This is a genomic window from Ensifer sp. BR816 (assembly GCF_000378985.1).
Taxonomy (GTDB): domain Bacteria; phylum Pseudomonadota; class Alphaproteobacteria; order Rhizobiales; family Rhizobiaceae; genus Sinorhizobium.
Genome location: NZ_KB905370.1, coordinates 5,285,092 through 5,395,679, shown reverse-complemented (window position 1 = coordinate 5,395,679; position 110,588 = coordinate 5,285,092). Strand labels below are relative to the sequence as shown.

Here is a 110,588-nt window from a genome sequence, read left to right as displayed (position 1 = left end):
ACCGGGTCACATATAAGACATCGCTACGACAGTAGCGGTGGGCGCTTAACGAATGGTGTTGCAGACCATGCGGGGGCGGCACCACGCCTTTTCCCTCCCCCGCCGTTCTTTTGCGGCCTACGGTCCTCGCCGGACTGGCCCTGATGGCCGCAATGGTCTAAAGCCACGCCTTGAAGAACTGGAAGCGGACCGCGGCAATGGCAGGCATAGAACACAGGCAAGTGGACGGCGACGAGGCGGGCATGCGCCTCGACCGCTGGTTCAAGGTGCATTTTCCCGGACTGGGTTTCGGGCCGCTGCAAAAATTGCTGCGCTCCGGCCAGATCCGCGTCGACGGCGCGCGGGCGAAATCCGATACGCGCGTGCAGCCCGGCCAGACGATCCGCGTTCCGCCGCTTGGCGTCGACGCCAAGGATGTGAAGTCGGGGCCGATCGCCGGGCGGGACCTGCGCCACTCCTCCGATGGAGAACTGCTGTCGCGCATGGTGCTGCACGAGGATGCCAAGGTCATCGTGCTCAACAAGCCGGCGGGCCTGGCCGTCCAGGGCGGCTCGGGCGTCAACCGGCATGTCGACAAGATGCTCGAGGCCTGGACGAGCCAGAAGGGCGAGAAGCCGCGTCTGGTCCATCGGCTGGACCGGGACACGTCCGGCGTGCTCGTCATTGCCAGGACGCGCGGCGCCGCACAGCACTTGACCGCCGCCTTTCGAGAGCGCGACACAAGGAAGATCTACTGGTCGCTGGTCAAGGGCGTTCCGCGCAAGCGCGAGGACCGTATCTCCACTTGGCTCGTCAAGGAGCAGACCCCGGACGGCGACCGGATGCGGATCGCCAAGCACGGCGACGACGGCGCCGACCACGCCATTTCCTACTATCGGATCATCGAGCAGGCCGGCCAGAACCTCGCCTGGCTGGAAATGGAACCCTATACCGGCCGCACGCATCAGCTCCGCGTCCACGCCGCCCATATCGGCCACCCGATCATCGGCGACCCGAAATATTTCGAAGCGGACATCAACTGGACCTTCCCCGGCGGCATCCAGAACCGCCTGCATCTGCATGCCCGCTTTATCGACATCCCCCATCCGAACGGCGGCCGGCTGAAGGTTACCGCCCCCTTGCCGCCGCATATGGTGCAGAGCTGGAACCTGCTCGGCCTCGACGAGAACGCCGCCGGCGAGGACGAGTGATGAAGCTGGTGCTCTTCGATTGCGACGGAACGCTGGTCGACAGCGCCGGCCTTATCCATGAGGTGATGAGCCGTACCTTCGAGGCTTTCGATCTCCCCCGGCCGGAGGCGTTGGCGACGAGGGCGATCATCGGGTTGACGCTCGACATCGCGATCGCGCGCCTGTTGGGCCAGGACCACATCGACCCGCGCGCCACCGCGATGACGACACATTACAAGGGCATTTTCAGTTCGGTGCGCAGTGAACAGGTCTATCAGGAAGCACTGTTTCCCGGCATTGCAGAGATGGTGCAGACCCTGGCCGCCAGGGAAGAACTGTTGATCGGAGCCGTGACCGGAAAGTCGAGGCAGGGTCTCCGGCACATCGCCGCGACCCACGGCTTCGACAAGCTCTTCTTCGTCTCGCGGACGGCGGACGACTGCCCGTCGAAGCCGCATCCGGCGATGGTGATGGAGTGTTGCGCCGAGGCCGGTGTCGACCCGAAAGACACGATTGTCATCGGCGACGCGATCTACGATATGCAGATGGCAAAGGCGGCCGGGGCCGGCGCCCTCGGGGTTTCCTGGGGCTATGCCAGCGTTCCGGCGCTGGTCGAGGCCGGCGCCGACCACATCGCCCATGTACCGGCAGATATCATCGAATGGATGGGATTGAACCATGCCTGATATTCGCGACGAATTGAGCGGAGCACTCAGCCACGAAGATCCGGTGCGCCGCGCTCAGATCCAGATGCAAAAGCCGGTGGCAAAGCGTTTCTACAAAACCGTCGGCGTCGCCGATGCCGAGGGTGGCGGGCACGCGGTGCTTCTCGACGGGCGGCCCCTTCGCACGCCCGCGAAGCGGCCCCTTGCCGTCCCGACGCTGAAGCTCGCCGAACTCCTGGCGGCAGAGTGGGACGCGCAAACCGATATCATCGACCCCTCGGCCATGCCGCTGACCCGGATCGTCAACACGGCCATCGACGGCGTGGCGCTCGACCAGCGCGCTGTCTTCGACGACATCCTCCGGTTCGCCGGCACTGACCTTCTCTGCTATCGCGCCGACAGCCCCGCCGGACTTGTGGAACGGCAGAACGCGATCTGGAACCCCATTCTTGATTGGGCCGCCCAATCGCTCGGCGCCCGCTTCATCCTTGCCGAGGGCGTCATCCACCAGGAACAGCCGCGCGAGGCGATTTCCGCCTATGCGGAAGGCTTGCGCGCCTTTGCGACGCCGCTCGGCCTCGCCTGCCTGCACATGGTGACCGCATTGACCGGCTCGGCTTTGCTGGCGCTCGCCATCGGCCTGGGCCGGCTCTCGGCCGAAGAGGCCTGGTCGGCCGCCCATGTCGACGAGGACTGGCAGATCGAGCATTGGGGCACCGACGAGGAGGCCTTCCAACGGCGCGAGAATCGCTGGCAGGAAATGCAGGCGGCCACCGCTGTCCTCGACGCGTTGAGGTAACGCGATAGAGCCGCCTGCCGTAACGGTAGACGCCTCATCTAAAGTTATGCGGCAAGCTTCAGGCCGGCAATGCCGGCGACGATCAGGCCGATGCAGCCAAGGCGCGCGACGGTCATCGGCTCGGCGAAGAGGATGATGCCGAGCACGACGGTGCCGATCGTGCCGATTCCGGTCCAGACCGCATAAGCCGTGCCGAGAGGCAGCGTGCGAACAGCAAGTCCAAGCAGGGCGATGCTCAGAATCATCGAGCCGACCGTGAGCACGGTCGGCGTCAGCCGCGTAAACCCGTCGGTGTATTTGAGGCCGATTGCCCAGCCGATTTCGAGAAGTCCGGCGAGAAGCAGAGTGAACCAGGCCATGTCAGGCTCCTTCATCTGGAGCGAGGCCGTCCCCGCGGATGTTCGGGCCGATCAGGATCGCGCCCGTGCAGCCGTCTGCAACATGGTCTCTGTGCCACAGGGCGGCCCGCGCAGCAAGAGCCCGGAGGGCAGACCTGCCCTGCACAGGCGGCACGGCTCGTCATGAATTTCGCTCGCGGCGAAGTTTCGCCCACCATTCGAGCCGCTTGCGGATATCCCGTTCGAAGCCGCGCTCCGGCGGGTCGTAGAAAGTCTTCCTGCCCATCTTCTCGGGAAAATAATCCTGTCCGGAAAAAGCATCCGGCTCGTCGTGGTCGTAGCGATAGCCCTCGCTGTAGCCCTCGCCCTTCATGAGCTTGGTCGGGGCATTGAGAATATGCTTCGGCGGTAGCAGCGAGCCGTTTTCCTTGGCCGCACGCATTGCGCCCTTGTAGGCCGTATAGAGCGCGTTCGACTTGGGCGCCGTGGCGACATAGACGCAGGCTTGCGCCAGCGCCAGCTCTCCCTCCGGCGAACCGAGATAGTCATAGGCATCCTTGGCGGCGTTGCAGATCACGAGGGCCTGCGGATCGGCAAGACCGATATCCTCTATCGCCATGCGCACCAGTCGCCTGCCGATATACAAAGGATCCTCGCCGGCATCGAGCATACGGCAGAGATAATAGAGCGCCGCATCCGGGTCGGAGCCGCGAACCGACTTGTGCAGCGCCGAAATCAGATTGTAGTGGCCGTCCTGGCTCTTGTCATAGACCGGCGCGCGGCGCTGGACGATATCGCGCAGCGCTTCGGCGTCGAATATCTCGTCCTTGCGTGCCGCCCGCCAGACCTCTTCGGCAAGCGTCAGCACGGCCCGGCCGTCGCCATCCGCCATCCGGATCAGGCTCGCCCGGGCGTCCTCGTCGAGCGGCAACGGCTTGCCCTCGGTCTGCTCCGCCCGCTTCAGAAGTTCCTCGAGGCTCGCCTCGTCATGCGGCTTGAACGTCAGCACGCGCGCTCGCGACAGGAGTGCGGCATTGAGCTCGAAGGACGGATTCTCGGTGGTTGCGCCGACCAGGATGACCGTGCCGTCTTCCATGACCGGCAGAAAACTGTCCTGCTGAGCGCGGTTGAAGCGATGAATCTCATCGACGAAGAGCAATGTCTGCCGGCCCGACATGCGCCGCGCACGGGCGGACTCGAACACCTTCTTCAAGTCGGCGACGCCCGAAAAGATCGCCGAGATCTGCTCGAAGGCGAGACCCGCCTCCCCGGAAAGCAGCCGGGCGACGGTGGTCTTGCCGGTGCCCGGCGGTCCCCAGAAGATCATCGAGCCGAGCGACCCCGCAGCGATCATCCGCGTCAGCGCGCCGTCCGCGCCAGTCAGGTGTTCCTGGCCGGTCACTTCGGCGAGCGTGCGTGGCCGCAGCCGATCGGCCAGCGGTCTGGCGGAGGCCATCTCAGGCGGCTCAGTGGGGGAAAAGAGATCACTCATCGGAAGAATTGCCGGATGACCTGGCCGTCGCGCTCGATCTCGACGCGCCAGAACGATGCGTCTTCGGCCACGACGCTTTCCAATGCCTTCGAGTTGTCGATGGCCGTTCCATTGACGGAGCGTACGATATCTTTCGGTTCGAGGCCAATGCGCGCCGCCGGCGAGCCGCGGTTGACCTCGGTGACGACGACGCCCTTGAGCGACGTCGGCATGCGCAGTTCATCGGCGAGACGCGGCGAAAGATTGGCGACGACGGCGCCGGCAAAGGGGTTCCTCCCCTCGATCAGACGTTCGTCGCGCGGCGCGGTTTCCGGCGCCTGGTCCAGCTTCAGGGTGATTTCGTGCGTTTCACCGTGTTCGCTCACCGTCACGCGCGCCTCATGGCCGATGCCGACTGTCGTCAATCGGTAGCCGAGGGCATCCGGATGCTCTACCGAAATACCGTTGACAGCTGTCACCACCTGTCCCGGTTTCATGCCGGCATTTGCCGCCGGTCCGTCCGACTGGACGGCCGTCACCAGCGCGCCACGCGCGCGATCAAGGCCGAGGGCCTCGGCGACATCGGAGGTGACCGGCTCGAAGGTCGCGCCGACGAAGGGACGGACGAAGGAGCCGCCACCGCCTTCCGCGGATGCCACGAAGACCTTCACCAGATTTGCCGGTATCGCGAAGCCCACGCCGTTCGAGCCGCCACCCCGCGAGAAGATCGCGGTGTTGATGCCGATCAGTTCGCCCTTCATATTGATAAGGCCGCCGCCGGAATTGCCCGGATTGATCGCCGCGTCGGTCTGGATGAAGAAACCGAAATCACCATTGGAGATCTGGTTGCGGGCAAGCGCCGAGACGATGCCGCTGGTCACCGTCTGCCCGACCCCGAACGGGTTGCCCATCGCCAGCACCAGGTCGCCGACTTCGACCGCGTCCGAATCGCCGATCGGTATGATGTCAAAGGGACCATCCGATTCGATTTTCATCACCGCCAGGTCGAGGCGATCGTCTTTTAGCACGATTTTACACGGGTACTCACGCCCGTCGGCGAGTGCCACCTTGATGTCGTCGGCCCCCTCGATGACGTGATTGTTGGTGACGACGATGCCGTCGCGGCGGACGATCACGCCCGAGCCGAGCGACGACTGCTTTTCCGTGCGGTTCGGCATGCGCTGGCCAAAGAATTCCTCGAAGAAGGGATCGACCGATCGCCGCTCGACGACCCGCTCGGCATAGACATTCACCACCGCATTGGCGGTCTGCTTGACCAGCGGCGCGAAGGAGAGCTGCATTTCCGTGTGGGATTGCGGAATGGTCTTGGCGTCCTGCGCTGCGGCCGGTGCCGACATGGCTATTGCAATAACAAGAGCCGACAGGGCTCGACGGCCAAAAATCATGAAGCATTCTCCCTTTCATTGCCGCTAGTTCAGATAGGATTTCGCAACAAAAAAGGCAAACGCGAGGCTGCCGCCCGGTGATCAAGCACGCTCACGATTTCGGACGGTTTTTCAGGCTTTTGCCGCGCTCCTTCCACGAAATCGTCGCAACGCTTTTCCTCCTCACGCACCGTGCACGAAAACGTGGTCTCCTCCATCTTTTCCAGTGATCGAATCTCTGGTCATCTTGGCGGAAATCAGCTTTCAACCCTTGTCGAGGAAGCATCATGCCCGCTTACCGCCCGCCGCGGATCGCCGCATCCGAAATTACCCCGGAGCCATTCTTCCTCGATCGCCGCCGCTTTCTCGCCGCCGCAGGCGGCCTTGTTCTCGGTGGGGCCGGCCTGGCCGATGCGGCTGAGCTCAAGGCTTCGGGCAGTCGTTACAAGGTCGAGGAGACCCTGACACCCGAAAAGGACGTGACCACCTACAATAATTTCTACGAGTTCGGCACCGGAAAGGGCGATCCCGCCGCCAATTCGGGCGGCTTCAAGCCAGCGCCCTGGCGGGTCAAAGTCGACGGCCTCGTCGGCAAGCCGAAGGAGTTTGGCCTCGAGGAACTGCTGGCCTTTCCGCTCGAAGAGCGAACCTACCGAATGCGCTGCGTCGAAGCCTGGTCGATGGTGATCCCCTGGGTCGGCTTCCCGCTAGCCGGCCTTCTCGACATGGTCGAGCCGCTCGGCAGCGCCAAATATGTCGCGTTCGAAACCGTGGTGCGGCCCGAAGAGATGCCCGGCCAATCCGGTTACTTCCAGCCGCTGCCCTGGCCCTATCGCGAGGGCTTGCGGCTCGACGAAGCACGCCATCCCCTGACGATTCTCTCCGTCGGCCTTTATGGCAAGACGTTGCCGAACCAGAACGGTGCGCCGATAAGGCTGGTGGTCCCGTGGAAATACGGTTTCAAAGGAATCAAGTCGATCGTGCGAATCTCGCTCACCGAAACCGCGCCGCCCTGCACCTGGAACCTCGCCGCGCCGGACGAATACGGATTCTATGCCAATGTGAATCCGGCGGTCGATCACCCGCGCTGGAGCCAGGCAACGGAAAACCGGATCGGCGAAGGCGGCTTCTTCGGCTCCAATCGCCGCGATACGCTCCGCTTCAACGGTTATGCCGATGAGGTCGCGGGGTTGTATTCCGGCATGGACCTCAGGGTAAACTTCTGATGATGGCCCTCGTACCCGCCTTGCCCAAACGCTTCCACGGCCCCTCCGTCTGGGCGCTCTACGCGCTCGGTTTCATTCCCGCGGCATGGGCGTTCTATCTCGGTGCGACCGGCCGGTTACCCGGCAATGCGGTCAAGGAGTTCGAACATCTGCTTGGCCTGTGGGCGTTGCGCTTCCTCGTGGCGACGCTGACGATCACACCGCTTCGCGATCTCTTCGGCCTGAATTGGCTCCGATACCGCCGCGCCCTCGGTCTGCTCGCCTTCTATTACGTTCTGATGCACTTTACCGCCTATATGCTGCTCGACCAGATGCTGCGCATCCCGGCGATCCTCGCCGACATCGCCCGCCGCCCCTTCATAACCATCGGCATGGCGGCCCTCGTCATGCTGATCCCCCTGGCGCTCACCTCCAACAATTGGTCGATCCGCAAGCTTGGTCAGCGATGGAACAAGCTGCACCGGCTCGCCTATGTGATCGCCGCCGCCGGAGCGCTGCATTTCGCGATGGCCGTCAAAGTCGTCGGGCTCGAGCAGATGCTCTACATTTTTCTCGTCGCGCTGCTGCTTGCCTGGCGCGCGGTGCGGACGCCCTTCCTGCGCTGGAGGCGGCAACGAGCCACCGTGGCGCGACCCCAACCGGCCACGCAAAAAGCGGCCGGGTGAAACTCACCCGGCCGCCTCGAACTGATTGGGCAGTTGCCCTGATCAGGCTGCTTCAACGGCTTCCGCTTCAGCGGCGACGCGAGCGCGATCCTTTGCGCCCTTGGCATCGACGTCGCGGTCAACGAACTCGATGACGGCGAGCGGGGCATTGTCGCCCTGGCGGAAGCCCGCCTTCATGATGCGCAGGTAGCCGCCGTTGCGGGTGGCGTAGCGCGATGCGATCGCGTCGAACAGCTTCGAGACAACCGCAACGTCGCGGATCTGCGAGATCGCCTGGCGGCGGGCATGCAGGTCGCCGCGCTTGCCGAGCGTGACGAGCTTCTCGACGATCGGACGGATTTCCTTGGCCTTCGGCAGCGTCGTTACGATCTGCTCGTGCTCGATCAGCGAAGCTGCCATGTTGGCAAACATCGCCTTGCGGTGGCTGGCGGTTCTATTCAGCTTGCGGCCGGCTTTACCGTGGCGCATGGCTATTCTCCTTTACTTGCAGGCATCCGCCCGCAGTCTAATGGTTAGTATTGGTCTTCGTAACGCTTGGCGAGATCTTCGATGTTCTCAGGCGGCCAGGACGGCACTTCCATGCCGAGGTGCAGGCCCATGGAAGCGAGAACTTCCTTGATCTCGTTGAGCGACTTGCGACCAAAGTTCGGCGTCCGGAGCATTTCTGCTTCGGTCTTCTGAATGAGGTCGCCGATATAGACGATGTTGTCGTTCTTCAGGCAGTTGGCCGAACGGACGGAGAGTTCCAGTTCGTCGACCTTCTTGAGAAGCGCCGGGTTGAAGGCGAGCTCGGTGACTGCCTCTTCCTCGGTTTCCTTCTGCGGCTCGTCGAAGTTGACGAAGACCGACAGCTGGTCCTGAAGAATGCGGGCGGCAAACGCAATCGCGTCCTCGCCCGTGACGGAGCCATCGGTCTCGATGGACATCGTCAGCTTGTCATAGTCGAGAACCTGACCTTCGCGGGTGTTCTCAACCTTGTAGGACACCTTCTTGACCGGCGAGTAGAGGCTGTCGACCGGGATGAGGCCGATCGGAGCATCTTCCGAACGGTTGCGCTCAGCCGGAACGTAGCCCTTGCCGTTGTTGACAGTAAATTCCATGCGGATTTCCGCGCCCTCGTCGAGGGTGCAGATCACGTGGTTCGGGTTGAGGATCTCGATATCGCCAACCGTCTGGATATCGCCGGCGGTCACGACGCCCGGGCCCTGCTTGCGCACGACCATGCGCTTGGAATCGTCGCCATCCATCTTGATGGCGATTTCCTTGATGTTGAGCACGATGTCAGTCACATCTTCCCGGACGCCCGGGATAGAGGAGAACTCGTGCAGGACGCCGTCGATCTGCACCGCGGTGACCGCAGCACCGCGCAGCGACGACAGAAGCACGCGACGAAGCGCGTTGCCGAGGGTCAGACCGAAACCGCGCTCAAGCGGTTCCGCGACCAGCGTTGCCTTGGTGCGGCCGGAGGAGGTGAAATCCACCTTGTTCGGCTTGATCAGTTCCTGCCAATTTTTCTGGATCATGTTTTCTGCCTTCCGTTCGTTGCCACCATCCAATCGTGGCAACCGAGCCCCGAAGTCCGGGAGAGCGCGTCCGCGCCCTCACCGGAATCCTGAATACAAATGATCAGACGCGGCGCTTCTTGCGCGGACGGCAGCCGTTGTGCGGGATCGGCGTCACGTCGCGGATCGACGTGATCATGAAGCCCGCGGCCTGCAGCGCGCGAAGGGCGGATTCACGGCCGGAACCCGGTCCGCAAACTTCCACTTCCAGCGACTTCATGCCGTGTTCCTGAGCCTTCTTGGCGCAATCTTCGGCGGCGATCTGAGCGGCGAACGGGGTCGACTTGCGCGAACCCTTGAAGCCCTTTGCACCGGCGGACGACCAAGCAATTGCATTGCCCTGTGCGTCGGTGATGGTGATCATCGTGTTGTTGAACGACGAATTGACGTGCGCGACGCCAGACGTGATGTTCTTGCGCTCGCGGCGGCGAACGCGGGTGGCTTCCTTGGCCATAGGATCCCTTTCTTAGATCTCTGCACCGCCGTAATTCCAGCGGCTCCACCGGGAAAAGGATTGGTCGTCCCCTGCCCTGCATCTTCAAATTTCACGAGACCGGCCTGCCGGTGCCGCGATACTTTCGCTGAACCGCGAACGGCTCCGCATAGGTCCGGCATACGCCTTTCCCAAACTGCAAAAGGAGGCCGGCGCGGACGCCAGCCTCCCGCTTTCCCTTTTCGGGAAATTACTTCTTCTTGCCGGCGATCGCCTTTGCCGGACCCTTGCGGGTGCGGGCATTGGTGTGCGTACGCTGACCGCGCACCGGCAGGCCGCGACGATGGCGCAGGCCGCGGTAGCAGCCGAGATCCATCAGACGCTTGATGTTCATCGAGGTTTCGCGACGCAGGTCACCCTCGACCTGATAGTCACGGTCGATCGTTTCACGGATCTGAAGAACCTCAGCATCCGTCAACTGATGCACGCGGCGATCAGCCGGAATACCGACCTTCTCGATGATTTCCTGTGCGAATTTCGTGCCGATCCCGTGAATATACGTCAGCGCGATGACGACGCGCTTTGCCGTCGGGATGTTGACGCCAGCGATACGTGCCACGTCTATTCTCCTTGCGTTCCAGTTGCCATCCGGCAATAGGTGCTTCGTTACGCGACCTCGAAGAGCCGCACGTTGATTGAGGTTCGAGACACGTCAAAAACGACCGTACCCGGACTTCGTTCTTTTGAAGACCGCGCCGATCGCTTCTCATGTCGCGAGTTGACGCTGTCTTTGGAGGAATCACCCGGAAAAGTCAACTCCCCGGCGCTTCCATTTTGGCAAGGACGACAGTCTATGCCAGAATCTTCTCTATCTCGGCAGTGACCGCTTCCACGCCCGCCATCCCGTCCACGGTCTTCAGTTGACCGATGCGGGCATAGTGGTCCGAAAGCGGAGCCGTCTTTTCCCGGTACTCCGTCAAGCGGCGCCTGAAGGCCTCGGGATTGTCGTCGGAGCGCACCGTACCGCCGGCGGCGACGGTTTCCGCTACGCGATTCTCCATGCGCCGCACAAGGGCGGCCTCGTCGACTTTCAGTTCGATGACCGCGTCGAGCTTCAGGCCCTTGGTCTCGAGCATCCGGTCAAGAGCAATCGCCTGGGGAACGGTGCGCGGATAGCCGTCGAGAATGAAGCCCTTGGCGCAGTCCGGTGCGTCGACGCGGTCCGAGACGATTTCATTGACGATTTCATCGGAGACCAGCTGGCCGGCATCCATCACCGCTTTCGCGCGCTTGCCGACCTCGGTCGCCTGGGCAACGGCGGCCCGGAGCATGTCCCCTGTGGAGAGCTGCGGGATGCCGTATCTCTCCGTCAGAAGCTTGGCCTGCGTACCCTTGCCAGCGCCCGGCGGTCCCAAAAAAATAAGTCTCATCGTCCCCTCTTTCCTCCGCGCAGCTTCGACTTCTTGATCAGCCCCTCATACTGCTGGGCAATGAGGTGACCCTGGATCTGTGCTACCGTATCAAGGGTCACGCTGACAACAATCAAAAGCGACGTACCACCAAGGTAGAACGGCACGCCTGTCTGAGAGATGAGAATTTCGGGCAGGATGCAGACGAAAATCAGATAGATCGCGCCGATGACGGTGATGCGCGTCAGCACGTAGTCGATGTACTCGGCCGTGCGCTCGCCCGGGCGAATGCCCGGAATGAATCCGCCATGCTTCTTCAGATTGTCGGCTGTGTCCTTCGGATTGAAGACGATCGCCGTATAGAAGAAGGCGAAGAAGGCGATCATCGCACCGTAGAGAACCATGTAGAGCGGCTGGCCATGGGCAAGCGCGCTGACGATTGCCGTCGCCCAGCCCGGCATGGTCGCCGTATTGGCGAAGCCGGCAAGTGTGGCGGGCAGCAAGAGCAGCGACGAGGCAAAGATCGCCGGGATCACACCGGAGGTGTTGAGCTTCAGCGGCAGGTGCGAGGTGTCGCCCTGGAACATGCGGTTACCGACCTGGCGCTTCGGATATTGAATGAGCAGGCGGCGCTGCGCACGCTCGACGAAGACGATCAGCGCGATGACCGCGACCACCATGACGATGATCGCCAGGATAAGCGGCGTCGAAAGGGCACCGGTGCGGCCGAGTTCCAGCGTTCCGGCCAGGGCCGTGGGCAGATGCGCGACGATGCCGGCGAAGATGATCAGCGAAATGCCGTTGCCGATGCCGCGCGAGGTGATCTGCTCGCCGAGCCACATCAGGAACATCGTGCCGCCGAGCAGCGAAATGACGGTCGAGATCCGGAAGAACCAGCCCGGATCGTTGACGAGGCCGCTACCGCTCTCGAGGCCGACCGCAATGCCGTAGGCCTGCATCGCGCCGAGCAGCACCGTGCCGTAGCGGGTATACTGGTTGATGACCTTGCGGCCTTGCTCGCCTTCTTTTTTCAGCTGCTCGAGCGCCGGAACGACCGACGTCATCAGCTGCACGATGATCGAGGCGGAGATATAGGGCATGATGCCGAGCGCGAAGATCGCCATGCGCTCCACCGCTCCGCCCGAAAACATGTTGAAGAGGCCGAGGATACCGCCGGACTGGCCCTGGAAGGCCTGGGCGAACGCACTCGGATCGAGACCTGGCAGCGGGATATAGGTGCCAAGACGGTAAACCAGAAGCGCACCGAGGGTGAACCACAGCCTTTTCTTCAGATCTTCCGCTTTGGCGAAAGTCGAGAAATTCAGGTTCGAGGCGAGCTGTTCCGCTGCAGAAGCCATGCAATTCTCCGCGTGCCAAGTCTCGGAAACAGCGGGAGAAACCCGGTCCGTTCCGGCAAGAGTAAGTCTTCATCGTTGAAAACCGGGCGCGAGGCGATTGTCGCTGCAATCGGATGCCTCACCGTGGTTTCCGTTGTGTCCCGTCGCGGCAAGTGATTCGCCGTCCCTGGACGTGAGGCTCACATATGGGAGCAAAACCGCCCGGCGTGAAGCACCCCGGGCGGTTGATCAGTCATATTATTCCGCAGCCGCGGCTGCGAGCAGCTTGATGGAGCCGCCGGCCTTTTCGATCTTCTCGACGGCCGACTTGGAGGCGCCGGCGACTTCGAGCGAAACCTTCGCCTTCAACTCGCCGCCTGCGAGAACGCGAACGCCGTCCTTGGCACGGCGGATAACACCGGCAGCCTTCAGAGCGGCAGCGTCAACGGTCTTCGAAGCATCGAGCTTCTTGGCGTCGACGGCAGCCTGGATGCGGCCGACGGAGACGACAACGAACTCCGAAGCGAAGATGTTGTTGAAGCCGCGCTTCGGGAGACGGCGGTAGATGGGCATCTGGCCGCCTTCGAAGCCGTTGATGGCAACGCCCGAACGCGCCTTCTGACCCTTCACGCCGCGGCCGGCGGTCTTGCCGGAACCGGAGCCGATACCACGGCCAAGACGCTTGCGGTTCTTGGTCGCGCCTTCGTTGTCCTTGATTTCATTTAGTTTCATTTCTGGAATCCCCCTCACTTCTCGTCGACGACGCGAACGAGGTGCTGGACGGCCCGGATCATGCCGCGAACGGCCGGAGTGTCCTCCAGCGTGCGAACCCGGTGCATCTTGTTGAGGCCCAGGCCGACAAGCGTCTGACGCTGTACGGCCGGACGGCGAATGGGGCTACCAATCTGCTCGACGGTAACCGTCTTCTTGGCAACTTCTTTCTTAGCCATCTGTCAGCTCCCTTATTCTTCGGAAGCAGCGCCGGCGGCAACGCGACGGGCCTGGAGCGTGGCGTATTTCATGCCGCGCTGTGCCGCGATGTCCTTCGGGTGCATCTGGTTCTTGAGCGCGTCGAAGGTTGCCCGAACCATGTTGTAGGGGTTCGACGAACCGGTCGACTTGGCGACGACGTCGTGAACGCCGAGCGTTTCAAAGACGGCGCGCATCGGACCGCCGGCGATGATACCGGTACCGGCCTTGGCCGAGCGCAGCAGCACCTTACCGGCGCCGTGACGGCCGTTGACGTCGTGATGCAGCGTGCGACCGCCGCGCAGCGGCACGAAGATCAGGTCGCGCTTGGCGGCTTCGGTTGCCTTGCGGATGGCTTCCGGCACTTCGCGTGCCTTGCCATGGCCGAAGCCGACGCGGCCCTTCTGGTCGCCTACGACGACGAGAGCGGCGAAACCGAAACGACGACCGCCCTTCACCACCTTGGCGACGCGGTTGATTGCGACGAGCTTGTCGACAAATTCGCTGTCGCGCTCTTCGCGGCTCTGGCGATCTTCGCGAGAACCTCTTTTTTCTTGTGCCATTGTCCTCTTCCTTTTTCTTTTCCGGGTGCAATCGGCAGATTGACGAAAGTCGCCTCGTACGAGCCGAAGCGACCGGGGGTAATGCGAGGCGATATCCGCCCGGACATCTCTGCCCGGGCGGTGAACATCAGAAGTTCAGGCCGCCTTCGCGAGCTGCCTCGGCCAGCGCCTTGACGCGGCCGTGGTAGATGAAGGCGCCGCGGTCAAAGACGACGTCCTTGACGCCTGCCTTGGAAGCCCGCTCGGCAAGGAGCTTGCCGACGGCAGCGGCTGCTGCCGTGTCGGCGCCGGTCTTCAGCGACGACTTGAGGTCTGCCTCGAGGGTCGAGGCAGCGGCAAGCGTCTTGCCGGCAACGTCATCGATGATCTGCGCATAGATGTTCTTCGACGAGCGATGAACCGACAGGCGCGGGCGGCCATTGGCGACCGCCTTGATTTGACGGCGCACGCGGCTGGCGCGACGCACAAGAGTATCTTTCCTGCTAGCCATTTCGCGTGATCCTTACTTCTTCTTGCCTTCTTTGCGGACGATCCGCTCTTCGGCATACTTGACGCCCTTGCCCTTGTAGGGCTCGGGGCCGCGGTATTCGCGGATTTCCGCGGCTACCTGGCCGACCTGCTGCTTGTTGATGCCGGAAACGATGATTTCCGTCGGCTTCGGCACAGCGATCGTGATGCCTTCCGGCGTCTGGTAGACGACGTCGTGGCTGAAGCCGAGCGCCAGCTGCAGGTTCTTGCCCTGCATCGAAGCACGGTAGCCGACGCCGTTGATTTCGAGCTTGCGCTCGTAACCGTCCTTGACGCCCTTGAAGATGTTCTCGATCATGGTGCGGGACATGCCCCACTTTGCACGAGCATCCTTGGTTTCACTGAGCGGCTGAACGACAACCGCATTGTTTTCGAGCTTCACCGAAACTTCGTCGTTTGCGACGAAGAACAGTTCGCCCTTCGGGCCCTTTGCCGTTACCTTCTGGCCATCAACGTTTGCCGTGACGCCTGCCGGAACCTGAACGGGCTTCTTACCGATACGAGACATTTTTATACCTGTCTGTTCGCTATGGAGATCTGCCCGGTCTTAGAAGACCGAGCAAAGAATCTCGCCACCAACATTCTGTTCGCGTGCCTGGTGATCGGCCATCACGCCTTTCGGGGTCGAAAGGATGGTGATGCCGAGGCCGTTCGCGACCTGCGGAATAGACTTGACCGAGACATAGACCCGGCGGCCCGGCTTGGAGACGCGCGAGATCTCACGGATCACGGAAGCGCCTTCGTAGTATTTCAGTTCGATGTTCAGCTCGGCCTTGCCGTTGCCAAACTCGACTTCAGAGTATCCGCGGATGTAACCTTCGGACTGAAGGACATCCAGAACGCGCGCGCGGAGCTTGGAAGCCGGCGTGGACACGCTCGACTTGCGGCGAGCAGCGCCGTTGCGGATACGGGTGAGCATATCGCCCAAAGGATCAGTCATTGCCATGTACCCGTCTCCTTACCAGCTCGACTTGACGATGCCCGGCACCTTGCCGAGATTGCCCAGTTCACGAAGCGCGATACGCGACATGCGCAGCTTGCGATAGTAGGCGCGCGGGCGGCCGGTCACTTCACAACGGTTGCGGATGCGGGTCTTCGAGCCATCGCGGGGCAGTTCTGCCAGCTTCAGGGTGGCCTTGAACCGCTCTTCGATCGACAAAGACTGGTTCATGATGATTGCCTTGAGGGCCGCGCGCTTAGCGGCTTGTCCGGCAACCAGTTTGCGGCGGCGCTTGTTCTTTTCAACTGCGCTCGTTTTCGCCATAACAGTTATCCTTCTTTACGCTTGTCGTTACGGATTACTGACGGAACGGGAAGTTGAACTCTGCAAGCAGAGCGCGCGCTTCGTCGTCGTTAGTTGCCGTCGTGCAAACGATGATGTCCATGCCCCACATCTGATCAACCTTGTCGTAGTTGATCTCAGGGAACACAATGTGCTCCTTGACGCCCATGGCAAAGTTGCCACGACCATCGAAGGACTTCGGATTGAGGCCGCGGAAGTCGCGAACCCGCGGAAGAGCGATGTTCACGAGACGATCGAGGAACTCATACATCCGAACGCCGCGCAGGGTAACCTTGGCACCAATCGGCATGCCTTCGCGCAGCTTGAAGCCGGCGATAGAGTTGCGGGCGCGGGTGATCACCGGCTTCTGGCCGGCAATCGCGGCGAGGTCGGCCGCTGCTACGGACGGCTTCTTCGAGTCGCCCGTGGCTTCGCCAACACCCATGTTGATGACGATCTTGTCGAGACGCGGGATCTGCATTTCGTTGGCGTAGGAGAACTTCTCCTGCATCGCCTTGCGGATGCGCTCTACGTATTCCTTCTTGAGCCGCGGCTCATAAGCGGTCTTAGCCATCGATCACTTCTCCCGAACGCTTGGCCACGCGGACCTTCTTGTCACCATCGATCTTGAAACCGACGCGGGTCGGCTTGCCGTCCTTCGGATCGGCCACCGCGATGTTCGAAAGGTGGATCGGGGCTTCCTTGTTGATGATGCCGGCTTCCTGGCTCTGGGTCTGGCGCTGGTGACGCTTCACCATATTGACGCCACGCACGACAGCCTTGTCTTCCTTCGGCATGACCTGGATGACTTCGCCGGAACGGCCCTTGTCCTTACCGGTGAGTACGACGACCTTGTCGCCCTTGCGAATCTTTTGCATCTCTCAACGCTCCCTTAGAGTACTTCCGGAGCCAGCGAGATGATCTTCATGTGGTTCTTGGCGCGAAGTTCGCGCGGAACCGGTCCGAAGATACGGGTGCCGATCGGCTCTTTCTTGTTATCGATAAGAACGGCTGCATTGGTGTCGAAGCGGATGACGCTGCCATCTGCCCGGCGGATGTCCTTCGCGGTGCGAACGACAACTGCCTTCATGACATCACCCTTCTTCACGCGGCCGCGCGGAATGGCTTCCTTGATCGAAACGACGATGATGTCGCCGATCGACGCGTACTTGCGCTTGGAGCCGCCCAGCACCTTGATGCACATGACACGACGTGCGCCGGAATTATCCGCCACATCGAGGTTTGTTTGCATCTGAATCATGTCAGGTCGCCTTCTTGTTGTTACCAGGCCGGTTGGGTCGAAACCCCCTCGCCCGGCTTATTGTGCTCATCTCAAAGCAAAAGAACGCCCGGACTCGAGCGTTCCTCTGCTTTAATTGCGTGCTTCATACAGATATTTGCCTGAGACGCAAGGGTCTCACGGACAAAAGCTGCAGAAATCAAGCCTGGGCGGAGACGACCGTCCAGCGCTTATCCTTCGAAATCGGCGCGCATTCCTCGATGGAAACAACGTCACCAACCTTGTACTGGTTGTTCTCGTCGTGAGCCTTGTACTTCTTCGAACGACGAACGGTCTTCTGGAGGATCGGGTGCGCAAAGCGGCGCTCGACCCTGACGACGACGGTCTTGTCGTTCTTGTCGCTGACGACGGTGCCCTGCAGAATGCGTTTCGGCATTTTTTGTGGTCCTTAGGCCTTGGCTTCTGCCGCCTTCTGGCGGGCAATGGTTTTGATGCGTGCGATGTCCTTGCGGACTTCGTCGATACGCGAAGACTTCTCGAGCTGGCCGGTAGCCTTCTGGAAGCGCAGGTTGAACTGCTCCTTCTTCAGCTTGGCGAGCTCTTCCTTGAGTTGATCGGCGCTCAGAGCGCGAACATCTGCGGCTTTCATGAGCTTCACTCCTTACTCTGCGATACGCTGCACGAAGCGCGTCTTGACAGAGAGCTTGGCAGCGCCAAGACGAAGTGCCTCACGGGCGAGTTCTTCGCTGACACCATCGATCTCGAACATCATACGGCCGGGCTTGACCTTGCATGCCCAGTATTCAACCGAGCCCTTACCCTTACCCATGCGGACTTCGGTCGGCTTGGCGGTGACCGGGACGTCCGGGAACACGCGGATCCAGACGCGGCCGGCGCGCTTCATGTGGCGGGTGATCGCGCGGCGGGCCGCTTCGATCTCGCGCGCATTGACGCGGTTCGGTTCCTGAGACTTCAGGCCGAATTCACCGAAGGCAAGATCAGAACCGCCCTTGGCTACGCCCTTGATGCGGCCCTTGAATTGCTTGCGATACTTCGTACGCTTTGGCTGCAACATTTTTTTACTTCTCCGATATTGGCTGCCACGCGCGAATGTTACGCGTTTTCACGACGACGGTCGCGACCGCCACCGCCCTGGTTGTCACTCTCGGTCGCGCGGCGCTCGGAAGCCATCGGATCGTGCTCAAGGATTTCGCCCTTGAAGATCCAGACCTTGACGCCGCAGATACCGAAAGCGGTTTCGGCTTCGGCCGTGCCGTAGTCGATGTCCGCACGCAGCGTGTGCAGCGGCACGCGGCCTTCACGATACCATTCGGTCCGGGCAATTTCCGCGCCACCGAGGCGGCCGGCGCAGGTGATCTTGATGCCTTCGGCGCCGAGACGCATGGCCGACTGAACGGCGCGCTTCATCGCGCGGCGAAAAGCCACGCGGCGCTCGAGCTGCTGGGCGATCGACTGGGCGACGAGCGTTGCGTCGACTTCCGGCTTGCGCACTTCAACGATGTTGAGGTGCGTCTCCGAATTGGTCATTTCGGAAAGCTTCTTGCGCAGCTTCTCGATGTCGGCGCCCTTCTTGCCGATGATCAGGCCCGGACGTGCCGAGTGGATCGTCACGCGGCACTTCTTGTGCGGACGCTCGATCACCACCTTGGCAATACCGGCGGCCTTCAGCTCTTCCATCAGATACGCGCGGATCTTCAGGTCTTCGTGCAGCAGCTGGCCGTATTCGGCGTTGTCCGCGAACCAACGGCTGTCCCAGGTCCGGTTGATGCCGAGACGGAAACCGATCGGATTAATCTTCTGGCCCATTATGCGGCCTCCCCTTTGGCTTCCACTTCACGAACAACGATCGTCAAGTGCGAGAACGGCTTTTCGACGCGCGATGCACGGCCGCGACCACGGGCGTGGAAGCGCTTCATCACGATCGACTTGCCAACATAAGCTTCCGCGACGATGAGCGAATCAACGTCGAGATCGTGGTTGTTCTCGGCATTTGCGATTGCAGATTCAAGCGTCTTCTTGACGGTGCCTGCAATGCGCTTGCGGGAGAACTCGAGTTCGGCCAGAGCGCGGTCAACCTTCTTGCCGCGGATCAGCGCGGCAACGAGGTTGAGCTTCTGGGGGCTGACGCGGATCGTGCGCGCAATGGCCTGCGCCTCATTATCCTTCAGCCGGCGTTCGGCTTTTGCCTTGCCCATTGTTACTTCCTCTTTGCCTTCTTGTCCGCGCCATGACCGTAATAGGTCCGGGTCGGAGAGAATTCACCAAACTTGTGGCCGACCATGTCTTCGTTGACGCTGACCGGAACGTGCTTGCTGCCGTTGTAGACACCGAAGGTAAGGCCGACAAACTGCGGAAGGATCGTGGAGCGGCGGCTCCAAATCTTGATCACTTCGTTACGACCGCCTTCGCGGACCTTCTCAGCCTTCTTGAGAAGATAACCGTCAACGAACGGACCTTTCCATACTGAACGAGTCATTCGAGACTTCCTCTCTTACTTCTTCTTCTGGTGCCGCGAGCGCATGATGAACTTGTCGGTCGACTTGTTGGAGCGCGTACGCTTGCCCTTCGTGGGCTTGCCCCACGGGGTAACCGGGTGACGACCACCCGAGGTACGGCCTTCACCACCGCCGTGCGGATGGTCAACCGGGTTCATGACGACGCCACGTACGTGCGGACGCTTGCCGCGCCAACGCGAACGGCCAGCCTTACCGTCATTGATGTTGCCGTGATCGGGGTTCGATACAGCACCGATCGATGCAAGGCAAGAGCCGTGCACCAGGCGCTGTTCACCCGAGTTCAGGCGAAGGATCGCCATGCCCTGGTCGCGGCCGACGAGCTGCGCGTAGGTTCCGGCGGAGCGGGCGATCTGGCCGCCCTTGCCCGGCTTCATTTCCACGTTGTGGATGATGGAGCCGACCGGAATGAACTGCAGCGGCATCGTGTTGCCGGGCTTGACGTCGACAGCCTTGTCCGAAGCGATGACCTTGTCGCCGGCGGCAAGACGCTGCGGCGCCAGGATATAGGCCTGTTCGCCGTCGGCGTAGTTGACGAGCGCGATGAAGGCGGTGCGGTTCGGGTCGTATTCCAGACGCTCGACCGTGCCCTCAACATCGAACTTGCGACGCTTGAAGTCGACCAGACGGTAGGACCGCTTGTGACCACCGCCCTGGAAGCGGACGGTGATGCGGCCCAGGTTGTTGCGGCCGCCCTTGGAGGACAGGCCCTCGGTCAGCGCCTTGACAGGCTTGCCCTTGTAGAGGCCGGCCCGGTCCACGATGACCAGCTGACGCTGGCTCGGCGTCGTCGGATTGAAACTTTTCAATGCCATTTTCTTGTTCCCTTTTGGGTTTTTACCCTAATGGGCCTATCCGTTAGAGACCGGTCGAGACGTCGATGGACTGACCTTCAGCGAGCGTGATGATCGCCTTCTTGACGTCCTTCTGCTTTCCGGCAAAACCGCGGAAACGCTTCAGCTTGCCCTTGCGGACGAGCGTGTTCACGGCCGTGACCTTGACGCCGAACAGGGCTTCGACTGCAGCCTTGATCTCAGGCTTCGAAGCGCCCTTGGCGACGTTGAAGACGACCTGGTTCTGTTCGGAAACCAGCGTCGACTTTTCAGTGATCGAGGGAGACACGATCACGTCGTAGTGGCGAAGATCCGTCATTTGAACCGCTCCTCCAGAGCTTCCACGGCAGCCTTGGAAAGCACGAGCTTGCCACGGCGCAGAATGTCGTAAACGTTGATGCCCTGGACCGGCAGAACGTCCACGTTCGGGATGTTCTGGGCTGCGAGCTTGAAGTTGTTCTCGATCTCGGCGCCGCCGATGATCAGAGCATTGGTGAGGCCGAGCGAAGCGAATGCGCCTGCAAGTGCCTTCGTCTTTGCTTCATTGGCGACGAGATCGTCGAGGACGATGATCTCTTCAGCCTTCAGCTTGGCCGACAGCGCGTGGCGCAGGCCGAGCGCGCGGACCTTTTTCGGCAGGTCGTGTTCATGGCTGCGGACAACCGGACCATGAGCCTTGCCACCGCCGCGGAACTGCGGAGCACGAGCGGAGTGGTGGCGGGCGCGGCCCGTACCCTTCTGCTTGTACATCTTGGCGCCGGTGCGGGCGACTTCGGCGCGGCCCTTGGCCTTGTGCGTGCCCTGCTGACGCTTGGCAAGCTGCCAGCGGATGACGCGGGCGATGATATCTTCACGGGGTTCGAGGCCGAAAATGGCGTCAGAAAGGGAAACCTTTCCCGCGTCCTTGCCCTCGAGGGTTTTAACGGTGAGATCCATTATTCGGCTCCCTTACTTCGATACTGCGGCGCGCACAGCGGCCGGGCGCGGTGCGCCTTCCGGAGTGCCCGACTTGATTGCGTCGCGAACCACGATCCATGCTCCCTTGGAGCCCGGGACGGCGCCCTTGACCAGGATCAGACCGCGATCTTCGTCGGTCGATACGACTTCAAGGTTCTGCGTGGTGACGCGGGTCTGGCCCATGTGACCAGCCATGCGCTTGCCCTTCCAGACGCGGCCCGGATCCTGGTTGGAACCGGTCGAACCATGCGAGCGGTGCGATACGGACACGCCGTGCGTGGCACGCAGACCGCCGAAGTTGTGACGCTTGATGGCGCCGGCGAAACCCTTACCGATCGTCGTGCCGGTGACGTCTACCAGCTGGCCGGCAACGAAATGGCCTGCCGTCAATTCGGCGCCAATGTCGATCAGGTTATCGGCGGTGACGCGGAACTCGACGAGCTTCGCCTTCGGCTCGACGCTCGCAGCGGCGAAATGGCCGCGCAGAGCCTTCGTCGTGTTCTTCACCTTGGAGCGGCCAGCACCCAGCTGAACTGCGGTATAGCCGTTCTTTTCTTCCGTGCGGTGGGCCACTACCTGGCAGTTCTCCAGCCGCAAAACTGTTACCGCGATATGCTCGCCGGCGTCGTTGTAGACGCGGGTCATTCCCACTTTCTGTGCAATCACACCTGAACGCATCGGTTCACGCCTCTTGTTAAGGGTTCCCGTCCGGTGCATCCGCACCTTCCGGTTTCCTGTTCCTGGAAGCCGTTGGAGAAACTCCACGTACCTTCCTTGTTATTTCGGCTTGCGCCGGAGCTTAGAGCTTGATCTCGACGTCGACACCGGCGGCCAGATCGAGCTTCATCAGCGCATCAACCGTCTGCGGGGTCGGATCGACGATATCGAGAAGACGCTTGTGCGTGCGCATCTCGAACTGTTCGCGGCTCTTCTTGTCGACGTGCGGCGACCGGTTGACCGTGAATTTCTCAATCCGGGTCGGAAGCGGCACGGGCCCGCGCACACTTGCACCGGTGCGCTTGGCCGTAGACACGATTTCGCGCGTGGAGGCATCGAGGATCCGGTGATCAAACGCCTTGAGGCGGATGCGGATATTCTGGCCGTTCATTCGACTTGTCCTTGCTCGTGTTTCCGGTGTGCCTTTCGACGGCACACTTTCAAAACTTCTGAATTCGTTTGCCTAGCCGCTTCTTTCAAAAATCGCAGGGACATGGGCAACCATGTCCCTGCCGAAACGGCTCAAGCCGTTTTGTTGTTACTCGACGATCGAGGCGACGATGCCGGCGCCGACGGTGCGGCCGCCTTCACGGATAGCGAAGCGCAGCTTCTCTTCCATGGCGATCGGCACGATCAGTTCGACGTCGACCGTCACGTTGTCGCCCGGCATCACCATTTCCGTGCCTTCCGGCAGCGTCACGATGCCCGTCACGTCGGTCGTGCGGAAGTAGAACTGCGGACGGTAGTTGGTGAAGAACGGCGTATGCCGGCCACCCTCTTCCTTCGTCAGGATGTAGGCCTCGGCCTTGAACTTCCGGTGCGGCTTGACCGAACCCGGCTTGCACAGAACCTGCCCGCGCTCGACGCCGTTGCGGTCGACACCGCGCAGAAGCGCGCCGATGTTGTCGCCGGCCTGGCCCTGGTCGAGCAGCTTGCGGAACATTTCAACGCCCGTGCAGGTCGTCTTCGTCGTCGCGCGGATGCCGACGATCTCGATTTCCTCACCCACCTTGACGATGCCGCGCTCGACGCGGCCGGTCACGACCGTGCCGCGGCCCGAGATCGAGAACACGTCTTCGATCGGCATCAGGAACGGCAGGTCGATCGGACGCTCCGGCGTCGGGATGTAGGCGTCAACCGCAGCCATCAGCTCGCGGATCGCGTCTTCGCCGATCTTCTTGTCCGAATCTTCGAGAGCGGCAAGCGCCGAACCCTTGATGATCGGAATGTCGTCGCCCGGGAATTCGTAGGACGACAGAAGCTCGCGCACTTCCAGCTCGACGAGCTCGAGAAGCTCGGCGTCGTCAACCTGGTCGACCTTGTTCAGGAACACCACAATCGCCGGAACGCCGACCTGGCGGGCGAGCAGGATGTGCTCGCGGGTCTGCGGCATCGGGCCGTCGGCAGCCGAAACAACCAGGATCGCGCCGTCCATCTGCGCCGCACCGGTGATCATGTTCTTGACGTAGTCGGCGTGGCCGGGGCAGTCGACGTGCGCATAGTGGCGGGCCGGCGTCTCGTACTCGACGTGCGCCGTCGAAATGGTGATGCCACGCGCCTTCTCTTCCGGCGCTGCGTCGATCTGGTCATACGCCTTGAATTCGCCGAAGTACTTCGTGATCGCTGCAGTCAGCGACGTCTTGCCATGGTCAACGTGGCCAATCGTGCCGATGTTGACGTGCGGCTTGTTGCGCTCGAATTTGCTCTTTGCCATTTTCGGCTCTCCGTTTCTTGTCCCTTAGAGGGGAAATCTTTTCATTCTGTTTCAGCGCGGGATATTCCGGTCACTTCTGACCGGAATACTTCGCCTGGATTTCCTGCGCGACGTTCGACGGAACCGGCGCGTAGTGATCGAACAGCATCGTGTACTGAGCGCGGCCCTGCGACATGGAGCGCAGGTTGTCGACGTACTTGAACATGTTCGCAAGCGGCACGTGGGCATTGATCACCACGGCAACGCCGCGCGATTCCTGGCCCTGGATCTGGCCACGGCGGGAGTTCAGGTCGCCGATCACGTCACCGACGTAATCTTCCGGCGTTACCACCTCGACCTTCATGATCGGCTCGAGGAGCTGCGCACCGGCCTTCTTGGCCGCTTCACGGAAGCAAGCGCGCGAAGCGATTTCGAACGCCAGAACCGACGAGTCGACATCGTGGAACGCACCATCAATGAGGGTCGCCTTGACGCCCAGCATCGGGAAGCCAGCGAGCGGACCGGAGGACAGAACGCTTTCGATGCCCTTCTGAACGCCCGGGATGTATTCCTTCGGAACCGCACCGCCGACGATCTTGGATTCGAAGACGAAGTCCTCGCCTTCCGGGTTCGGTTCAAAGACGAGCTTGACGCGCGCGAACTGGCCGGTACCACCGGACTGTTTCTTGTGCGTGTAGTCTTCCTCGTGCTGACGCGTGATGGTTTCACGGTAAGCAACCTGCGGCGCGCCGACGGATGCTTCGACCTTGAACTCGCGACGCATGCGGTCGACGATGATGTCGAGGTGAAGTTCGCCCATGCCGGCGATGATCGTCTGGCCGGATTCCTCGTCGGTCTTGACGCGGAAGGACGGGTCTTCTGCAGCCAGGCGGTTGAGCGCGAGGCCCATCTTTTCCTGGTCGCCCTTGGTCTTCGGCTCGATGGCGATCTGGATGACCGGCTCCGGGAATTCCATGCGCTCGAGGATAACCGGCTTCAGCGGATCGCAGAGCGTATCGCCGGTGGTGGTTTCCTTGAGGCCGGCGAGAGCCACGATGTCGCCCGCGAAGGCTTCTTCGATGTCTTCACGCGAATTGGAGTGCATCTGCAGCATGCGGCCGACGCGCTCGCGCTTTTCCTTGACCGTGTTCATCACCGACGTGCCCTTTTCGAGCTTGCCGGAATAAATGCGGGCGAAGGTCAGCGAACCGACGAAGGGGTCGTTCATGATCTTGAACGCCAGCATCGAGAGCGGCTCGTTGTCGTCGGCCTTACGGCTGATTTCCCCTTCGGTCTTGACGTCGATGCCCTTGATCGCCGGAATATCGACAGGCGACGGCAGGTAGTCGACGACGGCGTCGAGCAGCGGCTGAACGCCCTTGTTCTTGAAGGCGGTGCCGCAGAACATCGGGTGGAACTTCACGTCGATGGTGCCACGACGAACCAGTTCACGGATCTTGTCGTTGTCCGGATAGGTGCCTTCCAGATAGGCTTCCATGGCCGCTTCGTCGATCTCGACAACCGTCTCGATCAGCTTTTCACGGTATTCTTCAGCCTTTTCCTGCATGTCGGCCGGGATTTCGACGACATCCCACTGGGCGCCGAGCGACTCGTCGCGCCAGACGAGGGCGTTCATTTCGATCAGGTCGACAACGCCCTTGAATTCGCTTTCAGCGCCGATCGGAAGCTGCATGACGACAGCGGTCGCGCCGAGACGGGTCTTGATCATCTCGACGGAGCGGTAGAAGTCCGCACCGGTCTTGTCCATCTTGTTGCAGAAGATCATGCGCGGAACGTTGTACTTCTCGGCCTGACGCCAGACGGTTTCCGTCTGCGGCTCGACGCCGGCGTTGGCATCGAGGAGGGCGATGGCGCCATCGAGAACGCGCAGCGAACGCTCAACTTCGATGGTGAAGTCGACGTGGCCGGGGGTATCGATGATGTTGAAGCGACGCGTCTTGCCGTCACGGCCCTTCCAGAAGGTCGTGGTGGCTGCAGACGTGATCGTAATGCCGCGTTCCTGCTCCTGCTCCATCCAGTCCATCGTCGCGGCGCCGTCATGCACTTCGCCGATCTTATGGGACTTGCCGGTGTAGTAGAGGATACGCTCGGTCGTCGTCGTCTTGCCGGCGTCGATGTGCGCCATGATACCGAAATTTCGGTAATCTTCGATTTTATATTCGCGAGCCATGGGTGACTGCCTTTCGAGACGTGTTGCCGTTACCAGCGGTAGTGCGAGAACGCACGGTTGGCATCGGCCATCTTGTGCGTGTCTTCGCGCTTCTTGACGGCGCTGCCACGGTTGTTTGCTGCGTCCATGAGTTCGCCGCAGAGGCGATCGACCATGGTCGTTTCGTTACGCTTGCGCGCGGCCGCGATCAACCAACGGATGGCAAGGGCCTGGCGGCGCTCCGGACGGACGTCGACCGGAACCTGGTAGGTAGCACCACCGACGCGGCGCGAACGCACTTCGACATGCGGAGCAATGTTGTCGAGAGCGGAATGGAACACGGCGACCGGCTCCTGCTTCAGCTTCGACTGGACCGCTTCGAACGCACCATAAACGATGCTTTCTGCGACGGACTTCTTACCGTCCAGCATGATTGCGTTCATAAACTTCGTGACGACCAGATCACCGAACTTCGGATCCGGGTTGATCTCACGCTTTTCTGCTCTATGGCGTCGGGACATACTTTTCGTCTCTCAACTTTGTAATCTTGTGACCAGCGAAATGGCGCCGGTTGCGATGTTATTTCGGACGCTTCGCGCCGTACTTGGAACGACGCTGCTTGCGGTTCTTGACACCCTGCGTATCGAGAACGCCGCGGATGATGTGGTAACGAACGCCCGGAAGGTCCTTCACACGGCCGCCGCGGATCATCACGACGGAGTGTTCCTGAAGGTTGTGGCCTTCACCGGGAATGTAGCCGATCACTTCAAAGCCGTTCGTCAGGCGGATCTTTGCAACCTTACGCAGAGCCGAGTTCGGCTTCTTCGGGGTCGTCGTATAGACGCGGGTGCAAACGCCGCGCTTCTGCGGGTTTTCCTGCAGAGCAGGAACCTTGTTGCGCTTTACCTGTGCCTGACGCGGCTTGCGGATCAGCTGGTTTACGGTAGGCATGTAACCATCCCTTGCAAAATCTTGTCTCGTTACCCTTGCGGGCGGATCGTTGCCGTCGCCGGCGGTACCGCACGCCTATGAAATGCGCAAAACGAGGGCCGATCCGCCTTTTCGCAGATGGCCCCAGCAAAAGCAGAGGACGCACTATATCGCGCGTCATGCGTGCAGCATTTTTGTCTTCAGCGTGCGTTTGAACCTTGTTTGAGGCGAACTCCAGAACGCGACGTTCCGAACCAGCCAGCCTCACATGGGCTCTGATGCGGCGGGGTGTACTGATTTCAGGTCGATCCGTCAAGGGCAATTAACAAATAATCTCGGTCTTGCAGCCCTGATATGTCTGAAAAACAAGGCTTTGCGACGCCCTCGCCGCGCGCCGCGCAGAAACGGATCATACCAACCGCCGCGATCATCTTGTTCCGTTAAGGAATCGGCAAGCTATTCTCGGCTTCCAGGATCGCGAGTCGGTACGATTCGACCGCCGGTCACTCACCTGGTGATTTTCTGTTTCCCCCGGAAGATGCCGGGCTCCTATTTCCTTCGCAGGCAAGACGAAATCGGGTTAAGGTGACCGGCAATCCGAACGAGGAGCTTCTCATGCCCATCTCGCCCGACAACGACAATTCACCCGAAGAACCGCTGGTTTTCGTCATCATTGGCAAAGCCTTCGAGGACGGCAGCGACGAAGAAGGTGTGGAGATCCACGTGATGCTTCGGGCCCCGGATGACGACACCGCCGTCAGGGAAGCCCTCAATGCCCTGGCGGAGGAAGGTTTCTTCCAGGCCGACCTCGATCAGATCGGCACCCTGACCGACATCCCCGACGAGGAACCGCATGCGTCGGCCTACCAGGGTGCGCTCGAGGGCGAGGTGTCGATCATCCGGTTCGGCTGACCGACTCTCTGCCGAGATGAAACGAAGAAAGCCGCCCGGATCGACCGAGCGGCTTTTCAATTGGCGAAGAGGGTGACACCACCCTCCTCGTTCCGATCATTCGGCCGCGGCGTTCTCGTTCGCCATGTCGGCCAGCATCGGCGTCGCAGCATCGGCGCCCGTACCCTTGCGGCGCTCTTCGAGGATCAACTCGTCGCGCGCCGTGGCAATGCGGCGGATCTGCGTCATCGTGCCACCGGTACCGGCCGGAATGAGGCGGCCGACGATGACGTTCTCCTTGAGGCCCTGCAGGCTGTCCGTCTTGCCGGCAACCGCGGCTTCCGTGAGCACCTTGGTGGTCTCCTGGAACGAGGCGGCCGAGATGAAGGACGGCGTCTGCAGCGATGCCTTGGTGATGCCGAGCAGAACCGGATCGCCGAAGGCCGGCTTCTTGCCTTCGGCAAGCAGCGCATCGTTGACGTCCTCGAGTTCGATGCGATCGACGTTGTCGCCGACGATGTAGGTCGAGTCACCGGCATCGGTGATTTCGACCTTTTGCAGCATCTGCCGGACGATGACCTCGATGTGCTTGTCGTTGATGACAACGCCCTGCAGACGATAGACTTCCTGGATCTCGTTCACGAGGTAGGAAGCCAGTGCCTCCACGCCCTTGATCGCCAGGATGTCGTGCGGCGCCGGGTTGCCGTCGAGGATGTAGTCGCCCTTTTCGATGTAGTCGCCATCCTGAAGATGGAAGGGCTTGCCCTTCGGGATCAGGTATTCGACCGGCTCGACACCGTCTTCGGCCGGCTCGATCAGCACGCGACGCTTGTTCTTGTAGTCGCGGCCGAAGCGAACCGTACCATCGATCTCGGCGATGATGGCGTGATCCTTCGGACGGCGTGCCTCGAAGAGCTCGGCGACGCGCGGCAGACCACCGGTGATGTCCTTGGTCTTGGCGCTTTCGAGCGGCGAACGGGCAAGAACGTCGCCCTGGCTGACCTTCTGTCCCGGCTCGACCGAAAGGATCGCATCGACCGAGAGCATGAAGCGGGCTTCACCGCCGCGGGCGAGCTTCGCAATGCTGCCGGTCTTGTCCTTGACGACGATCGCGGGTTTCAGGTCGGTACCGCGCGGCGTCGAACGCCAGTCGATAACCTGACGCTTGGTGATGCCGGTCGATTCGTCCGTGGACTCCAGAACCGAGATGCCGTCGACCACGTCTTCGAAGTGAACGGTACCTTCCACTTCCGTCATCATCGGACGGGTGTAGGGATCCCACTCGGCAAAACGCTGGCCGCGCTTCACCTTGTCGCCGTCGTCGACGAAGATCTTCGAACCATAGGCGACGCGCTGCGAGGACCGCTCGACACCGCGCTCGTCCAGGATCTGGATCGCCATGTTGCGGCCCATGGCGACGAGTACGCCATCGGAGTTGCGCAGCATGTTGCGGTTCTTGATCTGGACCGTACCTTCGTAGGACGCTTCGAGGAACGACTGGTCGACCACGGTCGCGGTTCCGCCGAGGTGGAAGGTACGCATGGTCAGCTGTGTGCCCGGCTCACCGATCGACTGCGCGGCGATGACGCCGACGGCTTCGCCCATGTTGACTGGCGTACCGCGGGCCAGGTCACGGCCGTAGCAGACGCCGCAGACGCCGGTCTGGATTTCGCACGTCAGCGCCGAACGAATACGGACGGACTGGATGCCGGCCTTTTCGATCGTCACGACATCGGCTTCGAGGATCATCCGGCCTGCATCGACGATGCGCTCGCCGGTGATCGGGTTGTCGATGTTGTCGAGCGCCGTACGACCGAGGATACGCTGGCCGAGCGAGGCAACGACCTGACCGGCATCGACGATTGCCGTCATGGTCAGACCCTTGTCCGTGCCGCAATCGACATGCGTGACGATGCAGTCCTGCGCCACGTCAACGAGACGGCGGGTCAGGTAGCCGGAGTTCGCGGTCTTCAAGGCGGTGTCCGCCAGACCCTTACGGGCACCGTGCGTCGAGTTGAAGTACTCGTTCACGGTCAGGCCTTCCTTGAAGTTCGAGATGATCGGCGTCTCGATGATTTCGCCCGACGGCTTGGCCATGAGGCCGCGCATGCCGCCCAGCTGGCGCATCTGGTTCGGCGAACCACGCGCACCCGAGTGCGACATCATGTAGATCGAGTTCATCGGCTTCTGGCGACCGTTGTCGTCAAACTCGACCGCCTTGATGCGCGCCATCATCTCTTCCGCAACCTTTTCGGTTGCCTTGCCCCAGGCGTCGACGACCTTGTTGTATTTTTCGCCCTGGGTGATGAGACCGTCATTGTACTGCTGCTCGTATTCCTTCACGAGCGCTTCGGTATCGCCAACGATCTTCACCTTGGTGTCCGGGATCACCATGTCGTCCTTGCCGAACGAAATGCCGGCGCGGCAGGCATGGGCAAAGCCGAGCTGCATGATCCGGTCGCAGAAGATAACCGTGTCCTTCTGGCCGCAATGGCGATAGACCGCGTCGATCATCTTCGAGATGTTCTTTTTGGTCATCTCCTGGTTGCAGATCTCGAACGGAACGTTCGGGTTCTTCGGCAGGAGTTCGCCGATGATCATGCGGCCGGGCGTCGTTTCATAGATCTTCGAGACCGGGTTGCCGTCGGCGTCGACGCTCTTGTAGCGGCCGCGAATCTTGGCGTGCAGGGTGACCGCCTTGGTCTCCAGCGCATGGTGCAGTTCGCCCATGTCGGAGAAGGCCATGCCTTCGCCCGGCTCGTTCTGGTTCAGGATCGACAGATAGTAGAGGCCGAGAACCATGTCCTGCGACGGAACGATGATCGGTGCGCCGTTGGCCGGATGCAGGATGTTGTTCGTCGACATCATCAGCACGCGGGCTTCAAGCTGGGCTTCGAGCGACAGCGGCACGTGAACGGCCATCTGGTCGCCGTCGAAGTCGGCGTTGAAGGCGGTGCAGACGAGCGGGTGCAACTGGATCGCCTTGCCTTCGACCAGGATCGGCTCAAAGGCCTGGATGCCCAGGCGGTGCAGCGTCGGCGCGCGGTTCAAGAGGACCGGATGCTCGCGGATGACCTCGTCGAGGATGTCCCAGACTTCCGGCTTTTCCTTTTCCACCAGCTTCTTCGCCTGCTTGACGGTCGAGGAATAACCCTTGGCGTCCAGGCGGGCGTAGATGAACGGCTTGAAGAGCTCGAGCGCCATCTTCTTCGGCAGGCCGCACTGGTGCAGCTTGAGCTCCGGGCCGGTCACGATGACCGAACGGCCGGAATAGTCGACGCGCTTGCCGAGCAGGTTCTGGCGGAAGCGGCCCTGCTTGCCCTTCAGCATGTCGGAGAGCGACTTCAGCGGACGCTTGTTGGCGCCGGTGATGACGCGTCCGCGACGGCCGTTGTCGAACAGCGCATCGACGGATTCCTGCAGCATGCGCTTTTCGTTGCGGATGATGATGCCCGGTGCGCGCAGCTCGATCAGCCGCTTCAGACGGTTGTTACGGTTGATGACGCGGCGGTAGAGATCGTTCAGGTCCGAGGTCGCGAAACGGCCGCCATCGAGCGGCACGAGCGGACGCAGGTCCGGCGGGATCACCGGAACGACCTTCATGATCATCCACTCCGGACGGTTGCCGGACTCCATGAAGTTCTCGACGATCTTCAGCCGCTTCATCAGCTTCTTCTGCTTCAGATCCGAGGTCGTCTCGGCCATCTCCGCGCGCAGATCGCCGGCGATCTTCTCGAGATTCATCGAGGCGAGCATCTCGTAGATCGCTTCGGCGCCGATCATGGCGGTAAACTGATCTTCACCGAACTCGTCGACGGCGATCATGTAGTCTTCTTCGCTGAGGAGCTGGTTCTCCTTGAGGGAGGTCAGGCCCGGCTCCGTGACGATGTAGTTCTCGAAATAGAGGACGCGCTCGATATCCTTCAGCGTCATGTCGAGCAGCGTCGCGATGCGGCTCGGCAGGGACTTCAGGAACCAGATGTGGGCGACGGGCGCTGCGAGCTCGATATGGCCCATGCGCTCGCGGCGAACGCGCGACAGCGTCACTTCGACGCCGCACTTTTCGCAGATGATGCCCTTGTACTTCATGCGCTTGTACTTGCCGCACAGGCACTCGTAGTCCTTGATCGGGCCGAAGATGCGCGCGCAGAACAAGCCATCGCGCTCGGGCTTGAAGGTGCGGTAGTTGATCGTCTCCGGCTTCTTGATCTCACCGTAAGACCAGGAAAGAATCTTCTCCGGCGAGGCGATCGAAATCCGGATGGAATCGAAAGTCTGTGCAGGCACCTGCGGATTGAAAAGATTCATGACCTCTTGGTTCATGCCTGTCTCCTTTACGGGCTTTACGCCCTGAGCTTGGCGAGGGTGCCGGCAAATCCCGGGCGCCAGCCCCTGCCCCATAAACAGCTAAAACCGCATCGGATGCGGCCCTGTTCCTGCCGCGGGCAAACCATGTGCCCTGCGGCGGAAACGGTGCGCGCCGCTCGAGCGGCACGCACCTGATGTCTTCCTATTCCGCCGCGTCCGGCAGTTGTGCCGCGGTGCCGACGTCGTCGACCTTGGAGTTTTCCAACTCCACCGACAGGCCAAGCGAGCGCATTTCCTTGACGAGAACGTTGAAGCTCTCCGGAATGCCCGCCTCGAACGTATCGTCGCCACGGACGATCGCCTCGTAGACCTTGGTGCGGCCGGCCACGTCGTCCGACTTGACCGTCAGCATTTCCTGCAGCGTGTAGGCGGCACCGTAGGCCTCGAGCGCCCAGACCTCCATTTCGCCGAAGCGCTGGCCGCCGAACTGCGCCTTGCCGCCCAGCGGCTGCTGGGTAACGAGCGAGTACGGACCGATCGAACGGGCGTGGATCTTGTCGTCCACCAGGTGGTTGAGCTTCAGCATGTAGATGTAGCCCACCGTCACCTGACGGTCGAACGCGTCGCCTGTACGTCCGTCATAAAGCGTCGACTGACCGGTCACCTTCAGGCCGGCCTTTTCCAACATCTCGTTGACGTCGGCTTCGACCGCGCCGTCGAAGACCGGCGTTGCGATCGAGACGCCGCGGCGGGTCTGCTCGGCCAGCCGCACGATCGACTCGTCGTCGTACTGCTTGATCGGCTCACCCTTCGGACCGGCGCCCATGACATCGTCGATCGTCTGACGCAGCGGCTTGATGTCGCCACTCTCGTGGTAGGCCTCGAGCATTGCGCCGATCTTCTTGCCCATGCCGGCGCAAGCCCAGCCCAGATGCGTCTCGAGGATCTGACCGACGTTCATGCGCGACGGCACGCCGAGCGGGTTCAGCACCACATCGACATGGGTGCCGTCTTCGAGGAACGGCATATCTTCGATCGGCACGATCCGCGACACGACGCCCTTGTTGCCGTGGCGGCCGGCCATCTTGTCGCCCGGCTGGATCTTGCGCTTCACGGCGACGAAGACCTTGACCATCTTCATGACGCCCGGAGGCATCTCGTCACCGCGCTGGACCTTCTCGACCTTGTCCATGAAGCGCTGTTCAAGGCGCGACTTGGATTCGTCGTACTGGGCGCGAAGCGCTTCGATCTCGCCCTGAGCCTTCTCGTCCTCGACGGCGAACATCCACCACTGCGAGCGCGGATATTCGCTGACGACGGCATTCGAAAGCTCGGTGCCCTTCTTGAAGCCCTTCGGGCCGGCAACGGCAACATGACCGCGCAGCATGTCGATCAGGCGCGCATAGACGTTGCGGTCGAGGATCGCCTGCTCGTCGTCGCGGTCCTTGGCGAGGCGTTCAATCTCCTCGCGTTCGATCGCCATGGCGCGCTCGTCCTTCTCCACACCGTGACGGTTGAAGACGCGGACTTCGACGACCGTGCCGAAGGTGCCCGGCGGCATGCGCATGGATGTATCGCGAACATCCGATGCCTTTTCACCGAAGATGGCGCGCAGAAGCTTCTCTTCCGGCGTCATCGGGCTTTCGCCCTTCGGCGTGATCTTGCCGACCAGGATATCGCCCGGCTGAACTTCGGCGCCGATGTAGACGATACCGGCTTCGTCCAGGTTCTTCAGCGCTTCTTCCGAGACGTTCGGGATGTCGCGCGTGATTTCTTCCGGACCGAGCTTGGTGTCGCGTGCCATGACTTCGAATTCCTCGATATGGATCGAGGTGAAGACGTCATCGCGCACGATCCGCTCGGAAAGCAGGATCGAGTCTTCGTAGTTGTAGCCGTTCCACGGCATGAACGCGACGAGCGCGTTGCGGCCGAGCGCCAGATCACCGAGATCGGTCGACGGGCCGTCGGCGATGATGTCGCCCTTGTTCACCAGGTCACCGACGGTGACCAGCGGGCGCTGGTTGACGCAGGTGTTCTGGTTGGAACGCTGGAACTTCTGCAGACGGTAGATGTCGACGCCCGACTTCGACGGATCGAGGTCTTCGGTGGCGCGGATAACGATACGGGTCGCGTCGACCTGGTCGACGACGCCGCCACGGCGTGCGGCGATCGCAGCACCCGAGTCGCGCGCCACGACCGGCTCCATGCCGGTGCCGACGAACGGAGCCTCGGCCCTCAGCAGCGGCACAGCCTGACGCTGCATGTTCGAGCCCATCAGCGCGCGGTTGGCGTCGTCGTTCTCGAGGAACGGGATGAGCGCCGCCGCGACCGAGACGAGCTGCTTCGGCGAAACGTCCATCAGGTTGATGTTGTCGCGCGGCGCCAGCATAACTTCGCCGGCGTGACGGCAGACGACGAATTCTTCGGCGAAGGAACCGTCGTCATTCAGTACCGAGTTGGCCTGAGCGACGTGGTATTTTGCTTCCTCCATCGCCGAAAGATAGACGACGTCGCTGGTCACGTTGCCGTCGACAATCTTGCGGTACGGGCTTTCGATGAAGCCGTACTTGTTGACGCGGGCAAAGGTCGCGAGCGAGTTGATCAGGCCGATGTTCGGGCCTTCCGGCGTCTCGATCGGGCAGATGCGGCCGTAGTGGGTCGGGTGAACGTCGCGGACTTCGAAGCCGGCACGCTCACGCGTCAGACCGCCCGGACCAAGAGCCGAAAGGCGGCGCTTGTGGGTGATTTCCGACAGCGGGTTCACCTGGTCCATGAACTGCGACAGCTGCGAGGAGCCGAAGAATTCGCGAACGGCGGCAGCGGCCGGCTTCGCGTTGATCAGATCCTGCGGCATCACGGTGTCGATCTCGATCGAGGACATACGCTCCTTGATCGCGCGCTCCATGCGCAGGAGGCCCAGGCGATACTGGTTCTCCATCAACTCGCCGACCGAGCGGACGCGACGGTTGCCGAGGTTGTCGATATCGTCGATCTCGCCCTTGCCGTCACGCAGTTCGACAAGCATCTTGACGACGGCCAGGATGTCTTCCTTGCGCAGCGTGCGGACCGTGTCCGGTACGTCGAGGTCAAGGCGCATGTTCATCTTCACACGGCCGACGGCCGAGAGGTCGTAGCGCTCGGCATCGAAGAACAGCGCGTTGAACATCGCTTCGGCCGAATCCATGGTCGGCGGCTCGCCCGGACGCATGACGCGATAAATGTCGAACAGAGCGTCCTGACGGTTCTCGTTCTTGTCAGCGGTCAGGGTGTTGCGGATATAGGCGCCGACATTGATATGGTCGATGTCGAGAACCGGGATCTCGTCAAAGCCCGCCGACAGAATGACCGGCAGCGTCTTCTCGTCGATCTCGTCGCCAGCTTCCAGGTAGATTTCGCCGGTTCCGAGATTGACGACGTCCTCGGCAAGGTAGTTGCCGTAAAGGTCGTCATCGGTCGCCTTCAGCGCCTTCAGGCCCTTTTCCTGCAGCTGGCGCAGCAAGCGCGGCGTCAGCTTCTTGCCGGCCTCGACGACGACTTCGCCGGTGTCGGCATCGATCATGTCGGCGAGCGCCTTCTGGCCCTTCAGCGCGTCCGGCTGGAACGGCACGCGCCAGCCGTCGCCGTCGCGCTGGTAGAGCGACTTCGTGTAGAAAGTGTCGAGGATTTCCTCGCCGTCCATGCCGAGCGCCATCAGCAGCGAGGTTACTGGAATCTTGCGGCGGCGGTCGATACGGGCGTGGACGATGTCCTTGGCGTCGAACTCGATGTCGAGCCACGAGCCGCGATACGGAATGACGCGCGCGGCGAACAGCAGCTTGCCGGAGGAATGGCTCTTCCCCTTGTCGTGGTCGAAGAAGACGCCCGGCGAACGGTGCATCTGCGAAACGATGACGCGCTCGGTGCCGTTGACGATGAAGGTACCGTTGTCCGTCATGAGCGGCATGTCGCCCATATAGACATTCTGTTCCTTGATGTCCTTGATCGATTTCGCGCCCGTGTCCTCATCGATATCGAATACGATCAGGCGCAGCGTCACCTTGAGCGGCGCCGCGTAGGTCAGGTCGCGCTGACGGCATTCCTCGACGTCGAACTTCGGCGGTTCGAATTCATAGGACACGAATTCGAGCATCGAAGCGCCCGAAAAATCCTTGATCGGAAATACCGACTTGAAAACAGCTTGAAGTCCCTCGTCGGGGCGCCCGCCTGCGGGCTCTTCCACCATGAGGAACTGGTCGTAGGACGCCTTCTGAACCTCGATGAGGTTCGGCATCTCTGCGACTTCGGGGATCTTACCAAAAAACTTGCGTACGCGCCTACGACCGTTGAACGAAAGGGTCTGAGCCATCGTCGCTCCTTGTCAATCTTGCATCCGGGCCTGCAACGGACGGGAACCGATGGCCAGTCGACCCCGTCAATCAATGGGTAGTTCAAACTCGTCCAGCTTTCGAAAGACGACAGCGCGGATTGCTGTTCCGTCTCCCGATCAAGACCATGCTCTTGAAGAACCCATTACCCAAAAGCCGTTTTTCGACAGGCTTTTGGGTAATATGTTCCAAAAACGGTCAAAGAGAGGCGGCCACAAGGGCCCCCTCCCTTCGCATTTCGTCGAATTACTTGACGTCGACCTTGGCGCCAGCGTCTTCGAGCTTCTTCTTGAGGTCGGCAGCTTCAGCCTTGGAAACAGCTTCCTTGACCGGCTTCGGAGCGCCTTCGACCAGGTCCTTGGCTTCCTTGAGGCCGAGGCCGGTGATGGCGCGGACTTCCTTGATGACGTTGATCTTGTTCGCGCCGGCATCCGTCAGGATGACGTCGAACTCGGTCTTCTCTTCCTCAGCCGGAGCAGCAGCTGCAGCGCCGCCAGCAGCAGCAACGGCTACCGGAGCAGCGGCAGAAACGCCCCACTTTTCTTCGAGCAGCTTGGAAAGCTCAGCAGCTTCCAGGACGGTCAGCGAGGAGAGGTCTTCAACGATCTTTGCGAGATCAGCCATTTTACTTTTCCTTTTGTTCGGTTCGAACTGGTTTTAATTACAACAGCGAAATTCCGCCTCAGGCGGCTTCGTCCTTCTTGGCATAGGCCGAGAACACGCGGGCAAGCTGGCTTGCCGGTGCTGCGACAACCGTCGCGACGCGGGTTGCCGGGGCATTGAGAAGGCCCAGCAGCTTCGCGCGCAGCTCGTCCAGCGAAGGCAGGGTCGCAAGCGACTTGACTGCTTCGGGGTTGAGCGTGGTTGTCCCCATGGCACCGCCCAGAACGACGATCTTGTCGTTGGTCTTGGCGAAATCCATGACGACCTTCGGAGCCGTGATCGGATCGGCGCTGTAAGCGATCAGCGTCTGACCCTTGAAGAGATTGGTCATCCCTTCAGACTCCGTGCCCTGAAGAGCGATCTTGGCCAGGCGGTTTTTCGCGACTTTGACGGTGCCGCCAGCAGCGCGCATCTTCGAACGGAAGTCGTTCATCTGCGCAACTGTGACACCAGCATAGTGGGCCACGACAACCGAACCGGAAGCCTTGAAGACTTCGTTCAGCTCCGTGACGAATTCGCGTTTTTCCGCTCTTTCCACTGTCTGTCTCCAGTTGACAGGGTTGCTCATCGCAGCCCTGCCGGGTTTGCCTTTGTCACCGGGATCATGCTCGATCCCAAGCAACGCTTAAGGATCCTGTCCCTTGGCGTTCCCGAATAGCCGGGTCTGACACAAGGCAAGCGAGGTTCGAACCGAATTTTCGACGCCTGCGGCGTCAGCGAAATCCAGATCTTACCCGTCTCATGCGGGCAATGGTGATTAAGGTAGAACCACCCGCAATCTCGGACAGGAGTTCCGGACCGAGGTCCGGATATTTCCGGCCCCGAAAGGCCGGAAATTCGGTTTCGGGCCGAGGCCCGGAATTCTCAGGCGGCGCTCAGGGTCGCCGGATCGATCTTGAGGCCCGGCCCCATCGTCGAGGAGATAGCCACGCGCTTGACGTAGTTCCCCTTGGCGCCGGTCGGCTTGGCCTTGATCACCGCGTCCGCGAAGGCGCGAATGTTCTCTTCGAGCGCCTTGGCATCGAAAGATGCCTTGCCGATGCCGGCATGAACGATGCCTGCCTTCTCGACGCGGAACTCGACGGCGCCGCCCTTCGAAGCCTTGACGGCCGCGGTGACGTCCATCGTGACGGTGCCGACCTTCGGGTTCGGCATCATGCCGCGCGGGCCGAGAACCTTACCGAGACGGCCGACGAGCGGCATCATGTCCGGGGTCGCGATGCAGCGATCGAAGTCGATCTTGCCGCCCTGGACGATTTCGACCAGCTCTTCCGCACCGACGACGTCGGCGCCGGCAGCCTTGGCTTCATCGGCCTTGGCGCCACGGGCGAAAACGGCAACACGAACCGAGCGGCCGGTGCCGTTCGGCAGGTTGACGACGCCGCGGACCATCTGGTCGGCATGGCGGGGATCGACGCCGAGATTCATCGCCACTTCGATCGTCTCGTCGAACTTGGCGGTCGCACGCTCCTTGACGAGCGTCACGGCTTCGGTGAGGCCGTAGAGCTTCACCGGATCAACGCCCTCGCGGGACTTCTGTACACGCTTTGCAATCTTCGCCATGGTCTTAGCCCGTCACTTCCAGGCCCATGGAGCGGGCGGAGCCCTCGACCATTGCCATTGCGCCTTCGATATCGGCCGCGTTGAGGTCCTTCATCTTGGCCTCTGCAATCGTGCGGATCTGGGCCTTCGAGATCGAGCCGGCCTTCGCCTTGCCCGGGGTCTTCGAACCCGACTGGATCTTCGCCTCGCGCTTCAGGAAGTAGCTGACCGGCGGCTGCTTCATGATGAAGGTGAAGGACTTGTCCTGGTAATAGGTGATGACGACCGGGATCGGCATACCCTTTTCCATTTCCTGCGTGGCGGCATTGAACGCCTTGCAGAATTCCATGATGTTAATGCCACGCTGACCAAGCGCAGGACCGATCGGCGGCGACGGATTCGCCGAGCCGGCCTTCACCTGCAGCTTGAGCTGGCCTGCAACTTTCTTAGCCATTTCTCTCTGCCTCTCTATGCCCCGCCCGGCCAAGCCGAAGCGGGAACTGTTCAGCCGGTTGCCCGGCTCCTTGCCGGTCTATTGACCGGCGGCTGCGGTTGCGTGGTGCGGATAGACCGGCCCGGCTAAGACCGGTTCCCTCCCACGCGCATGCGGATCACTCCGCCGGAGCAGGCCGACACGTCAGCCTGCCCATTCCAGTAAACTTACGTTCTTTCAGACCTTTTCGACCTGGCCGTATTCCAGCTCGACCGGTGTTGCGCGGCCGAAGATCGACACCTCGACCTTCAGGCGCGAACGCTCTTCATCGACATCCTGCACGATGCCGTTGAAGGACGCGAAGGGGCCATCCGACACGCGGACCTGCTCGCCGATCTCGAAGGAGACCGAAGGCTTCGGCCGCTCGACGCCGTCCTGAACCTGACCGAGAATCCGATCCGCCTCGTGATCCGGAATCGGCACCGGCTTGCTGTCGGTGCCGAGAAAGCCAGTCACCTTCGGCGTGTTCTTGATCAGATGGTAAGCCTCATCCGTCAAGTTAGCCCGCACGAGAACATAGCCCGGGAAGAACTTCCGCTCGGAATCGACCTTGCGGCCGCGACGAACCTCGACGACCTTCTCGGTCGGAACGAGAATCTTCTCGAACAGATGCGAGAGACCCTTCTGCCTCGCCTTCTCCTCGATCGATTCGGCGACCTTCTTCTCGAAATTCGAATAGGCGTGAACGATATACCAGCGCGCAGCCATGCTACTCTCCACCCAAATCAAGCGCCAACGTTGAGGATCAGGCTCATAAGCCAACCCATCAACTGGTCCGCACCAAAGAAGAAGGCGGCGGCAAAAGAGACCATGACGAAGACCATCAGCGTCGAGATCGTCGTCTCGCGCCGCGAAGGCCAAGTCACTTTTGACGTTTCAGAGCGTACCTGCTGCAGAAACGTGAACGGATTCGTTTTGGATGCCATAAAATGCTCACGCCATTACGGCGCGTAAAGCCGATCTTTCAGCCCCACGCACCGCGTGTCTGTTTGGACCCTACATAAAGACCGATTCCAAAAACCACAAGAGCCGATCGGTCTTTTTTGTGAATATATAAAGACGGCCGCGCCGCCTGCCCCGCACATTCTGGCCGACTTCAAGCGACAGTGCAAGAACGGGGAAACTGGCAGGGGCAGAGGGGCTCGAACCCCCGACCTGCGGTTTTGGAGACCGCCGCTCTACCAACTGAGCTATACCCCTAGACTGCGACACGCATCCGCTGCCGGATGCGCCTCAAGTCTGCGGCTTCTTATTCAGTTTGCCGGATGCTTTCAAGCGCATTTGCAACAAAAGCACAAAAAGTGCCAAGAAATTTTCGGATGACTTGTTCGAAGCGAGGCGGCCCTGCGGCTAGTGCATGCCGCCCGAAAGTGTGCAGCGGTTTTGGGACATCGACATGCACCAAAACAAATACCTAAGGCGCGTCGCATGAATACGATTGAACGCGACGCGCCTTAGGTGTCAAGCGGCACATACTTCCGCCAATCGTGCTCCTCCTTGAAGCCCAGGACCTCTCGGATCTTCCGGTTCGAGAGCAGCCCTTCGAACTCGCCTATCTCCCTGGTGAAAGGCACATTCGGGTAGAAGCGCGTGGCGAGTTCGCGCGTCGGCGTGTTGGCCGACACCGTATCGTTGCAGGCATTGAAGACCGCATAACCGAGGCCGTCTTTCTCGATGCAGAGCTTGACGATCTGGCCCAGATCCCGCGCATCGATGTAGCTCCAGGCAATCCGCTTGCGCACTTCCGGGTGAGCGAAATAGTGCGGAAAGCGCTCGTATTCGTGCGGCTCGATCACATTGCCGATGCGCAGTGCGTAAATGTCGAAGCCGGAGCGTTCCGCAAAGGCGCGTGCCGTCTTTTCGTTCACCACCTTGGAAAGGCCGTAGGAGTCCATCGGGTTGACGTCATAATCCTCCTCCAGCGGGAAGCTGTGGAAGTCGCGATGACCCTCGGCGAAGCAGACACCGTAGGTCGTTTCACTCGACGCGACGATGATCTTGCGAATGCCGAGCTTCACCGCCGCCTCGATGACGTTATAGGTGCCCATGACGTTGACGCGAAAGGTTTCGTTGTCCGGCTTGATCAGGATGCGCGGAATGGCGGCAAAGTGCACCACAGCGTCGAAGGATTGCGGCCCCCTGCCCTGATCCATATCCGGAAAATCCCGGTGCATCGACAGTGCGTTGAACATCTGCCCGCTGTCGGTGATGTCGGCAATCAGGTTGGTGACGCCGGGGCTGTCGAGGGGAACGAGGTCGACATTGTGCACTTCGTATCCCGCCTCGACGAGATAAGGTACGGCATGCCGCCCGGCCTTGCCGGCGCCGCCGGTAAAGAGTATCCGCTGCTTCACGATCTGCTCCTCCACTCCTCTGTCGAGGCAGGAGCCTGCCATTCCGGCGCGACACATTCAAGATTCGGCCGCGACGAAGCCGTGGAATCGAAAAGCCCCGCGGTTTTACCCGCGGGGCTTCGAAAACCGGCAGAAGCCGGAATTACTCGACGATCGAGGCGACGATGCCGGCGCCGCATGCAAATCGCGCTTGCGCGCCATTTGCACCTTCTTTGCTGCCGTCGGCAGCTTACGGCATCGCCTTGCGATCGTTACTCGACGATCGAGGCGACGATGCCGGCGCCGACGGTGCGGCCGCCCTCACGGATAGCGAAGCGCAGCTTCTCTTCCATGGCGATCGGCACGATCAGTTCGACGTCGACCGTCACGTTGTCGCCCGGCATCACCATTTCCGTGCCTTCCGGCAGCGTCACGATGCCCGTCACGTCGGTCGTGCGGAAGTAGAACTGCGGACGGTAGTTGGTGAAGAACGGCGTATGCCGGCCACCCTCTTCCTTCGTCAGGATGTAGGCCTCGGCCTTGAACTTCCGGTGCGGCTTGACCGAACCCGGCTTGCACAGAACCTGCCCGCGCTCGACGCCGTTGCGGTCGACACCGCGCAGAAGCGCGCCGATGTTGTCGCCGGCCTGGCCCTGGTCGAGCAGCTTGCGGAACATTTCAACGCCCGTGCAGGTCGTCTTCGTCGTCGCGCGGATGCCGACGATCTCGATTTCCTCACCCACCTTGACGATGCCGCGCTCGACGCGGCCGGTCACGACCGTGCCGCGGCCCGAGATCGAGAACACGTCTTCGATCGGCATCAGGAACGGCAGGTCGATCGGACGCTCCGGCGTCGGGATGTAGGCGTCAACCGCAGCCATCAGCTCGCGGATCGCGTCTTCGCCGATCTTCTTGTCCGAATCTTCGAGAGCGGCAAGCGCCGAACCCTTGATGATCGGAATGTCGTCGCCCGGGAATTCGTAGGACGACAGAAGCTCGCGCACTTCCAGCTCGACGAGCTCGAGAAGCTCGGCGTCGTCAACCTGGTCGACCTTGTTCAGGAACACCACAATCGCCGGAACGCCGACCTGGCGGGCGAGCAGGATGTGCTCGCGGGTCTGCGGCATCGGGCCGTCGGCAGCCGAAACAACCAGGATCGCGCCGTCCATCTGCGCCGCACCGGTGATCATGTTCTTGACGTAGTCGGCGTGGCCGGGGCAGTCGACGTGCGCATAGTGGCGGGCCGGCGTCTCGTACTCGACGTGCGCCGTCGAAATGGTGATGCCACGCGCCTTCTCTTCCGGCGCAGCGTCGATCTGGTCATACGCCTTGAATTCGCCGAAGTACTTCGTGATCGCTGCAGTCAGCGACGTCTTGCCATGGTCAACGTGGCCAATCGTGCCGATGTTGACGTGCGGCTTGTTGCGCTCGAATTTGCTCTTTGCCATGGGTACGCTTCCTGTGGTCAAATACGATGGATCAGCCGGCGGGGCCGGTTTGTGCAGCCGTTTAAGGGTTTCGCGGCATTTGCGCAAGACTTAATTGCGTCCGCCCGGACGGCAAGGTCCCGGCCTCTTTTAATGATCAGAAAGAAGACACGCAGCGCGAGCCCGGATAGACTTCACGAAATGGAAAAGACAAAGCAATCAGCTCTATGCGAGGCTTTTCTAAAGTCGCACGTTAGTCACTGTTGATGGCGCGGAAAAGCGGCTGGAGCGGGTAGCGGGAATCGAACCCGCGTATTCAGCTTGGAAGGCTGCTGCTCTACCATTGAGCTATACCCGCGGGCCTTCGATCCTGAAGCAGAATGGTGGAGGGAGTTGGATTTGAACCAACGTAGGCTGAGCCAACGGATTTACAGTCCGTCCCCTTTAACCACTCGGGCATCCCTCCATTATTCTGTCGGGATCAATCGACCAAGCTTTTGAGATCGTGGAAGAACCGGCGCCGTTTCGTGCCGCCTCGCGATCTGCGCCGGGTATATGACCGCCCGCATTCCTCCTGTCAACAGAGCGAAACGGAAAATTGCAGAAATTCTCCACAGGCGCGGACGGATGCGGTTTCCGAAACCATTTCCAAGACCGGACGAACCTCACTATAAGGTGCGCATGAGCAAGGACAAGACCGGCGACAAGAGCGCCAAGGACAGCCACTACGCCACTCTCCGGCGGGCGCATCGCGATGCGCGACGCGAGCGCGGCGAAATTCCGACACCTCGCCCGGACAAGCGCCGGAAGGTGAAGGCCGACTGGAAGGCGCCAGCGCTCGCGCCCGAGCAGGTGCTTCTCTATGGCCTGCATACGGTTCGCGCCGCCCTCGACAATCCGGACCGCACGGTCATCCGCCTCAGCGTGACGCAGAACGCGGCCGCGCGGCTGGAACTTGGCGACCTTGCCGCGCTTCCCTTCCCGGTCGAGATCGTCACGCCGCAGGATCTCGACCGGGTCCTCGGACCGGATGCGATCCACCAGGGCGTCATGCTGGAGACACGGCCGCTGCCGCATCGCAAGCTCGAGGCGCTCAGCGATTGCCCGTTGATCCTGCTGCTCGACCAGGTGACCGATCCGCACAATGTCGGCGCCATCATGCGCTCGGCGGTCGCGTTCGAGGCCGGCGCACTGATTACCACCATGCGCCACAGCCCGACGGAATCGGGCGTGTTGGCCAAGTCGGCCTCCGGCGCGCTGGAACTCATCCCCTATATTCAGATAACCAATCTCGCCGACACCATCGAGGAACTCCATCGACTCGGCTTCCAGACGATCGGCCTTGATTCGGAGGGGTCGCAACCGCTGGAGGACACCTTCTCCGCCCGGAAGATCGCGCTCGTTCTGGGATCGGAGGGCAAGGGGCTACGGCAGAAGACGCGGCAGACCGTCACGGCGCTGGCACGACTCGATATGCCGGGCGCCATCAAGTCGCTCAACGTTTCCAATGCTGCGGCAATTGCCATGTACGCGGCGCGGCAGCACCTCAAGGGTTGACGCGGTCCGGCTCATGCGGGTCAAAGCGTTGGAAGGCCGCTCAAGGTCATGCGAGCCGTGGGGCATCCATCACGCACCTTCTTCCAGGTCGTAACGTTGAGGTCCATCTCGCAACGCGCCATGTAGGAGATGCCGCCGACGCGGATGCATGCGATCTGGCCGAGCTCATATTTCGTCCCGTCACGATTGCGACAGGTGCAGCGCCGGTCCGGCGGCGACGCGTCGACGCTTTCGGCGACCATGGCGGCAGCCGCCAGCGACAAGGTCAAAACCTGCAAAGCGATCAGGCTCTTCATAGGGCCAGAATAGCGCAAGTTGAGCCTGATCAGAAACGAAGAATGCCGGCCGCTCGCGCAGCCGGCATTCTTCCGCAACAGGCCGGTACTTTATCGGAGCGAGACGTCTGCGGAAAACCGCGAACGCTTTTCCTCATCCCGCTCCGCCGCCGGCCAAGCCGATATTAGCTCGCAAGCCGCAGGACGTTGCCTTCAGCGATCGTCTTCTCAGCCTCGGCAATGGCGAACTGCTTCTGGTCTGCGCCGAGGTTCAGCCCTTCGGCCCGGACGAATTCGACGTCGGTGATTCCGAAGAAGCCGAAGACGGTCCTGAGATAGCTCTCCTGGTGGTCCATGGCCGAGGCCGGGCCGGCGGAGTAGTGCCCGCCGCGCGTCGAGGCGACGATGACCTTCTTGCCCTTGGCGAGGCCTTCCGGGCCGGCTTCGGTGTAGCGGAAAGTCTTGCCGGCGACCGCCAGGCGATCGATCCACGCTTTCAGCTGGCTCGGGATCGAGAAGTTGTACATCGGCGCACCGACAACGATCGTGTCGGCGGCAAGGAATTCGTCGAGCATCTGGCGGCCGGTCCGAATATCGGAGGCGAGCGCCGGATCGACTTCATTGAGGTCTGCGGGCGCCATGATCTGTGCACCGGTCAGATGCTGCAGGCGCTCGGAGACGAGGTCGCGATAGGTGACTTTCACATCGGACTGGTCGGCCTTGATCTGCGCGACGATCGCAGCCGTCAGGCGACGGGATACCGAATGTTCTCCGAGAATGCCGGAGTCGATATGGAGGACGTTCATGGGAGGCACCTTTGTTTTCAGTTGCGGTGCACAACATATGATTTGAAAACAATCGCGAGATAAGTCGGCGAATAATTGACATTCTGTTTCCTGAGGGAAACAATTTGCGCACAGATCTGGGCACGACAGGCAAAAATCACCAGCCATGGGGCGGAATGGGGGCGCCTGCGCGCCCGGCGCTTCACCCCTTCTTATAGAGGCTAGCATGCAGGACCTGAACGATATCGCTCTCTTCGCCGCCGTCGTGAAGAACAACGGCTTCAGCGCCGCCGCACGCGACCTGAACATTCCGAAGTCCAAACTCAGCAAGCATGTGGCGCGGCTCGAGGATCAATTGGGCGTCCGCCTTCTCGAACGTTCGACACGCAAGCTGCGGGTAACGGAAATCGGCCGCGTATTCTATGAGCACGCCCAAGGGCTGCTGGACGGCGTCGCGGCGGCCGAAGCCGAGGTCGCCGCCGTGCGCGGCGAGCCAACGGGGTTGGTGCGGCTCGGCTGCCCGCTGGGCTTCGCGCCGATGCTGGCGGACATTCTTCCTGGATTTCATCGCCGGTACCCGGGCGTCCGCCTGCTGATCACTGCCACCAATCGTCGCCTCGATCTGATCGAAGAACGATTCGACGTGGCATTGCGGGCGCGCGACCAACTCGACACCGACAATCAACTGATCGTGCGCAAGTTCGGCGAGGTGCGGCAGCGGCTCGCAGCTAGCCCGACACTTCTTGCCCGCGTCGGAGAGGTCACCACCTCGAACCTCCCCGAGATGCCGACGCTCTCCATGAACGAGCAACATCCGAATGACGTTTGGCGCCTCTTCCATACCGACGGCGGATCGATCGAAATCGCCCATCGGCCGGTGATCGGCTGCAGCGAGTTCGTCATCCTCGAACGCGCTGCGATCGAAGGCATGGGAATAGCCCTCTTGCCCGATCATATCTGCGAACGCGCCTTCCGTACCGGCGTACTCGTTCCGGTCCTGCCTGAATGGACGTCCGGCAACGTCATGGTCCATCTCGTCTTTCCGTCGCGCCACGGCATGCTGCCGGCGACGCGCGCGTTGATCGACTATCTCGCCGAAAATCTGATCAAAGCCATGGAACGTTGCCGCGAGGTGGACCCGAGACCGGCACAGTCATTCGATATTTGAGAGAGCCTACGGGCCCTTCATGTCCGATGACGGGCGTGGCCGTCCATCAAGCCATGGAACTCACCGCGGAAGACCGCTCTCGCCGGGCACTTCCCGATCGCGAGCCGCGGCATCGCGGATTTCTGCGGGCGTTCGCCCATAGGTCCGGCGAAACTCCTTGGTGAAATGCGAGGAGTTCACAAACCCGACGTCGAGCGCGACTTCGATGATGGGTTTCTTGCTCGTCAGCAGTATCTGCCTCGCCCGGTCCAATCGGAGGCGGCGGAAAGCCAAAGCAGGAGACATCCTCGTCTTTTCGGTGAACAGCCGCTCGAGCTGGCGCCTTGACAACCCGACCGAGGCAGCGAGCTGATCAATGGTGATCCCACCTTCGAGATGCTGCTCCATGGTTATCAGCGCGGCCGCGACACGGGAGTCGTTGAAGTACTCGCAGAGCGGCTGGCGCGTCTGGATGTCGAACTGGGTGCGGGCCTTTTCGATCTGCAATACTTCAAGCGCATTGCGCTCGGCATCGCGGCTGATGTGCCGCCTGACCAGGGCCGCGGCCAGATCGGCGGCGCTGCTTCCCCCGGCACACGAACCGCGCTTGCGGTCGAGATTGAACAGCCGGTCCGGTCGGACTTCATGGTCCGGGAAACGCTCGCGGAACTCGTGGTAGTGAAGCCAGCTCACACAGGTCCCGTGCTCTTTCATCAGGCCGGCTTCGGCGAGAATGAAGGAACCGGTGCACAGTCCGATCAAGGGGACCTTTTTAGCAGCGGCATGTTTGAGAAAGCGGATGGTTTCATGGTCGACCGGTTGCGCGACGGCAAGAAGGCCGCCGACGACGGCAATATAGTCGAACTGGCAGGGGTCGACGAAGTCGGACGTGGGAGCGACCTGGACACCGCAGCTCGAGGTGATCAAGTGTCGCGTACTGCCAAGGACCTGCCAATCCGCCAGGACCCGACCGGATCGGTCGAGCTGGTCGCTCGCCAGCCGAAGGGTGTCGACGAACAGCGCGAAGGCCGACAGCGTAAACGATCGCGCGAGGATGAAGCCGATTTTCAGCCGACGCGGCGGCGGAACGGTCCCTGACGACGACGATTGAACGGACTGTCCCATTTCGCTCCAGCTCCTCTAATGCGCTCGATCGGGACCTGCGTGTAGGCAGGCGGCCGCGCGGTGCGAGCCACGGTGTTCACCTGATCTGGAATCCGTGTGCCAAAGGATCGCGGTCGTCGACGAAGATGGTATTGTGCCCGGTGATCCGCGCCCATGCGCCGATACTCGGCATGATACCGTCTTGGGTCCCGACCTTGGCGGACGCTTCGGCCCGTCCTTCGAAAATCGTGCCGATCAGGCTTTCGCTCCGGTAGGCCTCGCCGATCTTCAGCCGGCCCTTCCCGTATAGCTGCGCCATGCGGGCAGACGTTCCTGTTCCGCCAGGCGAACGGTCGATCGCCTTGTCACCATAGAAGACCGCACCGCGGCCGTCGGCATTCTCGTTACTCGGGCGATCGCACCAAATGGCATGGTGGACACCGCGAATTCTCGCATCCTCGGGGTGAACGGGATCGCAGACTTCGGCGAGCGCCGTCCTCAGCTTTTGGCTGATACTGACAATCTCGGATGCCGCCATGCCGTCAAGTCCTGGCCAATTCCGCTGCGGCTCGACGACCGCGTAAAAATTGCCACCATAGGAGATATCCACCACGAGCGACCCGACGCCTGGAACGTCGACCTCGACGTCCGCTTCGTGCAGGTAACTCGCGACATTGAACAGCCGGACGCTTCTGACGAAATCGCCGTCCATTTCGTACTTGACGTCTACTCGTCCGGCCGGTGTCTCGATCGACAAGGTGCCGGGCGTTTTGGGTGTGACAAGCCCCTCCTCGAGCACGACCGTCGAGAGCCCGATTGTGCCTGCGCCGCACATCGGCAAGCAGCCGCTGACTTCGATGAACAGCGCAGCGAAGTCGCAGTCGTCCCTGAAGGCCGGGTAGATGATGGCGCCGGACATCACGTCATGGCCGCGCGGTTCGAACATCAGCGCCCGGCGGATCCAGTCATGATCGCGGACGAAAATCTCGCGGCGCTCGAAAATCGGCAGGTGCGGGAGCAAAGGGCCGCCCCCGGCGACGACGCGGACCGGATTGCCGCAGGTGTGCGAGTCGATACAGAAAAAACTGTGCCGCATGATCCGCTCCAATCAGCCCGCTGCCCGCGTTCGGTCCCGTTGAAGCGCGCCACGCGAAAGCCGGTCGAGAAGAAGCGCGACCGCGACGATGGCGAGGCCGGCACGCAGACCGAGACCCATCTCCATCCGCGTCAATCCCCGCGTCACCTCGGCGCCGAGCCCGCCTGCCCCGACCAGTCCAGCCAGAACGACCATGGCGAGCGACAGCAGGATGCATTGATTGAGGCCGACGAGTAGGGTCGGTTTTGCCGCGGGGATTTCGATCTTGAAGAGGATGGAACGGGGCGAGGCGCCGATCGCCTGGCCGAGTTCGAGCATGTCCTTCGGAACCTGGTTGAAGGCGAGCGTGGTCAGCCGCAGCATCGGCGGTATGCCGTAGACGATCGTTGCGATGATCGCGGGCACCCGGCCCAGGCTGAAGATCATCACCGCGGGGATGAGATACACCCATGGCGGCACGGTCTGCATGATGTCGAGAACCGGGCGGATCGCCGCCTCGACGCTCTTGACGCGGGAGGCCAGGATACCAAGCGGAAAGGCGATCAGGACGGAAATCGCCACGGCCACCGTGACGAGGGCAATTGTCTGCATCGAAGCGGCCCAGAGTCCCACGAGAAGGCAAAAGCCGAGGGCTAATCCCGCGAGGATGCTCACCCGTATATTCACGAGGACGAGAGCGAGAAGCACCACGATGGCGATCAGCGCATAGGCTGGCAGCGCAAGGAGCGCCGCCTCGATCCCCGAAAGCACCGTCTCGACCACGCTGCTGATGAAGGCGAACAACGGATGGAAGTTGGCATTGAGCCAGTCGACAGTCGGCGCCAGGTATATGCCCGGCGAGAACTGAAACGATTCCAGATTCATGGTGTTCCTCCCTTGGCGAAGCGGGCCGCGCTCTGCGTGATGCGATCAAGCACCATGGTCAGCACAACGATCGCGATGGCGGCATCGATCGATTTGGCGATATCGAGTGTCCGGATCGCTCCGTAGATCGTCTCGCCAAGACCACCTGAACCGACGATGCCGGCGATGACCACCATACCGAAGGCCATCATCAGGCTCTGGTTGATACCCGCCATGATGCTCGGCATGGCAAAGGGCAGACGGATCTTGAAGAACATCTGCCATTTCGTGATGCCGATTGCGTGGCCCAGTTCGATGAACTCATGTGGCGTCATGCGGATGCCGAGAGAGGTAAGACGGATGGCCGGAGGCATGGCGACGACAAAGGTGGCGATGAGCGCGGTCGCCGGCCCGTAACCCAGAAGGGCAATCGCCGGCAGAAGATAGATGTAAGGCGGCAGGGTCTGGATGAGATCGAGGGCGGGCTCCAGCAATCGATCGAGCGCCGGCAGGAAGCCGGCGATCACGCCGATCGGCAATCCAACGAAGAGCGCAAGCGAGGTCGCGGTGATGACCAGCGCCAAGGTGCTCATGGTTTCCGGCCACAGGCCCATGAGCGCGCAAATGACGAGGGCTATTCCGGCCAGCGCGCCAAACCACGCATTGACCAGCCGCCATCCGGCAACGGCCAGTACAGCTACCACCACAAAGAACGGCGGAAGCTCGAGCAGCCACAGAATGCCCTCGTAGAACCCTTCAAGCATCGTTCTCACGAGGTCGAAGAGGAATTCACCGTTGTCGCTCAGCCATTCCAGGGCCGAGTCCGTCCACGCGTCGAACGTGTCCGCGAAAGCCGAACTTTCCATGTCGAGCCTCCTCTAGGCCGCCGCGGCCTGCTCGTGCGACGGCGTTCCCTTGACGCCGGCGAGCAAGCTCCGCGCCGTCACGACGCCGACGACGGTACCGTTGTCGGCAACCGCGATCGCGTCGCGATCCGATTGCATGGTCAACCCGATCAACGCGTCGATGTCGGCCTCCGGCGTCGTTTTGACGAGCGAGCCGATATCGCTGTTCGGGTGCTGGCGCTGATAGTCGACGACCGGGACCATGACCGAATGGGCCTTGATTAGATGGAGACGGGAAATACCGGCCACGAAGTCGGCGACATACTGGTCGGCCGGGTTGAGGACGATCTCCTCTGCCGTGCCAACCTGGATGATGACGCCATCCTTCATGATCGCGATCCGGTCGCCGATGCGGATGGCCTCATCGAGATCGTGGGTGATGAATACCGCCGACTTGCCGAGCTCTTTCGTAAGCTGTCGGAACTCGTCCTGCAGTTGCCTGCGAATGAGCGGGTCGAGCGCGCTGAACGGCTCGTCCATGAGGATGATTTCGGGGTCGGATGCGATGGCGCGCGCCAATCCGACGCGCTGCTGCATGCCACCGGACAGTTCCGAGGGAAAGCGGCTAAGCCAGTCGCCGAGGCCGACTTTCTCGAGCGCCGCTGCCGCGGTCCGGTTCCGCTCCGCTTTCGCAATACCCTGAACCTCGAGACCGAAGGCCGCATTTTCCAGCACCGTGCGGTGCGGAAGCAGCGCCACGCTCTGGAAGACCATGCCAATGTGCTGGGCTCGCATTTGTCGGAGTTCGGCCGCGTCGAGCGCGGACAGGTCCTTGCCCTTTACAAGTACCTTGCCGAGGCTTGGCGTGATCAGCCTGTTCAAAAGCCTGATCAGGGTAGACTTGCCGCTGCCCGACAAGCCCATGATGCAGAAGATTTCGCCGCGACGAACCTGCAGACTGGCGTCTGAAACGCCGACAACGCAATTATACTCCTGCAGGATCTGCTTCTTGGAAAGACCGCGCTCGGCAACTGCCTTCATCGCAGCAGGTGCCTTTTCGCCAAAGATCTTCCAGACGGATTGGCAGTCGATCAGCACTTCATTTGCATCGATGTTCGCCATTTTCTCATTCCCCTTGGAGCCAATCTTGTGCTGGCCGCGCACCGGCCGCTGGGTCGAAACTCCCTGCGGCCGAATGCTGTTGGAACTCAGTATTTCTTGATGTTTTCCCAGCGCTTCAGGAGGTCGGCATGGCTATCCGTCCAGTCCTTGACCGCCTCGTCCATCTTCTTGCCATCGCTGACAGCGCCGTTGATCGCGGTGATGTCCGCCAGCGGAACATAGACGCTTGCCAGGATCTCGCGGGCCTGCGGGTTCTCTTCGGAGAAGCCTTTGTGGCCGATCCAATAATAGCTCTGCGGCGGTGGGAAGACGCCCTTCGGATCCTTGAGGAATTTCACGTCATACTTCTGCGTCATCCATGACGGCTCCCAAAGGGTGACGGCGACCCACTCCTGCCGGTCGATCGCCGATTTCAGCGCAGCGGTCATAGCCGCGGTGCTGCCTTCCACGAGCTGGAGCTTGAGGCCGTATTCCTTGACTGCGTTCGTGGTGTCGCGCATCAGGCCGGCGCCCGGCTCGATCCCGATGATCTTACCGCCGAACTTGTCGGCACTTTCGTTGAGCTGGTCGACGGTGTCGATATTGACGTATTTGGGAACCGCGATGCCCTGGTAGAGACCATGCGATACCGGCGAGATCTTCTCCAGGCGGTTCTTGTTCTTGTCCCAGTAGTCCTGGGCGACATAATCAGTCTGTGAAGCCAGGATCTGGATATCGCCCTTGCTGAGCGCCGCATAGGCGATGCCCCACTCGGAAAACTCGGTTACCTTCACGGTATAACCGGCGTCTTCCAGCACCTTCTTGGTGATGCCTGCGATCGGCGTCAGATCCTCCCACGCCATGGTTCCCATCTCGATGGTCTTCTCTTCGGCGCGAGCCGGCATCATGGTCAGACCGACCATCGCAGCCGCGCAGAGTGCTTTCCAAAGTGTCTTCACTGTTCTCTCCTGTTCTTGTTCCCGTTGTTCTTCGAAGACTGCCCATTCAGTCTTCGTCATTGCGTGGTCGACGGCTTAGCCCTCCCGACCAGCTCGCAATTCCTGCCAGCGGATGACCGAGTTGATGCCGAGCCAGGCAAAGGGCTCCGGCGGCAACTTGCTCGGGATCGGCTGATCCTTGTATTTCGCGAGAGGCCTGCTCTCTGTGTTGGTGGCGAGTTCCGCGACCATCATCCCTGCGAGCGTGCTCTTGACTGTTCCGAGGCCGTTCTCGCAGCAGGCGGAATAGAGCCCCTCCTCCACTTCGCCGAAGGCGGGAACATGATTCCTGCTGAGACAAAGTGCGCCGGCCCAGCTGAACTCGAGCGGCACGCGTTCGAGTCCGGGAAAACGGGCGTCAAAGGATCGCCTCTGCTCGGCCGCAATGCCGGCGATGCGCTTCGTGGAGACCTTGAGGCTCGGGTCGTAGGTGAAGCGCGTCCTGATCACGATGCGCGCGTGGCTGCCGCTGCTGATCTTCCTGACCGTCGCGCCCATCGGATCCGCCGGAAGCAAGGCCCAACGGTCGGCTCCGGTCGCCCGGCTGCCGAACTCCTTCGGCGAGAAGGCAGCCGTCATCGACGCGTAAGTGAAGATGTGCATCAGTCGACGGCGGAAATACCCGAAGCTCTCGACATGGCCATTTACGGCCAGGATCACCCTGGGTGCCATCACGCTGGCGCGGGTGGATTTCGCCTTCCAATCCTTTCCCTGCCGCGTCAGCTCAAGCACAGGCGAATGCTCGTAGAGTTCGATCTTGGGTCCGAGACCATGTGCCAGGCCACGGATATAGTCTGCCGGCTGGATCAACACCGCGCCCGGCGTGTAGAGGCCGCCAAGGTAATAGTCGGAGCCGGTGATGTCGCGCATGTGCTTTAGGTCGAGCAGTTCGTGCTTCTCGCCGATCCGCTGAAGCGAAGCGCCATAATTCCTGTTGAATTTCAGGCCTCGCTCGCTTGCCGCGGCGTTGATCTTGCCGGACGGATCGAAGGTCTCCTTCGACATCCCGTATTCGGCGGCAGCCTCCGCGGCGAATGCGATGGCCAGACGGTTCTGCTCCATTTCCAGCGCCGTCGCCTTCTCGTCGGCGACCGAATATTCGCCGGACGCGAGGTTATGCGGCACATCGATCATATAACCGGAGTTGCGGCCGGCCGTGCTCTTGGCAACTTCAGTTGCATCGAGCATGACGATCTTGTCGCCGGGTCTCAGTTGCGACAACCTCCGTGCGGTCGAAAGCCCCGCGAAGCCCGCGCCGATGATAAGCCAATCGGCGCGAACGTCGCTCTCAAGCGTCTGCAGGGGGAACCGGCGGGTGCTGATCGCCTCCCAGCCGGATCTTCCGGTATCGACGGGCAGTCGCTTGATGGTGTGATGGTTCATCGCACTGTCTCGTCGACGGAGCGCTCCGAGACGTCGATCCAGATCGTCTTCAGCTCGGTGTACTGGTCGTGCGCCCAGATGGACTTGTCGCGCCCGCCGAAACCGGATTCCTTGTAGCCGCCGAACGGCGTCGTCGCGTCGCCCTCGCCGAAGCAGTTGACGGTGACGACGCCGGCGCGGATCTCGCGCGACAGCTTGATCGCGTTGCGGAGACTGCCGGTGTAGACCGACGCCGTCAGGCCGTAGACCGTGTCATTGGCGAGCGTGATCGCCTCCGACAGGCTGTTGAACGTCGTGACCGACAGCACCGGACCAAAGATCTCCTCCTGGAAGAGGCGGCTGTCGCGACCAACGCCGTCGACGACGGTCGGCTCGACAAAGTTGCCGCCTTCCCGGGTGTCTCCGCCAAAGAGCAGCGAGAGCTTTTCGGTCTCAATATCGTCCAGGAAGGATTTCACCTTCTCGAAATGGGCCTTGCTGACCAGCGATCCGATACGGTTTTCCGGGTTGAGCGGGTCGCCCATCCGCCATTCCCGCATGTAGGCGCCGATGCGCTTCAGAAGCTCGTCCTTGACGTCGGCGTGGACAATCAGGCGCGAGGTCGCTGAGCAGTTCTCGCCCATGTTCCAGAAGGCGCCATTGACCACCTGCTCGGCGACGAGGTCGAGATCTTCGACGTCGTTCATGACGACGGCCGGGTTCTTGCCGCCGCATTCGAGCACGACGCGCTTCAGGTTCGAATCCGCGGCGTAGCGCAGGAAGCGCCGGCCGGTGGCGGTCGAGCCGGTGAAGCTGACCATCGAAACGTCCATGTGCATGCCGAGCGGCTCGCCGACATCCTTGCCGCTGCCGGTGACGACGTTGAAGACGCCGGCCGGAATGCCGGCTTCATGGGCGAGTTCCGCCACCCTGAGCGCCGTCAGCGTCGTCTCCTGCGCCGGCTTGACGACGACGGAGCAGCCCGCCGCGAGCGCCGGGCCAATCTTCCAGGCGAGCATCAGCAGCGGGAAGTTCCAGGGCAGCACCAGGCCGACGACGCCGATCGGTTCGCGCACGACCAGCGTCAGGGCGTTCGACCCGACAGGCGCTGTGTTGTCATAGATCTTGTCGATCAGCTCGGCGTGCCAGCGGATCGTGTGGATCGTATCGGGCACATCGATCGTCTGGACCTCGCGGATCGGCTTGCCGCTGTCGAGGCTTTCGAGCACGGCGAGTTCGTGGCGGTTGCGCTCGAGCAGCCTGGCGAACTTGAGCAGGACTTCCTTGCGCTCGCCGGGAGAGCGAAGATGCCAGCGGCCGTCTTCAAACGCCTGCTTGGCCTTGGCGACGGCAAAGTCGACATCGGAAGAATCGCAGGCGGCGATTTCTGTCAGAACGTCCCCGGTCGCCGGATTGGTCGTCTTGAAGGTCTTTCCGGATTGCGCAGGGCGGAAGGCGCCGTCGACAAAGGCGTTCGACGGATAGGACATCGACTTCGCGATCGCCGCATATTCCGCTACGGTCAGAAGATCATGCATAGTTGGCTCCCGATGTGATGTGGGCGACGGACCGCTTCAGGGTGGTGACGACGGTCTGCAGGGTTCGCTTTTCTTCAGAATTCAAGGGCCGCAGCGGTGCGCGCACTTCGCCGACGTTCAGTCCGTTCAGCTCGCAGCCGAACTTGATCGACTGGACGAATTTGCCGCATTCGAGGAAATCCATCAGCGGCAGCATCGCCGTCATGATGGCGCGGCCCTTGTCGAAGTTCTTCTCGATGACGCAGGCTTCATAGAGCGCGACGTGTTCGCGCGGCAGGAAATTGGAGCCGGCACAGACCCAGCTTTTCGCGCCCCACGCGAAGAATTCGAGCGCCTGGTCGTCCCAGCCGCAGGAGAGCGAGATGTGCGGAAACTTCCGGGCGAGCAGGTGCAGATTGCCCATGTCGCCGGAGCTTTCCTTGATCGCCACGACATTCCTGGACTTGCCGACACGGGAGAAATACTCGTCGCCCATCATCACGCCCATGCGGGCCGGATAGTTGTAGAGCATGATCGGCAGGTTGGCAGCGCGGTCGACGGTCAGCGCATGGACAGCGTTCTCACGCTCGGTCGGCAGCGCATAGGGCGGCGACGACACCAGGATCGCGTCGGCGCCGATCTCCTTTGCCGCCTTGGCGTACTCGACCGCATCTTCGGTGCGCGTCGCGCCGGTACCGACGATCAGCGGCAACCGTGTGCCGATGACCTCCTTGGCGTGGGCGGCCAGCTCGAAGCGTTCCTGCGCCGACTGGGCGTAGTATTCCCCGGTGGATCCGCCGACGATGATGCCGTGGACCTTGGCCTCGATCAGAGATTCGAGAACCTCCGCGAACCCCTTCTTGTCGATTATGCCATCGGTGTACGGGGTCACCGCAGGCGTGTAGATACCTTCGAACTTCAAGACAGTTTCTCCATCAACTGTGTGGCCGGGATATCGACCAGGGCGTCCGCCTTCAGGCCTTGCGGCGCTATGAACATCTCCATGTTCTCTCGCGAGAGTTCCCAGTGCTCGAAAACGAGATCGACGACCGCGTCCTCGTCATGCGCAGCAATCGCCGCAATGAACGCGTCGTGATGCTCGACGGCGGTGCGCAGCCGCTTTTCCATGTCTTCGTTGCGCGGGCGAAAGAAGGTGTGACCGATGCGCGCGTGGTCGATCAGCAGGCGGCTGAGGCTCGGCTGCAGGTAGACGTTGCCCGACATCTCACCCATGATCTCGTGGAACCGGTTGTTCTCCAGCACCATCGCAGGGGCGTCCCCGGTATCGGCCGCGGTGCGAAACCGCTCCTGCGTATCCTTCAGTTGCGCAAGCTGCCTGGGCTTGAAGTTCTGGACGGAGAGCCGACCGATCGCCGCATAGACCATCGGCGCGACCAGGAAGAAGTTCCTGAGAGTCGAATGGTTCATGGGCGCGACCCGCGCGCCGCGGTTTTCCCGAATCTCGACGTAACCCTCGCCCTCAAGACGGCGGATGATTTCGCGCACCGGCGTCCGCGACACGCCATACCGCTCGCTCAGGGCCACCTCGTCGAGATCCTCGTCGGGGTCGAGCTCCATCGTCAGGATTTGCCGCTTCAAATCTTCGTAGAGACCGTTCTTGCCGCTCTTCACGGGGACCTCCTCTGACACCGCTACAGTTGGCTTGGTCTGCACAATGTCGCAGCCGAAGAGCCTTGAGTCAAGAAAAATGTATTATCTTCGTATACATTAATTATAACGGTAAAATACAATGTGATAGTTTCACAGAGAAACGACAGCCAGGTGCGTCGTAGAATCCGGCGCATGCACGCGAGCGGAGGCATCACCTTCGACGGTGACAAGAGGCGTCGGCCGGCCTCCCCATTACGCGGGAGAATGCCGCCAGACGTACGGCAAATGGATCAATCCCAAGACGCCGCGCTTTGAGCGCCTGGTGCTCGCCATTGACCCACACAAATGACGGGGAAGAGGGCAAGCTGCAGCCGAACTGCAGCCCTTTCCGCTGGCGGCATCGGCGGTGGCTTGATTGCCATGAACATGAAGCCGTCGGAGTTCTCAGCCATCGCGCCGCACCTCACACCGCTTGCGGCGCCGCAAAGACTCACGGCAAGGTCGCACAACCCAAAGAAGGAGCCGACGGCGCATGCACAGCGAGAAAGAGACGAACCAGCTTGAAACCGCAGCCCTCGCCACGACCATGGCCCTGGCCGCCAAAGTGGTGCTTACTCTATGGATCGCCGGCCTGCGGCTGACGCCGGAGAATGCGGAGCAGGCATTGAGGCTGATCCTCGATCCGTCGCACGGCGCGACTGAGGGGCTCATTGAAGCGACATTGCCCGAGATCCGGCACATGCTTTCGGTCGCCGGGAAGCTTTCGCCACCGACCACGGGAACCGCCTGACCCAGCGCGGACGCCGGCGCACAAGCTCAAGATGAAGACGCCGCCGCCGCGCATCCGCTTCGCCACCCGCCGAATCGAGCGCCACCACAGGGAGGACGCCGCCGAGATTCTGGACCTCGTCCGCCGGATGCCGAAGCCAATGCAGGACGTCGTGGTGCGCCGGGCGGCGGGTAATGCCCTGGAAGAACGTCGGCACGGCGCTGCCCGACCGGGTCCACTTCTCGCTTCAGGACGACTGGGACGCCGCCGTTCGTCGCGTCTGGCTGGAGGCGGCGACAGCGTCAGGCGGCTGGTCTAGTGGCAAAACCGAACGTCTGCAATCCAGTTCGTTACTGGTGGCGTTCGGAAACACTGTCACGACGGCGTTGTACAATGCTTTCCATTAATCTCGGCTGTGGCGATTTCCCGAAACGATTCTCGACAAATCGTCGCTGGCTTTCGTCGAGGCCGTAAACGAACCGCGCCGCTGATTCGACGACTTGCCGATTACATTCTTTCACAAGGGCCACTTGGTCGGCCTTCAGAATGCTCTTAAGGAAGTTCGTGTCGTGGGAGCCGATGAAAAGCAAGCGCGGTCCGATCGGCAATGCGATGTGACCTCCTGCTCCCGCAAGGCTATCCGTCCGGATAATTGGCCGGTCAGAGGTTAGAAGCATCGGTGCGCGAGCGGGCGTCTGAAGTATACGCCAATGCATATTATTGATCTTGCCGCCGACACTGGCGTCGTCCACCAACGAGTAGAATATCTCGAACTGGTGCCGCTCTTTCTTGGCGAGCGACTGCCCAGCTAAGTATTCTGAAAAGGTCTTCGGATCGTCAGACCCACGCGCTGACTGATAGCGGGCCTCAGACTCCTCATCCGTACGACTGAAGTCCTCATGCCACCATTCTCGGAAAACCTCTATGTCCTCTGGGCAGCGGAGAAGCAGCGACAGAATAAAGCGCGTCCAGGCCGGTCGGCTGTGGCTTGTCCAAGGCGCTTGATGACCGTGGCGCTCAATCAAGTCGAGCGAATTCGATGCCCAAGTATCGACCGGCTTAAAGAAGCGCTCCTCGACTTGTTGTGCAAGCAAGGGCTCATAGCCTCTAAGCTCATAGAGTCGTTCTTCGTATCCCGTCCCCTCTGGCGTCACGCGTTTGACGGCAATGGCCTTGTACGGCTTAGTGAACTCAGTGACCTTGCCGTCCCCAGGGTCTCGCCAGCGCCGCAAATAAAAGGCAGGGATATAGTGGTGTTTGGTAGGTGGGTTCGCCAAGTTCATACCCCATACGTATCAAACTTTGACCCTAGCTAGATGCATAAACTATCCACAAAAAGCCAAATCACCTCGCTGCCGATCGTTAGCGGCCGCGTTAGCCCGGCGCGAAGCGCAGCTAACGCTCAATTAGGAGGCCGCACAAGCAACTGAAATAAAAGGGATTTTTGGTGCCCCCAGAGAGACTCGAACTCCCGACCTACTGATTACAAATCAGCCGCTCTACCAACTGAGCTATAAGGGCACGCTTGGACCACGGGAGTTACCATATTCTGACTCGGTGTAAAGCAAAAATGCGGACACCCTGAAATTTTCGGGTGCACTCGCCGCAGGGTCGTGCCAGAAAACCAGCACAGAATTGAACGGCGTGCCGCCGCAACGACAAACGGACTGAATGCATGACCCAGTTCAGCACACTCGCCTTCATTGCGTCGACGGCCGAAGAGGCGCAGAAAGCGGCGAAGGAACTCGGGGCGATATACGGCGACCACGATCCCGAGGACGCCGACGTGATCGTCGCGCTCGGCGGCGACGGCTTCATGTTGCACACGCTGCACAAGACAATGAACACCGGCAAGCGCGTCTACGGCATGAATCGCGGCTCGGTCGGTTTCCTGATGAACCGCTACAGTACCAAAAACCTGCGCGAGCGCATCGCCAGTGCCGTCGATAACGCCTTCCACCCCCTGGAAATGCGCACGGTCGACGTCAACGGCAACGAGTTCACGGCGCTCGCAATCAATGAGGTCTATCTCTTCCGGCAATCCTACCAGGCCGCCAAGCTCAAGGTCATCGTCGACGGGAAGGTGCGGCTTGATGAGCTGACCTGCGACGGTCTGCTGCTGGCGACGCCGGCCGGCTCGACGGCGTACAATCTCTCCGCGCATGGGCCAATCCTGCCGCTGGAGGCCCCTCTTCTCGCGCTCACCCCCGTCAGTCCCTTCCGGCCACGACGCTGGCGCGGCGCCCTGCTTCCCAATCGCGTCACCGTCGAAATCGAGATTCTCGAAGCCGACAAGCGGCCGGTGAATGCCGTCGCCGACCACCAGGAGGTCAAGTCGGTCGTGCGGGTGCGCATCGCCGAGTCGGAGAAGCTGACGGCCCGGATTCTGTCCGATCCGGACCACTCCTGGTCCGACCGCATTCTGACCGAGCAGTTCTCCAATTGAAATCTCACGTTGCAGACCGATATGGTATGCGGCAGACGCGGTCGTCGTTCGACGCTGCAAGCGGCGATGGCCACCCGACATTCGCTATGGATTTTCGCCAATGTACAAGACGCTGTTGATCGCGCTTTGCCTGGTCTTCGCCGCCGGCGCTCTGCGGGCTCAGGAAGGGGATATCGTACCCTCGAACGTCACTTTCGTGACGAGCACAGGCTATTGGGAGGACGGGGCCGGCGCAGCGCCGTCGGAGGCCCCGGCCGACGGCACCCAAGGGACCGCAGCCGCGCAGCGGGGCTACTACAAGCTGATTGCCGTTCGGCAGACGGACGGCACCGCACAGATCCATCTCCAGCAGATCGCATCGACACCGGCCGGCCCCAAGCTGGTCTCCTCCGCCGAACTCGAGGAATTCTCAGCGATGAAGCCTTTCGTCACCGACATTCGGCCCGAAACCTCGACCGGCATCACGCGACAGCCGGGAATGTTCGCGACCGTCCACCTGAAGACGGACCCATCCGCCACCGAACCGGAAGCCTGGACGGTGCTCATCGACGAAGTCGGCGACATCAAGATCGAGCGCGCGACGAACTGAACCCAAAAAAGAACGGCCGGGAAGCCCCGGCCGTTGATCTTACCTATCTCTCGGAAGAGGTCAGTTCAGGTCCTCGACGACCGCGTCCGCGCCGCCGCTGACGCGATGGGCGAGCGCCGCCTCCATGAACTCGTTGAGCTCGCCGTCGAGCACGTCGCCGGGGCTCGTGCTTTCGACGCCTGTCCTCAGGTCCTTGACCAACTGGTAGGGCTGCAGGACGTAGGAGCGGATCTGGTGACCCCAGCCGATATCGGTCTTCGAGGCGGCTTCGGCATTGGCTGCTTCCTCGCGCTTCTTCAGCTCGGCTTCGTAAAGCCGGGCGCGCAGCATGTCCCAGGCCTTGGCGCGGTTCTTGTGCTGCGAGCGCTCCTGCTGGCACTGTACGACGATACCGCTCGGCATGTGCGTGATGCGCACTGCGGAGTCGGTGGTGTTGACGTGCTGGCCGCCGGCGCCCGACGAACGATAGGTATCGATGCGGCAGTCGCCTTCGTTGATGTCGATCTGGATCGAATCGTCGACGACCGGGTACACCCAGATGGATGAAAACGAGGTGTGCCGTCGCGCGTTGCTGTCATAGGGCGAGATGCGGACGAGCCGATGGACGCCCGATTCCGTCTTCAGCCAGCCATAGGCGTTGTGGCCCTTGACGAGCAGCGTCGCCGACTTGATGCCGGCCTCTTCGCCGTCCTGGATTTCCAGGAGCTCCACTTTGTAGCCCTGGCGTTCCGCCCAGCGGGAATACATGCGGAGCAGCATGTTGGCCCAGTCCTGGCTCTCGGTGCCGCCGGCGCCCGAATGAACTTCGAGATAGGTGTCGTTCCGATCCGCCTCGCCCGAAAGCATGGCCTCGACCTGTTTCTTCGCTGCCTCGTTGCGCAGCTCACGCAACGCTCCCTCGGCATCGGTGACGATCGCCGAATCGCCTTCCTCTTCACCGAGCTCGATGAGTTCGATGTTATCGCTGAGCTGCTGCTCGAAGCGGCGCAGGCCCGTGATGCTGTCGTCGAGCTGCTGGCGCTCGCGCATCAGTTTCTGCGCCTCGGCGGCATCGTTCCAGAGCGACGGATCTTCCGCCTTGTTGTTCAACCAGTCCAGTCGTCTTACCGCCTGGTCCCAGTCAAAGATGCCTCCTCAGCAGGCTTATGGCCTGCTTGATTTCGTCGACAATATTCTCGATTTCGCTGCGCATGTTCCTGCTTCTTGATGTGGCCTGAGGAATGTCAGGGTCAAATAGCGATGCCCGCCGCCGAAGTAAAGGCGACGGGCATCGGTATCGAACGCAAGACTCAGAAGAGACCGTTGGAGCCGGAGGTCACGGCCTGGTTGGCCTGCGGAGAGTTCTTCAATATCTCCTCCGGCGGTGCATATTCATCGAGGTCGCCGATGACCGAGAAGGTTTCGGCAGGGCCTGTTCCCGGCTTGAAGGCTTCGATGATCGTGTCCGGCTCGCCCTCGACCGCCGCCATGCCGGTCTTGCGGTTGACCGGAATCAGGCTCATGCCTTCCGGCACCACGAACTTGCCCGGCTGAGTGCCCTTGATCGCCTCCTGCATGAAGGCGTTGAAGATCGGCGCCGACAGGCTGCCGCCTGTCGCACCACGGCCGAGCGGCGCCGGATCGTCGAAGCCGAGATAGAGGCCGGCGACGAGATCGGGCGTGTAGCCGACGAACCAGGCATCCTTCTCGTCGTTGGTCGTGCCGGTCTTTCCGGCGACGGGGCGATCCAGCTGGATCTTGCCCGCGGCCGTGCCTCGCGCGACCACGCCCTCCATCATCGAGGTGATCTGGTAGGAGGTCATCGGGTCGAGGACCTGCTGGCGGTTGTCGGTCAAGACCGGCTCTTCCTGCTCGGCCCAATCGTCGGCGTTGCAATTGTCGCAGGTGCGGTCCTCGTGGCGGAAGATGGTCTTGCCGTAGCGATCCTGAATCCGGTCGATCAGCGACGGTTTGATCTGCTTGCCGCCATTGGCGATAACCGCATAGGCCGACACCATGCGCAGCACCGTCGTCTCGCCGGAGCCGAGCGACATGGAAAGGAGCGGCGGCATCTTGTCGTAGATGCCGAAGCGCTCGGCATATTCGGCGACGAGGTTCATGCCCATGTCGTTGGCAAGCCGCACCGTCATCAGGTTGCGGGACTTCTCGATGCCGAGCCGCAGCGTCGAAGGCCCGGCCGAGCCGCCGCCGTAGTTTTCCGGCCGCCACACCTGACCGCCGGCGACGATCTCGATCGGCGCATCGAGAATGACCGAGGCCGGGGTATAGCCATTGTCGAGGGCTGCCGCATAGACGAAAGGCTTGAAAGAGGAACCGGGCTGGCGCATCGCCTGCGTAGCGCGGTTGAACTCCGACTGGCCGTAGGAAAAGCCGCCGACCATCGCCAGCACGCGGCCCGTATGCGGGTCCATCGCCACCAGGCCGCCCTGAACCTTTGGCGGCTGGCGCAAGCGATATTGCCCTTGCGCCTCGAGCGGCTCGACATAGACGACATCACCGGGGCCGACTGCACCCTCGGGAGACTTCGCCGTCTTGCGCTGGCCGCCGGCAGAACGATAGGCCCATTGCATGTTCTCCGCGGAAATATGTCCGGTGACGCGTTCCGGGACGATTTGGCCGGAGGCTTCCTTCTCCGGCTGGATGCCGATCTCGGCGCCTTCGCTGTCGACGGCGAGCACGACGGCGAGCTTCCATTCCGGCACGTCGTTGAGTGCCGGGACCTTGCTCAGCGGCTCGCCCCAATCACCACCGATCTCGATCGTCTTGATCGGTCCGCGAAACCCGCGGCGCTCGTCATAGCTCAAGAGCCCATCCTGCAGCGCCTTGCGCGCAATGATCTGCAGGTGAGGATCGAGCGACGTGCGCACCGAAAGGCCGCCTTCGTAAAGAGCGTTGTCGCCATATTTCTGGATGATCTGCCGGCGGACCTCTTCGGCGAAGTAGTCCGACGCGAACAGATGCGCACCGCCGCGGCGCGGCGTCACGCCGAGAGGCTGTTTCTTCGCCTCCTCTCCATCCGGTTTGCTCACATAGCCGTTCTCGACCATGCGGTCGATCACCCAGTTGCGGCGCTCGATCGCCGCTTCGGTCTTGCGGAACGGATGATAGTTGGCCGGTCCTTTCGGCAGGGCCGCAAGATAGGCCGCCTCGGCAACGGTCAGTTCCGTGACGGACTTGTCGAAATAGGTCAGCGACGCACCGGCAACGCCGTAGGAATTCAGACCGAAGAAGATCTCGTTCAGATAGAGCTCGAGAATGCGATCCTTGCTGTAGGCCTGTTCGATGCGGAAGGAGAGGATCGCCTCCTTGATCTTGCGGTCGTAGGTCTGGTCGGAGTTGAGCAGGAAGTTCTTCGCCACCTGCTGGGTGATCGTCGAGGCACCGACCGGACGCCGGCCGGAGCCGAAATTCTGGAGGTTGACGGTGATGGCGCGGGCAAGCCCGGTGACGTCGATGCCCGGATGCTGGTAGAAATTCTTGTCTTCGGCGGAAATGAAGGCCGCCTTGACGCGATCCGGTATGGCCTGGATCGGCAGATAGAGACGGCGCTCGCGCGCATATTCGGCAATCAGAGCACCATTTCCGGCGTGAAAACGGGTCGTGACCGGCGGGGCATATTTCGCAAGCACCTCGTAGTCGGGCAAATCCTTGGTGATCGCCCCGAGATAGATCGCGACCACTGCGGCAACGCCGAGCAGCAGAAACGCACCAACGCCGAAAAAATATCCAATCAGTCTGATCATCAGCCGGATACCGGTACCTTATTGTCCCATTGCCGGGTCGCCATTCGAAAGACCCACTTTCACAAGCCAAGTGTCCGCCCCGGGCTCCTTCGTCAGAGATCGCCCGGTACGACAGCTGCACGCTTCGCGGGTTCCCTCATATGGCGAGGAAACTCAAGCTTCAACATCGTTTCCCAACAAATCGGGACGCCCTTCCCCCAAAAGGCCCGGATTGTGAGTAAAATAGGGCTGGTGTTCGGTTATAGTGTGCGCATCTCGCCGAAAAGCATATCGCTGTTACGCCGGCGACACAAATCACTTCCGGCGCTGTCTGCCACAGACGCGCTTCTACGCGGCACGCTGCGCTTCTACGCGGCACGCTCATCCGCCGTTCGCGACCGCCGTCTGGCGATAGCCTCGAACGGCGACGGCCAGCAATTCCGATACCCTCTTGCGCCACTCCGGATCGAGCAATTGCTTCTCGTCCTCCTTGTTCGACAGGAAGCCGAGTTCGAGCAGGATCGAAGGAACGTCCGGCGCCTGCAGCACGCGGAAGCCGGCATGGCGGTGGGGATTGTTGATCAGCTTGATCTGGCCTTCGAAGGAGGAGACGACACTTCGCGCGAGATTGACGGAAAAGGCCTGGGTTTCGCGGCGGGTGAGATCGATGAGAATGTCGGCGACCTCGGCCGGTTCGCTTTCCAATGGTATGCCGGCGATCTCGTCGGACAGGTTCTCGCGCGCCGCCAGATCGGCCGCCAGATGGTCGGATGCCTTGTCGGATATCGTATAGACCGTGGCGCCGCGAATATCCTTCTGCTTCAGCGTATCGGCGTGGACCGAAATGAACAGGTTGGCGCCTCTTTGCCGGGCGATCTGGACGCGCTGCGGCAGTGAGAGGAATTCGTCGCCGTCCCGCGTCAGGAAGGCCTCGATGCCGGCCTCGCGGTTGAGCGTCGCCGCCAGGTCCCGCGCAAAATCGAGCGTAACGTGTTTCTCCTCCGTCTTGGTGACGATGCCGATCGCGCCGGTGTCGATCCCCCCATGCCCGGCGTCAACAGCGACCACGAACGTGCCGGCCGGGCTTGCCGGCGCAAGGGCGGGGCGATCGGTCTTGGTGGTGCGAACCGTTCCCGTCCATTGCTGATCGCCCAGGAGCTTGGCGAAACGGGCGCTATCAACCCTCTCGGCATCGATGATGAGGCGAAAGCCCTTACCGTCTTCCTCCGGCTTCACCTCAGCGTGGGTCACTTCGGTCGGCCCTTTGGCGGAAAGCACCAGCCGAGAGGCCCCTGCCCCCATCCCGCCATAGCGAATGGCGTCGAAGAGGCCCCGTGGTTCCAGGCTTTCCGGCTTCAGGCCGAAGGACGTTTCCGGCAGGTCGATGATGACACGCACCGGATTTGCGACGTAATGAATGGAGAATTCGGGGGTGCGATCGAATTCGATCACGAGGCGCGTGCGCGCATCGTCGCCGGCGACTCGCGCGCCATAGGCCAATAGCGGCGTAGCCCCATCCGCGGCCCGGCTTGCGAGCGGCAGCAGCACTGCCATCGCGGCAAGCAAGGCGGCGATGGCCGGCCTGACCCAGCGCGACAACCCTTTCGCCAGCGACCAATGCAGATCTGTTGCGGAATGCTTCACCCGGGCTCCCCCATCGTCATTCGAATCGGCGCAAGGCCCCAGGGACCGCGACCATCACGACGCACCAATGAACTTTCATGGTTAACCAAACCTTGACGCGACGCCACCGAAAGCGACGCCTGCAGCATGGTCTGAAACCGATCGGATGCTCGCCGAACACCCGATTTCACCCGGGCAAGCGAATCGATCAATATTGTGGCGGCAAAGGCTTTTCCCTTGCCAATGTGACATAGAAAACATAAAAGCGTCACAAGGAGAAAGTGTTGACGGGATAGAATCGTCGGCCGGGCAGCCGGAGCTTTAGAGAAGCTTGGCGCCAGGGAAGTGATCGAGCCGGAACAGCCGGTTGCAACCGTATCATGCTTCCGCGGCCGCAGGTATTCATCCGCCGTCGCTGCATTTCCTCCCGTACACTGGATCGCAATTTCCGGCGGTGGCCGGAGTTCTTGATGGTGATTTTCACCGACTGCCCGCAAGCGGGCGTATTCATCGGGCCTCCCCTCGAGGCCCAGGACATTGGCATTCTTGTTTGGTCTTTGATGTGACTCAGCAGTATCGGTCAGAAGTAAAGAGGCCCCGGGACGGAATCGTTCCGGCTGCCGTCTGGCTGCTGCACCATCACCTGCGCCAAACAGGACCTTTCACATCCGGCGCAGCTTCCGACGTGTTCGACAGCCTTCCAAGCGAAGTGCCTCTGTCTGCCGTTCCTCTGCGCCGAGGAGCAAAGCTTAGATGGCAGAGAAAATGCTTATCGATGCGTCTCACTCAGAGGAGACGCGCGTCGTTGTCGTTCGCGGGAACCGCATAGAAGAATTCGATTTCGAATCGGAACATAAGAAGCAAATCCGCGGCAATATCTATCTGGCGAAGGTGACCAGGGTGGAGCCGTCGCTCCAGGCGGCCTTCGTGGACTATGGCGGCAATCGCCACGGCTTTCTGGCCTTTGCCGAAATTCACCCCGACTACTACCAGATCCCCCTCGCCGACCGACAGGCGCTGTTGAAAGCGGAAGCCGAAGAGGCCCGCCGCGAGGACGACATCGAGCCGGTCGAAACGGCAAACGACAAGACCGCCGCGCCGACGAAAGACGAGGCTGCAGAGGCCGAAGCTGCCGAGGCAATCGAGACACCGGAAGCGGTAACGGAAATCAACGCGGACGCAGAGGCGGAGAAGGCCAAGGAGAAACCCAAGGCCAAGCCGAAGCGCACGCGTCGGACGAAAGCCAAGGCCAGCGAGCAGACGGAAGAGGCGCAGAGCGACGCCGAAGCCGGCGAAGGCAGCAGCGGTGAAATGGCCGCGATGGTCGACGTCGACTCGATCTCCGAAGACGTCGATGCGCGCCGTCGGCGTGACGACGACGACGATGACGACGGTCATGACGGCGAGAAGGAAATCATCGAGTCCGTCGGCGCCGAAGACGCGATGGAAGAGGTTCCGGACCGGCAGGTCCGCAAGCCGCGGAAGCAGTATCGCATTCAGGAGGTGATCAAGCGCAGGCAGATCATTCTTGTTCAGGTCGCGAAGGAAGAACGCGGCAACAAGGGCGCCGCACTCACCACCTATCTTTCGCTTGCGGGCCGTTACTCGGTGCTGATGCCGAACACAGCACGCGGCGGCGGCATCTCCCGCAAGATCACCAACCTGCAGGACCGCAAGCGCCTGAAGGAGATCGCCCGCGGGCTCGACGTGCCGCAGGGCATGGGCGTCATCCTGCGGACGGCCGGCGCCAACCGCACCAAGGTCGAGGTCAAGCGCGACTTCGAATATCTGATGCGCCTGTGGGAAAACGTCCGCACGCTGACGTTGAATTCGACCGCCCCCTGCCTCGTCTACGAGGAAGGCAGCCTGATCAAGCGCTCGATCCGCGATCTCTACAACAAGGATATCAGCGAGATCATCGTTTCCGGTGAAGAGGGATACAAGGAAGCCAAGAGCTTCATGAAGATGCTGATGCCGAGCCACGCGAAGGTCGTGCAGCCCTATCGCGACGTGCATCCGATCTTCTCGCGTTCGGGCATCGAAGCCCAGCTCGATCGCATGCTGCAGCCGCAGGTGACGCTGAAATCCGGCGGCTACATCATCATGAACCAGACCGAAGCGCTCGTTTCGATCGACGTGAACTCCGGGCGCTCCACCCGCGAGCACTCGATCGAGGATACCGCACTTCAGACCAACCTGGAGGCGGCCGAGGAAGTTGCGCGGCAGCTGCGCCTTCGCGACCTCGCCGGCCTGGTCGTCATCGACTTCATCGACATGGAGGAAAAGCGCAACAACCGCGCTGTCGAGAAGAAGCTCAAGGATTGCCTGAAGAACGACCGGGCGCGCATCCAGGTCGGCCGCATCTCGCATTTCGGCCTGCTTGAAATGTCGCGCCAGCGCATTCGCGCCTCGGTGCTCGAAAGCACCATGCAGACCTGCCCGCATTGCAATGGCACCGGTCATGTCCGTTCGCAGTCTTCCGTCGCGCTGCACGTCCTGCGCGGGATTGAAGAGCATCTGCTCAAGAACACCACGCACGACATCACTGTCCGCACGATCCCGGAAATCGCGCTTTATCTGCTCAATCAGAAGCGCGGCACGATCACCGACTATGAACGTCGCTTCGGCGTTTCCATCATCATCGAGGCCGATGCCCATGTGGGCGCGCAGCACTTCGCGATCGACCGGGGAGAACCGGTCGAGAATCCGGTGAGGATCGAACAGCTCCTGCATTTCGCGCCTGAGCCGGAAGAAGACGACGACGACGTCGTCATCGAGGAAGATCTGGGCGAGGAAGAAGCGGAAGAAATCACCGCCGAACGCCGGGAGCAGCCTCAGCCACAGCAGTCCGACGATCAGAGTGGGCGCAAGCGCAAGCGCCGCCGCCGCCGCAGGGGCAAGGGCGCCGGCCAGACACCGGAATCGGTCGCGGCCGAATCCGAAGACATGACCGATGGCGCGGCTGACGAAGGCGACGAGGCCGAAGACGAAGGCGAGGCTGAGGACGGCGTAACGGCAGACGGCGATCAGAAGCGCAAGCGTCGCCGTCGCGGCAAGCGCGGCGGCCGTCGCAACCGGCCGGAACTGGAGGCCGAGGGTGAAGCCGCTCTTGCGGCGGAATCCGGCGAAGAGCCGGCTGATGCCGAGGAAGCGGCAGCGGTAGAAGAGCCGGATGTTGCCGCAGCGGCGGCCATCGAACAGGTCGCGGATGCGGCGCCAGTCGACGCCGAGACCCCGGCAGCAGAAGCAAAGCCGGCGAAGCCGGCAAAGCCGAAGCGCAGCCGCAAGAAGGCCGTTGAAATCGAGGCAGCGGCGGAAAATGCCGACGCGGCCGCTGAACAGGCCATCGAAGCGGGCCCGGACGAAACTGTCCCCGCGGCGGTGGAAGAAGCGGTCGCAGACCTGGAGGCAGCCAAGCCCGCGCGCGCAAATCGCGATCTGACGACGATTGCCTCCGAACCCGTGGTCACATCGAATGTGGCCAAGGCCGACAGCACCGAAGAAGAGGCAACCAAGCCGAAAAAAGGCGGATGGTGGCAGCGCCGCGGCTTCTTCTGAGAAAGCACAGGCTTACCAAACGAAGGGCCCGGAGCATTCCGGGCCTTTTTGTTGCGGCATGCCTCCAATCGACCTCGATTTAAGGAGGCATGCAGCAATTCAAAGTGATACAGCGACCTTTGCGCGTCTGATATGACGCGCGGCGCTGTAGTGACGGTCGATTGCCGCGCCCGATCCCGAAGGCGGCTATTTCAACCAATGCGCAATGCGGTCCATCGCTTCAGCCATCTCGGCCGTTGAACCGGCATAGGAAAAGCGCATCGTGCGATGCCCCTCGAGCGGATCGAAATCGAAGCCGGGCGTCGCCGCGACGTTGATCTCGGCCAGCATCCGACGGGCAAAGGCCATGCTGTCATTGGTGAAGCGGCTGACGTCGACATAGGCATAGAAGGCGCCGTCCATCGGCGAAGCGATAGAGAGGCCCATCTCCGGCAAGCGCGTCAGGAGAAGATCGCGATTGGCGGCATAGGTCCGCTTGTAACCATCCAGTTCCTCATGCGCCCCGAGGGCCGCCTCCGCGGCAATCTGCGACAGCTCCGGCGGCGAGATGTAGAGGCTTTGGGCGATGCGTTCGAAGACACGGATCTGATCGTCCGGCAGCACCATCCAGCCGATGCGCCAGCCGGTCATGCAATAGTACTTCGAGAACGAGTTGATGACGACCGCATCCGCGGCGATCTCCAGTGCGGAGGTCTCCTCACCGGAAAAGGTCAGCCCGTGATAGATCTCGTCGGAGATGAAGGCGATCGATTGCGCGCGGCAATAGTCGGCAAGCGCCTTCAGGCGCGCCTTCCCCGTGACGGTGCCGGTCGGGTTTGCCGGACTGGCGAGAAGCACGCCCTTCAGCGGCTTGCCGGCTTGCACCGCCGCCTGCTCGAGGCTTTCGGGCGTCAGCGTAAAACCTGTCTCGGCAGTCACTTCGATCTCGACGACGCGCAGACCGAGTGCGGCCATGATGTTGCGATAGGCAGGATAGCCGGGACGGGCGATGGCGACGCAATCGCCCGGATCGAAGAGAGCCAGGAAGGCCAGATTGAAGCCCGCCGATGATCCGGTGGTGATGGCGATCCGCTGCGGATCAAGGTTGATCCCGTGGCGGTTCTGATAGTGCGCGGCAATAGCCCGCTTCAGCGAGAGGGTGCCGAGGGCGTCGGTATAGCCGAGACGGCCGTGCTCCAGCGCCCGCCGCGCCGCTTCGAGTGCAGCTTTCGGGGCGGGATGGGCCGGCTGGCCGACCGCCATCGAAATGACGGGATGACCGGCATCACGGCGACGCGTCGCTTCCGCCAGGACATCCATGGCATGGAAAGGTTCGACGGCGCTGCGTTTCGACGTCTGTGCCAATGGCTGATCCTCATGAAGTTGGCTGGCGTCCCGCCCCTTTGCCCTATCGCATTATCCTTCACAAGTATGGGAGCGCCGCAATTCGGCCGATTTTGCCGTTTCGTTTCGCGCCCGCGCACCCTATGCTCGCATACGGCGGCGCAGGCTCGCTACCGTCATTCGAAGATGCGTTGACGCGGCCGTGCGAAATGGGCGACAGACGGATACGAGAAGACAACGAGGGAATGATGACGTTCAAGAAAAAGATGATCGCCGCCGGAACGCTGATTGCGCTCGCAACCGGCATCGCCCTGCCCCAATCCGCCGCGGCGCTCGACGCAAAGCAAAAGGAAGAGATTGGCGCCTTCATCAAGGAATATCTGATCGCCAACCCGGAGATCATGCTGGAAGTGCAGGAAGCACTTTCCGCCAAGCAGCGGGCGAAGCAGCAGGAAGCATCCCAAGCCGCGATCGCCAACAACGAGAAGGCGATCTTCAATTCCGCCTACGACGTGACGCTCGGCAACCCCAAGGGCGACGTCACGATCGTCGAATTCTTCGACTACAATTGCGGCTACTGCAAGCGGGCGCTCTCGGACATGGATGAGATCCTCGCAAACGACAAGAACGTCCGTTTCGTCTTGAAGGAGCTCCCGATCCTCGGCCCCGATTCGCTTGCCGCCCACAAGGTCAGCGCCGCGTTCCGCGCGATCGCACCGGAGAAATATGGCGACTTCCACCGCGCCCTGCTCGGCGCCGAGGAGCGGGCCACCGAAGAAACGGCGATCGCTGTCGCCGCCAAGCTCGGGGTTGGCGAAGAGCAATTGCGCGGGAAGATGGAAGACGACCCGAATGACGCCTCGCTGCGCGAAGCCTACATGCTCGCCAACGATCTCGGCATTACCGGAACGCCGTCCTATGTGATCGGTAGCGAGGCCGTTTATGGGGCAGTCGGCGCCGCCGACCTCACCGGCAAGGTCGCCAACATGCGCGAATGCGGCAAGACCGCCTGCTGACCCAAACGCCGAAGCGGGACGCCTCGATGCCGCTCTCGCCCACCTATCAGCCTATGACTTGTGGACAAATCCCCTGGGAACCCGAGGGGCTTTCCCTCGCCGAACCATCGGTCTATAGGTAACCTCCCATCATTGGACCGGAATCCCTTATGCCCTCGACGATTTTTGTGCTGAATGGCCCAAACCTGAATGCCCTCGGCAAGCGCGAACCAGGCATCTACGGCGGCCAGACCTTGGCCGACATCGAGGCGATGTGCAAAGCGGAGGGGAAGCTCCTGGGCTTCGACGTCGATTTCCGCCAATCGAACATCGAGGGCGTACTGGTCGACTGGCTGCACGAGGCAGGCGAAAGGGCCGCCGGCGTCGCCATCAATCCGGCCGCCTATGGGCACACCTCGATCGCCATGCACGATGCCATTCGCGCGATCGCCGTTCCCGTCGTGGAACTGCATCTTTCCAACATCCATGCGCGCGAAGAATTCCGCCACAAGTCGATGATTGCGCCGGCCGTCAAGGGCGTGATCTGCGGCTTCGGCGCGCAGAGTTACATTCTGGCGCTGCATGCGCTAAAGAACCTGACAAACACGTCGAAATAAGAAGTACACGAGGCTCATATCCCATGGCTGACAAGAAACCGGGTATCGATCAGGCGCTGATCCGCGATCTCGCCAATATCCTCAAGGACACCGACCTGACCGAGATCGAAGTGGAACAGGACGACCTGCGCATCCGCGTCTCGCGGAACGGCACGCCCGTTGCGATGCCCATGGCGGCAATGCCCAGCTATCAGCTGCCGGCGGCCGTTGCCGCTGCACCTGCACCCATCGCGGCACCCGCCGCCGCAGCCGAAGGCGGCCATAACGCGAAGAACGCGGTAACGGCGCCGATGGTCGGCACTGCCTATCTCTCCCCGGCCCCCGGCGCCCGCCCCTTCATCGAGGTCGGTGCGACGGTCAAGGAAGGCCAGACGATCCTGATCATCGAGGCCATGAAGACGATGAACCAGATCCCGGCCCCCCGCTCCGGCAAGGTAACGCAAATTCTCGTGCAAGATGCCGCCCCGGTCGAATATGGCGAACCTCTGATCGTGATCGAATAAAGGCACGGTGGCGATGATCTCGAAAATTCTCATTGCCAATCGCGGCGAAATCGCTCTGCGTGTGCTGCGCGCCTGCAAGGAGCTCGGTATCGCGACGGTTGCCGTGCATTCGACGGCAGACAGCGATGCCATGCATGTCCGGCTGGCGGACGAAAGCGTATGCATCGGACCTCCGCCGTCTCGCGAGAGCTATCTGAACATCCATCAGATCGTCGCCGCCTGTGAGATCACCGGGGCGGACGCGGTGCATCCGGGTTATGGCTTCCTTTCGGAAAACGCCAAGTTCGCCGACATCCTCGAGGCGCACGGCATCACCTTCATCGGCCCGACGGCCGAGCACATCCGCCTGATGGGCGACAAGATCACCGCCAAGAAGACCGCGGAAGAACTCGGCATCCCGGTCGTTCCCGGTTCCGACGGCGAAGTGAAGCCGGAGAACGCGCTCAAGGTCGCCCGCGAGATCGGCTTCCCGGTCCTGATCAAGGCCACGGCAGGCGGCGGTGGACGCGGCATGAAGGTCGCCAGGACCGAGGAGGATCTCGAGCATGCCGTTGCAACGGCACGCGCCGAGGCGGCTGCCGCCTTCGGCAATGACGCGGTCTATATGGAGAAATTCCTCGGAAGGCCGCGCCATATCGAAATCCAGATCGTTGGCGACGGCGAAGGCAATGCCATCCATCTCGGCGAGCGCGACTGCTCGCTGCAGCGCCGCCACCAGAAGGTCTGGGAAGAAGCGAATTCCCCGGCGCTCAACGTCGAGCAGCGCATGAAGATCGGCCAGGTCTGCGCCGACGCAATGAAGAAGATGAAGTATCGCGGCGCCGGCACGATCGAGTTCCTCTACGAGGACGGCGAATTCTACTTCATCGAAATGAACACGCGTCTCCAGGTCGAGCATCCGATCACCGAAGCGATCACCGGCATCGACCTCGTGCATGAACAGATCCGCGTGGCATCGGGCGGCGGCCTCTCGGTCAAGCAGGAAGACGTCGTGTTCTCCGGCCACGCCATCGAATGCCGCATCAATGCCGAGGATGCGCGCACCTTCGTCCCCTCCCCGGGCACGATCACGCATTTTCACGCGCCGGGCGGCCTCGGCGTGCGCGTCGACAGCGGCGCCTACCAGGGCTATCGCATTCCGCCCTATTACGACAGCCTGATCGGCAAGCTGATCGTCCATGGACGGACGCGCGTAGAATGCATGATGCGGCTGCGCCGGGTGCTCGATGAGTTTGTCATTGATGGAATCAAGACGACCTTGCCGCTTTTCCAGGAGTTGATAAACAATCAGGATATCGCCAACGGTGATTACGATATCCACTGGCTGGAACACCATCTGGCCGCAACGTCCGCATAGGGTACGAGATTGAAAGGACCGCGCAGCAAACAACCGGAAATCACCCCGGACATGTTGTTGCGCGCCTATTCCATCGGTCTTTTTCCGATGGCCGACTCGGCCGACGATCCAGAGCTCTTCTGGGTCGAGCCGGAGATGCGCGGCGTCATCCCGCTGGATCGGTTTCACGTCTCCCGCAGCCTGTCCAAGACGATTCGGAGGCGCCCTTTCGATATCCGCTTCGATACGGCCTTCGAAGCGGTCGTCGAGGGATGCGCGACGCCTGCACCCGGCCGGCCCACGACCTGGATCAACGACAAGATCCGCTCCCTCTACGCGGCATTGCACCGCATGGGTTATGCCCACAGCGTCGAGGCCTGGGAGGGCGACAGGCTTGTCGGCGGCCTCTATGGCGTCTCGCTCGGGGCGGCTTTCTTCGGTGAAAGCATGTTCTCGCTGCGCACGGATGCCTCGAAAATCTGCCTCGTTCATCTCGTCGAGCGGCTTCGCGCCAAGCACTTCCAGCTGCTCGACACGCAGTTTACCACCGAGCACTTGAAATCATTCGGCGCCGTCGACGTGCCGAAGGCCCAATATGACCTCCTGCTTGCCAGGGCGATCGCTTCGCCCAATCTCCATTTTTAGGCCTCAGGCCCTGCGGCATTCATCGGCCAACCACGACGATAACCTCTGGATTTCGCTCTCCGAAGTTGCAAACGTCTCTTGCACTCGTCTAAGGTCCGATTTCCATTGAGGGGCTTTTAGATGAATCGACTTTTATTGGCGTGCTGCATTCTCACCGCTCTCACCACGGGCTCGCATGCGAAGACCTATCAGGAGATGTTCGGCGCTCCGTCGAACCTGCCGCCGGAAGCCGCAGCGGTGGTGGAATCCCTGGATTTCAAGCAGGGAGCCGTCACGCTTTCCGGCGCCAATGCGCAATTGCAAGTTCCTGAGGAATTCTACTTCCTAGATCCGGCGGACACGCGAAAGGTTCTTGTCGAACTCTGGGGCAATCCGCCGCAATCGGCCGATGGCTATCTCGGCATGATCCTTCCGGCCAAGTATGCACCGGAAGCAGAAGGCGGATGGGGCTCGGCGATCGATTATGCCGAAGACGGCTACGTATCTGACGCCGATGCGCTCACGACCGATTTCGACGACCTGCTCGCGCAATTGAAGGAGGCCACCGCCGAGAGCAACGTGGAACGGGAGAAGGAAGGCTACGATCCGATCACTCTGGTCGGCTGGGCCTCCCCGCCCCACTACGATCTTGCAACCCACACCATGCATTGGGCACGCGACTTGATCTTCGGGAAGGACCAAAGCGCGCCACACACGCTCAACTATTCGGTCCGCATCCTCGGTCGAGAAGGTGTGCTTCAGATGAATTTCATCGCCGGCCTGAACCAGCTCGAAGAAATCAAGGCCGGCCTGCCGAGCGTCACGGGCATGGTGCATTTCGATCAGGGCAAGGCCTATGCGGACTTCAAGGAGGGCGACAAGGTTGCCGCCTATGGCATGGCCGGCCTGATTGCGGCGGGCGCGGGCGCAAAGCTCGCCGCCAAGGCCGGCATTCTCGCGGTCGCTCTGGCCTTCCTGAAGAAGGGCGGCATACTGGTCGTCCTCGCCGGCGGGGCAGCCGTGCGCTACTTCAAAGGCTTCTTCGGCCGCAAATCGCCGCCTGCCACCTGATAACGCGAGATCACTATGATTCTGGGTCGAATCGACCCAGAATCATAGACGTTATCAACTCCAATAAGTCAGCGGATAGAGGCGGAAACCCGCCCACACTTTTCCCCCCACCCCAGCGCGGGGCCAACAATCGAAAAGTTGTGATTGACGCCGGCCGTGGGACCTATTGCTTCGCCGCGCTATCTGGCGCGGGAACGTCGGAGGTCGGCTTGCAGGACTGCAGCCAAACGTCATAGACGGGATGCTCGACGGCGTTGAGGCCCGGGCTGTCGGCAAACATCCAGCCGGTGAAGATACGGCGTATCTTGCGGTCAAGCGTGATCTCGTCGACGTCGACGAAGGTGGTGGTCTTCGGCGCTTCCGTCTCGTCGCGGCTGTAGCAGACGTGCGGAGTCACCTGAAGCGCGCCAAATTGCACCGTCTCGCCGATATAGACGTCAAAGGTGGTAATGCGGCCGGTGATCTTGTCGATGCCGGAAAAGACGGCAACGGCATTGGAGAGACGCGTGGCGCGTGCCGGCTCGACGGCGGAGATCAATGGCAGAGCCAGGAGAAGCGAACGACCCGCGCACCGGGCCGTCCGGCCGATCAAATTCCGCAGACAGAAACCTGCCATTCCCGCCAATCCCCTGCGATGCTGTTTGTTCCGAATAGACCTTCAGGCGCTAAACCCGAAATGTGGCTGCGCCGTGATCGATTTCCCATGAAGTGAGATCGAAGCTGGCGGGCGCGCCCGCCTCTTCATCCGATCATGAGCGCGGCGTCCAGGCGTCGTAGTCGCCGGTCACGCGCGGGCGCCGGCCGGCATTGGCCAGCGAACCTTGCGGCCGGTAGGCGTTGGGCGTGCCGGTCGGGTTAGGGCGATGCGGCTGCTGCCATTCGCGTGCGGCGTACTTCTCGTCGGCGGGCGAAATATCGGTGCGGTGATGCATCCACCCATGCCAGCCCGGAGGGATGGCAGACGCTTCCGCCGGGCCATTGTAGATCACCCAGCGCCGTGTGCGACCCTCGGAATCCTTGCCGCCCTGGTAGTAGACATTGCCGAGCTCGTCTTCGCCGACACGCTGGCCGTTGCGCCAGGTATGAAAGCGCGTACCGATGGTCTGTCCGTTCCACCAGGTGAATATCTGCAACAGGAGCTTCATGGGCATCGTCCTTTACCGGCCGATGGGAGACAGCCGGATATCAACATCTCGTCCCGCTTATGCCGTGCCGCTCATGCCTTGTCCAGCGATTCCACCGGGCCGCGGGTCATTTCACCCGTATCCTGAAGCCGAAAAGGCTGCGCTCGCCCCCAGGACGTTCAGCGGCAATTCGCCGCCCCTATCCAAGGTCAGACAAGGCGTTTCTCGAGGATCAGTGCAGGGATGCCGGATTGTTCATCGCCGCAGTTGCCAGTCCGCCCGACTTCCGAAAACCCATGCGCGTGATAGAAGGCCAGCGCACGCAGGTTTTCCGGCTCGACCTCCAGCCGCATGCGCTCGGCATCCGGAAAGCAGGTTTCGAGTTCGGCGAACATGTCGCGGCCGATCCCCTGCCGCTGGTATTTCGGCAAGACGTAGAGCTGATGAAGGATGACTGTCTTTTTAAGCGTGTCCGACATGGCAGCAAAGCCCATGCCGGCAATCTCGCCGCCATTGTCCGCGACGACGAATTCCGCATTCTTGCGCTGCAGCCGAGCTCTGAGAGCATTCATCGAATGCCAATTGGCAGTCAATTCTTCGACCTTCTCGGCGCCATAGAACGTGTCGTAGGTCGCATGCCATGTCTCAGCCAGCAGAGCGCGAACCTTTTCGAGGTCGCGCTCGCTTGCCGTGCGGACGAAGAACATCGTCACTCCTCGATGCCGAGCTTGGCCTTGACGAGGGACTGCACCGCCTGCGGGTTCGCCTTGCCGCCGGTTGCCTTCATCACCTGTCCGACGAACCAGCCGGCCAGCGACGGCTTGGCCTTGGCCTTCTCCACCTGGTCCGGGTTGGCGGCAATGATTTCGTCAACGGCCTTCTCGATCGCACCGGTATCGGTGACCTGCTTCATGCCGCGGCTCTCGACGATTTCCGCAGGATCGCCGCCTTCGTTCCACAGGATTTCGAAAAGATCCTTGGCGAGCTTGCCGGAGATCGTCTCGGCCTTGATGAGGTCGATGATACCCCCGAGCTGCGCCGCCGAAACCGGAGTCGCTTCAATGGCTTTGCCGGCTTTGTTCAAGGCGCCCAGCAGGTCGTTGATCACCCAGTTCGCGGCAATCTTGCCGTCGCGCCCCTCGGCCACGGCCTCGAAATAGTCGGCGATCGCCTTTTCCGAAACCAGAACCGAGGCATCATACACCGAAAGGCCAAGATCCCGTACGAAGCGTTCCTTCTTGTCGTCCGGCAGTTCCGGAAGGTCGGTTTTAAGCGCATCCACGAAGGCGTCGTCGAATTCGAGCGGCAACAGATCCGGATCGGGGAAATAGCGGTAGTCGTGCGCATCTTCCTTGGAGCGCATCGACCGCGTCTCGCCCTTGTTCGGGTCGAAGAGCCGGGTTTCCTGGTCGATCGCGCCGCCATCCTCGAGGATGCCGATCTGGCGACGGGCCTCATACTCGATCGCCTGGCCGACGAAGCGGATGGAGTTGACGTTCTTGATCTCGCAGCGCGTGCCGAACGCCTCGCCCGGGCGGCGTACCGAGACGTTGACGTCGGCGCGCATCGAGCCCTCGTCCATGTTGCCGTCGCAGGTGCCGAGATAGCGCAGGATCGAGCGCAGCTTGGTGAGATAGGCCTTGGCCTCGTCCGACGAACGCAGGTCGGGCTTCGAGACGATCTCCATCAGGGCGACGCCCGAGCGGTTGAGGTCGACATAGGACATGGAGGGATGCTGGTCATGCATCGACTTGCCGGCGTCCTGTTCCAGGTGCAGGCGCTCGATGCCGATCTCGACATCCTCGAACTGGCCCTGGCGGTCCGGACCGATCGAAATCACGATCTTGCCTTCGCCGACGATCGGATCCTTGTATTGCGAGATCTGGTAGCCCTGCGGCAGGTCCGGATAGAAATAGTTCTTCCGGTCGAAGATCGAGCGATGGTTGATCTTGGCTTTCAGGCCGAGGCCGGTGCGCACGGCCTGCTTGACGCATTCCTCGTTGATGACCGGCAGCATGCCGGGCATTGCCGCGTCGACCAGCGAGACATTAGCGTTCGGCGCGTTGCCGAACTCGGTCGACGCTCCGGAGAACAGCTTCGAATTGCTCAGCACCTGAGCATGAACTTCCATGCCGATGATGACCTCCCAGTCGCCGGTCGCGCCGGGAATGAAGCGTTTCGGATCGGGAGTGCGGACGTCGACGATGCTCATCTCATGCTCTTCTTTGAAGCCTGAATTTTGAGGTTTCTCGGTAGAGCAATTGGTTCTGTGGTGCAAGGCTTGTGAGGCGCGCCACAGCCGGCACGCTCGCAATGATGCAGCGCCCACCACCTATGCAACCTTGACGTTTTCCGAAAATCTTGCGATCCCAACGGAGTGTTCATGTTTCTTCCGTCCGAGTCCCGGTAATGCCCCCTCGCGGGGGGCGTTCCATGACCGAAAGAACGAAGCGACTTAACTTACGAGTCCGGTCAATGGAGCGTTGCAGATTATTCGTTTTTCTTCTTGTCCTTGTCTGGGCACTGGTAGGCTCTGATTCCCCGATCAGGGCGGACGAGCAAGTCCACAAGGCGCCAGCCGAAAACTGGGCGGAGATGGTCGGCATTCCTGAGCTTGATCCGGCGCGCAGCGCCGAGATCAGGAACGGCATAGCCTACCTCTTGGCGGACACTCAGATCCGGCATAGAGAGGGCGGGTACTCGGTGTTCGAGCGCCTGGCCTATAAGGTGACTGACCGGCCCGGCCTAGAGAGCGGAGCGCGACTGGACATCGAATTCGATCCTTCGCGCCACAAGCTCTTCTTCAACCGACTGGCGATCATCAGAGACGGTGTTGTCATCGACAAGCTCCCTGAGGCGGAGTTCGAAATATTCCGTCGGGAGACGGATTCCGAAAGAGGCATTTTCGACGGCCGCCTGACGGCACATGTCGATCTCAACGATGTCCGCGTTGGCGATATCGTGGATTATTCCACGACCTATGAAGTCACGCCCACCGTGGCGAAGAACCTGCTATTCACGCGATTCTCGGCTGAATGGAGCGAGCCCGTCGGCCGAATTAGGGAAAGGCTCATTTGGCCGACAAAAGAACCGCTCAACATACGCGCGGTCAGGACCGACCTGAAGCCAAGCGTGACAAAGGCTGGAGCCGAGACGACCTATACGTGGGAAATAACCAATCCTGCACCGGTGAAATACCAGGACTATCTGCCGGTCGACTATCCTAATTTCCGCTTCATGGAGATATCTTCAGAATTCGACTGGCAGCCAGTCGTCGATGCCGTCCTGCCCTTCTATCAACCGGCGGAGAGCTTCCCAGCCGATTTCGAGGCGAAGATCAACGATATCGCGGTCCGCCATGCTGCACTCGAGGATCGTCTCATTGCCGCATTGCGACTGATCCAGGACGAGATCCGCTACGTCAGCCTGTCGATGGGATCAGGTTCCTATGTTCCACGCCGTCCCGAGACGGTGCTGGCCAGCGGCTTCGGCGACTGCAAGGACAAGGCGCTGCTCCTCGTTTCAGCCCTGCGTCGCCTGGGTATCGAAGCCGAGGTGGCTCTCACGGACATCGATGGAGGCAAGGCGCTTGAACAAGCCGTTCCAGCGCTTCAGGCTTTCGACCATGCGATCGTCAAGGCGATGATAGGCGAACGGGTCTGGTGGCTCGACGCGACGGACTATCTGCAGGGTGGGCGCGCGGCGAACATTGTTCCCCCCGACTATGGCTTTGCATTGCCGCTGGTCGCCTCCGGAGCCGCGCTCGAGAAAATTCCGGAGAAGGAACTGTTGGAGCCGACCCAGTCTATCGAGGAACGATTTGCGTTCCCGATGCGGGTTGGCGAGCCCCTGGTGCTTACCGTAGATACTGTCTACCGCAACGGCGACGCCGACAACATGCGCCGCAGGCTTGCAAGCACCTCGAAGGCGAAACTCGCCGACGACTACCTTGAATATTACAACCGCTCCTATCCGGGCATCAAAAGCACAGCTGCGCTCGACACGGCGGATGACCGAGACCTCAATGTCCTGAAGACAAAGGAAGCCTACGAGCTCCCCTCCGCCTCACTAGTTGCCAACGGCCTCGGAAAGAATTTCCCGTTGCGGGCAGATATCGGCGTGAGCAGCATGCCGAGGCCTACCACAGTCGGACGTATAGGGCCGATTGCTCTCGGCCCTCCGGTTCACAAGAGCCACAAGGTCACGGTAACGAACCTCAAAGCGCGCTTCACCCTGTCGGAAAATGCAGACGTCCATGACCCGCGCGCCTCACTTAGGGTAAGCTGGTCGAGCCTTCCGACCGAATTTGAACTGGAATGGCGCTTTCGCACGCAAGGGCAGGTCCCTCTGGAAGACATTGGTGCCTATCTGAAAGCCGCCGACAGCATCGAACGCAACTCCGCGTGGAACTTCGATTTCACCTATGTCGATCCGGTCGATCGAAGCAGCATCAATCCCTCGGGCGTCGGTATCGCCGCTCTTGTTGGCATCGGCATTGCTATGCCTGTGGCAATAGTCGCGGCAATTCGGGATCTGGATCTCCCAGCGGAAACGGATGAGCGAGGCGCGCTGGGAGTCGAAGTGCGACCATAGTCGCTGCGTTCCTGATGCACCGACTGCCCCTGCGGATTCCGAAGCGCCGGTGCTTCTTGACGCTTGGGCGGTCATTTCCTACAACAACTGCCGTCCGAACGGAGTCTTTATGTTCCTTCAGTCTGAGTCCCGGTAAGGGCCCCTGCCCGCATTCCCCAAGAACTGCGCGCACGGGCCGGAAATACGAACCCCGCTCATCTCACGATTGGCGGACCGTTTTCCTGCGTTCTCACGAACGCTACTCCGGAACACTCAACTCATGGACATTTCGCGCGCCGAACAGCGCATTCTCCACCATTTGGCCCAGGGCGGCCGCATCGAAATCAAACGCATCGGCAAGGCGGTCGCCGAGATCCGCTGCTTCACACGCGATGGCTGGGTCTATCCCGGCGTCGATCTTGAGCTTTTCCGCAAGCTGAAACGCAAGCGGGCGATCAAGTCATCGGGCGGCAGACCCTACCGCATCACCGAGCGCGGGCTGCATCTCGTCCGCTCCGAAGTCGACAACCGGTGAAACCTGCCAGCCTGTAGCCACAGGCTCAGTTACCGGAGATGCTAACCATCTCCGGTAGCTCAACCTGTACTTGCCAATTATCAGATGCGCTCCGACATCGGTTCGCTTGCTAGCTGCTTGGAGAGGCCGATGAATTCCATGTCGCGGTCGAGCTTCTGCGAATAGGCGGTCGACAGCCACTTCACCCGGTAGCCGGCGCCTTGGAAAAAGGCGACTGCGGAAGCGTTCTGCGCATGCGTTCTGGCGTTCGCGACATCGAAGCCTTCAGCCGCCATGCGCTGCTCCATGTCGGCAAGCAGCGCCTTGCCGAGACCCCTTCCTTGCGCGCCGGGATCGATCCAGAGATCGGAAATCGTGCTGTCGAGATCCTCGCGGGCGGCCCAGCCGCAGATGCGGTTCTCTTCCTCGATGAGGAGAACGGAAAGCCAGTGCTTCGCCAGGAAATCGACGAAGGCGCGCTCCGCTGCCACGCGCATTGCCGCGGCATCGGCTAGTCCTGCAATCGCCTTTGCCCAGGCCCTGAGCCCGATCGCCGCAAGGAGACCGGTCTCGTGCTGGCGAGTGTGGCGAATGACAATCATGCAGCGGAGCCCCTTTCCGCCTGCATTACATCATTTCCGGCGCCGCTTGACTATTGCCGGCGGAACTGGAGCTGTCTACCACCACTTCGTCGGCGTGAAACGACCGGCGGCCTGTTCGATGACATGGGCCGTCTTGAACAGCGTCTCTTCGTCGAAGGGCTTGCCGATCAACTGAAGACCGAGCGGCAGGCCCTTGTGATCGAGCCCGCCCGGTACGGCGATGCCCGGAAGTCCGGCCATGTTGACGGTAACCGTGAAGATGTCGTTCAGGTACATCTTGACCGGATCGGATGCGAGGTCCTCATCGGCGATGCCAAAGGCCGACGACGGCGTGGCGGGCGTGAGGATCGCGTCGACGCCCGCCTGGAAGGCGAGCTCGAAGTCGCGCTTGATCAGGGTGCGGACCTTCTGGGCGCGGAGGTAGTAGGCATCGTAGTAGCCCGCCGACAGTACATAGGTGCCGATCATTATGCGGCGCTTGACCTCGCGGCCGAAGCCGGCGGCACGCGTCTTCTCATACATGTCGACAATGTCCTTGCCGTCGACACGCAAGCCGTAGCGCACGCCATCGTAGCGCGCGAGGTTGGACGACGCTTCGGCCGGTGCGACGATGTAGTAGGCCGGCAGCGCGTATTTCGTATGCGGCAGCGTGATATCGACGATCTCGGCGCCGGCTTCCTTCAGCCAGGCGATGCCCTGCTGCCAGAGCGCCTCGATCTCCTCCGGCATGCCGTCGACGCGATATTCCTTCGGAATGCCGATCTTCATCCCCTTGATCGACTGGCCGATCGACGCCTCGTAGTCCGGAACGGGAAGGTCGACGGAGGTCGTGTCCTTGGGATCGACGCTCGCCATCGACTTCAACAGGATCGCCGCGTCGCGCACGTCGCGGGCGATCGGGCCGGCCTGGTCGAGCGAGGAGGCGAAGGCGACGACGCCCCAGCGCGAGCAGCGGCCATAGGTCGGCTTGATGCCGACGGTGCCGGTGAAGGCCGCCGGCTGGCGGATGGAACCACCCGTGTCGGTGGCCGTGGCGCCTGCGCAGAGATAGGCTGCGACCGCGGCCGCGGAGCCGCCGGAAGAGCCGCCTGGCACGAGATCCATGTTCGATCCCTTGGCACGCCAGGGGTTCTTGACGGCACCGTAATAGGAAGTCTCGTTGGACGAACCCATCGCAAATTCGTCCATGTTCAGCTTGCCGAGCATGACCGCGCCGTCGTTCCAGAGGTTCTGGGTGACGGTCGATTCGTAGCGCGGTTTGAAGCCATCGAGAATATGGCTGCAGGCCTGCGTGTGGACGCCTTCAGTGCCGAAGAGATCCTTGATGCCGAGCGGAATGCCCTCGAGCGCACCGGCTTTGCCGGCGGCGATGCGCCCATCGGAGGCCGTCGCCATCTCGCGCGCCTTTTCCGGCGTTACGGTGACATAGGCATTGATCTTATCATTGGCTGCCTCGATCGCTGCGATATAGGCATCCGTCAATTCGACCGCGGTGATTTCCTTGGCGGAAAGCTTGGCGCGGGCTTCGGCGATCGTGAGGCTGGTCAGGTCGGTCATGGTGCAATCGAACTTTCGAAATTTTCAGGCGGGGGGCGGAAGCGGCTCTTACTCGACCACCTTCGGGACGAGGAAGAAATCACGGTCCGAATTCGGTGCATTGGCAACGATATCGGCGGCCTTGCCGCCATCCGCGACGGCATCCTCCCGTTTCTTCATCTCCATCGGCATCACCGACGTCATCGGCTCGACGCCGTCGACGTTCACTTCGGAAAGCTGTTCGACGAAGCCGAGGATGCCGTTGAGCTCGCCGGTCATCCGTTCGGCTTCCTCTTCGCTGACGGCGATCCGGGCAAGGCGCGCGACACGCTTCACGGTGGCTAGGTCTACGGACATGGTCGTCTCCGGTATCTCAAAGTTTCCCCCGCTATAAAGGCGAGTTGCACAAGGTGCAACTGGGGGAAACGTCGGCGAGCCGGCCCCTGCGCTTCGCGCTATCCTTCGTCAGGCGGTCACAACGCCGCCGACCTCGGGCGTCGCGACCAGGGTCGTGGCGCCGTCCATGCCGGTGACGAAGGTCTCCGGTGTCTGGTCGATGATCGGGAAGGAGCCATAATGGCAGGGAATGGCCGTATTGAACTTGAAATAGCGCTGGCAGGCGAGCGCCGCCACCGCCCCGCCCATGGTGAAGCGGTCGCCGATCGGCACGATGCCGATATCCGGCTCGTGCAACTCGTGGATAAGCGCCATATCGGAGAAAATGTCGGTATCGCCCATGTGGTAGAGCGTCGGCTCGTCGTCGAAATGAAGGACGAGGCCGTTGGCATTGCCGAGGCAATGCGAAACGCCATCCTCGGTGATCTGCGCCGAGGAATGCAAGGCATTGACAAAGGTGGCCGAGAAAGCGCCGAGCCGGATCGTTCCGCCGGTGTTTCCCGGTTCCATATTCGAGACGCCCTGCCGTCCGAGCCACATGCACAGGTCGAAGTTGGCGACGATGGTGGCGCCGGTCTCCTTCGCGATCGCCACCGTGTCGCCGACATGATCGCCGTGGCCGTGCGTCAGCAGGATATGCGTGAGCCCCGCGGTCGCCGCCATGCGCTCGCTGTCGCGGAACGCTGGATTACCGGAGAAGAACGGATCGATCAGGATCTTTGCCTTGGCGGTTTCGATGTGAAAGGCGGAATGACCCAGCCATTTGATCTTCATGACGTTCTCCCTGAAATCATGGCGGCTTCGAAGCAAGCCATAAAGGTGATCGATTTATCTGCCGGACAAGCATATGGATCAGACCAGCGAAGCGGAAAGATCGAATCGGCCAAACCCATGACAATTCTCACCATCGAAGAACTCGCCGGTCGGCTACCGACACATCAGGCGATCGCCGGTCTCGATCTCGGCACCAAGACCATCGGCCTCTCGGTATCCGACCTCGGACGGCGCTTCGCAACGCCGCGCGATGTGATTCGGCGCGTCAAGTTCGGCGTCGATGCGCAAGCGCTGCTCGATGCTGTCACGAAGGAACGAGTCGGCGCCTTCGTCATCGGCTTGCCGGTGAACATGGACGGAACGGAAGGGCCGCGCTGCCAGGCGACGCGCGCCTTCGTGCGCAACATGGGCGAGAAGACGGATATCCCCTTCGTGCTTTGGGACGAACGGCTTTCGACGGTGGCGGCCGAACGGGTGCTGATCGAAATGGACGTCTCGCGCAGGAAGCGCGCCGAGCGTATCGACTCGGCTGCCGCCTCCTTCATCCTTCAGGGAGCGCTCGACAGGCTGGCGTCTCTTGCCAGGGACGGCGCCTCCGCCGACTGAGACTTCGCGCGGCCGAAGTGCGCGCGGTACCAGGACGCAATTTGCCGGCGTTTCCGGAGCGCGACGAGGCCGAAGAGGACGATGGTGTCGACAACCATCGCCCGCGCAACGAGCGGTGGTATGCTTTCCGGTGGAATTCCGAGAACATGGCCGTAAACGCGGAAGACAAGCTCATGCGCCTCGCGCGTCAGCATGAAGATGCCGAAGCTCATGTCATAATAGGAGAGCGAGTACCAGCCGGTCAGCAGCATCACCGGACCGCCCCAGAAGATCATCAGCCACTTCATGCGCCTCTCCCCTCGGCAAGGCCACTGAGCAGCGGGTAGATGGCGCGGTCGGCGAGAACAAAGGCCATCAGTCCGACGGCGAGCGTCGCTATGTCGAGCGCCAGTGCAGCGAAAAACATCATCATGATGATCAACAAGCCAGTCCTCACCGAACCGCTCCATTCCAAATGTCATTGACCCGACACCAGTATCTCTTTCCTAACCGCGCCTTCGCAACGTAAACCATCTGTTAAGGTTAATATTCACAAGCGAAGCCGGCTTGCGACCCGACGTCCGCCGGTTCTAATAGTTGCGGGCGAACTCCCTCGCCCCGCCCCTGCCCTAAACCTCCGTCTTGCATGAGCCGCCATGACAGCCATTTTCGAAAGCATCCTTCCCGTCTTCCTGCTTGTGTTGCTCGGCGTCTGGCTTCGCCGTTCGCGGCTCATCGATCAGGGGCTCTGGGTGGGGCTCGAGCAGTTCGGCTATTACTTTCTCTTTCCGGCGCTGCTCTTTTCGACCTTGGCTAAGGCGGATTTCACCGGAATGAAAGCCGACGCGACGGCCGTCGCGGCAATCGGCAGCGTCACTCTGATGTCGATCGCTCTCCTGCTCGCATGGCCGTTCCTGCGCAACAACGGCATTTCCGGTGCCACCTTTACATCGATCTTCCAGACTGCGACGCGCTGGAATGCCTTCATAGCGCTTGCCATCGCTGAAAAGCTCCATGGCGCACTTGGCCTAAGCCTGACCGCGCTGGTGATGGCGCTGATCATCATCCCCATCAACCTCTACAATGTGGCCGTACTGGTCTGGTTTGGCGGCGGCAGCCGCGGTATCGGCCTGTTCTTCCTCCGGATCGTCACCAATCCGCTCATCATCGCGTCGGCACTCGGCATCCTATGCAATCTTGCGGGGATCGAGGTGTATTCGCCGGTGATGCGCACAATCGACATGCTGGCGAGCGCGTCGCTCAGCCTGGGTCTGATCCTGGTGGGCGCCGGACTCAAGATCGCCGACGCCTTGAAGCCGAGCGCCCCTGCCGTTCTCACGGTCGCGCTCAAGCTGATCGTCATGCCGATCTTCATGGTGGGTGCCAGTGCGCTCCTCGGCATCACTGGCGATGCCCTGCTCGTCATCGCGCTCGGCGCCGCCGTGCCGACGGCGATGAACGGCTACATCCTGGCCAAGCAGATGGGGGGCGATGCGGAGCTCTACGCCGCCGTGGCCACGGTTCAGACGGCCGTGTCGTTCTTCACGATACCGCTTGTCCTCTTCGTCACGCGCTATGTTGCGGCCGGATAGAGCAGGTCGAGCACGTAGGCCGAATCAAAGCGCGAATCGAGCATGCCGTAGGTGGAGCGCCAGCCGGCGGCCAACCGCGACTCCAGGAAGGCATCGGCAATGCGTCCCGCACCCAGTCGATAGAGCTCGGCGGCCGCCGCTGCCAGCGCAAGCTGTTCGACCAGCATGCGCGCCGCGCCTTCGTCGCGCTCGCAGAGCGACATGGCGGCGCGCAGCACTTCGATGGTCTTGGGGCCGGAGGGTCCGAGATCGCGGCTTAGGACGCCGAAGAGCTGCTCAAAGAGCTCCTTGCGGCGCCCGAGCACCCGGAGCACGTCGAGCGCCATGACATTGCCGGAGCCCTCCCAGATCGCATTCACCGGCGCTTCGCGATAGTGGCGGGCAAGTGCCCGCTCTTCCACATAGCCATTGCCGCCGAGGCATTCCATCGCTTCGTAGATCAAGGCGGGGGCGATCTTGCAGCACCAGTATTTCGCGACCGGTGTCATGATACGGGCGTAGGCCGCGTCCTCGGCGCTGCCATGCGCGTTGTCGAAGGCCTCGGCAAGGCGGAACGACAGCGCGCTTGCCGCGGCGACGTCGAGTGCCATGTCAGCCAGAACACGGGTCATCATCGGCTGGCTGACGAGCGCCTTGTCGAAGACCTTGCGACCGCGGGTATGGTGCACCGCTTCGGCGAGCGAGGCGCGCATCATGCCGGCCGAAGCCAGTGCGCAATCGAGCCGGGTCAGCGTCACCATGTCGAGGATCGTGCGAATACCGGCGTCCGGCGCTCCAAGCAGGAAGCCGAAAGTATCCGAGAATTCGACCTCCGATGAAGCATTGGAACGATTGCCGAGCTTGTCCTTGAGACGCTGGAATCGCAAGCCGTTGGCGCCACCGTCCTCGAGCAGCCGAGGCACCAGGAAGCAGCCGAGCCCCTCGCGGGTCTGCGCCAGCATGACGAAGGCGTCGCTCATCGGCGCCGACATGAACCACTTGTGCCCGGTCAGGCGATAGATGCCCTCGCCGACCCGTTCGGCGGTCGAGGTGTTGGCGCGCACATCCGTGCCGCCTTGCTTCTCCGTCATGCCCATGCCGATCGTCACTGCGGACTTCTGCATCCACGGCCTGTTGGTCGAGTCATATTTGCGCGACAGAATCTTCGGTGCCCATTCCTTCTGGACGGCAGGCGATGCGGTGATCGCGGCAACCGAGGCGCTGGTCATCGTCAGCGGGCAGAGGTGGCCGCATTCGAGCTGCGCCGTCAGATAGAAGCGGATCGCCCTCGCCTTGTGCGAACGCCCGCGATCGTCCGGAAGATTCTCCCAGGCGGACGAATGCAGCCCCGTCGACATCGACCGGCGCATCAGCGCATGCCAGGCGGGGTGGAACTCGACGACGTCGAGGCGTTCGCCCCGCGGCCCGTGGGTCTTGAGCTTCGGCACGCCCTCATTGGCCATGCGCGCCAGTTCCTGCGCCTCCGGCGAGGTCACATAACGGCCGAGCGCGTCGAACTCGTCGCGCAGCGACTTCGGCATGGCGGAAGTGATGTCGACGACCAGGGGGTCGGAGCGATAGGCATTGACACCGGACCAGGGCTTCGGCTGGTTCAGTTCGGCGAGTTTCTGTTCGGTCCGGTTCATCTGATTCATGAGCCCGGTTCTAGCGCAAGTTTCGCGGGTACGAAACAGGCCGGCCGCAAGAACCATCTGCTCCGCAAGTTTTCTTCCGAAGGGTGGGCGCGCGGCTTGCCGTACTACAGGTCACGTTCTATAGAGCGAGCCAAATTCCAGCATGCAAGGGCGGCTCATGATCACTTTCCCGCATCGCCACCTGCTTGGCATCAAGGGGCTGACAGAACAGGACATCACGCTCCTGCTCGATCGCGCCGACGACGCCGTGAAGATCTCCCGTCAGAGGGAGAAGAAGACCTCTTCGCTGCGCGGGCTGACGCAGATCAATCTCTTCTTCGAAGCATCGACCCGCACGCAATCGTCCTTCGAACTGGCCGGCAAGCGGCTCGGCGCCGACGTCATGAACATGTCGGTCGGCAACTCCTCGGTGAAGAAGGGCGAGACGCTGATCGACACGGCGATGACGCTGAACGCGATGCACCCGGACGTGCTGATCGTTCGCCACTCGTCCGCCGGCGCCGCAGCACTGCTCGCGCAGAAGGTATCCTGCTCCGTCGTCAACGCCGGTGACGGCCAGCACGAACATCCGACGCAGGCACTTCTCGACGCGCTGACGATCCGCCGCGCCAAGGGGAAGCTGTCGCGGATCATCGTGGCGATCTGCGGCGACGTCCTGCATTCGCGCGTTGCCCGCTCCAATATTCTGCTGCTCAACCAGATGGGGGCCCGCGTCCGCGTCGTGGCGCCGGCGACCCTGCTTCCCTCCGGCATCGAACAGATGGGGGTCGAGGTCTATCGCTCCATGGCCGAGGGCCTGAAGGATGCGGATGTGGTGATGATGCTGAGGCTCCAGCGTGAGCGCATGGCCGGTTCCTTCGTCCCGTCGGTGCGCGAGTATTTCCACTACTACGGACTCGACGCAGAAAAGCTGAAGGCGGCCAAGGACGATGCGCTCGTCATGCATCCGGGACCGATGAACCGCGGTGTCGAGATAGCGTCGGAGATCGCCGACGGACCGCAAAGCGTCATCGAACAACAGGTCGAGATGGGTGTCGCAGTGCGAATGGCCGTCATGGAAACGCTCCTTCTCTCTCAGAACCAGGGGCCGCGCGTATGACCAGACCTCTTGTTCTCGTGAACCTGCGCATCGTCGATCCGTCGCGAGACCTCGACGAGATGGGCACGATCATCGTCGGTGGCGACGGACGGATCCTCGCGGCCGGAAAGGACGCCCTGAACCAGGGCACGCCTGCGGGCGCCTTCGTCAAGGACTGCGCCGGCCTTGTCGCCGTGCCGGGCCTCGTCGATGCCCGCGTCTTCGTTGGCGAACCGGGCAGCGAATATCGTGAGACGATCGAGTCGGCCTCGCGTGCGGCGGCGACCGGCGGCGTCACCTCCTTCATCTCCATGCCCGACACCAATCCGGTGATCGACGAGATCGCACTCGTCGAATTCGTCCAGAAGACCGCCCGTGACAAGGCGCTCGTCAATGTCTACCCGGCGGCCGCCGTGACCAAGGGGCTGCTCGGGGTGGAAATGAGCGAGCTCGGGCTGCTTCGCGATGCGGGCGCCGTCTGCTTCACCAATGGCCGGCAACCGGTGCACGACACGCTCGTGCTCCGCCGCGCGATGACCTATGCGCGCGAGTTCGGCGCCGTCGTTGCGCTCGAGACCCGCGACAAATATCTCGGCGCCAACGGCGTCATGAACGAAGGCCTGCTGGCAAGCTGGCTCGGCCTTCCCGGCATTCCGCGCGAGGCGGAGATCATTCCACTCGAGCGCGACCTTCGCATCGCCGAACTGACGAAGGCCGCCTATCACGCCGCCGAAATCTCCGTTCCCGAATCGGCCGATGCCGTGCAGACGGCGCGCGAGCGCGGCGCGAACGTCAGCTGCGGCATCTCGATCAACCACCTGACGCTGAACGAGAACGACATCGGCGAATACCGGACCTTCTTCAAGCTGGCGCCGCCGCTGCGCGGCGAAGATGACCGGGTCGCGATGGTCGAGGCGCTTGCCTCCGGCAAGATCGACATCATCGTCTCCTCGCACGATCCGCAGGGTGTCGATACCAAGCGCCTGCCTTTCGCCGATGCGGCGGACGGCGCGGTTGGCCTGGAAACCCTCGCGGCAGCCGCACTTCGGCTCCACCACAGCGGTCAGGTCCCGCTGATGCGGCTGATCGATGCGCTCTCGACGCGTCCCGCGGCGATCTTCGGCCTGGAGGCGGGCACGCTGAAGCCCGGCGCCAAGGCCGACATTACCGTCCTCGATCTGGACGAACCCTGGGTCCTCTACGAAAAAGAGCTGGTTTCCCGCTCCAAGAACACGCCATTCGAAAATGCGCGCTTTACCGGCCGGGTCGTGCAAACCTATGTTGCCGGCAAGCTCGTCCATTCATCATGAGCCGACGCATTTAGGCGGGGGGAGGAACCGGTGGATCTGTTTTCCTGGCAGCTGGGGCTGCCCGCAACATTCTTGTGCCTCGCCTTCGGCTACCTGCTGGGCTCCATCCCGTTCGGCCTGATCCTCACCCGCATGGCGGGGCTCGGCGATGTGCGCAAGATCGGCTCCGGCAATATCGGCGCGACGAATGTGCTGAGAACCGGCAACAAGAAGCTTGCGGCTGCCACGCTTCTGCTCGACGCGCTCAAGGGAACGGCAGCAGCCGCGATCGCATCTGCCTGGGGCGTCGAAGCCGGCATCGCCGCTGGCCTCGCCGCCTTTCTCGGCCATCTCTTTCCGGTGTGGCTGTCCTTCAAGGGCGGCAAGGGCGTCGCCACCTATATCGGGATCCTGCTCGGCCTTGCGCCCCTGATGGTGCCCGCTTTTGCCGCGATCTGGCTCGCCTCGGCCAAGATCACCCGATATTCCTCACTGTCGGCACTGGTTGCCACCGCGGTCATGCCGATTGCACTCTACGCAACCGGCTACGGGAAGGTCGCCCTCGTCTTTGCCTTGATGACGGTGATCACCTGGATCAAGCATCGCGCCAATATCCAGCGGCTCCTGAGCGGTACGGAAAGCCGGATCGGAGAAAAGGGATAATGCCGAACGGCAGCGCTCGACGTAACGGAACCGCGCTGACGGAACGGCAGAGGATCGCCTGGCTGCGGCTGATCCGCAGTGACAATGTCGGTCCTGCGACCTTCCGGGATCTCGTCAACCACTTCGGCTCCGCGGAAGCGGCGCTCGAGGCGCTGCCGGAGATGTCGCGCCGCGGCGGCTCTGATCGACAGTTTCGCATCGCATCGCTGGCGGATGCGGAGCGCGAGCTCGAAGCAGCGCATCGGTTCGGCGCCGTGTTTGTCGGGATCGGCGAACCCGATTACCCGCCGGCGCTTAAGGAAATCGACGGCGCCCCGCCGCTTCTTGCGATGAAAGGCAACCTCCGGGCGGCCAGCCGCCCCTCGCTCGGCATTGTCGGCTCGCGCAACGCCTCAGTGAGCGGTGCGAAATTCGCAGCGATGATTGCACGCGACGCCGGTGCCGCCGGCTACGTCATTACCTCCGGCCTCGCCCGCGGCATCGACACCGCCGCCCATCGCGCCAGCCTCGAGACCGGTACGATTGCCGCACTCGCCGGCGGTCTCGATCAGCCCTATCCGCCCGAAAATGTCGGCCTCCTGCAGCAGATCACCGCGGAAGCGGGCTTGGCGATCAGCGAAATGCCGTTCGGCTGGGAGCCGCGCGCCCGCGATTTTCCAAGAAGAAACCGCCTGGTCGCCGGCATCAGTCTCGGCGTCGCCATCATCGAGGCCGCCAGCCGTTCGGGGTCGCTCATCACAGCCCGCTACGCGGCCGATTTCGGCCGGCTCGTCTTTGCCGTACCGGGCTCACCGCTCGATCCCCGCTGTCACGGCACGAATGATCTCCTGAAACAGGGGGCGACCGTCACCACCTCCACGGCCGATGTTCTCGAGGGATTGGCGCCGCTCAGCCGCGACGATCTTTTCTCGCGCCTGAACGCCCGGGAACCGGCTGTCGAGCACGCACCCGCGGGGCCGCCGGCAATTGCGGCACCAGGCGAAAGCGACCGCGCCCGGATCGTCGAAGCGCTCGGACCGACGCCGGTGGAGATCGACGATATCATTCGCCACACCGGCCTTGCCGCCTCCGAGGTCTATCTCGTCCTTCTCGAGCTCGATCTTGCTGGTCAACTCAGCCGCCACGGCGCCAATCTCGTATCGCTTGCTCCACCGCAATAGGCGGCAAACGCAGCCACACACGCTGAAGTCGCAAAACGAGCTACCGAGAGTTGCGGAAAATCGAATGTTGCGGTTTGGTTGCGGTTCGCTATTTTCGACAAACCCCTTGACCGCGCCCGAATCCCTGTCCATTTCGTGGCCACCATAAAAGGCCGCGCAACACCTGCGCCTTGCCAGAAGAGATTGTCTCAGAGAATGACGATGAATGTTGTAGTGGTGGAGTCGCCTTCCAAGGCCAAGACGATCAACAAGTATCTCGGCCCCGGCTACAAGGTACTTGCTTCGTTCGGCCATGTGCGGGATCTGCCGGCCAAGGATGGATCGGTCCGCCCGGACGAAGACTTCGAAATGTCGTGGGAAGTCGATGGCGCCTCCGCCAAGCGGATGAAGGACATTGCCGACGCCGTGAAGTCGTCGGACGGGCTGATCCTCGCAACCGACCCGGATCGCGAGGGTGAGGCGATCTCCTGGCACGTGCTCGATCTTCTCAAGAAGAAGAAGGTGATCGGCGACAAGCCGGTCAAGCGCGTCGTCTTCAATGCGATCACCAAAAAGGCCGTGCTCGATGCAATGGCGGAGCCGCGCGACATCGATATCTCGCTGGTCGACGCCTATCTCGCCCGCCGCGCGCTCGACTATCTCGTCGGCTTCAACCTTTCGCCGGTCCTCTGGCGCAAGCTGCCGGGCGCGCGCTCGGCCGGACGCGTGCAGTCGGTATCGCTGCGTCTGGTCTGCGACCGCGAGGCGGAGATCGAGCGCTTCGTCACCGAAGAATACTGGAACATCTCGGCACTCCTGAAGACACCGCGCGGCGACGAGTTCGAAGCGCGCCTTGTTTCGGCCGACGGCAAGCGGCTGCAGTCGAAGTCGATCGGCAACGGCGAGGACGCCAATCGGCTGAAGGCCCTGCTCGACGGCGCGAGCTATGTTGTCGAGAGCGTCGAGGCCAAGCCGGTCAAGCGCAATCCCGGTCCGCCCTTCACGACCTCGACATTGCAGCAGGCCGCTTCCTCCAAGCTCGGTTTCTCGGCGTCGCGCACCATGCAGGTGGCGCAGAAGCTCTACGAGGGCGTCGATGTCGGCGGCGAGACGGTCGGCCTCATCACCTATATGCGTACCGACGGCGTGCAGATGGCACCGGAAGCGATCGACGCCGCGCGCCGGGCGATCGGCAGCCAGTTCGGCCCTCGCTACCTCCCGGAAAAGCCCCGCTTCTATTCGACCAAGGCGAAGAATGCGCAAGAAGCGCACGAAGCCATCCGGCCGACCGACTTCAACCGCACCCCCGATCAGGTGCGCCGCTTCCTCGACGGCGACATGCTGAAGCTCTATGACCTTATCTGGAAGCGCGGCATCGCCAGCCAGATGGCATCGGCCGAAATCGAGCGGACGACCGCGGAGATCGCGGCCGACAATGGCGGCAAGAAGGCCGGCCTCAGGGCCACCGGCTCCGTCATCCGTTTCGACGGCTTCATCGCCGCCTATACCGACATGAAGGAAGACGGCGAGCAGTCGGACGACGGCGATGAGGACGGCCGCCTGCCGGAAATCAATGCGCGCGAAAATCTCGCCAAGCAGAAGATCAACGCCACCCAGCACTTCACCGAGCCGCCGCCGCGCTATTCGGAAGCGACGCTGATCAAGAAGATGGAGGAGCTCGGCATCGGGCGCCCTTCGACCTATGCCGCGACGATCAGCACGCTCGTCGACCGCGACTATGTGACGATCGACAAGCGCAAGCTGGTGCCGCAAGCCAAGGGCCGGCTGGTGACGGCCTTCCTCGAGAGCTTCTTCACCCGCTATGTCGAATATGATTTCACGGCATCGCTCGAGGAAAAGCTCGATCAGATTTCCGCCGGCGAACTCAACTGGAAGGACGTCCTGCGCGAGTTCTGGAAGGATTTCTTCTCACAGATCGAGGACACCAAGGAACTGCGTGTCACCAATGTGCTCGATGCGCTCAACGAGGAACTGGCACCGCTCGTTTTCCCGAATCGCGAAGACGGCGGCGACCCGCGGACCTGCCAGGTCTGCGGCACCGGCAAGCTGTCGTTGAAGCTCGGCAAATACGGTGCTTTCGTCGGCTGCTCCAATTATCCGGAGTGCAACTACACGCGCCAACTGTCGTCCGACAGCAATGGCGAAACGGAAGCGGCCGTGTCGAGCGAACCGCAGAGCCTCGGCAAGGATCCGCACACCGGCGAGGAAATCACATTGCGCAGCGGCCGCTTCGGGCCTTATGTCCAGCGGGGCGATGGCAAGGATGCCAAGCGCGCCAGCCTGCCCAAGGGCTGGACGCCGGCGACGATCGACCACGAAAAGGCGCTCGCCCTTCTCTCGCTGCCGCGCGATATCGGCAAGCACCCCGAAACGGGCAAGATGATCTCGACCGGGATCGGCCGCTACGGGCCGTTCGTGCTGCATGACGGGACCTATGCCAACCTTGAATCGGTCGAGGACGTCTTCTCGATCGGCCTCAACCGCGCCGTTGCAGCACTCGCCGACAAGCAGTCCAAAGGTGCAGGCGGCGGGCGCGGTCGCACGGCCGCGGCTGCTCTCAAGGACCTCGGCGAGCATCCCGGCGGCGGAGCGATCACCGTGCGCGACGGCCGCTTCGGCCCCTATGTCAACTGGGGCAAGGTGAACGCCACCCTGCCGAAGGGCAAGGATCCGCAGTCCGTGACCGTGGAAGAAGCGCTCGCATTGATCGCCGAACGTGAATCGAAGGGCGGCGGCGCGAAGGGCAAAGCGACGAGGGGCCGTTCCGCAGCGGCAGCCAAGAGCACGGCGGCGAAAACGGCGAAGCCCAAGGCTGCCGCCAAGACGAAGAGCAAGACGGCTGCGAAGGCCAAGAAGGACTGACATTGACCAGAATTCCGCGCGATCCGACCGAGCGGCCCTCGAAAGGGGCCGGCAAGAAGCAGTTCCGCGCGGCCAAGGCGGCACCCGCCGCCAAGGAAACGATCGTCCATGGCGCCGTTCCACCACGCGACGTGCTCATGCGCTTCATCGCCGAGAACCCGCAACAAGCATCGAAGCGGGAGATCGCCAAGGCATTCGGGCTGAAGGGCGAGGCGCGTGTCGAACTCAAGGCGTTGCTCCGCTCGCTGGAAGAGGACGGGCTGGTCGAGAAGAAGCGCAAGTCGCTCATTCGCCCCGGCGCTCTGCCGCCGGTCACCGTTCTCGACATCACCATTCGCGACGTCGACGGTGAATTGATCGGACGGCCTGCCGAATGGCTCGACGACGACGGCGTTGCGCCGGCCGTCCTCATCCGGCAATCGGCCGTCGGCAAGGCGAAGGGCAAGGTGCCCGTTGCCGGCCTCGGCGACCGTGTGCTTGCCAAGATCTTCCCTGCAAAGGAGCGGGGCGGTCCGGCCTATAGCGCACGCATCATCAAGGTCCTCGACAAGCGCAAGGATGCCGTGCTCGGCGTTTTCCGCGCGACACCGGGCGGCGGCGGGAGGCTGATGCCGATCGACAAGCGGGGCGAGGAAGTCCTCGTCGATCCGGAATTCACCGGCGAGGCCAAGGACGGCGACCTGGTCGAAGTGCATCTCGCCCGCCTCGGCCGCTACGGTCTGCCCCGTGCCCAGGTGCAGAACGTCATCGGTTCCGTCGCCTCCGAGAAGGCGATCTCGATGATCGCCATCCATGCGCATGGCATTCCGCATATCTTCCCGGAACGCGTGCTGCAGGAGGCCGATGCGGCAGAGGCCGCGACCATGGCGCATCGCGAGGACTGGCGCTCGCTGCCGCTCGTCACCATCGACCCGGCCGACGCCAAGGACCACGACGACGCCGTCCATGCCGAGCCGGATTCCTCCCCCGACAATCCCGACGGCGTCATCGTCACGGTGGCGATCGCCGACGTCTCCTGGTACGTCCGGCCGAAATCGGCTCTCGACCTCGAAGCGCTGAAACGCGGCAATTCGGTCTATTTTCCCGATCGTGTCGTGCCGATGCTTCCCGAACGCATCTCCAACGATCTCTGCTCGCTGAAGGAAGGCGTCGATCGACCGGCGCTGGCGGTACGGATGCGCTTCTCGAAAGAGGGCCGGAAGGCAGGCCATACGTTCCACCGCATCATGATGCGTAGCGCCGCAAAGCTTTCCTACAGCCAAGCCCAGGCCGCCATCGACGGGACGCCGGACGAGAAGACCGCGCCGATCCTGGACACGATCCTGAAGCCGCTGTGGGAAGGCTACCGCATCCTCAGTCGCGGGCGGGAACGGCGCCAGCCACTTGAGCTCGACGTGCCCGAACGCAAGATCATCCTGAAGCCGGACGGAACCGTCGACCGGGTCTTCGTGCCGCAACGCCTCGACGCCCACAAGCTGATCGAGGAAATGATGATCCAGGCCAACGTGGCCGCGGCCGAGACCCTGGAGCAGAAACGGCAGGCACTGATCTTCCGCGTTCACGACCAGCCATCGCTTGCCAAGCAGGAAACCCTGCGCGAGTTCCTGGCGACGCTGGACATCTCGCTTGCCAAGGGCGGCAGCATGCGCGCCAACCACTTCAATGGCGTTCTCGCTCGCGCCGACGGCAAGCCCTTTGAGACCATGGTCAACGAGATGGTGCTCAGATCGCAAAGCCAGGCGATCTACAGTCCGGAGAATATCGGCCATTTCGGCCTCAACCTGATGCGCTACGCCCATTTTACCTCGCCGATCCGGCGCTATGCCGACCTCGTCGTGCATCGGGCGCTCGTGATCGCGCTCGGCCTTGGCGAGGGCGGGCTGACGCCCCAGGAAGAGGGCGTACTCGACGATATCGCCGCGGAAATTTCCACCTTCGAGCGACGCGCAATGGCCGCCGAGCGCGATACGGTCGACCGGCTGATCGCCCATCACTTGAGCGGACGCGTCGGCGAGGAGTTCGACGGGCGCGTTTCCGGGGTGACCAAGGCGGGACTTTTTGTCACCCTCCCCGCCTATGGCGCCGACGGCTTCATCCCTATATCTACGCTCGGACGCGACTATTTCATCTATGATGAAGCGCACCAGGCCTTGTCCGGCGAAAAATCCGGCCTTGGTTATCGTCTCGGCGACCCGGTGCGTGTCAAGCTTGCCGAAGCCGTGCCGCTTGCCGGTGCGCTTCGCTTCGAGATGCTGAGCGAAGGGCGAAAGATGCCGACGGCAATGCGCTCCTTCCACAAGGCCGGCCGGCGTGATCGCGTCAATGCAGGCAAACGGCCGGGTACGCGGCCGCCGCGCGGCAGGCGCTAGCTGTCAGCAGCGGATTCGGCCCCGTTCAACGAAGGATTTGGGATGACGGCAATGGCAACGGACAGGCTTCGGCTGGGTAGCGCGCAGCATGAGGAACGGCCGGTCGGCCGCTCGGTTAAGCGCGGCTTTCTGAGCAGATGTCCCGCCTGCGGCAACGGCCGACTGTTCCGTGGCTTCGTCAAATCGGTGGATGCCTGCGCCACCTGCGGCGAGCGCATGGACCATCACCGCGCCGACGACTTTCCGCCCTATATCGTCGTGACGATCGTCGGCCATGCCGTGCTCGGCGGCTACATGATGACGGATCTCGTTCTACCGCTCTCCACCTGGCAGCATCTGGCGCTCTGGGCGCCGGTGACGCTCGTCAGCGCGCTTGCCCTGATGCAGCCCGTCAAGGGCGCGGTCATCGGGCTGCAATGGGCCTTGAAGATGCACGGCTTCGGTGGACACGAGGATCGGCCGGAAGACATCCTGCCGCCGCGAGATCCGTCGGCATGAGGCCGGATCGAGGCAACGGCAGCCGCCCCCAGCCGCGGGGCGGCACGTCGGCGCTCAGACCGCGGGACGCGGCATCGATCATGCTCCTCGACCGCTCCGGCACGGAAGTACGCGTCCTGATGGGACGGCGCCACAGCGCCCATGCCTTCATGCCGGACCTCTATGTCTTTCCAGGCGGCCGCCGCGACCCGACCGACCATCGGCTGGGATTTTCCGGCGATCTCAATCCGACGGTGCTGCACGCCCTGAAAGGAAGCGAAGGACGGCCCATCACCGACGCACGGGCGCGGGCGCTGGCGCTGGCGGCAGCACGAGAGCTCTTCGAAGAGGCAGGTGTCCGCCTCGGCGCGGAACACGGCCGGCTGGATGCTCCCCTTCCCTTTCTTCCCGATCTCACAAACTTGCGCTATATGGCGCGGGCCATCACGCCGCCGGGACAAGCGCGGCGGTTCGACACGCGCTTCTTTGCGGTCTTCGCGGATGAAGCCAAGATCGATCCGTCCGAGGTCCTGGAAAGCCGGGAGCTTCAGGATTTGCAGTGGATCGATGTCGATGACTTCTCGTCTCTCCAAGTGCCGGAGATCACCGCAATCATCCTGGCGGATCTGAGAGCCGGCCTCGAGGCGGATTCCTCGCTTCCTCATGACCGGGCAATCCCGTTCTACTTCACGCGCCGCGGGCGCTTTCTTCGCACGCTTCTCTAGGGATCCTGCCGAATGTCGAAGCCGCAGTCCGGCACTTCCGCGCCGGTTGACGAAATTCACTGGCCTTCGCTGATCGCTGCGGTCGCCTCGATCACGGCGGTGGGCATCGCCATCGGCCTCGGCCTTCCGCTGCTCAGCATCATCATGGAGAAGCGCGGAATTTCTTCGACGCTGATCGGCCTCAACTCGGCGATGGCGGGGCTTGCTTCGATGGCGGCGGCCCCGTTCACGACGAAGTTCGCGCACCGCCATGGCGTTGCACCCACCATGTTGCTCGCGATCGTCTTCTCTGCGGTGAGCGCGCTCGGCTTCTACTACATCACCAACTTCTGGCTCTGGTTCCCACTCCGAATCGTTTTCCACGGCGCCATCACGGTGCTGTTCATTCTCTCGGAGTTCTGGATCAATGCGACGGCGCCGCCGAACAGGCGCGGCTTCGTGCTCGGCATCTATGGCACGGTCCTGTCGCTCGGCTTCGCCAGCGGCCCCCTTCTCTTCTCGATTTTGGGCAGCGAGGGCATCCTGCCCTTCGCAGTCGGCGCCGGCGTCATCCTGCTTGCAGCCATTCCGATCTATCTGGCACGCGACGAAAGTCCGGTCCTCGACGAGAAGCCGGACCGCCACTTCATGCGCTATGTCTTCCTCGTGCCGACGGCAACGGCCGCCGTCTTCATCTTCGGCGCGGTCGAATCGGGCGGTCTCTCGCTCTTCCCGATTTTCGGAACGCGTGCCGGCTTCACCGAATCACAGGCGGCCCTGCTGCTGACAGTCATGGGTGTCGGCAACTTCATCTTCCAGATCCCGCTCGGCATGCTCTCCGATCATGTGAAGGATCGGCGGACAATCCTGTCGGCACTGACATTGATCGGCCTCATCGGCGCCCTGTTCCTGCCGATGCTGGTCGAAAGCTGGTTTCTGATGGCGCTGGTTCTGCTGTTCTGGGGCGGATGCGTCTCCGGCCTCTATACCGTCGGCCTCAGCCATCTCGGCTCCCGGCTGCAGGGCGCGGACCTTGCGGCGGCCAATGCCGCCTTCGTCTTCTCCTACGCCGTCGGCACCGTTGCCGGGCCGCAGGTGATCGGCGCCGCCATGGATGTTACCGGTAACGACGGCTTTGCCTGGGCGATTGCCGGCTTCTTCGGGCTTTATGTCGTGCTTTCGCTCGCCCGCATTGTTTTGAAGCCAAAACGGCCTTGACTTTTCGACCGCGATTTGTAGTTTCGCGCCAACCTTGACCGTGGCCCGCAACCGGTTGTCCACGGCTTTCATTTTTCTATAAAGGCAGGACGACCATGGCGAAAGCTACCACCATCAAGATCAAGCTACTGTCGACGGCCGACACGGGCTATTTCTACGTCACGACCAAGAACAGCCGCACGATGACGGAAAAGATGACCAAGACGAAGTACGATCCGGTCGTCAAGAAGCACGTCGAATTCAAGGAAACGAAGATCAAGTAAGATCACGCTTCGGTTCGACCGACGAGCGCCGGCCGCAAGGTTCGGCGCTTTTTCTTTGGGGCTTGCTGTCGCTGCGGCGCTCGTCCCTACCGCGACACGCGGCGCCATAGACCGGAAACGAAAAACGCCGCCTCTTTCGAAGCGGCGTCTCGAAAGGGGGTCGGCTGGCCCCGACTGCGGCACGAGGAATCCGCGGATGTCGGAATCCAGCCGACCGACCCCACGACCCAGGAGATGCGGCGGACCTGAGCATCATGGGGTAACCGATCGATCGTGGAAGTCACACTTCCTTAATATCAGCATTGCTTGAAAATAAAAAAAAATCAACGAATTCTTAATCGCCGGGGCGCGTTGCTCGGCGTTTGGTTAATTCTGTCTCGTATTCGGACAAATCCGAACCGGCCGCTCTTTGGAAATGCTTGCCCCAGCATCAGCGATGCGGCAAAAGATACAACTTATAAGTAAGTTGGCAAGTGCGTTCGGGCGTATGTTCCGGTCTCGTCTACGCCGAATGGCGAGGTGCGAGACCGCCCGCAAGCGTTGCTTGCCAATTCGACTTACGCAGCCGCCGCGACCACCCGGTTGCGCCCGTTGTTCTTTGCCTGGTACAGGGCGCTGTCGGCGCGCTTCAGCAGGGCCTCGGCCGTATCGTCCTGCGGCCGCAAGGTCGCGATTCCGAGCGATGCCGTGACGCTGAGGACCGTTTCTCCCTGCGATATCCCGAACGCGCGTCCCTCAACCATCAATCGTAGTCGTTCGGCAACGATCGTCGCCATTTCGGGCGTCGTGTCCGGCATGACGATCACGAACTCCTCGCCGCCGAATCGGCAGGCGAGATCGGCGCCGCGCACGGTGGCGCGGACGCGATTGGCAAATTCGCGCAGAACCTCGTCACCTGCATCGTGCCCATAGGTGTCGTTCACCAGCTTGAAGCGATCGATATCGGTGATGCAGATCGAAAGCGGCCGGCCGCGCGCGCTCGCTCGATCGATCAGGAGCTTCAGGTGGCTGTCGAGGTAGCGGCGATTGTGAAGGCCGGTCAGGTCGTCGGTGATCGCCAATTCGATCGTGTGCTGGACGCTGGCGCGCAGCCGGTCATTGCAGTGCTTGCGACGGATCTGCGTCAGAGAGCGCGCCACCAGTTCGTTGGGATCGACCGGGCGCATGATGTAGTCCGTCACGCCCAGCTCAAGCGCACGAACGATCATCTCTTCGCTGCCCTGCTCGGTGACGAGCAGGATCGGGATGAAGCGCGTCCTCTCGAGCGAGCGGAGTTGCGAGCAGAGGCGAAGCGGATCGTAGTCGTCGAAATTCGCGTTGACGATCACCAGATCGAACATGTTCTCGGCCGCCTCGAACAGGGCGGCCTGGGGATCGGAGATAACCGAGACGTCGGCGATCGGCTTCAGTGCGCGCTGGAGCCGCTCCTGCGACGAGGCCCGGCCGTCGACGAGGAGGACATTGCCGGGTTCGTCGGGCCGGTCCGCGCGGGCAAGCTCCTGCAGACCGATTGTCTGAGCCGTCTGTGCCCTGAGGCGCAATTCGTCGCTCACATTCTTCAGCCGCACAAGGCTCTTTACCCGCGACATCAATTGGAGATCGTTGACCGGCTTGGTGAGGAAATCGTCTGCACCGGCCTTCAGGCCGCGCACGCGATCGGATGGCTGGTCGAGCGCCGTCACCATAACCACCGGGATATGGGCGGTGCGGCTGTTCGACTTCAATCTCTCGCAGACCTCGAAGCCATCCATGTCGGGCATCATGATGTCGAGGAGGACAAGATCGACCGGCGTGTTCTCGCAGACCGCCAATGCCGAGCGTCCGTCGCCGGCCGTCAGGACATCGAAATACTCGGCGACCAGCCGCGCCTCCAGAAGCTTCACATTGGCTGGTACGTCATCGACAACGAGGATGCGCGCAGTCATATCATCTTTCCCGGCAATCAGGCATCACCTAGGTAGGTCTTGATCGTTTCAATGAATTTTGGAACGGAAATCGGTTTGGAAACATAGGCTTCGCAACCGCCCTGGCGAATGCGTTCCTCGTCGCCCTTCATGGCGAAGGCGGTTACGGCGATGACCGGAATGACGTGCAGTTCGTCGTCTTCCTTGAGCCATTTCGTCACTTCAAGGCCGGACACCTCCGGCAACTGGATGTCCATGAGAATAAGGTCGGGCCTGTGCTTGCGCGCCAGTTCGAGCGCTTCCATGCCGTTGCGCGTCTGGATCGTCGCATAACCGGAAGCCTCAATCAGGTCGCGGAAGAGCTTCATGTTCAGCTCGTTATCCTCAACAATCATCACCTGTTTGGGCATGTCGATCCCTTGCTGTCTGTCGCCGCCTTGCAAGTCCCCTGGAGAGATATAAGCTTCACAAACGGTGACTCGACCCATTTCCTCGGTCGCAAGATTAGCGATATTTGGTTGAAAAAGAGGTAACTCCAGCGGCCATATGAGAAGAGATTCAAGAGCATGAAGAGCGCTGACGAAACGGCGATCGCGATCCTCGGCTGGCTCGCGGGCGAGCCGGAACTCCTATCCCGTTTCCTGGCACTCACCGGCACCGACCCGACTTCGCTGCGCACGGCTATCGGGGAGCCGGGCTTCATGGGCGGGCTCGTCGCATTTCTGATGGACCACGAGCCGACTTTGATCGCCTTCTGCACAGCGACGCAGACCGCGCCGGAGGACGTCGTCGGGGCGCACCAGGCATTTTCCGGTCCTGCGAACTTCGAGGACTGACCATGCCTGTCTTCGCCGCCCCTGGCGACGTGCCTCTTAAGCCGCGCCCGCTGATCGTCACCGACGTCGACGAGGTCGTGCTCGAATTCCTCTCTCCGTTCATGGCATTCCTGGAAGCCCGCGAGCACGTCTTGCTCCCGCGCTCCTTTCGCCTTGCCGGCAACATCATCGACCGGCGGAGCGGCGATCCGGTCAGCGAAGCGACGGCGGAAGCGCTGCTCGAAGCCTTCTTCACCGTGCAGGATCAATGGCAGACGCCGGCTGCGCTGGCCGTCGAGACGCTCACGGCGCTTTCGGATGAGGCCGACATCGTTTTCCTGACGGCGATGCCGCCGCGTCATGCGCCGCTGCGCACGGCCTTGCTCAGCGCCCTCGGCCTTCCCTATCCACTGCTTGCCTCCGAGGAACCGAAGGGACCGCTCGTTAAGGACCTGCACGGGGAGCGCCACCTTCCGCTCGTCTTCATCGACGATATCCTGCGCAACCTCCATTCCGTGCAGGAGCACGCGCCCTCCTCCTTCCTGATCAATCTGATGGCGAACGTGGAGTTTCGCGCCCTCGCCCCGACGCCGGCTGCCGGCATCCACGTCGCCGCGGATTGGGGCGTAGCGGCAGACCTGATCCGCGCCCACTGGGACGCGACGACGGGCGGCTGAAGCAAGCTGGGGCGGCGCTCCACAGGCCGGCAGAATTTTGAGACGCATCGTCATTGCCTCAGGTCCAGTCGCATCAGCGGTCTTCCATCCTTACGGCGGGCAACCATCTCAAAGCCGGCGGCATCGAAAATCGACGTCGATCCAATATAGAGCGCGACCGATTTCGGCTGCTTGGTGTGGTCGATCGGACAGGCATCGAGGTAGTGCGCGTCGCCCGCCCGCGCATGGTCAATCGCCGCGGCGAGCATTTGGTGGCTCAGTCCCTTGCCGCGCAGGGGCGATGAAAGGAAGAAGCAGCTCACCGCCCAGACGTTCGCGTCCTCCGCCTCGCGATCTTCCAGGGGCCGCGAACACGTGCGCGGCGAATTGAATTGCGGCACATCGTAACGAGGCCCGACCTGGACCCAGGCGGCCGGCCTTCCCTCGCAATAGCCGAGAATGCCCGGCGGCGGGCCGGCTTCGATGCGCGCCCGAATGGACGCCCTGCGCTCCTCGGCCGACATGTTGCCGCGAATTTTATAGGGTAGACGCAGGGCGGTGCACCAACAGCCGCAATAGGCGCCCTTCGGCCCAAAGAGCATCTCGAAATCCGGCCAGAGATCGCTTGTCACCGGCGCAAATTGCAGGGCGATATCCACTACGGCCTCCCAACCGCCGCCTTGAGACTCACTAGGGTAGAGCGTAAAGTCACCGCGTTCAACATTTGTTCTTCCATGACCAGCGCTGCACCGTTTTCCGGCTTCTGCCGAGACTGCCTCAAGGAACTGGCCGCGCCGGCGCGACGGTGCGTGGCCTGCGGCAGCCCGCGGCTTCTCAGCCACTCCGAGCTCTATCGGCTGACCTTGGCACATATCGATTGCGACGCCTTCTATGCATCGATCGAGAAGCGCGACAATCCGGAACTTGCCGACAAGCCAGTGATCATCGGCGGCGGCAAGCGCGGCGTCGTCTCGACCGCCTGTTATATCGCCCGCATTCACGGCGTCCGCTCGGCCATGCCGATGTTCAAGGCGCTGGAAGCCTGCCCGCAGGCGGTGGTGATCAGGCCGAACATGGAGAAATACGTGCGCGTCGGGCGCGAGGTCAGGGCGATGATGCTCGAACTGACGCCGCTCGTGCAGCCGCTCTCGATCGACGAGGCCTTCCTGGACCTGAACGGCACCGAGCGGCTGCATCAGGATCCCCCCGCCCGCACGCTGGCGCGCTTTGCGAGGCGGATCGAGCAGGAGGTCGGCATCACCGTCTCCGTCGGGCTTTCCTATTGCAAGTTCCTTGCCAAGGTCGCGTCCGACCTGCAGAAGCCGCGCGGGTTCTCCGTCATCGGCCAGGCCGAGGCGGTCGATTTCCTGAAGGAGCGCCCGGTCACGCTGATCTGGGGCGTCGGCAAGGCCTTTGCCGCGACGCTGGAGCGCGACGGAATCCGCACCATCGGCCAATTGCAGACGATGGACGAAGCCGATCTCATGCGCCGCTATGGCTCGATGGGTCAAAGGCTGTTTCGCCTGTCGCGCGGCCAGGACGAGCGCACCGTCGAGACCGACGGTGAGGCGAAGAGCGTCTCCTCGGAGACGACTTTCAACGACGACCTGTCCCGCCCGGACGAGCTCGTGCCGCATCTCAGGCACTTGAGCGAGCAGGTCGCGCTGCGGTTGCGCAAGTCCGACCTTGCCGGCCAGACCGTGGTCTTGAAGCTCAAGACCGCGGACTTCAAGCTCCGCACCCGTAATCGCCGGCTCGAAAGTCCGACCCGCCTTGCCGACCGGATCTTTCGCATCGGCCTTCAACTGCTCGACAAGGAAGTCGACGGCACGAAATACCGGCTGATCGGCATCGGCGTCAGCGATCTCGCCCGGCCCGGTCTTGCCGATCCGCCGGATCTCGTCGATCCTCAGGCCACCAGGCGGGCCGCCGCCGAGGAGGCGATCAACAAGCTGCGCGACAAATTCGGCAAGACCAGCGTCGAAACCGGCTACACCTTCGGCCAGCGCCGCCGCGACCAATAGTTCGTGACCCTGTTCCGCCCACAAGCGGCATCGGCTCCCGTGGGCCAATTCGTTAAATATTGAAGGCTACCCTTGATCGATGGCGGCGTGCCGGTTCAGCAGCAACCTCGACGCGCACGATGCGCCGGATCGAAGCGCTGCGACCTTGCGCTTCAGGTCGGAATGAGGGTTTGTATTGCGTTTCACTCTCAGCATCGGGCTGGCCGTCCTCATCGTGTCGGCGCCATCCGCCTTTGCGGCCGGCGCCAAGGCACCCCTGCAGATCGTCGTATCGAGACAGCAGCAATCACTCGTCGTCTATGACGGCGACACCATAGTCGCCACATCCAACGTCTCCACCGGCAAGCGGGGCCACACGACGCCAACGGGCATTTTTTCGATCATCGAGAAGCGCCGTCATCACAGATCCAATATCTATTCGAATGCGCCGATGCCGTTCATGCAGCGGCTCACCTGGTCCGGCATCGCCTTGCATGGCTCGAACCATGTCCCGGATTATCCGGCCTCGCACGGCTGCGTGCGTCTTCCCGGCAAGTTCGCCGCGGGCCTCTTCAAGATGACCGAGCGCGGCATGCATGTGGTGATCTCGGACCGGCAGGTAAGGCCCGTCGAAATCGTGAGCACCACTCTGTTTCAACCGAACCAGGCGCGACCACCGGAGCCGCCCCTGTCGGACGTACCGCTTCGTCCTGCTCTCAGCCATTTCGACGGGGGATCCGTCGAGGTGGCCATGACGGACAGACGCGCCTCGCCGGCTCTGCTTGATGACGATCGGGCGCCGATTCGCATCCTGATCACCCGGCGCGGCACACGGGAGACGATGCGCGATCTCCAGATGCTGCTGGCGACACTCGGCTACGATGCCGGCGCCCCGGACGGCCAAGGTGGGCCCATGACCCTTGCCGCGATCCGCGCTTTCCAAACGGCAGAGGGGATGCCGGTGGACGGCAGAGCGACCCCTGAACTGGTCGAGGCAGTTTATCGCAAAGCCGGTCGGGACATGCCGTCAAACGGGGTTCTTCGCGTCCGCCGGGATTTTCAGCCTCTCTTCGAAGCGGATGTCACGATAGAGGAAGCCGAACTGGCGCTCGGCACGCATTTTCTCCAGTTCCAGGATACCGACATGGCAAGCGGCCAAGGCAAATGGTTCGGCATGTCCCTGGATAACGCGCTGTCGAAGGCAACGAAGAATCGGCTCGGCATCACGAACGACACCGATCCCATGGAGTTCAACGCCCTTCAGCGGACATTGAACCGTATCACGGTGCCCGAAGATGTCCGCCGGCTCATTGCGGGCCTCCTCGCCGATGGGTCATCGCTTTCCATCTCCGATGCCGACTCGGGACTGGAGACCGGCGAAGGGACCGACTTCGTCACCATCACGCGCGCTCGGTAAGCCGCCGCTGACGGTCGCCGCTCGCGGCACTCGCCTAGACCAACTCGACGTCCACGACACCCGGGGCCGAACGAAGGGCAGCGGCAATCTCGGGCGAGATCCGATATTTCTCGCTGAGCTCGACCTCTATCTCCCGCTGGCCATTGTCCTTGATGACGATGAAGGAGACGAGGCCATCGCCCTTGGCGTTGAGGTGCGAGGCGATCGAGCGCAAGGGGCCGGAATCCCGCACATAGACGCGCAGCGCCTTCTGCATCTGCAGCGATTCCTCTTCGAGCGACCGCAGCGTCCTGATACGCAGGCCGATCCCTTCCGGCCGCTCCTCGGCATCCACGGTCATCACCAGTGACTTGCCGGCCTCGAGCAGGTCGCGGTACTGGTTCAGCATCTCCGAGAACAGCACCGCCTCGAACTGGCCGGACGCGTCGGAGAAAGCGACGATGCCCATCTTGTTGCCGGTGCGCGTCTTGCGCTCCTGTTTCGACGTCACGGTTCCGGCAAGCCGGCCCGCGGTCGCCCCTTGCTTCACGGCGGCCGAAAAGTCCGAGAACGTCTGGACGCGCATCTTCGCCAACAGCTTGTTGTAGGTGTCGAGCGGATGGGCGGAGAGGTAGAAGCCGAGCACCTGGAACTCCCGGTGCAGCTTCTCCGAGGCCAGCCAAGGCGTATAGGTCGGCAGCGCGATCTTCTCCGGTCCGGTCGCCGCGCCGGCGCCGAACATATCGCTCTGGCCGCTCAGCTTGTTTTCCTGGGCGCGTTGCGCAAAGCCGAGAATCCGGTCGAGGCCGCCGATCAATTCGGCCCGGTCGCAGCCGAAGCAATCGAAAGCACCGGCGGCAATCAGGCTTTCGAAGACGCGTCGGTTCAATAGCTTCGGGTCGATCCTGAGGCAGAAGTCCTCGATGCTCGCGAAGGGACGGCCGTCGCGTACGGCGACGATGTGGTCGACTGCGGACTCGCCGACGCCCTTGATGGCCGCGAGCGAGTAGTAGATCCGGTTGTCGCCGGTCTCGAAATTCCGGTACGAGGTTTGCACCGAGGGGGCGATCACCTGGATGCCGAGACGCATCGCGTCCTGGCGGAAGTCGTTGATCTTCTCGGTGTTCGACATGTCGAGCGTCATCGACGCGGCCAGGAACTCGACCGGATAGTGAGCCTTCATGTAGGCGGTCTGGTAGGAGACGATCGCGTAGGCGGCCGCATGCGACTTGTTGAAGCCGTAGTTGGCGAATTTGGCGAGCAGATCGAAGATCAGGTCGGCCTGCGGCTTGGAGACGCTATTCTTGACAGCACCGTCGACGAAGCGGGCCCGCTGCTTGTCCATCTCCTCCTTGATCTTCTTGCCCATGGCGCGGCGCAAGAGGTCGGCCTCGCCAAGCGAATAGCCCGACAGCACCTGGGCGATCTGCATCACCTGCTCCTGATAGACGATAACGCCTTGTGTTTCCTTGAGCAGGTAGTCGATCTTCGGATGGATCGATTCGATCTCTTCTTCGCCGTGCTTGCGGGCGTTGTAGACCGGGATGTTTTCCATCGGACCCGGCCGGTAGAGCGCCACCAGCGCGATGATGTCTTCGATGCAGTCGGGCCGCATGCCGATCAGCGCCTTGCGCATGCCGGCGCTTTCCACCTGGAACACCCCGACCGTCTCGCCGCGGGACAGCATCTCGTAGGTCTTCGGATCGTCGAGCGGAATGCTCGCCAGATCGACCTGAATGCCGCGCTTGGCGACGAAGTCGACCGCCGTCTTCAGCACCGTCAGCGTCTTCAGGCCAAGGAAGTCGAACTTGACGAGGCCGGCCTGCTCGACCCATTTCATGTTGAACTGGGTGACCGGCATGTCGGAGCGCGGATCGCGGTACATCGGCACCAGTTGCGACAGCGGCCGGTCGCCGATGACGATGCCCGCCGCATGCGTCGAGGCGTGGCGGTAGAGACCCTCGATCTTCTGCGCGATGTCGAGAAGCCGGCCGACGACCGGTTCCTTTTCAGCCTCCTCCTTGAGACGCGGCTCCTCCTCTATTGCCTTGGACAGCGGAGTCGGGTTCGCCGGATTGTTCGGCACCAG

General features: G+C 61.9%; 113 protein-coding genes, 4 tRNA genes and 1 pseudogene (1 of these 118 running past the window's edge). 37 read left to right on the top strand and 81 right to left on the bottom strand.

The features are described 5' to 3' along the window. Positions 1-197: 197 nt before the first annotated feature. From RHIBR816_RS0125960 to RHIBR816_RS0125950, 3 genes are read left to right on the top strand one after another with little or no spacing between them, the layout of a single operon-like run. Positions 198-1,190 carry an RluA family pseudouridine synthase gene (locus RHIBR816_RS0125960; RefSeq protein ID WP_018239509.1) on the top strand — a complete coding sequence of 331 codons (993 nt, stop codon included), beginning with the start codon at positions 198-200 and terminating at the stop codon, positions 1,188-1,190. After that, the gene (locus RHIBR816_RS0125955; RefSeq protein WP_018239508.1) at positions 1,190-1,855 is read left to right on the top strand and encodes an HAD-IA family hydrolase; all 666 of its coding nucleotides are present in this window, start codon (positions 1,190-1,192) and stop codon (positions 1,853-1,855) included. Before RHIBR816_RS0125960 ends, RHIBR816_RS0125955 begins: the two co-directional genes overlap by 1 nt. Beyond that, positions 1,848-2,633 (top strand): ATP12 family chaperone protein, encoded by a 786-nt coding sequence (locus tag RHIBR816_RS0125950; protein ID WP_018239507.1) that lies wholly within the window; start codon positions 1,848-1,850, stop codon positions 2,631-2,633. The genes RHIBR816_RS0125955 and RHIBR816_RS0125950 overlap by 8 nt, the downstream gene beginning before the upstream one ends. A gap of 44 nt (positions 2,634-2,677) precedes the next feature. Here RHIBR816_RS0125950 and sugE read toward each other — a convergent pair whose 3' ends face one another. The 4 genes from sugE to RHIBR816_RS37655 all read right to left on the bottom strand — a co-directional run bounded on the left by sugE (position 2,678) and on the right by RHIBR816_RS37655 (position 6,045). Next, the gene (gene sugE / locus RHIBR816_RS0125945; protein WP_018239506.1) at positions 2,678-2,992 is read right to left on the bottom strand and encodes a quaternary ammonium compound efflux SMR transporter SugE; all 315 of its coding nucleotides are present in this window, start codon (positions 2,990-2,992) and stop codon (positions 2,678-2,680) included. A 160-nt stretch (positions 2,993-3,152) separates the two neighbouring features. After that, entirely contained in the window at positions 3,153-4,463 is a 1,311-nt protein-coding gene (locus tag RHIBR816_RS0125940; protein WP_026187433.1) for a replication-associated recombination protein A, read from the bottom strand. Continuing rightward, entirely contained in the window at positions 4,460-5,848 is a 1,389-nt protein-coding gene (locus RHIBR816_RS0125935; RefSeq protein WP_026187432.1) for a DegQ family serine endoprotease, read from the bottom strand. Before RHIBR816_RS0125935 ends, RHIBR816_RS0125940 begins: the two co-directional genes overlap by 4 nt. A 29-nt stretch (positions 5,849-5,877) precedes the next feature. After that, positions 5,878-6,045: a hypothetical protein gene (locus RHIBR816_RS37655; protein ID WP_157628232.1), complete on the bottom strand. Its 168-nt coding sequence runs from the start codon at positions 6,043-6,045 to the stop codon at positions 5,878-5,880. A 69-nt stretch (positions 6,046-6,114) separates the two neighbouring features. On the opposite strand from RHIBR816_RS37655, the gene msrP reads away from it, so the two are divergent. Together msrP and msrQ are read left to right on the top strand one after the other, a co-directional pair. Next, on the top strand, positions 6,115-7,053 hold the full coding sequence (gene msrP / locus RHIBR816_RS0125930; RefSeq protein ID WP_018239503.1) for a protein-methionine-sulfoxide reductase catalytic subunit MsrP: 939 nt from the start codon (positions 6,115-6,117) through the stop codon (positions 7,051-7,053). A gap of 2 nt (positions 7,054-7,055) precedes the next feature. Next, on the top strand, positions 7,056-7,718 hold the full coding sequence (gene msrQ / locus RHIBR816_RS0125925; protein WP_026187431.1) for a protein-methionine-sulfoxide reductase heme-binding subunit MsrQ: 663 nt from the start codon (positions 7,056-7,058) through the stop codon (positions 7,716-7,718). Between the two features lie 42 nt (positions 7,719-7,760). Here the strand turns inward: msrQ and rplQ are convergent, their stop codons facing one another. From rplQ to rpsL, 31 genes are all read right to left on the bottom strand, one after another. Then, positions 7,761-8,186 (bottom strand): 50S ribosomal protein L17, encoded by a 426-nt coding sequence (rplQ, locus tag RHIBR816_RS0125920; protein WP_018239501.1) that lies wholly within the window; start codon positions 8,184-8,186, stop codon positions 7,761-7,763. A 44-nt stretch (positions 8,187-8,230) separates the two neighbouring features. Then, positions 8,231-9,241: a DNA-directed RNA polymerase subunit alpha gene (locus RHIBR816_RS0125915; RefSeq protein ID WP_018239500.1), complete on the bottom strand. Its 1,011-nt coding sequence runs from the start codon at positions 9,239-9,241 to the stop codon at positions 8,231-8,233. 103 nt (positions 9,242-9,344) lie between these two features. Continuing rightward, a complete protein-coding gene (gene rpsK / locus RHIBR816_RS0125910; protein ID WP_003536496.1) occupies positions 9,345-9,734 on the bottom strand; it encodes a 30S ribosomal protein S11 in 390 nt (129 codons plus the stop codon). A 229-nt stretch (positions 9,735-9,963) separates the two neighbouring features. After that, the gene (gene rpsM, locus RHIBR816_RS0125905; protein ID WP_014328076.1) at positions 9,964-10,332 is read right to left on the bottom strand and encodes a 30S ribosomal protein S13; all 369 of its coding nucleotides are present in this window, start codon (positions 10,330-10,332) and stop codon (positions 9,964-9,966) included. A gap of 232 nt (positions 10,333-10,564) precedes the next feature. Beyond that, entirely contained in the window at positions 10,565-11,143 is a 579-nt protein-coding gene (locus tag RHIBR816_RS0125900; protein WP_018239499.1) for an adenylate kinase, read from the bottom strand. Next, entirely contained in the window at positions 11,140-12,480 is a 1,341-nt protein-coding gene (secY, locus tag RHIBR816_RS0125895; protein WP_018239498.1) for a preprotein translocase subunit SecY, read from the bottom strand. Before secY ends, RHIBR816_RS0125900 begins: the two co-directional genes overlap by 4 nt. A gap of 237 nt (positions 12,481-12,717) precedes the next feature. Continuing rightward, positions 12,718-13,191 (bottom strand): 50S ribosomal protein L15, encoded by a 474-nt coding sequence (rplO, locus tag RHIBR816_RS0125890; protein ID WP_018239497.1) that lies wholly within the window; start codon positions 13,189-13,191, stop codon positions 12,718-12,720. Positions 13,192-13,205: 14 nt separating this feature from the next. Then, positions 13,206-13,409, bottom strand: a complete 204-nt coding sequence (gene rpmD, locus RHIBR816_RS0125885) for a 50S ribosomal protein L30 (RefSeq protein WP_003536508.1) — start codon at positions 13,407-13,409, stop codon at positions 13,206-13,208. Positions 13,410-13,421: 12 nt separating this feature from the next. After that, entirely contained in the window at positions 13,422-13,991 is a 570-nt protein-coding gene (rpsE, locus tag RHIBR816_RS0125880; RefSeq protein WP_018239496.1) for a 30S ribosomal protein S5, read from the bottom strand. 127 nt (positions 13,992-14,118) lie between these two features. Continuing rightward, entirely contained in the window at positions 14,119-14,481 is a 363-nt protein-coding gene (gene rplR / locus RHIBR816_RS0125875; protein WP_018239495.1) for a 50S ribosomal protein L18, read from the bottom strand. 12 nt (positions 14,482-14,493) lie between these two features. Further along, the gene (gene rplF, locus RHIBR816_RS0125870) at positions 14,494-15,027 is read right to left on the bottom strand and encodes a 50S ribosomal protein L6 (protein ID WP_018239494.1); all 534 of its coding nucleotides are present in this window, start codon (positions 15,025-15,027) and stop codon (positions 14,494-14,496) included. A 39-nt stretch (positions 15,028-15,066) separates the two neighbouring features. Beyond that, complete coding sequence (gene rpsH / locus RHIBR816_RS0125865; RefSeq protein ID WP_018239493.1) at positions 15,067-15,465, bottom strand: 30S ribosomal protein S8; 399 nt, start codon at positions 15,463-15,465, stop codon at positions 15,067-15,069. A gap of 12 nt (positions 15,466-15,477) precedes the next feature. Then, entirely contained in the window at positions 15,478-15,783 is a 306-nt protein-coding gene (rpsN, locus tag RHIBR816_RS0125860) for a 30S ribosomal protein S14 (protein WP_012707764.1), read from the bottom strand. A gap of 34 nt (positions 15,784-15,817) precedes the next feature. After that, on the bottom strand, positions 15,818-16,375 hold the full coding sequence (rplE, locus tag RHIBR816_RS0125855) for a 50S ribosomal protein L5 (protein ID WP_018239492.1): 558 nt from the start codon (positions 16,373-16,375) through the stop codon (positions 15,818-15,820). Next, on the bottom strand, positions 16,368-16,679 hold the full coding sequence (gene rplX / locus RHIBR816_RS0125850) for a 50S ribosomal protein L24 (protein WP_018239491.1): 312 nt from the start codon (positions 16,677-16,679) through the stop codon (positions 16,368-16,370). The genes rplE and rplX overlap by 8 nt, the downstream gene beginning before the upstream one ends. 14 nt (positions 16,680-16,693) lie before the next feature. Beyond that, positions 16,694-17,062, bottom strand: a complete 369-nt coding sequence (gene rplN, locus RHIBR816_RS0125845) for a 50S ribosomal protein L14 (RefSeq protein WP_003536525.1) — start codon at positions 17,060-17,062, stop codon at positions 16,694-16,696. A 178-nt stretch (positions 17,063-17,240) separates the two neighbouring features. After that, the gene (gene rpsQ / locus RHIBR816_RS0125840) at positions 17,241-17,477 is read right to left on the bottom strand and encodes a 30S ribosomal protein S17 (protein ID WP_018239490.1); all 237 of its coding nucleotides are present in this window, start codon (positions 17,475-17,477) and stop codon (positions 17,241-17,243) included. Between the two features lie 12 nt (positions 17,478-17,489). Beyond that, positions 17,490-17,690, bottom strand: coding sequence for a 50S ribosomal protein L29 (rpmC, locus tag RHIBR816_RS0125835; protein WP_011975176.1), 201 nt, complete (start codon positions 17,688-17,690; stop codon positions 17,490-17,492). A gap of 12 nt (positions 17,691-17,702) precedes the next feature. Then, complete coding sequence (gene rplP, locus RHIBR816_RS0125830) at positions 17,703-18,116, bottom strand: 50S ribosomal protein L16 (protein WP_018239489.1); 414 nt, start codon at positions 18,114-18,116, stop codon at positions 17,703-17,705. Positions 18,117-18,154: 38 nt separating this feature from the next. Beyond that, positions 18,155-18,868: a 30S ribosomal protein S3 gene (gene rpsC / locus RHIBR816_RS0125825; protein WP_012707759.1), complete on the bottom strand. Its 714-nt coding sequence runs from the start codon at positions 18,866-18,868 to the stop codon at positions 18,155-18,157. Continuing rightward, positions 18,868-19,257: a 50S ribosomal protein L22 gene (gene rplV, locus RHIBR816_RS0125820; protein ID WP_012707758.1), complete on the bottom strand. Its 390-nt coding sequence runs from the start codon at positions 19,255-19,257 to the stop codon at positions 18,868-18,870. The genes rpsC and rplV overlap by 1 nt, the downstream gene beginning before the upstream one ends. A gap of 2 nt (positions 19,258-19,259) precedes the next feature. After that, positions 19,260-19,538: a 30S ribosomal protein S19 gene (rpsS, locus tag RHIBR816_RS0125815; protein ID WP_018239488.1), complete on the bottom strand. Its 279-nt coding sequence runs from the start codon at positions 19,536-19,538 to the stop codon at positions 19,260-19,262. A gap of 15 nt (positions 19,539-19,553) precedes the next feature. After that, positions 19,554-20,390, bottom strand: coding sequence for a 50S ribosomal protein L2 (gene rplB, locus RHIBR816_RS0125810; RefSeq protein WP_018239487.1), 837 nt, complete (start codon positions 20,388-20,390; stop codon positions 19,554-19,556). Between the two features lie 43 nt (positions 20,391-20,433). Further along, on the bottom strand, positions 20,434-20,727 hold the full coding sequence (locus RHIBR816_RS0125805) for a 50S ribosomal protein L23 (RefSeq protein ID WP_012707756.1): 294 nt from the start codon (positions 20,725-20,727) through the stop codon (positions 20,434-20,436). After that, the gene (gene rplD / locus RHIBR816_RS0125800; RefSeq protein ID WP_018239486.1) at positions 20,724-21,344 is read right to left on the bottom strand and encodes a 50S ribosomal protein L4; all 621 of its coding nucleotides are present in this window, start codon (positions 21,342-21,344) and stop codon (positions 20,724-20,726) included. Before rplD ends, RHIBR816_RS0125805 begins: the two co-directional genes overlap by 4 nt. A 12-nt stretch (positions 21,345-21,356) precedes the next feature. Further along, positions 21,357-22,043: a 50S ribosomal protein L3 gene (rplC, locus tag RHIBR816_RS0125795; RefSeq protein WP_026187429.1), complete on the bottom strand. Its 687-nt coding sequence runs from the start codon at positions 22,041-22,043 to the stop codon at positions 21,357-21,359. Positions 22,044-22,164: 121 nt separating this feature from the next. Next, positions 22,165-22,473, bottom strand: coding sequence for a 30S ribosomal protein S10 (gene rpsJ, locus RHIBR816_RS0125790; RefSeq protein WP_003507767.1), 309 nt, complete (start codon positions 22,471-22,473; stop codon positions 22,165-22,167). A gap of 147 nt (positions 22,474-22,620) precedes the next feature. Next, positions 22,621-23,796 (bottom strand): elongation factor Tu, encoded by a 1,176-nt coding sequence (tuf, locus tag RHIBR816_RS0125785; RefSeq protein WP_018239474.1) that lies wholly within the window; start codon positions 23,794-23,796, stop codon positions 22,621-22,623. 70 nt (positions 23,797-23,866) lie between these two features. Next, entirely contained in the window at positions 23,867-25,966 is a 2,100-nt protein-coding gene (gene fusA, locus RHIBR816_RS0125780) for an elongation factor G (protein ID WP_018239484.1), read from the bottom strand. A 29-nt stretch (positions 25,967-25,995) separates the two neighbouring features. Then, the gene (gene rpsG / locus RHIBR816_RS0125775) at positions 25,996-26,466 is read right to left on the bottom strand and encodes a 30S ribosomal protein S7 (protein ID WP_012707751.1); all 471 of its coding nucleotides are present in this window, start codon (positions 26,464-26,466) and stop codon (positions 25,996-25,998) included. A 58-nt stretch (positions 26,467-26,524) separates the two neighbouring features. Further along, positions 26,525-26,896, bottom strand: coding sequence for a 30S ribosomal protein S12 (gene rpsL, locus RHIBR816_RS0125770; RefSeq protein ID WP_003507760.1), 372 nt, complete (start codon positions 26,894-26,896; stop codon positions 26,525-26,527). 594 nt (positions 26,897-27,490) lie between these two features. Here rpsL and RHIBR816_RS0125765 point away from each other — a divergent pair. After that, a complete protein-coding gene (locus RHIBR816_RS0125765; RefSeq protein ID WP_026187428.1) occupies positions 27,491-27,787 on the top strand; it encodes a hypothetical protein in 297 nt (98 codons plus the stop codon). A 96-nt stretch (positions 27,788-27,883) separates the two neighbouring features. On the opposite strand, the gene rpoC is transcribed toward RHIBR816_RS0125765, so the two are convergent. The 13 genes from rpoC to RHIBR816_RS0125700 form a co-directional block, all read right to left on the bottom strand. Further along, positions 27,884-32,089 (bottom strand): DNA-directed RNA polymerase subunit beta', encoded by a 4,206-nt coding sequence (gene rpoC / locus RHIBR816_RS0125760; RefSeq protein WP_018239482.1) that lies wholly within the window; start codon positions 32,087-32,089, stop codon positions 27,884-27,886. 187 nt (positions 32,090-32,276) lie between these two features. Continuing rightward, positions 32,277-36,419 carry a DNA-directed RNA polymerase subunit beta gene (gene rpoB, locus RHIBR816_RS0125755; RefSeq protein ID WP_026187427.1) on the bottom strand — a complete coding sequence of 1,381 codons (4,143 nt, stop codon included), beginning with the start codon at positions 36,417-36,419 and terminating at the stop codon, positions 32,277-32,279. Positions 36,420-36,684: 265 nt separating this feature from the next. After that, complete coding sequence (rplL, locus tag RHIBR816_RS0125750; RefSeq protein WP_018239480.1) at positions 36,685-37,062, bottom strand: 50S ribosomal protein L7/L12; 378 nt, start codon at positions 37,060-37,062, stop codon at positions 36,685-36,687. A gap of 58 nt (positions 37,063-37,120) precedes the next feature. Further along, positions 37,121-37,639 (bottom strand): 50S ribosomal protein L10, encoded by a 519-nt coding sequence (gene rplJ / locus RHIBR816_RS0125745; protein ID WP_018239479.1) that lies wholly within the window; start codon positions 37,637-37,639, stop codon positions 37,121-37,123. Between the two features lie 326 nt (positions 37,640-37,965). Further along, a complete protein-coding gene (gene rplA, locus RHIBR816_RS0125740) occupies positions 37,966-38,664 on the bottom strand; it encodes a 50S ribosomal protein L1 (protein WP_018239478.1) in 699 nt (232 codons plus the stop codon). Positions 38,665-38,668: 4 nt separating this feature from the next. Next, complete coding sequence (rplK, locus tag RHIBR816_RS0125735) at positions 38,669-39,097, bottom strand: 50S ribosomal protein L11 (RefSeq protein ID WP_012707743.1); 429 nt, start codon at positions 39,095-39,097, stop codon at positions 38,669-38,671. A gap of 216 nt (positions 39,098-39,313) precedes the next feature. Beyond that, a complete protein-coding gene (nusG, locus tag RHIBR816_RS0125730) occupies positions 39,314-39,844 on the bottom strand; it encodes a transcription termination/antitermination protein NusG (RefSeq protein ID WP_018239477.1) in 531 nt (176 codons plus the stop codon). Positions 39,845-39,861: 17 nt separating this feature from the next. After that, the gene (gene secE / locus RHIBR816_RS0125725) at positions 39,862-40,062 is read right to left on the bottom strand and encodes a preprotein translocase subunit SecE (RefSeq protein WP_012707741.1); all 201 of its coding nucleotides are present in this window, start codon (positions 40,060-40,062) and stop codon (positions 39,862-39,864) included. Between the two features lie 198 nt (positions 40,063-40,260). Further along, positions 40,261-40,336, bottom strand: a tRNA-Trp gene (locus RHIBR816_RS0125720). Between the two features lie 254 nt (positions 40,337-40,590). After that, positions 40,591-41,490 (bottom strand): NAD(P)-dependent oxidoreductase, encoded by a 900-nt coding sequence (locus RHIBR816_RS0125715; RefSeq protein WP_026187426.1) that lies wholly within the window; start codon positions 41,488-41,490, stop codon positions 40,591-40,593. Between the two features lie 251 nt (positions 41,491-41,741). Then, positions 41,742-42,917: an elongation factor Tu gene (gene tuf, locus RHIBR816_RS0125710; RefSeq protein WP_018239474.1), complete on the bottom strand. Its 1,176-nt coding sequence runs from the start codon at positions 42,915-42,917 to the stop codon at positions 41,742-41,744. A gap of 263 nt (positions 42,918-43,180) precedes the next feature. Then, positions 43,181-43,254: transfer RNA gene (locus tag RHIBR816_RS0125705), tRNA-Gly, on the bottom strand. Between the two features lie 23 nt (positions 43,255-43,277). Further along, positions 43,278-43,362, bottom strand: a tRNA-Tyr gene (locus RHIBR816_RS0125700). A 215-nt stretch (positions 43,363-43,577) separates the two neighbouring features. Between RHIBR816_RS0125700 and rlmB the strand changes: the two genes are divergently transcribed. Beyond that, positions 43,578-44,453 (top strand): 23S rRNA (guanosine(2251)-2'-O)-methyltransferase RlmB, encoded by an 876-nt coding sequence (gene rlmB, locus RHIBR816_RS0125695; RefSeq protein ID WP_018239473.1) that lies wholly within the window; start codon positions 43,578-43,580, stop codon positions 44,451-44,453. A 20-nt stretch (positions 44,454-44,473) separates the two neighbouring features. Here the strand turns inward: rlmB and RHIBR816_RS0125690 are convergent, their stop codons facing one another. Beyond that, entirely contained in the window at positions 44,474-44,749 is a 276-nt protein-coding gene (locus RHIBR816_RS0125690) for a hypothetical protein (RefSeq protein ID WP_026187425.1), read from the bottom strand. A gap of 164 nt (positions 44,750-44,913) precedes the next feature. Next, positions 44,914-45,534: an FMN-dependent NADH-azoreductase gene (locus RHIBR816_RS0125685; RefSeq protein WP_018239471.1), complete on the bottom strand. Its 621-nt coding sequence runs from the start codon at positions 45,532-45,534 to the stop codon at positions 44,914-44,916. A 205-nt stretch (positions 45,535-45,739) separates the two neighbouring features. Here RHIBR816_RS0125685 and RHIBR816_RS0125680 point away from each other — a divergent pair, with 205 nt between their 5' ends. Continuing rightward, the gene (locus RHIBR816_RS0125680) at positions 45,740-46,681 is read left to right on the top strand and encodes a LysR family transcriptional regulator (RefSeq protein ID WP_018239470.1); all 942 of its coding nucleotides are present in this window, start codon (positions 45,740-45,742) and stop codon (positions 46,679-46,681) included. Positions 46,682-46,741: 60 nt separating this feature from the next. Here the strand turns inward: RHIBR816_RS0125680 and RHIBR816_RS0125675 are convergent, their stop codons facing one another. The 10 genes from RHIBR816_RS0125675 to RHIBR816_RS0125630 form a co-directional block, all read right to left on the bottom strand. After that, entirely contained in the window at positions 46,742-47,785 is a 1,044-nt protein-coding gene (locus RHIBR816_RS0125675; protein WP_018239469.1) for a GlxA family transcriptional regulator, read from the bottom strand. Positions 47,786-47,861: 76 nt separating this feature from the next. Beyond that, complete coding sequence (locus RHIBR816_RS0125670; protein ID WP_018239468.1) at positions 47,862-48,860, bottom strand: 4-hydroxyproline epimerase; 999 nt, start codon at positions 48,858-48,860, stop codon at positions 47,862-47,864. A gap of 12 nt (positions 48,861-48,872) precedes the next feature. After that, positions 48,873-49,724 (bottom strand): proline/glycine betaine ABC transporter permease, encoded by an 852-nt coding sequence (locus tag RHIBR816_RS0125665; protein WP_018239467.1) that lies wholly within the window; start codon positions 49,722-49,724, stop codon positions 48,873-48,875. Next, complete coding sequence (locus RHIBR816_RS0125660; protein WP_018239466.1) at positions 49,721-50,569, bottom strand: proline/glycine betaine ABC transporter permease; 849 nt, start codon at positions 50,567-50,569, stop codon at positions 49,721-49,723. The genes RHIBR816_RS0125665 and RHIBR816_RS0125660 overlap by 4 nt, the downstream gene beginning before the upstream one ends. Positions 50,570-50,581: 12 nt before the next feature. Next, positions 50,582-51,670, bottom strand: a complete 1,089-nt coding sequence (locus RHIBR816_RS0125655) for a glycine betaine/L-proline ABC transporter ATP-binding protein (protein WP_018239465.1) — start codon at positions 51,668-51,670, stop codon at positions 50,582-50,584. Between the two features lie 86 nt (positions 51,671-51,756). Continuing rightward, a complete protein-coding gene (locus tag RHIBR816_RS0125650) occupies positions 51,757-52,608 on the bottom strand; it encodes a glycine betaine ABC transporter substrate-binding protein (RefSeq protein WP_026187423.1) in 852 nt (283 codons plus the stop codon). 75 nt (positions 52,609-52,683) lie between these two features. Continuing rightward, complete coding sequence (locus RHIBR816_RS0125645; protein WP_018239463.1) at positions 52,684-54,030, bottom strand: FAD-binding oxidoreductase; 1,347 nt, start codon at positions 54,028-54,030, stop codon at positions 52,684-52,686. Further along, positions 54,027-55,547, bottom strand: a complete 1,521-nt coding sequence (locus RHIBR816_RS0125640) for an aldehyde dehydrogenase (protein WP_018239462.1) — start codon at positions 55,545-55,547, stop codon at positions 54,027-54,029. Before RHIBR816_RS0125640 ends, RHIBR816_RS0125645 begins: the two co-directional genes overlap by 4 nt. After that, positions 55,540-56,448, bottom strand: coding sequence for a dihydrodipicolinate synthase family protein (locus RHIBR816_RS0125635; RefSeq protein ID WP_018239461.1), 909 nt, complete (start codon positions 56,446-56,448; stop codon positions 55,540-55,542). Before RHIBR816_RS0125635 ends, RHIBR816_RS0125640 begins: the two co-directional genes overlap by 8 nt. Next, complete coding sequence (locus RHIBR816_RS0125630; protein WP_018239460.1) at positions 56,445-57,158, bottom strand: GntR family transcriptional regulator; 714 nt, start codon at positions 57,156-57,158, stop codon at positions 56,445-56,447. The genes RHIBR816_RS0125635 and RHIBR816_RS0125630 overlap by 4 nt, the downstream gene beginning before the upstream one ends. A 511-nt stretch (positions 57,159-57,669) precedes the next feature. On the opposite strand from RHIBR816_RS0125630, the gene RHIBR816_RS0125625 reads away from it, so the two are divergent. Continuing rightward, complete coding sequence (locus RHIBR816_RS0125625; protein ID WP_018239459.1) at positions 57,670-57,927, top strand: hypothetical protein; 258 nt, start codon at positions 57,670-57,672, stop codon at positions 57,925-57,927. A gap of 31 nt (positions 57,928-57,958) precedes the next feature. Then, positions 57,959-58,225, top strand: a complete 267-nt coding sequence (locus RHIBR816_RS0125620; RefSeq protein WP_018239458.1) for a hypothetical protein — start codon at positions 57,959-57,961, stop codon at positions 58,223-58,225. Positions 58,226-58,256: 31 nt separating this feature from the next. On the opposite strand, the gene RHIBR816_RS0125615 is transcribed toward RHIBR816_RS0125620, so the two are convergent. Both RHIBR816_RS0125615 and RHIBR816_RS0125610 read right to left on the bottom strand, forming a co-directional pair. Then, the gene (locus tag RHIBR816_RS0125615; protein ID WP_018239457.1) at positions 58,257-59,189 is read right to left on the bottom strand and encodes a DUF4238 domain-containing protein; all 933 of its coding nucleotides are present in this window, start codon (positions 59,187-59,189) and stop codon (positions 58,257-58,259) included. Between the two features lie 162 nt (positions 59,190-59,351). Next, positions 59,352-59,427: transfer RNA gene (locus RHIBR816_RS0125610), tRNA-Thr, on the bottom strand. Between the two features lie 154 nt (positions 59,428-59,581). On the opposite strand from RHIBR816_RS0125610, the gene RHIBR816_RS0125605 reads away from it, so the two are divergent. Both RHIBR816_RS0125605 and RHIBR816_RS0125600 read left to right on the top strand, forming a co-directional pair. Then, complete coding sequence (locus RHIBR816_RS0125605; RefSeq protein WP_018239456.1) at positions 59,582-60,352, top strand: NAD kinase; 771 nt, start codon at positions 59,582-59,584, stop codon at positions 60,350-60,352. Between the two features lie 100 nt (positions 60,353-60,452). Continuing rightward, complete coding sequence (locus RHIBR816_RS0125600; RefSeq protein ID WP_018239455.1) at positions 60,453-60,941, top strand: hypothetical protein; 489 nt, start codon at positions 60,453-60,455, stop codon at positions 60,939-60,941. Between the two features lie 60 nt (positions 60,942-61,001). On the opposite strand, the gene prfB is transcribed toward RHIBR816_RS0125600, so the two are convergent. From prfB to RHIBR816_RS0125585, 3 genes are all read right to left on the bottom strand, one after another. Continuing rightward, positions 61,002-62,133, bottom strand: a protein-coding gene (gene prfB / locus RHIBR816_RS0125595) for a peptide chain release factor 2 (protein WP_157628231.1) whose coding sequence is annotated in 2 segments (ribosomal slippage) — positions 61,002-62,063 and positions 62,065-62,133 — 1,131 coding nt in all. Because the reading frame shifts where the segments join, the coding sequence is not laid out codon by codon here. A 97-nt stretch (positions 62,134-62,230) separates the two neighbouring features. Continuing rightward, positions 62,231-64,684, bottom strand: coding sequence for a penicillin-binding protein 1A (locus tag RHIBR816_RS0125590; protein WP_018239453.1), 2,454 nt, complete (start codon positions 64,682-64,684; stop codon positions 62,231-62,233). 360 nt (positions 64,685-65,044) lie between these two features. After that, positions 65,045-66,217, bottom strand: a complete 1,173-nt coding sequence (locus tag RHIBR816_RS0125585; protein ID WP_052522751.1) for an N-acetylmuramoyl-L-alanine amidase — start codon at positions 66,215-66,217, stop codon at positions 65,045-65,047. Between the two features lie 822 nt (positions 66,218-67,039). Here RHIBR816_RS0125585 and RHIBR816_RS0125575 point away from each other — a divergent pair. Further along, a complete protein-coding gene (locus tag RHIBR816_RS0125575; protein ID WP_018239450.1) occupies positions 67,040-69,844 on the top strand; it encodes a ribonuclease E/G in 2,805 nt (934 codons plus the stop codon). Between the two features lie 186 nt (positions 69,845-70,030). On the opposite strand, the gene RHIBR816_RS0125570 is transcribed toward RHIBR816_RS0125575, so the two are convergent. Next, a complete protein-coding gene (locus RHIBR816_RS0125570) occupies positions 70,031-71,188 on the bottom strand; it encodes a pyridoxal phosphate-dependent aminotransferase (RefSeq protein ID WP_018239449.1) in 1,158 nt (385 codons plus the stop codon). Between the two features lie 227 nt (positions 71,189-71,415). Here RHIBR816_RS0125570 and RHIBR816_RS0125565 point away from each other — a divergent pair, with 227 nt between their 5' ends. The 6 genes from RHIBR816_RS0125565 to RHIBR816_RS0125540 all read left to right on the top strand — a co-directional run bounded on the left by RHIBR816_RS0125565 (position 71,416) and on the right by RHIBR816_RS0125540 (position 76,313). Then, entirely contained in the window at positions 71,416-72,183 is a 768-nt protein-coding gene (locus tag RHIBR816_RS0125565; RefSeq protein WP_026187421.1) for a DsbA family protein, read from the top strand. A gap of 149 nt (positions 72,184-72,332) precedes the next feature. Further along, positions 72,333-72,779 carry a type II 3-dehydroquinate dehydratase gene (aroQ, locus tag RHIBR816_RS0125560; RefSeq protein WP_018239447.1) on the top strand — a complete coding sequence of 149 codons (447 nt, stop codon included), beginning with the start codon at positions 72,333-72,335 and terminating at the stop codon, positions 72,777-72,779. 23 nt (positions 72,780-72,802) lie between these two features. Next, the gene (accB, locus tag RHIBR816_RS0125555) at positions 72,803-73,282 is read left to right on the top strand and encodes an acetyl-CoA carboxylase biotin carboxyl carrier protein (protein WP_018239446.1); all 480 of its coding nucleotides are present in this window, start codon (positions 72,803-72,805) and stop codon (positions 73,280-73,282) included. A 13-nt stretch (positions 73,283-73,295) separates the two neighbouring features. Further along, positions 73,296-74,639, top strand: a complete 1,344-nt coding sequence (accC, locus tag RHIBR816_RS0125550) for an acetyl-CoA carboxylase biotin carboxylase subunit (protein WP_018239445.1) — start codon at positions 73,296-73,298, stop codon at positions 74,637-74,639. 9 nt (positions 74,640-74,648) lie between these two features. After that, entirely contained in the window at positions 74,649-75,263 is a 615-nt protein-coding gene (gene aat, locus RHIBR816_RS0125545) for a leucyl/phenylalanyl-tRNA--protein transferase (protein WP_026187420.1), read from the top strand. 120 nt (positions 75,264-75,383) lie between these two features. Further along, positions 75,384-76,313 (top strand): DUF2167 domain-containing protein, encoded by a 930-nt coding sequence (locus tag RHIBR816_RS0125540; protein WP_026187419.1) that lies wholly within the window; start codon positions 75,384-75,386, stop codon positions 76,311-76,313. 163 nt (positions 76,314-76,476) lie between these two features. Here RHIBR816_RS0125540 and RHIBR816_RS0125535 read toward each other — a convergent pair. From RHIBR816_RS0125535 to gatB, 4 genes and pseudogenes are all read right to left on the bottom strand, one after another. Next, a pseudogene (locus RHIBR816_RS0125535) lies at positions 76,477-76,833 on the bottom strand (DUF2155 domain-containing protein); the annotation flags it as partial. 229 nt (positions 76,834-77,062) lie between these two features. After that, the gene (locus RHIBR816_RS0125530; protein ID WP_018239441.1) at positions 77,063-77,458 is read right to left on the bottom strand and encodes an NADH:ubiquinone oxidoreductase subunit NDUFA12; all 396 of its coding nucleotides are present in this window, start codon (positions 77,456-77,458) and stop codon (positions 77,063-77,065) included. 188 nt (positions 77,459-77,646) lie between these two features. Further along, positions 77,647-78,144 (bottom strand): GNAT family N-acetyltransferase, encoded by a 498-nt coding sequence (locus tag RHIBR816_RS0125525; protein WP_018239440.1) that lies wholly within the window; start codon positions 78,142-78,144, stop codon positions 77,647-77,649. A 2-nt stretch (positions 78,145-78,146) separates the two neighbouring features. Next, positions 78,147-79,649, bottom strand: coding sequence for an Asp-tRNA(Asn)/Glu-tRNA(Gln) amidotransferase subunit GatB (gene gatB / locus RHIBR816_RS0125520; protein WP_018239439.1), 1,503 nt, complete (start codon positions 79,647-79,649; stop codon positions 78,147-78,149). Between the two features lie 383 nt (positions 79,650-80,032). On the opposite strand from gatB, the gene RHIBR816_RS34600 reads away from it, so the two are divergent. Together RHIBR816_RS34600 and RHIBR816_RS0125510 are read left to right on the top strand one after the other, a co-directional pair. Further along, complete coding sequence (locus RHIBR816_RS34600) at positions 80,033-82,030, top strand: DUF3857 domain-containing transglutaminase family protein (RefSeq protein ID WP_018239438.1); 1,998 nt, start codon at positions 80,033-80,035, stop codon at positions 82,028-82,030. 259 nt (positions 82,031-82,289) lie between these two features. After that, positions 82,290-82,544: a YjhX family toxin gene (locus RHIBR816_RS0125510; protein WP_018239437.1), complete on the top strand. Its 255-nt coding sequence runs from the start codon at positions 82,290-82,292 to the stop codon at positions 82,542-82,544. An 80-nt stretch (positions 82,545-82,624) separates the two neighbouring features. Here the strand turns inward: RHIBR816_RS0125510 and RHIBR816_RS0125505 are convergent, their stop codons facing one another. The 4 genes from RHIBR816_RS0125505 to RHIBR816_RS0125490 all read right to left on the bottom strand — a co-directional run bounded on the left by RHIBR816_RS0125505 (position 82,625) and on the right by RHIBR816_RS0125490 (position 85,831). After that, positions 82,625-83,125, bottom strand: coding sequence for a GNAT family N-acetyltransferase (locus RHIBR816_RS0125505; RefSeq protein ID WP_018239436.1), 501 nt, complete (start codon positions 83,123-83,125; stop codon positions 82,625-82,627). Between the two features lie 75 nt (positions 83,126-83,200). After that, positions 83,201-84,682 carry an Asp-tRNA(Asn)/Glu-tRNA(Gln) amidotransferase subunit GatA gene (gatA, locus tag RHIBR816_RS0125500; RefSeq protein ID WP_018239435.1) on the bottom strand — a complete coding sequence of 494 codons (1,482 nt, stop codon included), beginning with the start codon at positions 84,680-84,682 and terminating at the stop codon, positions 83,201-83,203. A gap of 48 nt (positions 84,683-84,730) precedes the next feature. Then, a complete protein-coding gene (gatC, locus tag RHIBR816_RS0125495) occupies positions 84,731-85,018 on the bottom strand; it encodes an Asp-tRNA(Asn)/Glu-tRNA(Gln) amidotransferase subunit GatC (protein ID WP_018239434.1) in 288 nt (95 codons plus the stop codon). 108 nt (positions 85,019-85,126) lie between these two features. Next, a complete protein-coding gene (locus tag RHIBR816_RS0125490; protein ID WP_018239433.1) occupies positions 85,127-85,831 on the bottom strand; it encodes a metal-dependent hydrolase in 705 nt (234 codons plus the stop codon). 117 nt (positions 85,832-85,948) lie between these two features. Between RHIBR816_RS0125490 and ruvX the strand changes: the two genes are divergently transcribed. Next, on the top strand, positions 85,949-86,437 hold the full coding sequence (gene ruvX, locus RHIBR816_RS0125485) for a Holliday junction resolvase RuvX (protein WP_026187418.1): 489 nt from the start codon (positions 85,949-85,951) through the stop codon (positions 86,435-86,437). On the opposite strand, the gene RHIBR816_RS0125480 is transcribed toward ruvX, so the two are convergent. Both RHIBR816_RS0125480 and RHIBR816_RS38075 read right to left on the bottom strand, forming a co-directional pair. Next, complete coding sequence (locus tag RHIBR816_RS0125480) at positions 86,380-86,724, bottom strand: DUF6105 family protein (RefSeq protein ID WP_018239431.1); 345 nt, start codon at positions 86,722-86,724, stop codon at positions 86,380-86,382. The two genes, ruvX and RHIBR816_RS0125480, sit on opposite strands and share 58 nt — an antisense overlap. Then, positions 86,721-86,873 carry a hypothetical protein gene (locus tag RHIBR816_RS38075; protein WP_198294189.1) on the bottom strand — a complete coding sequence of 51 codons (153 nt, stop codon included), beginning with the start codon at positions 86,871-86,873 and terminating at the stop codon, positions 86,721-86,723. The genes RHIBR816_RS0125480 and RHIBR816_RS38075 overlap by 4 nt, the downstream gene beginning before the upstream one ends. Before the next feature lie 199 nt (positions 86,874-87,072). On the opposite strand from RHIBR816_RS38075, the gene RHIBR816_RS0125470 reads away from it, so the two are divergent. Next, positions 87,073-88,008, top strand: coding sequence for an AEC family transporter (locus RHIBR816_RS0125470; protein WP_018239429.1), 936 nt, complete (start codon positions 87,073-87,075; stop codon positions 88,006-88,008). Here RHIBR816_RS0125470 and RHIBR816_RS0125465 read toward each other — a convergent pair. Beyond that, positions 87,990-89,642 (bottom strand): acyl-CoA dehydrogenase family protein, encoded by a 1,653-nt coding sequence (locus tag RHIBR816_RS0125465; protein ID WP_018239428.1) that lies wholly within the window; start codon positions 89,640-89,642, stop codon positions 87,990-87,992. The two genes, RHIBR816_RS0125470 and RHIBR816_RS0125465, sit on opposite strands and share 19 nt — an antisense overlap. A gap of 157 nt (positions 89,643-89,799) precedes the next feature. Here RHIBR816_RS0125465 and RHIBR816_RS0125460 point away from each other — a divergent pair, with 157 nt between their 5' ends. The 10 genes from RHIBR816_RS0125460 (at position 89,800) to rpmG (ending at position 101,725) form a co-directional block, all read left to right on the top strand. Beyond that, positions 89,800-90,741 carry an aspartate carbamoyltransferase catalytic subunit gene (locus tag RHIBR816_RS0125460; protein WP_018239427.1) on the top strand — a complete coding sequence of 314 codons (942 nt, stop codon included), beginning with the start codon at positions 89,800-89,802 and terminating at the stop codon, positions 90,739-90,741. Continuing rightward, positions 90,738-92,030 carry a dihydroorotase gene (locus RHIBR816_RS0125455; RefSeq protein WP_018239426.1) on the top strand — a complete coding sequence of 431 codons (1,293 nt, stop codon included), beginning with the start codon at positions 90,738-90,740 and terminating at the stop codon, positions 92,028-92,030. Before RHIBR816_RS0125460 ends, RHIBR816_RS0125455 begins: the two co-directional genes overlap by 4 nt. A gap of 30 nt (positions 92,031-92,060) precedes the next feature. Beyond that, the gene (plsY, locus tag RHIBR816_RS0125450) at positions 92,061-92,672 is read left to right on the top strand and encodes a glycerol-3-phosphate 1-O-acyltransferase PlsY (protein ID WP_018239425.1); all 612 of its coding nucleotides are present in this window, start codon (positions 92,061-92,063) and stop codon (positions 92,670-92,672) included. Then, complete coding sequence (gene dprA, locus RHIBR816_RS0125445; RefSeq protein ID WP_018239424.1) at positions 92,672-93,832, top strand: DNA-processing protein DprA; 1,161 nt, start codon at positions 92,672-92,674, stop codon at positions 93,830-93,832. Before plsY ends, dprA begins: the two co-directional genes overlap by 1 nt. A gap of 201 nt (positions 93,833-94,033) precedes the next feature. Beyond that, the gene (gene topA / locus RHIBR816_RS0125440) at positions 94,034-96,694 is read left to right on the top strand and encodes a type I DNA topoisomerase (protein WP_026187416.1); all 2,661 of its coding nucleotides are present in this window, start codon (positions 94,034-94,036) and stop codon (positions 96,692-96,694) included. Between the two features lie 2 nt (positions 96,695-96,696). Then, positions 96,697-99,063, top strand: coding sequence for a ribonuclease R (gene rnr, locus RHIBR816_RS0125435; protein WP_018239422.1), 2,367 nt, complete (start codon positions 96,697-96,699; stop codon positions 99,061-99,063). Between the two features lie 42 nt (positions 99,064-99,105). Beyond that, positions 99,106-99,561: a DUF983 domain-containing protein gene (locus tag RHIBR816_RS0125430; protein ID WP_018239421.1), complete on the top strand. Its 456-nt coding sequence runs from the start codon at positions 99,106-99,108 to the stop codon at positions 99,559-99,561. Next, positions 99,558-100,265: an NUDIX hydrolase gene (locus tag RHIBR816_RS0125425; RefSeq protein WP_018239420.1), complete on the top strand. Its 708-nt coding sequence runs from the start codon at positions 99,558-99,560 to the stop codon at positions 100,263-100,265. The genes RHIBR816_RS0125430 and RHIBR816_RS0125425 overlap by 4 nt, the downstream gene beginning before the upstream one ends. A gap of 12 nt (positions 100,266-100,277) precedes the next feature. Next, positions 100,278-101,462, top strand: a complete 1,185-nt coding sequence (locus RHIBR816_RS0125420; RefSeq protein ID WP_018239419.1) for an MFS transporter — start codon at positions 100,278-100,280, stop codon at positions 101,460-101,462. 95 nt (positions 101,463-101,557) lie between these two features. Then, positions 101,558-101,725 (top strand): 50S ribosomal protein L33, encoded by a 168-nt coding sequence (rpmG, locus tag RHIBR816_RS0125415; RefSeq protein WP_012707650.1) that lies wholly within the window; start codon positions 101,558-101,560, stop codon positions 101,723-101,725. Between the two features lie 557 nt (positions 101,726-102,282). Here rpmG and RHIBR816_RS0125410 read toward each other — a convergent pair. Together RHIBR816_RS0125410 and RHIBR816_RS0125405 are read right to left on the bottom strand one after the other, a co-directional pair. Next, entirely contained in the window at positions 102,283-103,650 is a 1,368-nt protein-coding gene (locus tag RHIBR816_RS0125410; RefSeq protein WP_018239418.1) for a PleD family two-component system response regulator, read from the bottom strand. A 17-nt stretch (positions 103,651-103,667) separates the two neighbouring features. Beyond that, on the bottom strand, positions 103,668-104,039 hold the full coding sequence (locus tag RHIBR816_RS0125405; RefSeq protein ID WP_003537642.1) for a response regulator: 372 nt from the start codon (positions 104,037-104,039) through the stop codon (positions 103,668-103,670). 156 nt (positions 104,040-104,195) lie between these two features. Here RHIBR816_RS0125405 and RHIBR816_RS0125400 point away from each other — a divergent pair, with 156 nt between their 5' ends. Both RHIBR816_RS0125400 and RHIBR816_RS0125395 read left to right on the top strand, forming a co-directional pair. Next, on the top strand, positions 104,196-104,465 hold the full coding sequence (locus RHIBR816_RS0125400) for a DUF3572 domain-containing protein (protein WP_018239417.1): 270 nt from the start codon (positions 104,196-104,198) through the stop codon (positions 104,463-104,465). A gap of 2 nt (positions 104,466-104,467) precedes the next feature. Then, complete coding sequence (locus tag RHIBR816_RS0125395; protein WP_018239416.1) at positions 104,468-105,121, top strand: hypothetical protein; 654 nt, start codon at positions 104,468-104,470, stop codon at positions 105,119-105,121. A 50-nt stretch (positions 105,122-105,171) separates the two neighbouring features. Here the strand turns inward: RHIBR816_RS0125395 and RHIBR816_RS0125390 are convergent, their stop codons facing one another. Further along, positions 105,172-105,759, bottom strand: coding sequence for a GNAT family N-acetyltransferase (locus tag RHIBR816_RS0125390; protein ID WP_018239415.1), 588 nt, complete (start codon positions 105,757-105,759; stop codon positions 105,172-105,174). Positions 105,760-105,834: 75 nt separating this feature from the next. Between RHIBR816_RS0125390 and RHIBR816_RS0125385 the strand changes: the two genes are divergently transcribed. Beyond that, complete coding sequence (locus tag RHIBR816_RS0125385; RefSeq protein WP_026187415.1) at positions 105,835-107,124, top strand: DNA polymerase IV; 1,290 nt, start codon at positions 105,835-105,837, stop codon at positions 107,122-107,124. Between the two features lie 175 nt (positions 107,125-107,299). After that, positions 107,300-108,520, top strand: coding sequence for a L,D-transpeptidase family protein (locus RHIBR816_RS0125380; protein ID WP_018239413.1), 1,221 nt, complete (start codon positions 107,300-107,302; stop codon positions 108,518-108,520). 34 nt (positions 108,521-108,554) lie between these two features. On the opposite strand, the gene dnaE is transcribed toward RHIBR816_RS0125380, so the two are convergent. After that, positions 108,555-110,588, bottom strand: the 3' portion of a protein-coding gene (gene dnaE / locus RHIBR816_RS0125375; RefSeq protein ID WP_018239412.1) for a DNA polymerase III subunit alpha. It continues 1,461 nt past the right edge of the window; 2,034 of the gene's 3,495 nt are visible here — the last part of the coding sequence; the start codon falls outside the window, past its right edge; its stop codon occupies positions 108,555-108,557.

Bases quoted from the DNA above. Each gene is read 5' to 3' on its own strand.
- RHIBR816_RS0125460 (WP_018239427.1), top strand. From the start codon at position 89,800: ATGATCACTTTCCCGCATCGCCACCTGCTTGGCATCAAGGGGCTGACA.
- RHIBR816_RS0125685 (WP_018239471.1), bottom strand. From the start codon at position 45,534: ATGAACGTCCTCCATATCGACTCCGGCATTCTCGGAGAACATTCGGTA.
- RHIBR816_RS0125590 (WP_018239453.1), bottom strand. From the start codon at position 64,684: ATGATCAGACTGATTGGATATTTTTTCGGCGTTGGTGCGTTTCTGCTG.
- rpsC (WP_012707759.1), bottom strand. From the start codon at position 18,868: ATGGGCCAGAAGATTAATCCGATCGGTTTCCGTCTCGGCATCAACCGG.
- msrP (WP_018239503.1), top strand. From the start codon at position 6,115: ATGCCCGCTTACCGCCCGCCGCGGATCGCCGCATCCGAAATTACCCCG.
- RHIBR816_RS0125565 (WP_026187421.1), top strand. From the start codon at position 71,416: ATGACGTTCAAGAAAAAGATGATCGCCGCCGGAACGCTGATTGCGCTC.
- RHIBR816_RS0125525 (WP_018239440.1), bottom strand. From the start codon at position 78,144: ATGTTCTTCGTCCGCACGGCAAGCGAGCGCGACCTCGAAAAGGTTCGC.
- RHIBR816_RS0125480 (WP_018239431.1), bottom strand. From the start codon at position 86,724: ATGAAGTGGCTGATGATCTTCTGGGGCGGTCCGGTGATGCTGCTGACC.
- RHIBR816_RS0125900 (WP_018239499.1), bottom strand. From the start codon at position 11,143: ATGAGACTTATTTTTTTGGGACCGCCGGGCGCTGGCAAGGGTACGCAG.
- rplQ (WP_018239501.1), bottom strand. From the start codon at position 8,186: ATGCGCCACGGTAAAGCCGGCCGCAAGCTGAATAGAACCGCCAGCCAC.
- rpoB (WP_026187427.1), bottom strand. From the start codon at position 36,419: ATGGCTCAGACCCTTTCGTTCAACGGTCGTAGGCGCGTACGCAAGTTT.
- RHIBR816_RS0125665 (WP_018239467.1), bottom strand. From the start codon at position 49,724: ATGAATCTGGAATCGTTTCAGTTCTCGCCGGGCATATACCTGGCGCCG.
- RHIBR816_RS0125400 (WP_018239417.1), top strand. From the start codon at position 104,196: ATGAAGAGCGCTGACGAAACGGCGATCGCGATCCTCGGCTGGCTCGCG.
- RHIBR816_RS0125395 (WP_018239416.1), top strand. From the start codon at position 104,468: ATGCCTGTCTTCGCCGCCCCTGGCGACGTGCCTCTTAAGCCGCGCCCG.
- RHIBR816_RS0125530 (WP_018239441.1), bottom strand. From the start codon at position 77,458: ATGAAGCTCCTGTTGCAGATATTCACCTGGTGGAACGGACAGACCATC.
- rplP (WP_018239489.1), bottom strand. From the start codon at position 18,116: ATGTTGCAGCCAAAGCGTACGAAGTATCGCAAGCAATTCAAGGGCCGC.
- rpsH (WP_018239493.1), bottom strand. From the start codon at position 15,465: ATGGCAATGACTGATCCTTTGGGCGATATGCTCACCCGTATCCGCAAC.
- RHIBR816_RS37655 (WP_157628232.1), bottom strand. From the start codon at position 6,045: ATGGAGGAGACCACGTTTTCGTGCACGGTGCGTGAGGAGGAAAAGCGT.
- rplX (WP_018239491.1), bottom strand. From the start codon at position 16,679: ATGCAAAAGATTCGCAAGGGCGACAAGGTCGTCGTACTCACCGGTAAG.
- rplD (WP_018239486.1), bottom strand. From the start codon at position 21,344: ATGGATCTCACCGTTAAAACCCTCGAGGGCAAGGACGCGGGAAAGGTT.
- RHIBR816_RS0125425 (WP_018239420.1), top strand. From the start codon at position 99,558: ATGAGGCCGGATCGAGGCAACGGCAGCCGCCCCCAGCCGCGGGGCGGC.
- ruvX (WP_026187418.1), top strand. From the start codon at position 85,949: ATGACAATTCTCACCATCGAAGAACTCGCCGGTCGGCTACCGACACAT.
- rpsL (WP_003507760.1), bottom strand. From the start codon at position 26,896: ATGCCTACCGTAAACCAGCTGATCCGCAAGCCGCGTCAGGCACAGGTA.
- rplV (WP_012707758.1), bottom strand. From the start codon at position 19,257: ATGGGCAAGGCAAAAGCCGAACGCCGGCTGAAGGATAATGAGGCGCAG.
- RHIBR816_RS0125670 (WP_018239468.1), bottom strand. From the start codon at position 48,860: ATGCGGCACAGTTTTTTCTGTATCGACTCGCACACCTGCGGCAATCCG.
- RHIBR816_RS0125430 (WP_018239421.1), top strand. From the start codon at position 99,106: ATGACGGCAATGGCAACGGACAGGCTTCGGCTGGGTAGCGCGCAGCAT.
- accB (WP_018239446.1), top strand. From the start codon at position 72,803: ATGGCTGACAAGAAACCGGGTATCGATCAGGCGCTGATCCGCGATCTC.
- RHIBR816_RS0125420 (WP_018239419.1), top strand. From the start codon at position 100,278: ATGTCGAAGCCGCAGTCCGGCACTTCCGCGCCGGTTGACGAAATTCAC.
- rpsJ (WP_003507767.1), bottom strand. From the start codon at position 22,473: ATGAACGGCCAGAATATCCGCATCCGCCTCAAGGCGTTTGATCACCGG.
- rplR (WP_018239495.1), bottom strand. From the start codon at position 14,481: ATGGCTAGCAGGAAAGATACTCTTGTGCGTCGCGCCAGCCGCGTGCGC.
- rplE (WP_018239492.1), bottom strand. From the start codon at position 16,375: ATGGCTAAGACCGCTTATGAGCCGCGGCTCAAGAAGGAATACGTAGAG.
- rlmB (WP_018239473.1), top strand. From the start codon at position 43,578: ATGAGCAAGGACAAGACCGGCGACAAGAGCGCCAAGGACAGCCACTAC.
- rpsN (WP_012707764.1), bottom strand. From the start codon at position 15,783: ATGGCGAAAACGAGCGCAGTTGAAAAGAACAAGCGCCGCCGCAAACTG.
- nusG (WP_018239477.1), bottom strand. From the start codon at position 39,844: ATGGCTGCGCGCTGGTATATCGTTCACGCCTATTCGAATTTCGAGAAG.
- RHIBR816_RS0125955 (WP_018239508.1), top strand. From the start codon at position 1,190: ATGAAGCTGGTGCTCTTCGATTGCGACGGAACGCTGGTCGACAGCGCC.
- accC (WP_018239445.1), top strand. From the start codon at position 73,296: ATGATCTCGAAAATTCTCATTGCCAATCGCGGCGAAATCGCTCTGCGT.
- RHIBR816_RS0125935 (WP_026187432.1), bottom strand. From the start codon at position 5,848: ATGATTTTTGGCCGTCGAGCCCTGTCGGCTCTTGTTATTGCAATAGCC.
- RHIBR816_RS0125950 (WP_018239507.1), top strand. From the start codon at position 1,848: ATGCCTGATATTCGCGACGAATTGAGCGGAGCACTCAGCCACGAAGAT.
- RHIBR816_RS0125405 (WP_003537642.1), bottom strand. From the start codon at position 104,039: ATGCCCAAACAGGTGATGATTGTTGAGGATAACGAGCTGAACATGAAG.
- fusA (WP_018239484.1), bottom strand. From the start codon at position 25,966: ATGGCTCGCGAATATAAAATCGAAGATTACCGAAATTTCGGTATCATG.
- RHIBR816_RS0125645 (WP_018239463.1), bottom strand. From the start codon at position 54,030: ATGAACCATCACACCATCAAGCGACTGCCCGTCGATACCGGAAGATCC.
- RHIBR816_RS0125620 (WP_018239458.1), top strand. From the start codon at position 57,959: ATGAAGACGCCGCCGCCGCGCATCCGCTTCGCCACCCGCCGAATCGAG.
- sugE (WP_018239506.1), bottom strand. From the start codon at position 2,992: ATGGCCTGGTTCACTCTGCTTCTCGCCGGACTTCTCGAAATCGGCTGG.
- RHIBR816_RS0125465 (WP_018239428.1), bottom strand. From the start codon at position 89,642: ATGAATCAGATGAACCGGACCGAACAGAAACTCGCCGAACTGAACCAG.
- RHIBR816_RS0125540 (WP_026187419.1), top strand. From the start codon at position 75,384: ATGAATCGACTTTTATTGGCGTGCTGCATTCTCACCGCTCTCACCACG.
- rplC (WP_026187429.1), bottom strand. From the start codon at position 22,043: ATGCGTTCAGGTGTGATTGCACAGAAAGTGGGAATGACCCGCGTCTAC.
- rplA (WP_018239478.1), bottom strand. From the start codon at position 38,664: ATGGCGAAGATTGCAAAGCGTGTACAGAAGTCCCGCGAGGGCGTTGAT.
- RHIBR816_RS34600 (WP_018239438.1), top strand. From the start codon at position 80,033: ATGGTCGGCATTCCTGAGCTTGATCCGGCGCGCAGCGCCGAGATCAGG.
- rpsS (WP_018239488.1), bottom strand. From the start codon at position 19,538: ATGACTCGTTCAGTATGGAAAGGTCCGTTCGTTGACGGTTATCTTCTC.
- RHIBR816_RS0125490 (WP_018239433.1), bottom strand. From the start codon at position 85,831: ATGAAGATCAAATGGCTGGGTCATTCCGCCTTTCACATCGAAACCGCC.
- tuf (WP_018239474.1), bottom strand. From the start codon at position 23,796: ATGGCAAAGAGCAAATTCGAGCGCAACAAGCCGCACGTCAACATCGGC.
- rpmG (WP_012707650.1), top strand. From the start codon at position 101,558: ATGGCGAAAGCTACCACCATCAAGATCAAGCTACTGTCGACGGCCGAC.
- rplF (WP_018239494.1), bottom strand. From the start codon at position 15,027: ATGTCTCGTATCGGTAAGAAGCCCGTTCAGGTTCCGGCAGGCGTCACG.
- RHIBR816_RS0125385 (WP_026187415.1), top strand. From the start codon at position 105,835: ATGACCAGCGCTGCACCGTTTTCCGGCTTCTGCCGAGACTGCCTCAAG.
- rplL (WP_018239480.1), bottom strand. From the start codon at position 37,062: ATGGCTGATCTCGCAAAGATCGTTGAAGACCTCTCCTCGCTGACCGTC.
- aroQ (WP_018239447.1), top strand. From the start codon at position 72,333: ATGCCCTCGACGATTTTTGTGCTGAATGGCCCAAACCTGAATGCCCTC.
- RHIBR816_RS0125585 (WP_052522751.1), bottom strand. From the start codon at position 66,217: ATGGCAGTGCTGCTGCCGCTCGCAAGCCGGGCCGCGGATGGGGCTACG.
- secY (WP_018239498.1), bottom strand. From the start codon at position 12,480: ATGGCTTCTGCAGCGGAACAGCTCGCCTCGAACCTGAATTTCTCGACT.
- RHIBR816_RS0125605 (WP_018239456.1), top strand. From the start codon at position 59,582: ATGACCCAGTTCAGCACACTCGCCTTCATTGCGTCGACGGCCGAAGAG.
- RHIBR816_RS0125615 (WP_018239457.1), bottom strand. From the start codon at position 59,189: ATGAACTTGGCGAACCCACCTACCAAACACCACTATATCCCTGCCTTT.
- secE (WP_012707741.1), bottom strand. From the start codon at position 40,062: ATGGCATCCAAAACGAATCCGTTCACGTTTCTGCAGCAGGTACGCTCT.
- rpsK (WP_003536496.1), bottom strand. From the start codon at position 9,734: ATGGCCAAGGAAGCCACCCGCGTTCGCCGCCGCGAGCGCAAGAACATC.
- RHIBR816_RS0125510 (WP_018239437.1), top strand. From the start codon at position 82,290: ATGGACATTTCGCGCGCCGAACAGCGCATTCTCCACCATTTGGCCCAG.
- RHIBR816_RS0125410 (WP_018239418.1), bottom strand. From the start codon at position 103,650: ATGACTGCGCGCATCCTCGTTGTCGATGACGTACCAGCCAATGTGAAG.
- rpsQ (WP_018239490.1), bottom strand. From the start codon at position 17,477: ATGCCGAAACGCATTCTGCAGGGCACCGTCGTCAGCGACAAGAACGAC.
- rplN (WP_003536525.1), bottom strand. From the start codon at position 17,062: ATGATTCAGATGCAAACAAACCTCGATGTGGCGGATAATTCCGGCGCA.
- RHIBR816_RS0125940 (WP_026187433.1), bottom strand. From the start codon at position 4,463: ATGAGTGATCTCTTTTCCCCCACTGAGCCGCCTGAGATGGCCTCCGCC.
- tuf (WP_018239474.1), bottom strand. From the start codon at position 42,917: ATGGCAAAGAGCAAATTCGAGCGCAACAAGCCGCACGTCAACATCGGC.
- rpoC (WP_018239482.1), bottom strand. From the start codon at position 32,089: ATGAACCAAGAGGTCATGAATCTTTTCAATCCGCAGGTGCCTGCACAG.
- RHIBR816_RS0125680 (WP_018239470.1), top strand. From the start codon at position 45,740: ATGCAGGACCTGAACGATATCGCTCTCTTCGCCGCCGTCGTGAAGAAC.
- RHIBR816_RS0125575 (WP_018239450.1), top strand. From the start codon at position 67,040: ATGGCAGAGAAAATGCTTATCGATGCGTCTCACTCAGAGGAGACGCGC.
- RHIBR816_RS0125690 (WP_026187425.1), bottom strand. From the start codon at position 44,749: ATGAAGAGCCTGATCGCTTTGCAGGTTTTGACCTTGTCGCTGGCGGCT.
- rpsG (WP_012707751.1), bottom strand. From the start codon at position 26,466: ATGTCCCGACGCCATAGAGCAGAAAAGCGTGAGATCAACCCGGATCCG.
- RHIBR816_RS0125455 (WP_018239426.1), top strand. From the start codon at position 90,738: ATGACCAGACCTCTTGTTCTCGTGAACCTGCGCATCGTCGATCCGTCG.
- rplB (WP_018239487.1), bottom strand. From the start codon at position 20,390: ATGGCATTGAAAAGTTTCAATCCGACGACGCCGAGCCAGCGTCAGCTG.
- RHIBR816_RS0125660 (WP_018239466.1), bottom strand. From the start codon at position 50,569: ATGGAAAGTTCGGCTTTCGCGGACACGTTCGACGCGTGGACGGACTCG.
- gatB (WP_018239439.1), bottom strand. From the start codon at position 79,649: ATGAGCATCGTCGACGTCCGCACTCCCGATCCGAAACGCTTCATTCCC.
- RHIBR816_RS0125765 (WP_026187428.1), top strand. From the start codon at position 27,491: ATGCCCATCTCGCCCGACAACGACAATTCACCCGAAGAACCGCTGGTT.
- RHIBR816_RS0125915 (WP_018239500.1), bottom strand. From the start codon at position 9,241: ATGATCCAGAAAAATTGGCAGGAACTGATCAAGCCGAACAAGGTGGAT.
- gatC (WP_018239434.1), bottom strand. From the start codon at position 85,018: ATGTCCGTAGACCTAGCCACCGTGAAGCGTGTCGCGCGCCTTGCCCGG.
- msrQ (WP_026187431.1), top strand. From the start codon at position 7,056: ATGGCCCTCGTACCCGCCTTGCCCAAACGCTTCCACGGCCCCTCCGTC.
- rpmD (WP_003536508.1), bottom strand. From the start codon at position 13,409: ATGGCTAAGAAAGAAGTTGCCAAGAAGACGGTTACCGTCGAGCAGATT.
- rpsE (WP_018239496.1), bottom strand. From the start codon at position 13,991: ATGGCACAAGAAAAAAGAGGTTCTCGCGAAGATCGCCAGAGCCGCGAA.
- RHIBR816_RS0125655 (WP_018239465.1), bottom strand. From the start codon at position 51,670: ATGGCGAACATCGATGCAAATGAAGTGCTGATCGACTGCCAATCCGTC.
- gatA (WP_018239435.1), bottom strand. From the start codon at position 84,682: ATGACCGACCTGACCAGCCTCACGATCGCCGAAGCCCGCGCCAAGCTT.
- topA (WP_026187416.1), top strand. From the start codon at position 94,034: ATGAATGTTGTAGTGGTGGAGTCGCCTTCCAAGGCCAAGACGATCAAC.
- rplO (WP_018239497.1), bottom strand. From the start codon at position 13,191: ATGAAACTAAATGAAATCAAGGACAACGAAGGCGCGACCAAGAACCGC.
- RHIBR816_RS0125600 (WP_018239455.1), top strand. From the start codon at position 60,453: ATGTACAAGACGCTGTTGATCGCGCTTTGCCTGGTCTTCGCCGCCGGC.
- RHIBR816_RS0125675 (WP_018239469.1), bottom strand. From the start codon at position 47,785: ATGGGACAGTCCGTTCAATCGTCGTCGTCAGGGACCGTTCCGCCGCCG.
- dprA (WP_018239424.1), top strand. From the start codon at position 92,672: ATGCCGAACGGCAGCGCTCGACGTAACGGAACCGCGCTGACGGAACGG.
- RHIBR816_RS0125960 (WP_018239509.1), top strand. From the start codon at position 198: ATGGCAGGCATAGAACACAGGCAAGTGGACGGCGACGAGGCGGGCATG.
- RHIBR816_RS0125640 (WP_018239462.1), bottom strand. From the start codon at position 55,547: ATGCATGATCTTCTGACCGTAGCGGAATATGCGGCGATCGCGAAGTCG.
- RHIBR816_RS0125625 (WP_018239459.1), top strand. From the start codon at position 57,670: ATGCACAGCGAGAAAGAGACGAACCAGCTTGAAACCGCAGCCCTCGCC.
- RHIBR816_RS0125505 (WP_018239436.1), bottom strand. From the start codon at position 83,125: ATGATTGTCATTCGCCACACTCGCCAGCACGAGACCGGTCTCCTTGCG.
- RHIBR816_RS0125470 (WP_018239429.1), top strand. From the start codon at position 87,073: ATGACAGCCATTTTCGAAAGCATCCTTCCCGTCTTCCTGCTTGTGTTG.
- RHIBR816_RS0125805 (WP_012707756.1), bottom strand. From the start codon at position 20,727: ATGACGGATCTTCGCCACTACGACGTGATCGTGTCTCCCTCGATCACT.
- rplK (WP_012707743.1), bottom strand. From the start codon at position 39,097: ATGGCTAAGAAAGTTGCAGGCCAGCTCAAGCTGCAGGTGAAGGCCGGC.
- rpmC (WP_011975176.1), bottom strand. From the start codon at position 17,690: ATGAAAGCCGCAGATGTTCGCGCTCTGAGCGCCGATCAACTCAAGGAA.